Annotated in this window: 95 protein-coding genes and 3 pseudogenes (2 of these 98 only partly in view); 43 read left to right on the top strand and 55 right to left on the bottom strand. The window is 58.1% G+C overall.

What is annotated here, in order from left to right:
- From ACYZTX_RS24875 to ACYZTX_RS24865, 3 genes are all read left to right on the top strand, one after another.
- Positions 1–741: the 3' portion of a carbon-nitrogen hydrolase family protein gene (locus ACYZTX_RS24875; protein WP_462036259.1), read on the top strand. Its footprint begins 81 nt before the window's first position; 741 of the gene's 822 nt are visible here — the last part of the coding sequence; its start codon lies beyond the left edge, outside the window; the stop codon is at positions 739–741.
- 119 nt (positions 742–860) lie between these two features.
- On the top strand, positions 861–2,186 hold the full coding sequence (locus ACYZTX_RS24870; RefSeq protein ID WP_462036258.1) for an APC family permease: 1,326 nt from the start codon (positions 861–863) through the stop codon (positions 2,184–2,186).
- Between the two features lie 301 nt (positions 2,187–2,487).
- Positions 2,488–3,756 carry an IS110 family RNA-guided transposase gene (locus tag ACYZTX_RS24865; RefSeq protein ID WP_462037106.1) on the top strand — a complete coding sequence of 423 codons (1,269 nt, stop codon included), beginning with the start codon at positions 2,488–2,490 and terminating at the stop codon, positions 3,754–3,756.
- A 99-nt stretch (positions 3,757–3,855) separates the two neighbouring features.
- On the opposite strand, the gene ACYZTX_RS24860 is transcribed toward ACYZTX_RS24865, so the two are convergent.
- Genes ACYZTX_RS24860 through ACYZTX_RS24840 form a run of 5 tightly spaced genes read right to left on the bottom strand, consistent with a single transcriptional unit; the run spans position 3,856 to position 12,263 of the window.
- Complete coding sequence (locus ACYZTX_RS24860; protein ID WP_462036257.1) at positions 3,856–5,262, bottom strand: ATP-binding protein; 1,407 nt, start codon at positions 5,260–5,262, stop codon at positions 3,856–3,858.
- The gene (locus ACYZTX_RS24855) at positions 5,259–7,070 is read right to left on the bottom strand and encodes a DAHL domain-containing protein (protein WP_462036256.1); all 1,812 of its coding nucleotides are present in this window, start codon (positions 7,068–7,070) and stop codon (positions 5,259–5,261) included. The genes ACYZTX_RS24860 and ACYZTX_RS24855 overlap by 4 nt, the downstream gene beginning before the upstream one ends.
- Positions 7,067–8,026, bottom strand: coding sequence for a cytochrome-c peroxidase (locus ACYZTX_RS24850; RefSeq protein WP_462036255.1), 960 nt, complete (start codon positions 8,024–8,026; stop codon positions 7,067–7,069). Before ACYZTX_RS24850 ends, ACYZTX_RS24855 begins: the two co-directional genes overlap by 4 nt.
- A gap of 44 nt (positions 8,027–8,070) precedes the next feature.
- A complete protein-coding gene (locus tag ACYZTX_RS24845) occupies positions 8,071–9,960 on the bottom strand; it encodes a putative bifunctional diguanylate cyclase/phosphodiesterase (protein ID WP_462036254.1) in 1,890 nt (629 codons plus the stop codon).
- A complete protein-coding gene (locus ACYZTX_RS24840) occupies positions 9,957–12,263 on the bottom strand; it encodes an EAL domain-containing protein (RefSeq protein WP_462036253.1) in 2,307 nt (768 codons plus the stop codon). The genes ACYZTX_RS24845 and ACYZTX_RS24840 overlap by 4 nt, the downstream gene beginning before the upstream one ends.
- A gap of 257 nt (positions 12,264–12,520) precedes the next feature.
- Between ACYZTX_RS24840 and ACYZTX_RS24835 the strand changes: the two genes are divergently transcribed.
- The 4 genes and pseudogenes from ACYZTX_RS24835 (at position 12,521) to ACYZTX_RS24820 (ending at position 15,207) form a co-directional block, all read left to right on the top strand.
- The gene (locus ACYZTX_RS24835; RefSeq protein ID WP_462036252.1) at positions 12,521–13,876 is read left to right on the top strand and encodes an HD domain-containing phosphohydrolase; all 1,356 of its coding nucleotides are present in this window, start codon (positions 12,521–12,523) and stop codon (positions 13,874–13,876) included.
- Positions 13,877–13,955: 79 nt separating this feature from the next.
- Positions 13,956–14,027 (top strand): annotated as a pseudogene (locus tag ACYZTX_RS24830) (NUDIX hydrolase); the annotation flags it as partial.
- 41 nt (positions 14,028–14,068) lie between these two features.
- Positions 14,069–14,707: a LysE family translocator gene (locus ACYZTX_RS24825; protein WP_462036251.1), complete on the top strand. Its 639-nt coding sequence runs from the start codon at positions 14,069–14,071 to the stop codon at positions 14,705–14,707.
- 2 nt (positions 14,708–14,709) lie between these two features.
- Entirely contained in the window at positions 14,710–15,207 is a 498-nt protein-coding gene (locus ACYZTX_RS24820) for a GNAT family N-acetyltransferase (protein ID WP_462037105.1), read from the top strand.
- Between the two features lie 120 nt (positions 15,208–15,327).
- On the opposite strand, the gene metR is transcribed toward ACYZTX_RS24820, so the two are convergent.
- Positions 15,328–16,245, bottom strand: a complete 918-nt coding sequence (gene metR, locus ACYZTX_RS24815) for a transcriptional regulator MetR (protein ID WP_290023492.1) — start codon at positions 16,243–16,245, stop codon at positions 15,328–15,330.
- Between the two features lie 108 nt (positions 16,246–16,353).
- Between metR and metE the strand changes: the two genes are divergently transcribed.
- Positions 16,354–18,666: a 5-methyltetrahydropteroyltriglutamate--homocysteine S-methyltransferase gene (gene metE / locus ACYZTX_RS24810; protein ID WP_462036250.1), complete on the top strand. Its 2,313-nt coding sequence runs from the start codon at positions 16,354–16,356 to the stop codon at positions 18,664–18,666.
- 79 nt (positions 18,667–18,745) lie between these two features.
- Here the strand turns inward: metE and ACYZTX_RS24805 are convergent, their stop codons facing one another.
- The 3 genes from ACYZTX_RS24805 to ACYZTX_RS24795 all read right to left on the bottom strand — a co-directional run bounded on the left by ACYZTX_RS24805 (position 18,746) and on the right by ACYZTX_RS24795 (position 29,345).
- A complete protein-coding gene (locus ACYZTX_RS24805; RefSeq protein WP_462036249.1) occupies positions 18,746–22,120 on the bottom strand; it encodes a hypothetical protein in 3,375 nt (1,124 codons plus the stop codon).
- Between the two features lie 358 nt (positions 22,121–22,478).
- Positions 22,479–25,517, bottom strand: a complete 3,039-nt coding sequence (locus ACYZTX_RS24800) for a hypothetical protein (protein ID WP_462036248.1) — start codon at positions 25,515–25,517, stop codon at positions 22,479–22,481.
- Between the two features lie 372 nt (positions 25,518–25,889).
- Positions 25,890–29,345: a hypothetical protein gene (locus ACYZTX_RS24795; protein ID WP_462036247.1), complete on the bottom strand. Its 3,456-nt coding sequence runs from the start codon at positions 29,343–29,345 to the stop codon at positions 25,890–25,892.
- Positions 29,346–29,617: 272 nt separating this feature from the next.
- On the opposite strand from ACYZTX_RS24795, the gene ACYZTX_RS24790 reads away from it, so the two are divergent.
- On the top strand, positions 29,618–30,652 hold the full coding sequence (locus ACYZTX_RS24790) for an alpha/beta fold hydrolase (RefSeq protein ID WP_462036246.1): 1,035 nt from the start codon (positions 29,618–29,620) through the stop codon (positions 30,650–30,652).
- An 89-nt stretch (positions 30,653–30,741) separates the two neighbouring features.
- Positions 30,742–31,410, top strand: a complete 669-nt coding sequence (locus ACYZTX_RS24785) for a DsbA family oxidoreductase (RefSeq protein WP_462036245.1) — start codon at positions 30,742–30,744, stop codon at positions 31,408–31,410.
- Positions 31,411–31,446: 36 nt separating this feature from the next.
- On the opposite strand, the gene aauR is transcribed toward ACYZTX_RS24785, so the two are convergent.
- The 10 genes from aauR to ACYZTX_RS24735 form a co-directional block, all read right to left on the bottom strand.
- Positions 31,447–32,775 carry a two-component response regulator AauR gene (gene aauR / locus ACYZTX_RS24780; RefSeq protein WP_462036244.1) on the bottom strand — a complete coding sequence of 443 codons (1,329 nt, stop codon included), beginning with the start codon at positions 32,773–32,775 and terminating at the stop codon, positions 31,447–31,449.
- Positions 32,772–34,673 (bottom strand): two-component sensor histidine kinase AauS, encoded by a 1,902-nt coding sequence (gene aauS / locus ACYZTX_RS24775; protein WP_462036243.1) that lies wholly within the window; start codon positions 34,671–34,673, stop codon positions 32,772–32,774. Before aauS ends, aauR begins: the two co-directional genes overlap by 4 nt.
- A 165-nt stretch (positions 34,674–34,838) precedes the next feature.
- Positions 34,839–35,573, bottom strand: coding sequence for an amino acid ABC transporter ATP-binding protein (locus ACYZTX_RS24770; protein WP_109634476.1), 735 nt, complete (start codon positions 35,571–35,573; stop codon positions 34,839–34,841).
- Positions 35,570–36,241: an amino acid ABC transporter permease gene (locus tag ACYZTX_RS24765; protein WP_150631210.1), complete on the bottom strand. Its 672-nt coding sequence runs from the start codon at positions 36,239–36,241 to the stop codon at positions 35,570–35,572. Before ACYZTX_RS24765 ends, ACYZTX_RS24770 begins: the two co-directional genes overlap by 4 nt.
- On the bottom strand, positions 36,241–36,987 hold the full coding sequence (locus tag ACYZTX_RS24760; RefSeq protein ID WP_461955493.1) for an amino acid ABC transporter permease: 747 nt from the start codon (positions 36,985–36,987) through the stop codon (positions 36,241–36,243). Before ACYZTX_RS24760 ends, ACYZTX_RS24765 begins: the two co-directional genes overlap by 1 nt.
- Before the next feature lie 191 nt (positions 36,988–37,178).
- The gene (locus tag ACYZTX_RS24755; RefSeq protein WP_462036242.1) at positions 37,179–38,093 is read right to left on the bottom strand and encodes a glutamate/aspartate ABC transporter substrate-binding protein; all 915 of its coding nucleotides are present in this window, start codon (positions 38,091–38,093) and stop codon (positions 37,179–37,181) included.
- Between the two features lie 326 nt (positions 38,094–38,419).
- Positions 38,420–39,958 carry a glycerol-3-phosphate dehydrogenase gene (glpD, locus tag ACYZTX_RS24750; RefSeq protein ID WP_462036241.1) on the bottom strand — a complete coding sequence of 513 codons (1,539 nt, stop codon included), beginning with the start codon at positions 39,956–39,958 and terminating at the stop codon, positions 38,420–38,422.
- 245 nt (positions 39,959–40,203) lie between these two features.
- A complete protein-coding gene (locus tag ACYZTX_RS24745) occupies positions 40,204–40,959 on the bottom strand; it encodes a DeoR/GlpR family transcriptional regulator (protein ID WP_007916700.1) in 756 nt (251 codons plus the stop codon).
- Positions 40,960–41,055: 96 nt separating this feature from the next.
- Positions 41,056–42,561, bottom strand: a complete 1,506-nt coding sequence (gene glpK, locus ACYZTX_RS24740) for a glycerol kinase GlpK (protein ID WP_462036240.1) — start codon at positions 42,559–42,561, stop codon at positions 41,056–41,058.
- Between the two features lie 75 nt (positions 42,562–42,636).
- Complete coding sequence (locus ACYZTX_RS24735; protein WP_462036239.1) at positions 42,637–43,488, bottom strand: MIP/aquaporin family protein; 852 nt, start codon at positions 43,486–43,488, stop codon at positions 42,637–42,639.
- A gap of 368 nt (positions 43,489–43,856) precedes the next feature.
- On the opposite strand from ACYZTX_RS24735, the gene ybaK reads away from it, so the two are divergent.
- Positions 43,857–44,327 carry a Cys-tRNA(Pro) deacylase gene (ybaK, locus tag ACYZTX_RS24730; RefSeq protein ID WP_462036238.1) on the top strand — a complete coding sequence of 157 codons (471 nt, stop codon included), beginning with the start codon at positions 43,857–43,859 and terminating at the stop codon, positions 44,325–44,327.
- 106 nt (positions 44,328–44,433) lie between these two features.
- On the top strand, positions 44,434–45,216 hold the full coding sequence (locus ACYZTX_RS24725; protein WP_462036237.1) for a PhzF family phenazine biosynthesis protein: 783 nt from the start codon (positions 44,434–44,436) through the stop codon (positions 45,214–45,216).
- 91 nt (positions 45,217–45,307) lie between these two features.
- Here the strand turns inward: ACYZTX_RS24725 and ACYZTX_RS24720 are convergent, their stop codons facing one another.
- Together ACYZTX_RS24720 and argF are read right to left on the bottom strand one after the other, a co-directional pair.
- On the bottom strand, positions 45,308–46,417 hold the full coding sequence (locus tag ACYZTX_RS24720; RefSeq protein WP_462036236.1) for an ABC transporter ATP-binding protein: 1,110 nt from the start codon (positions 46,415–46,417) through the stop codon (positions 45,308–45,310).
- Entirely contained in the window at positions 46,414–47,334 is a 921-nt protein-coding gene (gene argF, locus ACYZTX_RS24715) for an ornithine carbamoyltransferase (RefSeq protein WP_462036235.1), read from the bottom strand. Before argF ends, ACYZTX_RS24720 begins: the two co-directional genes overlap by 4 nt.
- Before the next feature lie 416 nt (positions 47,335–47,750).
- Between argF and ACYZTX_RS24710 the strand changes: the two genes are divergently transcribed.
- The 3 genes from ACYZTX_RS24710 to grxD all read left to right on the top strand — a co-directional run bounded on the left by ACYZTX_RS24710 (position 47,751) and on the right by grxD (position 50,714).
- Positions 47,751–48,035, top strand: a complete 285-nt coding sequence (locus ACYZTX_RS24710; RefSeq protein ID WP_462036234.1) for a hypothetical protein — start codon at positions 47,751–47,753, stop codon at positions 48,033–48,035.
- A 134-nt stretch (positions 48,036–48,169) separates the two neighbouring features.
- Positions 48,170–50,275 (top strand): molybdopterin oxidoreductase family protein, encoded by a 2,106-nt coding sequence (locus tag ACYZTX_RS24705; RefSeq protein WP_462036233.1) that lies wholly within the window; start codon positions 48,170–48,172, stop codon positions 50,273–50,275.
- Between the two features lie 97 nt (positions 50,276–50,372).
- Positions 50,373–50,714 (top strand): Grx4 family monothiol glutaredoxin, encoded by a 342-nt coding sequence (grxD, locus tag ACYZTX_RS24700; protein WP_282375364.1) that lies wholly within the window; start codon positions 50,373–50,375, stop codon positions 50,712–50,714.
- Between the two features lie 188 nt (positions 50,715–50,902).
- Here grxD and bfr read toward each other — a convergent pair whose 3' ends face one another.
- Both bfr and ACYZTX_RS24690 read right to left on the bottom strand, forming a co-directional pair.
- Positions 50,903–51,376 carry a bacterioferritin gene (bfr, locus tag ACYZTX_RS24695; RefSeq protein ID WP_064679481.1) on the bottom strand — a complete coding sequence of 158 codons (474 nt, stop codon included), beginning with the start codon at positions 51,374–51,376 and terminating at the stop codon, positions 50,903–50,905.
- Positions 51,377–51,575: 199 nt separating this feature from the next.
- Positions 51,576–51,794, bottom strand: a complete 219-nt coding sequence (locus tag ACYZTX_RS24690) for a bacterioferritin-associated ferredoxin (protein ID WP_149419067.1) — start codon at positions 51,792–51,794, stop codon at positions 51,576–51,578.
- A gap of 303 nt (positions 51,795–52,097) precedes the next feature.
- Between ACYZTX_RS24690 and ACYZTX_RS24685 the strand changes: the two genes are divergently transcribed.
- Complete coding sequence (locus ACYZTX_RS24685) at positions 52,098–52,700, top strand: peroxiredoxin (RefSeq protein ID WP_064679479.1); 603 nt, start codon at positions 52,098–52,100, stop codon at positions 52,698–52,700.
- A gap of 74 nt (positions 52,701–52,774) precedes the next feature.
- On the opposite strand, the gene rnt is transcribed toward ACYZTX_RS24685, so the two are convergent.
- Both rnt and pyrC read right to left on the bottom strand, forming a co-directional pair.
- Positions 52,775–53,452 (bottom strand): ribonuclease T, encoded by a 678-nt coding sequence (rnt, locus tag ACYZTX_RS24680; RefSeq protein ID WP_462036232.1) that lies wholly within the window; start codon positions 53,450–53,452, stop codon positions 52,775–52,777.
- Complete coding sequence (gene pyrC / locus ACYZTX_RS24675; RefSeq protein WP_462036231.1) at positions 53,449–54,495, bottom strand: dihydroorotase; 1,047 nt, start codon at positions 54,493–54,495, stop codon at positions 53,449–53,451. The genes rnt and pyrC overlap by 4 nt, the downstream gene beginning before the upstream one ends.
- 159 nt (positions 54,496–54,654) lie before the next feature.
- On the opposite strand from pyrC, the gene ACYZTX_RS24670 reads away from it, so the two are divergent.
- Positions 54,655–55,563, top strand: a complete 909-nt coding sequence (locus ACYZTX_RS24670) for a flagellar protein MotY (protein WP_462036230.1) — start codon at positions 54,655–54,657, stop codon at positions 55,561–55,563.
- A gap of 129 nt (positions 55,564–55,692) precedes the next feature.
- A complete protein-coding gene (locus ACYZTX_RS24665; protein ID WP_059406294.1) occupies positions 55,693–56,910 on the top strand; it encodes an argininosuccinate synthase in 1,218 nt (405 codons plus the stop codon).
- Positions 56,911–57,092: 182 nt separating this feature from the next.
- On the opposite strand, the gene ACYZTX_RS24660 is transcribed toward ACYZTX_RS24665, so the two are convergent.
- Positions 57,093–57,725 (bottom strand): hypothetical protein, encoded by a 633-nt coding sequence (locus ACYZTX_RS24660; RefSeq protein WP_462036229.1) that lies wholly within the window; start codon positions 57,723–57,725, stop codon positions 57,093–57,095.
- Between the two features lie 572 nt (positions 57,726–58,297).
- On the opposite strand from ACYZTX_RS24660, the pseudogene ACYZTX_RS24655 reads away from it, so the two are divergent.
- Positions 58,298–58,375 (top strand): annotated as a pseudogene (locus tag ACYZTX_RS24655) (DNA-binding response regulator); the annotation flags it as partial.
- A 170-nt stretch (positions 58,376–58,545) separates the two neighbouring features.
- Here the strand turns inward: ACYZTX_RS24655 and ACYZTX_RS24650 are convergent.
- Genes ACYZTX_RS24650 through ACYZTX_RS24635 form a run of 4 tightly spaced genes read right to left on the bottom strand, consistent with a single transcriptional unit; the run spans position 58,546 to position 63,645 of the window.
- Positions 58,546–58,941, bottom strand: a complete 396-nt coding sequence (locus ACYZTX_RS24650; protein ID WP_462036228.1) for a TetR family transcriptional regulator — start codon at positions 58,939–58,941, stop codon at positions 58,546–58,548.
- Entirely contained in the window at positions 58,938–60,824 is a 1,887-nt protein-coding gene (locus tag ACYZTX_RS24645; protein ID WP_462036227.1) for a site-specific integrase, read from the bottom strand. Before ACYZTX_RS24645 ends, ACYZTX_RS24650 begins: the two co-directional genes overlap by 4 nt.
- A complete protein-coding gene (locus tag ACYZTX_RS24640) occupies positions 60,821–62,500 on the bottom strand; it encodes a hypothetical protein (RefSeq protein WP_462036226.1) in 1,680 nt (559 codons plus the stop codon). Before ACYZTX_RS24640 ends, ACYZTX_RS24645 begins: the two co-directional genes overlap by 4 nt.
- Positions 62,500–63,645, bottom strand: coding sequence for a tyrosine-type recombinase/integrase (locus ACYZTX_RS24635; protein WP_462036225.1), 1,146 nt, complete (start codon positions 63,643–63,645; stop codon positions 62,500–62,502). Before ACYZTX_RS24635 ends, ACYZTX_RS24640 begins: the two co-directional genes overlap by 1 nt.
- Before the next feature lie 142 nt (positions 63,646–63,787).
- Here ACYZTX_RS24635 and ACYZTX_RS24630 point away from each other — a divergent pair.
- Positions 63,788–64,345, top strand: a pseudogene (locus tag ACYZTX_RS24630) (LuxR C-terminal-related transcriptional regulator); the annotation flags it as partial.
- 90 nt (positions 64,346–64,435) lie between these two features.
- On the opposite strand, the gene ACYZTX_RS24625 reads toward ACYZTX_RS24630, so the two are convergent.
- The 8 genes from ACYZTX_RS24625 to metG all read right to left on the bottom strand — a co-directional run bounded on the left by ACYZTX_RS24625 (position 64,436) and on the right by metG (position 71,322).
- Positions 64,436–64,615 carry a PA3496 family putative envelope integrity protein gene (locus ACYZTX_RS24625; RefSeq protein ID WP_462036224.1) on the bottom strand — a complete coding sequence of 60 codons (180 nt, stop codon included), beginning with the start codon at positions 64,613–64,615 and terminating at the stop codon, positions 64,436–64,438.
- Positions 64,616–64,721: 106 nt separating this feature from the next.
- Positions 64,722–65,360 carry an endonuclease III gene (gene nth, locus ACYZTX_RS24620; RefSeq protein WP_462036223.1) on the bottom strand — a complete coding sequence of 213 codons (639 nt, stop codon included), beginning with the start codon at positions 65,358–65,360 and terminating at the stop codon, positions 64,722–64,724.
- A gap of 25 nt (positions 65,361–65,385) precedes the next feature.
- Positions 65,386–65,973 carry an Rnf-Nqr domain containing protein gene (locus tag ACYZTX_RS24615; protein WP_462036222.1) on the bottom strand — a complete coding sequence of 196 codons (588 nt, stop codon included), beginning with the start codon at positions 65,971–65,973 and terminating at the stop codon, positions 65,386–65,388.
- Positions 65,966–66,577, bottom strand: coding sequence for an RnfABCDGE type electron transport complex subunit G (locus tag ACYZTX_RS24610; RefSeq protein WP_462036221.1), 612 nt, complete (start codon positions 66,575–66,577; stop codon positions 65,966–65,968). The genes ACYZTX_RS24615 and ACYZTX_RS24610 overlap by 8 nt, the downstream gene beginning before the upstream one ends.
- Positions 66,574–67,566, bottom strand: a complete 993-nt coding sequence (locus ACYZTX_RS24605; RefSeq protein ID WP_462036220.1) for an RnfABCDGE type electron transport complex subunit D — start codon at positions 67,564–67,566, stop codon at positions 66,574–66,576. Before ACYZTX_RS24605 ends, ACYZTX_RS24610 begins: the two co-directional genes overlap by 4 nt.
- Positions 67,553–68,563: an electron transport complex subunit RsxB gene (gene rsxB, locus ACYZTX_RS24600; RefSeq protein ID WP_462036219.1), complete on the bottom strand. Its 1,011-nt coding sequence runs from the start codon at positions 68,561–68,563 to the stop codon at positions 67,553–67,555. Before rsxB ends, ACYZTX_RS24605 begins: the two co-directional genes overlap by 14 nt.
- Positions 68,560–69,129, bottom strand: coding sequence for an Rnf-Nqr domain containing protein (locus tag ACYZTX_RS24595; RefSeq protein WP_462036217.1), 570 nt, complete (start codon positions 69,127–69,129; stop codon positions 68,560–68,562). Before ACYZTX_RS24595 ends, rsxB begins: the two co-directional genes overlap by 4 nt.
- Before the next feature lie 141 nt (positions 69,130–69,270).
- Positions 69,271–71,322: a methionine--tRNA ligase gene (metG, locus tag ACYZTX_RS24590; RefSeq protein ID WP_462036216.1), complete on the bottom strand. Its 2,052-nt coding sequence runs from the start codon at positions 71,320–71,322 to the stop codon at positions 69,271–69,273.
- 257 nt (positions 71,323–71,579) lie between these two features.
- Here metG and apbC point away from each other — a divergent pair, with 257 nt between their 5' ends.
- Positions 71,580–72,674 carry an iron-sulfur cluster carrier protein ApbC gene (gene apbC / locus ACYZTX_RS24585; RefSeq protein ID WP_462036215.1) on the top strand — a complete coding sequence of 365 codons (1,095 nt, stop codon included), beginning with the start codon at positions 71,580–71,582 and terminating at the stop codon, positions 72,672–72,674.
- Positions 72,675–72,783: 109 nt separating this feature from the next.
- Here the strand turns inward: apbC and ACYZTX_RS24580 are convergent, their stop codons facing one another.
- Positions 72,784–73,542 carry an SDR family oxidoreductase gene (locus ACYZTX_RS24580; protein WP_462036214.1) on the bottom strand — a complete coding sequence of 253 codons (759 nt, stop codon included), beginning with the start codon at positions 73,540–73,542 and terminating at the stop codon, positions 72,784–72,786.
- A 167-nt stretch (positions 73,543–73,709) separates the two neighbouring features.
- Between ACYZTX_RS24580 and ACYZTX_RS24575 the strand changes: the two genes are divergently transcribed.
- The 4 genes from ACYZTX_RS24575 to groL all read left to right on the top strand — a co-directional run bounded on the left by ACYZTX_RS24575 (position 73,710) and on the right by groL (position 77,217).
- On the top strand, positions 73,710–74,441 hold the full coding sequence (locus ACYZTX_RS24575) for a HugZ family pyridoxamine 5'-phosphate oxidase (RefSeq protein WP_462036213.1): 732 nt from the start codon (positions 73,710–73,712) through the stop codon (positions 74,439–74,441).
- A gap of 66 nt (positions 74,442–74,507) precedes the next feature.
- Complete coding sequence (locus tag ACYZTX_RS24570) at positions 74,508–74,984, top strand: FxsA family protein (RefSeq protein ID WP_201120480.1); 477 nt, start codon at positions 74,508–74,510, stop codon at positions 74,982–74,984.
- Between the two features lie 246 nt (positions 74,985–75,230).
- Positions 75,231–75,524 (top strand): co-chaperone GroES, encoded by a 294-nt coding sequence (locus ACYZTX_RS24565; RefSeq protein ID WP_017340553.1) that lies wholly within the window; start codon positions 75,231–75,233, stop codon positions 75,522–75,524.
- Positions 75,525–75,573: 49 nt separating this feature from the next.
- Positions 75,574–77,217 (top strand): chaperonin GroEL, encoded by a 1,644-nt coding sequence (groL, locus tag ACYZTX_RS24560; protein ID WP_129438004.1) that lies wholly within the window; start codon positions 75,574–75,576, stop codon positions 77,215–77,217.
- Between the two features lie 159 nt (positions 77,218–77,376).
- On the opposite strand, the gene ACYZTX_RS24555 is transcribed toward groL, so the two are convergent.
- Positions 77,377–78,120 (bottom strand): phosphatase PAP2 family protein, encoded by a 744-nt coding sequence (locus tag ACYZTX_RS24555; protein ID WP_462036212.1) that lies wholly within the window; start codon positions 78,118–78,120, stop codon positions 77,377–77,379.
- Positions 78,121–78,338: 218 nt separating this feature from the next.
- Between ACYZTX_RS24555 and colR the strand changes: the two genes are divergently transcribed.
- The 5 genes from colR (at position 78,339) to ACYZTX_RS24530 (ending at position 82,074) form a co-directional block, all read left to right on the top strand.
- Positions 78,339–79,022, top strand: a complete 684-nt coding sequence (colR, locus tag ACYZTX_RS24550) for a two-component system response regulator ColR (protein ID WP_008032118.1) — start codon at positions 78,339–78,341, stop codon at positions 79,020–79,022.
- The gene (locus ACYZTX_RS24545; protein ID WP_462036211.1) at positions 79,012–80,295 is read left to right on the top strand and encodes a sensor histidine kinase; all 1,284 of its coding nucleotides are present in this window, start codon (positions 79,012–79,014) and stop codon (positions 80,293–80,295) included. The genes colR and ACYZTX_RS24545 overlap by 11 nt, the downstream gene beginning before the upstream one ends.
- A 162-nt stretch (positions 80,296–80,457) precedes the next feature.
- Positions 80,458–81,126: a class I SAM-dependent methyltransferase gene (locus tag ACYZTX_RS24540; RefSeq protein WP_462037104.1), complete on the top strand. Its 669-nt coding sequence runs from the start codon at positions 80,458–80,460 to the stop codon at positions 81,124–81,126.
- A 4-nt stretch (positions 81,127–81,130) separates the two neighbouring features.
- Positions 81,131–81,844 carry a lipopolysaccharide kinase InaA family protein gene (locus ACYZTX_RS24535; protein ID WP_462036210.1) on the top strand — a complete coding sequence of 238 codons (714 nt, stop codon included), beginning with the start codon at positions 81,131–81,133 and terminating at the stop codon, positions 81,842–81,844.
- Between the two features lie 2 nt (positions 81,845–81,846).
- On the top strand, positions 81,847–82,074 hold the full coding sequence (locus tag ACYZTX_RS24530) for a hypothetical protein (RefSeq protein ID WP_462036209.1): 228 nt from the start codon (positions 81,847–81,849) through the stop codon (positions 82,072–82,074).
- Between the two features lie 136 nt (positions 82,075–82,210).
- Here ACYZTX_RS24530 and ACYZTX_RS24525 read toward each other — a convergent pair whose 3' ends face one another.
- The 7 genes from ACYZTX_RS24525 to ACYZTX_RS24495 all read right to left on the bottom strand — a co-directional run bounded on the left by ACYZTX_RS24525 (position 82,211) and on the right by ACYZTX_RS24495 (position 94,118).
- Positions 82,211–85,237 carry a multidrug efflux RND transporter permease subunit gene (locus ACYZTX_RS24525; protein WP_462036208.1) on the bottom strand — a complete coding sequence of 1,009 codons (3,027 nt, stop codon included), beginning with the start codon at positions 85,235–85,237 and terminating at the stop codon, positions 82,211–82,213.
- 13 nt (positions 85,238–85,250) lie between these two features.
- The gene (locus ACYZTX_RS24520) at positions 85,251–86,399 is read right to left on the bottom strand and encodes an efflux RND transporter periplasmic adaptor subunit (protein ID WP_462036207.1); all 1,149 of its coding nucleotides are present in this window, start codon (positions 86,397–86,399) and stop codon (positions 85,251–85,253) included.
- Positions 86,400–86,566: 167 nt separating this feature from the next.
- Positions 86,567–87,667: a DUF1513 domain-containing protein gene (locus ACYZTX_RS24515; protein WP_462036206.1), complete on the bottom strand. Its 1,101-nt coding sequence runs from the start codon at positions 87,665–87,667 to the stop codon at positions 86,567–86,569.
- Between the two features lie 14 nt (positions 87,668–87,681).
- Positions 87,682–88,746 (bottom strand): imelysin family protein, encoded by a 1,065-nt coding sequence (locus ACYZTX_RS24510; protein ID WP_462036205.1) that lies wholly within the window; start codon positions 88,744–88,746, stop codon positions 87,682–87,684.
- 26 nt (positions 88,747–88,772) lie between these two features.
- Entirely contained in the window at positions 88,773–90,200 is a 1,428-nt protein-coding gene (locus ACYZTX_RS24505) for a di-heme oxidoreductase family protein (RefSeq protein ID WP_462036204.1), read from the bottom strand.
- Positions 90,201–90,476: 276 nt separating this feature from the next.
- The gene (locus ACYZTX_RS24500; RefSeq protein WP_462036203.1) at positions 90,477–91,829 is read right to left on the bottom strand and encodes an imelysin family protein; all 1,353 of its coding nucleotides are present in this window, start codon (positions 91,827–91,829) and stop codon (positions 90,477–90,479) included.
- Between the two features lie 237 nt (positions 91,830–92,066).
- Positions 92,067–94,118: a putative bifunctional diguanylate cyclase/phosphodiesterase gene (locus ACYZTX_RS24495; RefSeq protein ID WP_462036202.1), complete on the bottom strand. Its 2,052-nt coding sequence runs from the start codon at positions 94,116–94,118 to the stop codon at positions 92,067–92,069.
- A 1,091-nt stretch (positions 94,119–95,209) separates the two neighbouring features.
- On the opposite strand from ACYZTX_RS24495, the gene ACYZTX_RS24490 reads away from it, so the two are divergent.
- A complete protein-coding gene (locus ACYZTX_RS24490; RefSeq protein ID WP_462036201.1) occupies positions 95,210–95,458 on the top strand; it encodes a DUF6124 family protein in 249 nt (82 codons plus the stop codon).
- Positions 95,459–95,549: 91 nt separating this feature from the next.
- Here ACYZTX_RS24490 and ACYZTX_RS24485 read toward each other — a convergent pair whose 3' ends face one another.
- From ACYZTX_RS24485 to ACYZTX_RS24475, 3 genes are all read right to left on the bottom strand, one after another.
- Complete coding sequence (locus ACYZTX_RS24485) at positions 95,550–96,146, bottom strand: superoxide dismutase (RefSeq protein ID WP_462036200.1); 597 nt, start codon at positions 96,144–96,146, stop codon at positions 95,550–95,552.
- Between the two features lie 175 nt (positions 96,147–96,321).
- Positions 96,322–96,924 carry a LysE/ArgO family amino acid transporter gene (locus tag ACYZTX_RS24480; RefSeq protein WP_462036199.1) on the bottom strand — a complete coding sequence of 201 codons (603 nt, stop codon included), beginning with the start codon at positions 96,922–96,924 and terminating at the stop codon, positions 96,322–96,324.
- Between the two features lie 7 nt (positions 96,925–96,931).
- Complete coding sequence (locus tag ACYZTX_RS24475; protein ID WP_282375406.1) at positions 96,932–97,333, bottom strand: ACT domain-containing protein; 402 nt, start codon at positions 97,331–97,333, stop codon at positions 96,932–96,934.
- 96 nt (positions 97,334–97,429) lie between these two features.
- Here ACYZTX_RS24475 and ACYZTX_RS24470 point away from each other — a divergent pair, with 96 nt between their 5' ends.
- The 4 genes from ACYZTX_RS24470 to ACYZTX_RS24455 all read left to right on the top strand — a co-directional run bounded on the left by ACYZTX_RS24470 (position 97,430) and on the right by ACYZTX_RS24455 (position 101,338).
- Positions 97,430–98,323 carry a LysR family transcriptional regulator ArgP gene (locus tag ACYZTX_RS24470; protein WP_462036198.1) on the top strand — a complete coding sequence of 298 codons (894 nt, stop codon included), beginning with the start codon at positions 97,430–97,432 and terminating at the stop codon, positions 98,321–98,323.
- Between the two features lie 56 nt (positions 98,324–98,379).
- On the top strand, positions 98,380–99,372 hold the full coding sequence (locus ACYZTX_RS24465) for an NAD-dependent epimerase/dehydratase family protein (protein ID WP_462036197.1): 993 nt from the start codon (positions 98,380–98,382) through the stop codon (positions 99,370–99,372).
- Positions 99,373–99,490: 118 nt separating this feature from the next.
- Positions 99,491–100,366, top strand: a complete 876-nt coding sequence (locus ACYZTX_RS24460; protein WP_462036196.1) for an ATPase — start codon at positions 99,491–99,493, stop codon at positions 100,364–100,366.
- Positions 100,367–100,489: 123 nt separating this feature from the next.
- Positions 100,490–101,338, top strand: coding sequence for a cache domain-containing protein (locus tag ACYZTX_RS24455; RefSeq protein ID WP_462036195.1), 849 nt, complete (start codon positions 100,490–100,492; stop codon positions 101,336–101,338).
- A 135-nt stretch (positions 101,339–101,473) separates the two neighbouring features.
- On the opposite strand, the gene ACYZTX_RS24450 is transcribed toward ACYZTX_RS24455, so the two are convergent.
- A complete protein-coding gene (locus ACYZTX_RS24450) occupies positions 101,474–102,991 on the bottom strand; it encodes an MDR family MFS transporter (RefSeq protein WP_462036194.1) in 1,518 nt (505 codons plus the stop codon).
- A gap of 79 nt (positions 102,992–103,070) precedes the next feature.
- Positions 103,071–104,264, bottom strand: coding sequence for a 4-hydroxybenzoate 3-monooxygenase (gene pobA / locus ACYZTX_RS24445; protein WP_462036193.1), 1,194 nt, complete (start codon positions 104,262–104,264; stop codon positions 103,071–103,073).
- Positions 104,265–104,443: 179 nt separating this feature from the next.
- On the opposite strand from pobA, the gene ACYZTX_RS24440 reads away from it, so the two are divergent.
- On the top strand, positions 104,444–105,340 hold the full coding sequence (locus tag ACYZTX_RS24440; RefSeq protein ID WP_462036192.1) for a helix-turn-helix domain-containing protein: 897 nt from the start codon (positions 104,444–104,446) through the stop codon (positions 105,338–105,340).
- Positions 105,341–105,349: 9 nt separating this feature from the next.
- Here the strand turns inward: ACYZTX_RS24440 and ACYZTX_RS24435 are convergent, their stop codons facing one another.
- Positions 105,350–105,526 (bottom strand): hypothetical protein, encoded by a 177-nt coding sequence (locus tag ACYZTX_RS24435; protein ID WP_462036191.1) that lies wholly within the window; start codon positions 105,524–105,526, stop codon positions 105,350–105,352.
- Between the two features lie 161 nt (positions 105,527–105,687).
- The gene (locus ACYZTX_RS24430; RefSeq protein WP_462036190.1) at positions 105,688–106,593 is read right to left on the bottom strand and encodes a LysR family transcriptional regulator; all 906 of its coding nucleotides are present in this window, start codon (positions 106,591–106,593) and stop codon (positions 105,688–105,690) included.
- A 221-nt stretch (positions 106,594–106,814) separates the two neighbouring features.
- Here ACYZTX_RS24430 and ACYZTX_RS24425 point away from each other — a divergent pair, with 221 nt between their 5' ends.
- A complete protein-coding gene (locus ACYZTX_RS24425) occupies positions 106,815–107,693 on the top strand; it encodes an MBL fold metallo-hydrolase (RefSeq protein ID WP_462036189.1) in 879 nt (292 codons plus the stop codon).
- An 85-nt stretch (positions 107,694–107,778) separates the two neighbouring features.
- On the opposite strand, the gene ACYZTX_RS24420 is transcribed toward ACYZTX_RS24425, so the two are convergent.
- Entirely contained in the window at positions 107,779–108,660 is an 882-nt protein-coding gene (locus tag ACYZTX_RS24420) for a LysR substrate-binding domain-containing protein (RefSeq protein WP_462036188.1), read from the bottom strand.
- A gap of 159 nt (positions 108,661–108,819) precedes the next feature.
- Between ACYZTX_RS24420 and ACYZTX_RS24415 the strand changes: the two genes are divergently transcribed.
- The 6 genes from ACYZTX_RS24415 to ACYZTX_RS24390 all read left to right on the top strand — a co-directional run.
- Positions 108,820–110,457, top strand: a complete 1,638-nt coding sequence (locus ACYZTX_RS24415; protein WP_462036187.1) for a 5-guanidino-2-oxopentanoate decarboxylase — start codon at positions 108,820–108,822, stop codon at positions 110,455–110,457.
- Positions 110,454–111,902: an aldehyde dehydrogenase family protein gene (locus tag ACYZTX_RS24410; RefSeq protein ID WP_462036186.1), complete on the top strand. Its 1,449-nt coding sequence runs from the start codon at positions 110,454–110,456 to the stop codon at positions 111,900–111,902. Before ACYZTX_RS24415 ends, ACYZTX_RS24410 begins: the two co-directional genes overlap by 4 nt.
- Before the next feature lie 218 nt (positions 111,903–112,120).
- Positions 112,121–113,224, top strand: a complete 1,104-nt coding sequence (locus ACYZTX_RS24405; RefSeq protein WP_462036185.1) for an ABC transporter substrate-binding protein — start codon at positions 112,121–112,123, stop codon at positions 113,222–113,224.
- 144 nt (positions 113,225–113,368) lie between these two features.
- Positions 113,369–114,277 (top strand): ABC transporter permease, encoded by a 909-nt coding sequence (locus ACYZTX_RS24400; RefSeq protein ID WP_462036184.1) that lies wholly within the window; start codon positions 113,369–113,371, stop codon positions 114,275–114,277.
- On the top strand, positions 114,274–115,122 hold the full coding sequence (locus ACYZTX_RS24395) for an ABC transporter permease (protein ID WP_462036183.1): 849 nt from the start codon (positions 114,274–114,276) through the stop codon (positions 115,120–115,122). The genes ACYZTX_RS24400 and ACYZTX_RS24395 overlap by 4 nt, the downstream gene beginning before the upstream one ends.
- 15 nt (positions 115,123–115,137) lie before the next feature.
- Positions 115,138–115,343 carry the 5' portion of an ABC transporter ATP-binding protein gene (locus ACYZTX_RS24390; RefSeq protein ID WP_462036182.1) on the top strand. 850 nt of this gene lie beyond the right edge of the window, so the window shows 206 of its 1,056 coding nt (coding positions 1–206); it begins with the start codon at positions 115,138–115,140; its stop codon lies off the right edge, out of view.

The raw sequence follows: 115,343 nt of genomic DNA, 5'->3' as shown, positions 1-115,343 counted from the left end.
GCCTGTGCTGCCGATACGCAGCTGATTGTGTTTCCCGAAACCCACTTGATGGGCTTTCCGTCCCTCGAAGCGTTGGCCGAAACTGCCGAACCGCTGAACGGCCCGACCGTCAGCGCGGTGCTGGCTGCGGCCCGTGAACGCAACATCGGCGTGGTGATCGGCATGGCCGAGAACGACAACGGTCGCTTCTACAACACCACGTTGCTGATTACTCCCGAAGGCATCGCGCTGAAATATCGCAAGACGCACCTGTGGGCGTCGGATCGCGGTGTGTTCGAGGCCGGAGACCGTTACGCCACGTGTGAGTGGAACGGTGTGCGGCTCGGCCTGTTGATTTGCTACGACATCGAATTCCCGGAAACCGCCCGTGCCCTGGCGCAACTGGGGGCTGAACTGCTGATCGTCACCAACGGCAACATGGACCCGTACGGCCCGACTCACCGCACCGCGATCATGGCCCGTGCCCAGGAAAACCAGGCGTTTGCGCTGATGGTCAACCGGGTGGAAGAGGGCGATGGCGGGTTGGTGTTTGCTGGCGGCAGTGCGTTGGTGGATCCATTGGGCACGCTGCTGTTCGAAGCCGGGCGTGAGGAAGGACAGTTTGCAGTTGAGCTGGACCTGAATCAGCTGACGGCGGCGCGGCAGGATTATCGGTATCTGGATGATCAGCGGCTGCGGTTGCCGGGAGAGATTGTTGAGCATGCTTGTGGATTGCGGGAGCTGCTGATTCCTCAAAGCTGACGATCTTTTCGGCGCTCCACGATTTACCTGACAAACACTGAAAAACAACAACGAAACACCCGAAATTTAGCGCCGAACTCGGCTCTGCCATAAATCTAATAAATTCGGAGTAGTCGCTCATGGCTCATTTGCAACGCACCCTGTCATTGGGTTCGGTGGTGCTGTTCGGCATCGCCTACATGACGCCGATCATTGTGCTCGGCACCTTTGGCATCCTCGCTCAATCCACCGCCGGCATGGTCCCGGCGGCGTACCTCGCAGCACTGGTGGCGATGTTTTTCACTGCCATGAGTTACGGCCGAATGGCCTCGGCGTTTCCTGTCGCCGGATCGGCCTATAGCTATGTACGCAAAGCGATCAGCCCGAAACTCGGTTTCATCGCCGGTTGGGCCGTGCTGCTCGATTACCTGTTCCTGCCCATGGCGATCTGGCTGATCGGCGCGGCCTACCTGAACTCCGCCTTCCCGGCCGTGCCGCAGTGGATCTGGGTGCTGACGTTCATTGGCATCACCAGCGCGATCAACATCGTCGGCCTGAAGCTGGCCAACGGCATCAACGCGTTACTGATGCTGGTGCAGTTCCTGGTGCTGATCGCCTTCGTTGCGTTGTGCGTCCATTACGTCGGCGGCGATGCGAGCACGCCATTGTGGTCGATCAAACCGTTCTTCAACGGTGACATGCAGATGCCGCTGATCATGAGCGGTGCAGCCATCGCCTGTTATTCATTCCTGGGGTTTGACGCGGTCAGCACCCTGACCGAAGAAACCCGCGATCCGCGCCGCACCATCCCGCGAGCGATCATGCTGATTACCCTGATCGGCGGGTTGATCTTCGTCGGTGTGTCGTACTTCGTGCAGATCGCGCATCCGTCGTTCCAGTTCGACAGCGTCGACTCGGCGGCCTATGAAATTGCCCGCAACATTGGTGGTGACCTGTTCGTGTCGATCTTCCTGATCGGCCTGATCGTCGGCCAGTTCGCGTCGGGCCTGTCGGCTCAGGCCAGTGGTTCGCGGTTGCTGTTCGCCATGGGCCGCGACGGCGTGCTGCCAAAATCTTTCTTCGGCACCTTGCACGAACGCTTTGGCACACCAGTCAACAGCATCCTGTTGTGCGCCGTGGTCGCGTTGCTGGCGCTGAAACTGGACGTCACCACCTCGACCTCGTTCATCAACTTCGGCGCGTTCCTGGCGTTCAGTCTGGTGAACCTGTCGGTGATCTTTCATTACTGGATCGGCGGTGAGAACAAAGGGCTGCGTGAATTCGTGTTGTTCCTGTTGTTCCCGTTTATTGGTCTGGCGGCGGATTTGTGGCTGATGGTCAGCCTCGATCACCTGGCGATCTATCTGGGCCTGAGCTGGCTGGCAATTGGCGTGGTGTACCTGGCGGTGCTGACCGGTGGCTTCCGTCGCCAGCCACCGGAGATGGATTTCCAGGAAACTGCATAACAAGCGGATCGGCGAAGAACCTGTGGGAGCGGGCTTGCTCGCGATATAGGTAGTCCGTTCCTTTCTCTTCCATACTGACTTCGCTGGAAGTTGGCTGTCGGCGAGGAAGGAACATGCACCTGCGGGCTACGAATATGCTCGCGCAGCACTCGATGATTACGCCTTCACCTTCGAGTCCACAGGTGCGCTTGCGCCCTCTAACGAATTCTCAGGGAAAGCCCGACACGGCTCTCTATATCGCCTTCGCTGGACGCAAGCATGCATGTCCCTGCATGTACTTTAGCGCCTGCGGAGGTACTCCATACAAACGCTCCTGTCTCAGAACTTCACTGCTTATGTCGGAATTGATTGGGCAGACGCCAAGCACGACACCTGTTTGCAGATAGCTGGAGAGGCTCAGCGGAGTTTCGAGGTCATCGACCACAAGCCCGAGTCGATTGATCGCTGGGCCAAGTCGCTGCATCGACGTTACGGTGGCCCGATCGCGATCGCCGTGGAGTTGAACAAAGGCCCACTGATAGCGGCTCTGCAAAAATATGAGTTTTTTTGTATCTTTCCGATCAATCCGAGCACCTTGGCCCGGCACCGTAAAACCTTCGTTCCCAGTGGTGCCAAGGATGATCCAACGGATGCTCAATGGGCGCTTGAACTGTTGCTGAATCACCCCAAACGGTTTCCTCAACTGGTCCAGCAAAGCTCCGCCATGCGTTCGCTCGCCAGCCTGACCGAACATCGCCGTGGGCTGGTCGATGACCGGGTCAAGCTCAGCAACCGTCTGGTGTGCATGCTCAAACAGTACTACCCGTTGGCCCTGGAGCTGTTTCATGACCATGACACGCTGGTTTTTTGTGAATTTCTGGCGCGCTGGTCGACCTTTGAAACGCTTAAGCGCGCTCGGCCAGCCAGCGTTTTGAAGTTCCTTCACGCGCATAATGTTCGCCATGCTGAGCTCAATCAGCAGCGTTTGGCGTTGATCGCCAACGCCATGCCGTTGACTGAAGATCCAGGCGTGGTCAGTCCTTCAGCGCTGTATGTGCTGGCCCTGGTCTCGCAACTGAGAGGGATCATCACGGCGATCAAAGACTTTGATCGGGAAATCGAAAAAACTGCCAACACCCTGGCCGACTACCGACTCTTCAAGGCCTTGCCCGGCGCGGGACAGCAGCTTGCACCACGGTTGATGGTCGCCTTTGGTGAGCAGCGTGATCGCTTCAAGGATGCCAGTGCGGTGCAGCGATATGCCGGGATTGCCCCGGTTACCGAACGCAGTGGCAAGAAAAAAGTCGTCCACTGGCGCTATCAATGCGCAACTTTTTTGCGCCAGACCTTTGTTGAGTGGGCTGCCCACAGCATCAATCAATCGGTGTGGGCAGAGGCTTATTATCGCCAGCAAAGGGCCAAAGGCTGCTCTTACCAAGCGGCCCTCAGGGCCCTGGCGTTCAAGTGGATCCGGATCGTTTATCGGTGCTGGACGACCAGTACCGTGTACGACGAAAAGGTTTATTTACAGGCCTTGCTCCGGCACGGCTCACCGTTGACCAGTGAGCTGGACACAGTAAAACCGAGTTGACGGAGAGGCTCAGGGCGTGAAGGGGCCGTGTCAGTCACTAGTAATATTGACTGACACGGCCCCTTCGCGAGCAAGCCCGCTCCCACATAGGGTCGGTGTTCAGGCGGCTGGTTTTGTCTGACGCACCGGTAGCTCAACCCTGAATGTTGTCCCCACGCCAACTTCACTGCGCACCGTAATATCCCCCCGGTGTTTTTTCACGATGCCATAGGACAAGGACAACCCAAGCCCTGTCCCCTGGCCCACCGGTTTGGTGGTGAAGAACGGGTCGAAGATTTTCTGCAGGCTGTCCGGCGCAATGCCGGAGCCCGTGTCTGCGACCTCGATCCACACCGTTTCAGCTTCAAGTCCGGTGCGCAGAGTGAGGGTGCCGCGTTCCGGGCCGATGGCCTGCGACGCGTTGACGATCAGGTTCATGATCACCTGGTTGATTTGTGACGGCAGGCATTCGATGTCGGGCAACACTTGGTACTCCTTCACGACATCGGCCTTGTACTTGAGTTCGTTGGCGACAATGTTCAAGGTCGATTCGATGCCCTGTTGCAGATTGGCCCACTGCCATTCCTGGTTGGAGTCGACCCGGGAGAAGTCTTTCAGGTCCTTGACGATCTGCCCGACCCGGTTGATGCCGTCCTTGGATTCCTTGATCAGCAGCGGAATATCCTCGCGCAGGAACTCCAGCTCGACCCGTCCGCGCAATTGGTTCAAACGCTCGATAAGTTCGCTGGAGCCGATTGCTTCTTCCGCATCCCGATAGGCGTCGAGCATTTCCTGCAGTTGTTTGAAATAGCCATCCAGGGTGCCGAGGTTGGAGGAAATGAAGCCGATCGGGTTGTTGATTTCATGGGCGACGCCGGCCGCGAGTTGCCCCAATGAGGCGAGTTTTTCCGATTGCACCAATTGGGTTTCAAGCTGCTTGCGCTCGTCGATTTCCCGCTGCAATTCAACGCTGGCTTCTGTGAACTGTCGGGTTCGGCGTTCGACCATTTGCCCTAAATGGTCCATCTGCACACTGGCGCGTTCGGTCATGTCCCATTTGGTCAACAGGGTGTTGGCCATCTGCTGGACTTCAATATTGTCGAACGGCTTTTTCAGGATCAGCAGCCGGTCATGCGCCTGCAAGCGGTCCAGCAATTCATCCCAGGAATAGTCGGAATAGGCGGTGCACACCACCACTTGCAGGCGCGGATCTGCTTGCCACAAATGTTCGATGGTTTGCGCACCGTCCCAGCCTTCAGGCATGCGCATGTCGACAAAGGCCAGGGCGTAGGGGCGGTTTTCCTGCAAGGCCCACTTGAGTTTGCCCAGCCCTTCCTGCCCGCCGTAGGCCGAATCCAGTTCGAACAGGGCGCTGGCGGACTTCACTTCGCTGCCGAACAGCGTGGCCTCCATCTCGTCCAGTTCGACGGTCTGCTCCGGCGTGGGCGTGAGAATTTTGCGGAAGTCCACGTGAATGGACGGCGTGTCGTCGATCAGCAGAATGCGTCGGTTCGATCGCTCGCTCATGCTTCCACCGGTATGGCTTTCAGCGGGATCTGCAACGTGAACAGCGCGCCCTTGCCCGGTCCGTCGCTTTGGGCGGTGAGGTGGCCGTTCATTTCGATGGCGGCCAGTGCACAGCTGTGCAGGCCGAAGCCGTGACCTTCCTTGCGGGTAGTAAACCCGTGAGCAAAGATCCGCGTCATGTTTTCCTCGGCGATGCCTTCGCCGTCATCCTTGACGCTGACTTGCAGGGTTGTGTCATCGACGATTTTGACCCCCAGGGTCATTTGCCGCGGGCGGTTGCTGAGGTCGGACATGGCGTATTTGGCATTGCTGATCAGGTTGATCAGAATCAGCAGCAACCGGTGTTTGTCGCCCATGACCTGCGGTACATCGCCGTACTCCTTGACCACCATGACGTGGTGCCGGGTCAGCGCACCGGAGTTCATGCGCAGGGCGTCCTCCAGCAATTCGCTGATGTGCAGCGGTTCCATCAGGCTGTTGGCGCCCGCGTAGGACTGCTGGGTGGCGACGATGTCTTTGATGTGGTCCACGCTTTTGGTCAGCTGGGCCAGTTCGTCGGTCATGCCTTGTTGTTCAAGGGCAATGGCCTCTACCAGTTGATTCAAGTAGCCGGGCAGCAACTTGCCTTTCGCGTCCTCGGTCAAGAAAGTGCCGAGGTCGCCTTGATGTTCGTTGATCAGCTGCATGGCCTTACCCAGGCCCTGCGCCTTGCTGCCGCGCAGTTTTCGGGTCACCAGGTCGGCCGAAATGTTCACGCTGTTGAGCACGTTGCCGACGTTGTGCAGCACATTGGTGGCGATCTCGGCCATGCCGGCCTGGCGCGCGGTGTCGAGCAGTTCACTCTGGGTATCCCTGAGCTCGCGGGTGCGTTCTTCAACCCTCAGTTCCAGGTCGTCATTGGCGGTTTGCAGGGCTTTGTTGACGCGATTGATCACGGTGAAACTGCGCATCAGGTGAATCGCCAGGTACACCAGCAGCAACACCAGCAGCACCGAAAACAACAGCATGTAGAAGTGATAGCGCTGGTCGACTGCATCAGTCCGCTGCTGGTCGGTGTTGAGCAGGTTGGTAATAGCGTCCAGGCGTTCGGCCACGGGAACGGCTTCGATGTTTTCCAGCAACCGATTGACCACGGGTTGTTCGCGTAGGATCAGCGCGATGTGGTTGCTCAAAATATCGATCGGGCTGTGGAACTGTTCAGGTAGACGCTGTTTGTTCACCCCCATTTTGTTCAGCCCGAGCAGGATGTCGGCGGCCTTGTCATCAGAGGCGACCTGAGCGAACTCCATACTGCTGAGCAGCAAGTCATACGTGTCGGTGGCGATGTTCTGCAGTTGCAGTTTGTCGCCATCTACCAACCGGGCCAGCTGCTCCTGGATGTCGTCCTCGGCGGTGGGCAGGAACGCCAGCGAGTTGCGCAGCACGGCGTTGTGAGATTTGAACTGCTCCACCAACCGGGTCTTTTCCTGAATGGCGGTCAGGTAGGCATCGTGGCTGGCGCGCCAGATGGGCAACTCGTTGCGGCCGTGGTTCGACTCTATCGTGTCGAACCGCTCCCACAGGTTCGTCATCTCGGTCAGCGGTGCGACCAACGGATCGTAGTTGTGACTGATGGCGATCCTGGCCTTGAGGATCTCGGTTTCCCATTGTGCGTTCAACTGCTTTATCTGGCCGATCAAGTCCCGGGATTCGGCGTATGTCGTCGTCTGATTCGAGCTGGATTTGAGGTACAGGAACAGCAGCACCGAAGCCAGCATCACGGCCACGACGCTGAGCAACGCCAGGTTGCGGCGGTTAGATGTTTTCATAAGGGCTTGCCTCCCCATTCACCGGTCAGGGTCTTGAGGAATTTGATGATCAGGGTCTTGTCGTCGGCAGAGGGAATACGACCGAGCTGGAACGTGAACATCACGTCCACCGCCTCTTCGAGGGTCTTGGCGGAACCATCGTGAAAGTACGGCGCGGTCACGGCGACGTTGCGCAGGCTCGGGACCTTGAACACGTTGCGGTCCTCTTCGTCCTGGGTGACCAGATAGCGGCCCAGGTCGGCTTCGGTGGGGTTACCCCGAATCTTGAAGTAGTCGCCCATGACCCCGAACTTCTGGAACATGTTGCCGCCGATGTTCACCCCTTGATGGCAAGCGATGCAGCCGTAATCCTTGAAGCGTTGATAACCGTATTTTTCCTCCCGGGTGAGAATGTCGGTATCACCCAGCAGGTATTGGTCGAAGCGCGAGTTGGCGCTGATCAGCGTGCGTTCGTAGGTGGCCAGGGCGTTTTGCACATTGTTCATGGTCACGCCGTCGGGGTAGGCCTGACTGAACGAGGTCTTATAAGTGGGGTCATCGGACAGCACCTCCACTACATACTCCCAGTTACTGCCCATTTCACTGGGGCTCTGCACCACTCCGTGGATCTGGGTTTCCAGAGTGTCGGCGCGGCCGTTCCAGAATTGCCGGAAGTTCAGGCTGGCGTTGAATACGCTGGGGGTGTTGATCGTCACCGGCAGGCCGGCGAAACCGATGGAAAACGCCTTGTTGTCGGCCCCGCCGTTTTCCAGTCGATGGCAACTGGCGCAGGACAGACTGCCGTTGACCGACAAGCGTTTCTCGTTGAATAACTGGCGGCCGAGATCGACCCGCAGCGGATTCTGCTGAGGTACCGCTGGCAGTGGTTTGAGCGGTTCATCCAGCGGCGCGGCGCCGGCGCTCAGGCAGAGCCCGAACAATGGCACCAGAAGCAGGCGGTGAAAGGAGGGCAACATCTGATGATTCCTTGGCGTAGGGCCTGTGTGTCGTTGCGCATCGTTCACGTGGCTGCGGATGAAGAGGGCTGCACCGACCCCAGATACCGGACGAAGGCGTCCGGTTCCACGGCCTTGCTGAAGTAGTAACCCTGGCCTTCCTCGCATTGATGGGCCTTGAGGAAATCGAGTTGTTCTAGGGTTTCCACCCCTTCGGCAATGATGGTCAGCTTGAGGCTCCGGCCCAGGCTGATGATGGCGCTGACGAGGGCAGCGTCGTTGCTGTCGCTGCTTAAGCCGCGAACGAATGACTGGTCGATTTTCAGCACGTCGATGGGAAAACGCTGCAAGTAACTCAGGCTGGAATAACCGGTACCGAAGTCATCGATGGCCAGGCGCACGCCCATGGCCTTGAGCCGGGTCAGCGCGGTCACTGTGGTTTCGACGTTCTGCATCAACACGCCTTCGGTGATTTCCAGCTCCAGCAAAGCTGGGGCCAGACCTGTTTTTTTGAGTGTCATTTCGATGCCGTCGACAAAGTCCCGCTGACGGAAATCTATGGCCGAGATATTCACCGACATGCAGATTTTCGGCAGCCCCGCGGCCTGCCAGGCGCAGGCTTGTCGGCACGCCTCGGCGAGCACCCATTTGCTCAATGGCACAATCAAACCGCTGTCTTCGGCCACACCGATGAAGTCCGACGGGTAGACCAGACTGTGCCCCGGTTTTTGCCAGCGGATCAGCGCCTCGGCACCGACCACCTGGCCGCTGCCAAGGTCCAGTTTGGGTTGGTAATGCAGGACAAATTCGTTGCGCTCCAGCGCCAGGCGAATGCCGGACTCGATGCCTTGCTGATCCCGGGCGCGCTGGTTCATGTCGTCGATGAAAAACCTGAAATCGTTCGGGCCGCTTTCCTTGACGTTGCGCATCGCGGTTTCGGCTTTCTTGATCAGCGAGATGGCATCGAAGCCATCGTCGGGATAAATGCTGATACCCAGGCTGGCAGTCACGCACAGGTCGTGGCCGGCAATGTGCTGAGGCGCGCGGATGGAATTCAAGAGTTTTTCCGCGATGCCCTTGGTCTGCTGAGGGTGGCGGACATCGGCGAGGATCACCACGAATTCATCAGAGCCGTAGCGAAATACCGAATCGGACTCGCGAATAGTCGCCACCAGATTGCGGCCGACCTGTTTGAGCATCTCGTCACCGGCCGGATGGCCCAGGGCGTTGTTGATGCGCTTGAAGCGATCGAGGCCCAGAAACATCACGGCCAGTTGCTTGTCGTGACGCCGGGACAGGGCCAGGGACTGGTTCAGCCGGTCACCGAGTAACGTGCTGTTGGGCAGCTCGGTCAGCACGTCGTACTGCAACAGGTGCGAGACCTTGAGCAATTCGTGGACCCGCGCCTCGATGGTTTGCTCCAGGCTCAGGACCTTCATCGCTGCGTCCTGCGCCATCTGCCATTTCCAGGTCAGGGCACTGGCCATCTGGCGGATTTCCAGGCTGTCGAAGGGTTTTTTCAGCACCAGCAACTGGTCACCGAACTCCAGCCGTTCGGCCATGTCTTCCCAGGTGTAATCGGAATAGGCCGTGCACAATGCAATTTGCAGGTGAGGGTCGGCCTTCCACAGTTGTTCGATGGTTTCCAGGCCGTCCCAGCCCGGCGGCATACGCATGTCCGTAAACGCCATGGCATAGGGACGACCTTCGGCCAGTGCAAGTTTGACCAGTTCGAGGGCTTCCTGGCCCTGGTAGGCCGAGTCGAGCTGGAACGTCAGCCGATCAATCTGCAGCGTGCCGAACAGGGCTTCTTCAGCGTTGGCGAGGGTCCGTTCACCGTCGGGCTCTTCACCTTCGATCTCAGGGCCGAGTATCTTGCGAAAATCCTCATGAATCGAGGGCGTGTCGTCGATGATCAGGATGCGCCGGTTGGTCCGCAAGAAAGGCGTTTTCATCCTTTGTCCTCCGCGGAGCGTGGCGGGTTGTCCAGAATCTGGCCGATGTCGTGGTTCGGGGGCACGATGCTGCCGGCCTTCAGCAGCTCGGCGGCCTGCTGGCTGCTGACCGCTTTGCTGAAGAAGTAACCCTGAGCGTTCATCGGTGAACCGGTGGCCATCAGCGAGCTGCGCTGCTCCTGGGTTTCGACGCCCTCGGCAATGATGCCGATCCCGACTTCACGGGCAAAGTTGATGATTGCGCGCAGGGTGTTCGCGCTGGCCGGATCGCGGGCGGCGGTGTCGATGAAGGCCTGAGCGAGTTTCAGGTGATTGACCTGGTAGGTCTTGAGGTAGTCGAACGAGGAATACTCGGTGCCGAAGTCGTCGATGGCAATCTTCACCCCCAGCTCACGCAGGCGCGGCAGCACATCGTTGTGGGTCCATTTGGTCTGGGCCAGCGTCGCTTCGGTGACGTCGAAGCGCAGGTCCCAGGGGCAGAGTTCCCAGCGGGCCGTGGTGCGCAGCACGTCATAGATCAGTTCGGGACCACTTTTGAGCTGGGCCAGGGACAGCTTGATCGCAATCACCGGCGGTGCCATGCCTTCGTCGCGCCATTGGCGCATTTGCTGGCAGGCGCGATCCAGCACCCAGTGACCGAGCGCGACGATGGTGCCGGTCTTTTCCGCGGCGGGCAGGAACGCCGGCGCTTCCAGTAAACCGCGCTCAGGGTGGTTCCAGCTGACCTGAGCTTCCATGCCGAGGATTTTGCCGCTGCTCAGGTCCACTTCCGGCCAGTAATGCAGTTCGAGTTCATCGTGCTCGATGGCCGCTCTCAAGTCGCTGGCGATAGTCATGCGTTCGACCACCTCCTGATTGATCTCCTCGGAGTGGAAGTGGTACTGGTTGCGGCCCTTTTCCTTGGAGCGATACAGCGCCATGTCGGCCTGGGTCAGCAGGCCGTCGGCGCTGGTGCTGGCCGGGCTGTAACTGCTGATGCCGATACTGACCGAGACCCGTACATCATTGCCGTCCAGGGAGTAGGGCAATACCAGCGTATCGCGGACCTTGGCGGCCAGGGCCGCGGATTCGGTCGGGTCGCCGACGTCCTGCTGCAAAATCGCGAACTCGTCACCGCCGAGACGGGCGACCACATCGTTTTCGCGCACACAGGCCCTGATCCGACGGGCAACCTCTTGCAGCAACAGATCGCCCACCGGGTGGCCGAGGGTATCGTTGATGCGCTTGAAGTGATCCAGGTCCAGGTAAAACATGGCGAACGGTGCCGCCCCCCGACGAGCCGCGGCGAATGCCTGGTGCAACCGCTCGATCAGGGTCGCACGGTTGGCCAGCCCGGTCAGGCCGTCGGTGCGGGCCAGCAAGGCGATTTTCTCCTCGGCAATTTTGCGTTCAGTGATGTCGATGATGATGCCTTCGACTTCCAGCAAGCGACCTTCATCGTCGCGCACCGGGATGTAGCGGTTTTCGACCCAGCGCCAGTCACCGTTGCCGGTGCGCATCCGAAACTCGATGGAAGCGCCCGCCGCATGACGGTCCAGCACCCGGGCCATGGCGGTGTCGACCTTCGTTTGATCATCGGGATGGATCAATTCCTGGGCCCAGTTGGCCGAGGCCACGAGGTTCGCGGCAACGTGACCGTACTTGGTGATGTTGTGCGAGATGTACATCAGCGGAAACGACGGCTCGCCCCGCAGCCGATACAGAATGGTCGGGCTGTTCTGCACAATGATGTTGGCATCGGACAGCTCCCGGGTGCGCTCCTCGACCGCCTGTTCCAGCAGCGACATTTTCAGCGCCGCGTCTTCGGTCATTTGCCATTTGGCGGTCAATGCACTGGCCATCTGGCGGATTTCGATGGCATCGAAGGGTTTTTTCAGAATCAGCAGGCGATCGCCCAGTTCCAGGCGTTCGTCGATGTCTTCCCAGGAATAGTCGGAATAGGCAGTGCAAAGCGCCACTTGCAGCTTGGGATCGGCCTGCCACAGCCGTTCGATGGTTTCCAGACCATCCCAGCCCGGCGGCATGCGCATGTCGATGAAGGCCAATGCGTAGGGCATGTCGTTGGCCAGCGCAGTCTCGACCTTGTCCAGGGCTTCGAGGCCCTGAAACGCCGAGTCGAGTACGAAGCTTTGCAACGATAGCGCCGCAGGGGTGCCGAACAGGGCGTTTTCGGCGCTGATCAGGCTGTCGTCCTCAATCGCGGGCGGACTGAGGATCTTGGTGAAGTCCGCGTGAATCGAGGCGGTGTCGTCGACGATAAGAATTCGTCGGTTGGTCCGTGTCAGCAGCGTATTTATCGACATACGCCGGCCCCGGCAGCAGTGTGGTGCGGATTATTCATAGGGGGCATCCTTTCCCTGATCACCTGGCCGTACGTACAGATTATGGATCCGAGTCACCTGAGCATAGTCCTCTGTCCAGCACTTCGCGCAACTGAATCAGCTGAATCATTTCCGCTGGAGGACTCAAAATCATCTAGCCTGTAGGTCAGGCTCCGGCAATAGGGGATGTGTGCCTCGGGGCTGCCACACGATGTGCCCGTTTCACTTGAGGTGACGCCATGGAAGAGCAACTCCCCACGACTTTGACCGAAAAACCCAAGGTGCTGCTGGTCGATGATGAGGAGTCAATCCTCAACAGCCTGCGTCGCCTGTTACGCGGCCAGCCCTACGAGGTGCTGCTGGCCACCAGCGGTGCCCAGGCGCTGGAGATCATGGCGCAACACGCCATTGACCTGGTGATGACCGACGCACGCATGCCCAACATGGACGGCGCCACGCTGCTGGCTCATATCCATCAGCTATACCCGAGGACCACGCGGATTCTGCTCACCGGCTACGCGGACATGCCCACGATCATCAAAGCCATCAACGAAGGGCAGATTCACCGCTACATCAGCAAACCCTGGAATGACGAGGAAATGCTCCTGACCTTGCGCCAGTCCCTGGCTCATCAACATTCCGAGCGCGAACGCCAGCGCCTGGAGCAGTTGAACCGGCAGCAGAACGCCCAGTTGAAGTCGCTCAACATCACCCTGGAAAAACACGTCGCCGCCCGTACCGCCGAACTCCAGCAGACTGCCGACATGCTCGACCTGGCCTACGAAGAGCTCAAGCGCAGCTATGTCACCGGCACCGAGGTGTTCTCGCTGCTGGCCAACTTGCGCCTGCCCCCGGCCAAACAGACCAACCGCCAGATCATCGAACTGGTGCGTGTGTATTGCAGACTCCACGAACTGGACGAGGGCACGAGCCGCGACCTGGCCATGGCCGCGGCGCTCTACAACATCGGCAAGCTGAGCTGGACCGACAGCATGATCACCGCGCCCGCGGACCTGCTGCACCACAATGATCGTGAGCGCTATCGCGGTTATCCCAAGCAGAGTGAATCGCTGTTGATGACCCTCGACCCGATGAAGGACGCCGCCCGTCTGATTCTTCATCATCAGGAGCGCTGGGATGGCAGCGGTTTCCCCGACCGGCTCAAGGGCGAGGCGATTCCGTTCGGTTCGCGTCTGCTGAAACTGGCAGTGGATTTCATCGAGTTGCAGCGCGGGCTGATCCTCGAGCGGCAGATGAACAGCGATGAGGCGCTGGTCTACATCCGCAGCTATGCCGGGCGGCTCTACGATCCCGAACTGGTGGAAGATTTCATCCAGGTCTGTGCCGCGTACCTGAGCGATGTCTCGTTGGCCGATCCGACGGTCAGGGTGCTGACCACACGGGAAGTGGCGGCGGGCATGATCCTGGCGCGCAACCTCAATGCCGACAACGGCATGCTGCTGCTCAATGCCGGTAAGGTGTTGAATGGGCCGCTGGTAGAGAAGCTGATCGCCTTCGAAGCCATGGAAGGCGCGAAATACAGCATTTTTGTCAAATTGCCTGACGAGGAGGGCGCGATTCTCGAGGCGGGCTAGGTTCCGGGCGCTGCACTAATCCAATGTGGGAGCGAGCCTGCTCGCGAAGCGGTGTGTCAGTCACATCAATGCTGGAAGCAATGTCACGCTGGCGCCATTGACACGGGACCTGATCCTGCCGTTTTATCGAACCTCGTTAACGATCGCCTGATCATTTTCCGAACGCTGATTTCATAAGAGCAAGGACTGCCCATGATCCCGCTTCAAGACTTACTGATCTTCGCCGCTGCCGCGTTACTGATGGTGCTGACACCGGGGCCGAACATGATCTACCTGATTTCCCGTTCGATCTGCCAGGGGCGCAAGGCCGGGGTGACTTCGTTGCTCGGTGTGGTCGCGGGGTTTTTCGTGCACCTGTTCGCGGCCGCTGCCGGTTTGACTGCGGTGTTTCTGGCGGTGCCGATGGCCTACGAAGTGCTGAAGTGGGCCGGCGCACTGTACCTGGTGTGGCTGGCCTGGCAGGCCGTCAAACCGGGTGCGCGTTCACCCTTCGAGGCGCAGCAATTGCCGCCGGATTCGTCGCGCAAACTGATCACCATGGGCTTTCTGACCAGCGCCTTGAACCCGAAGATCGCCGTGTTTTATTTGTCGGTGTTTCCGCAGTTCATCACCCCTGAGCACGGTGCGGTGTTCACCCAGAGCATCATTTTGGGCTTGACCCAGATCAGCGTCAGTTTCAGCGTCAATCTGCTGATCGCGCTGTTCGCCGCGGGTATCGCCTCCTGGTTCGTCAACAACCCGACCTGGCTGGCGGTGCAGCGTTATCTGATGGGGTTCGTGCTGTCGGCGCTGGCAGTGCGACTGATGCTTGAACAACGACGGACGGCTTGAACATGTGGATTGAGCGGCTTGATGCCAGTCATGCCCTGGATTATCGGGCGCTGATGCTCGAAGCCTACGACCTGCATCCCCAGGCGTTTACTTCGAGCGTGCGCGAACGCGCCGTGATGCCGCTGAGTTGGTGGGAATCACGCCTGACCAGCAAGCTGGACGTGGTGTTCGGCGCGTTCGAAGACGGCGAGTTGGCGGGCATCGTCGGCCTGGCCTTCGAACCTCGTGAAAAGGCTCGGCACAAGGCGACATTGTTTGGCATGTATGTGTCGGGCAAGGTCCGGCAACGCGGGTTCGGTTATTACCTGGTGCAGGCCGCCCTGGCTGAAGCGCAGGACCATCAAGGTCTGAGGCTGATCCAGCTGACCGTCACCGCCGGCAATGAAGCGGCGTTCAACCTGTACCAGCGTTGCGGCTTCATCCAGTTTGGCCTCGAACCTTTGGCGGTGCGGGTGGGCGAGGACTACTTCGACAAGATCCATATGTGGCGGGAGCTCTGAAATCACCACAATCCCTGTGGGAGCGGGCTTGCCCGCGATAGCGGTATGTCTGTTACATCTATGCTGGATCTACCGCCGCCATCGCGGGCAAGCCCGCTCCCACAGGGGGGATATGTGTTGTCAGCGAACTGCGCTGACGCCATCCAGTGTCGAGAACGACGTATCTTTAGCCGTCAGCAAAAAATCGCGCATATACGGCGCATCCAGCATGTCGGCACGTATCCCGGCATACAGCGTCGCAAACAAACCCTTCTCGCCCAGCCGCTTGGCCTTCACATAACCCCGTGAGCTGTATTCATGCAGCGCCCAATGGGGCATGCCGCACACGCCGCGACCGCTGGCCACCAATTGCATCATCATCACTGTCAGTTCCGACGTGCGGACCTGAGCCGGTTCGACATCAGCCGGTTCGAGGAAGCGGGTGAAGATGTCCAGCCGATCACGTTCCACTGGGTAGGTGATCAGCGTTTCGGTGAGCAAATCTTCCGGAACGATGTAGGCCTTGCTCGCCAAACGGTGCTGGTTGGCCACCGCGAGCATCGCTTCGTAGGTGAACAACGGCACGTAAGTGATCCCGGCCAGTTCCAGTGGATCGGAGGTCACCACCAAATCCAGATCGCCACGGGCCAGCGCAGGCAACGGGGCGAAGGAGAACCCGGAGGCCAGGTCCAGTTCGACTTCCGGCCAGGCATCGCGGAACTGGTCGATGGTCGGCATCAGCCACTGGAAGCAGCTGTGGCACTCGATTGCCATGTGCAAACGCCCAGCGGTGCCACCGGCCAGCCGCGCGATATCGCGCTCGGCACCCCGCAGCAACGGCAGAGTGGCGTCAGCCAGTTGCAGCAGGCGCAAACCGGCGCTGGTGAAGCGCACCGGTTTGGTCTTGCGCACGAACAGCGGCATCCCCAGCCGCTCCTCAAGCTCCTTGAATTGATGGGACAGGGCCGACTGCGTCAGGTGCAGGCGGTCGGCCGCATCCACCAGGCTATCGGCTTCGCGCAAGGCGTGCAGGGTCTTCAGGTGACGGATTTCAAGCACCGGGGGGCTCCATGAGGAAAACTTGTGATCAACACGAAAAAGTTGAGTTTGTCTCATGTTGGGTTGGCTGTCGACAATAGGGCCATCTTTTACAGGGAGAAATTCACCATGGCTCTGGCCCACACACTTGGTTTTCCGCGCATCGGCGCTGACCGCGAACTGAAAAAAGCCCTTGAATCCTACTGGACGGGCGATCTGGATCAGGACGCGCTGAAAAGCGTCGGCCGCCAACTGCGCGCCACCCACTGGCAATTGCAGAAAGACGCCGGCATCGACCTGCTGCCTGTGGGCGACTTCGCCTGGTACGACCAGGTTCTGACCCATTCCTTGACCTTCGGTGTGATCCCCGAGCGTTTCGACAGCGCCAAAGATGAACGCGGTCTGCCGACCCTCGACACCCTGTTCGCCATGGCCCGTGGCGCCACGGCTGCCTGCTGCGGCGGCGAACACGCCCAAGCGCAATACGCCCAGGAACTGACCAAGTGGTTCGACACCAACTACCACTACCTGGTCCCGGAGTTCACTGCTGACCAGCAGTTCAAACTGAGCTGGGAACAGCTGTTCGACGAAGTCGACGAAGCCAAGGCCCTAGGGTACAACGTCAAACCGGTGATCATCGGCCCGCTGACTTACCTGTGGCTGGGCAAGGCGAAGGGGGACGACTTCGACAAGCTCGACCTGCTGGAGCGTCTGCTGCCGATCTATGGCGAAATCCTCGGTCGCCTCGCCGCCCAAGGCGTGGAGTGGGTGCAGATCGATGAACCGATTCTGACCCTCGATCTGCCACAGGCTTGGAAAAACGCCTTCGAACGCGCTTACCACATCCTTCAATACTCGCCGCTGAAGAAACTCGTGGCGACCTACTTCAGTGGCCTGGAAGACAACCTCGGCCTGGCGGTCAGTCTGCCGGTGCACGGCTTGCATATCGATGCGGTGCGGGCGCCGGATCAACTCGGCCAAGTGCTGGATCGTCTGCCGACCTACAAGATTCTCTCGGTGGGGCTGGTCAACGGCCGCAACGTCTGGCGCTGCGAGCTGGAGCAAGTCCTCGCTCAACTGCAACCAGCCCAGGAACGTTTTGGTGACAACCTGTGGGTCAGCAGTTCCTGCTCGCTGCTGCACAGCCCGGTGGACCTGGATCGCGAAGACAAACTCGACCCGGAGCTGAAAAGCTGGCTGGCGTTTGCCGTGCAGAAGTGCGGTGAAATCGCCGTGCTGCGCGATGCCTTGAACGATCCGCAATCGCCCAAGGTGCAAACCGCCCTGGCCGAAAGCCGTGCGATCCAGGCCAGCCGCGCCCAATCGCCGCGCATTCACAAAGCCGAAGTCCAAGCGCGCATTAAAGCCATCAGCGCCAAAGACAGCCAACGTCACTCGCCGTTTGCAAAGCGCATCGAGCAACAACGTGCGCGCTTGAAACTGCCAGCCTTCCCAACCACCACCATCGGCTCGTTCCCGCAGACCGGCTCGATACGCCTGGCGCGGCAAGCGTTCAAGCAAGGCAAGCTGTCGGCCAACGACTACACCGACGCCATGCACAGCGAAATCCGCCATGCCGTGCAAGTCCAGGAACGCCTGGGTCTGGACGTGTTGGTGCACGGTGAAGCCGAGCGCAACGACATGGTCGAGTACTTCGCCGAGCAACTGGACGGCTACCTGTTCACCCGTTTCGGCTGGGTGCAGAGCTACGGTTCGCGCTGCGTCAAACCGGCGATCATCTATGGTGACTTGAGCCGCCCGAACGCCATGACGGTCGACTGGATCACGTATGCACAGAGCCTGACCGACAAGGTCATGAAGGGCATGCTCACCGGTCCCGTGACCATGCTGATGTGGTCGTTCCCCCGCGAAGACGTTTCGCGCAAAGTCCAGGCGCAGCAACTGGCGCTGGCCCTGCGTGACGAAGTGGTGGACCTGGAAGCTGCCGGCATCAAGATCGTGCAGATCGACGAAGCCGCCTTCCGCGAAGGCTTGCCGCTGCGCCGTGCGCAATGGCAGGAATACCTCGACTGGGCGGTGGAAGCCTTCCGCTTGAGCGCATCCGGCGTGCGCGACGAAACCCAGATCCATACCCACATGTGCTACAGCGAATTCAACGACGTGATCCAGTCCATCGCGGCGATGGACGCCGACGTGATCACCCTCGAAACCTCGCGGTCGGACATGGAATTGCTGGAGGCTTTCGACGCGTTCAACTACCCGAATGATATTGGTCCGGGCGTCTATGACATCCACTCGCCACGGGTGCCGGACACAGCCGAAATGGTCAAGTTGATGAGCAAAGCCGTTAAGCGTATTCCGGCGGAGCGGTTGTGGGTCAATCCCGATTGCGGGTTGAAGACTCGGGCTTGGCCGGAGACTGAGGCGGCGTTGGTGAACATGGTGGCGGCGGCGCGGCAGTTGCGCAGTCAACTGGCTTGAATGGCTGACTGACAAAAAAACCGCCTCTGCAATCAGAGGCGGTTTTTTAGTGCGGCAGAGATTCTTCAGGCCGGTTGGTTCATGCCTGTGTGCCGTTGCTGATCTGTTTGACTTGCAGGTGGTCGAGGTAGAAATCGTTACCGATGTGTCGATGTTCAAGGTTGAAGATTCTGAAGATCGTCATGCCACTCGTAACGGCAACAAAGCTGCCCTCTATCAACTTCCACGTTCTTTTAGGCACTGCAATAGGACCTGTATCCAGGTTGGCGTCCACTCGCAACAGCAGCTTCGGATCGACGTCGTAACTGTTGATCGCAAAGTTGTATGCATAACAGGAAAAGTGATACCTCGCGCCTCTGATCAAGGGATGGTGTTTGAGCAGCAGCTCACCTGCGTGATTGCCTTGGTGCGGGGTATCGACCACATACATATTCCTGAATACCCGCCCCGAGAGTGCGCCTGCCCCACCTATGGCCCACCCGTTGGTATTACCCTCGAAACCTGTGAAGTGAACGTAATCCTGAATCACTGTCACCACCCATGGGGCGGAAACCTGTTCCGGGTTGCTGCCTACGACTGTGGCGGTCAGCGTATGTTTGCCCAGACCCAGATTCACCTTCTCGTTCCATATACCGTTGGTGTCGACAGTGAGGGTGACCAGAGTAACGCTGTTCTTTTTCAGGATGATTTTGCTGCCCGGTGTACCTGTGCCAATTAACCGCGGCCTTGTATCGTCGGTGCTGCCGCCGTTAACGACCTGACCGAGAATAGGCGGCGCTTCATCGATCAGTTGGATAATTACCGGTCTGGCCGGCATTGCTGTTTTTATCGTCAGTTCCCGCATTGGGAAGAATGTATCGGCGCCACCCTTGTCGCTGAAGTTGGCGATGGACATTCCATAAACCTGCGTGCCGTCCTTGAACAGTTTGAGTTTTTCCCGGTCGATGACTCCACTCAACCCTGCGCTGGCATGGTTGGCGGTGATCACTCCGTCGAACAGCATAATGACGTATTCGCTACCGTCGGACTTCTGGCCACTCAATGCCACCCGCATTCGCGTGCCGATGGCAATGAAGAGCCAGGGAATCAGTTTCCAGTGAGCATCGCCGGTGAAATTGTTGAGATTAAGAACTTTGTGATCCGGCGCCTGCGTAATCGTCATGCGTGGGTAGTTGATGTCTTCATTGGGAATGTTGCTGACTTCATACTTTGTGGGTGCGGAACTTTGGTCATGTATGCCTTCTTGAGTCACGACATACCAAAAGGACATAAATGTGCCCATGTTGGCGGGTACGGCGGTTAGCGGCAGTGTGAAGATTAGCGACCCGCTGGCGCTGCCCTGGAGTGTCGCAAGGGCTGGGCTGCCAAAGCCATCGCGACCTTTGACGAAGAGGGTGACACGATGGGGGGAATCCATCCCGGTGTAGGCGACTTTAACCGTGGCATTTTTCTTTGTGTTCATCGGATTGATGGTCTTGTCAGGCGAAGCCTGCACCAGTTCGGGCGGCGGCAGTACCAGCGCCCGGGCACCGATTCGCAGTACCAGTTCGGGCGCTGTCAGAGGCAGTTCCCGGGGGCGTTCGATGTACCAGTCCACATTGATCACTCGATTGAGCAGTGGCTTGATGAGTTCCAGCGGCAGCCGAAACTCCAGGTCTTTGCCGGTGTTGTCTGCGGTGACGGCGAGCGCGTCCACTAGAACGAGGGTGTCTTGCGGGTCCAGATTACTGGCCAGTTTCCGGACCTCCAGATGCACCGTATCGCCGATCTTTGTGTGGGCCGCGGCCGGGCAGATGGCTGGGGTGCCGAAGGGAATGTCCTTCGGATCGAGGACGCCGTTTTCATCCTTGCCGACGTCGACGACGCCCAGGATGTTCGTCACCTGAGCAACGCGCAACCGACGGACGTCGGACTCCAGAAGTGTGGCATACCCGCTGCCGGTGACAGTGTAGGACAGCTCGACCGATCCGTTCTGGTAGGTATCAAGGTGTGTGGTTTCCCAATCGAATGGCACAACGATTCCTACCCCCGAAATCACCATGGCTTGGGTAACAAACCGCTCGTAGGTCTGCAGGCGGGTGGTGCCGCCGGCGCTTGTGCTCAGGCAGCTCAGTGTCACCTTGTCGCCGATCGCCAGGCCGTCGATACCAGGTCCGGCATAGACAACGGTTTCTGCCAGGCCTGGCGATAAGACCGCCCCGTGGGCTTGCGGGACAGTAGGTGCTGGAGCGCGGTATTTTTCGCCGATCAGCTCCAGAGAATAGGAGTAGGACGGGGTGCGTTTTTCTAAGCCCGCCTCTACTCTTATGCGCTCGTAGTAGAGCTCTATTGTCGCCGGGGCCAGATTCTTCACTGTGACGTAAGGCACCTCGAACGTGACGATGCCTCTTGTGTAATCAATCGGACCATAGGACTGAGTGAGTCCGGTCTCGGGGTTGTAGAGAAAGCATTCCACTTTGTCTCCAGCGATGGCGTCGGCACGATCCACGAAGATCTCAACTTTCATGCCCTCGCCATTGAGGACGTCGATTTTGAGAACATTGTTGTTTGAGCCAGGCACTGAAGGCGCTTCAAGATAGGTGGTATCTGGAACCAGTTTTCCTTTACCTGTTTTGGACGTGAGACTGCTGTTGTGTACTTGGTCGCGGATCTTGTAACTCACCAACAACGGGTCAGCAGGACCGATCAGTTTAAGGACGGCAGACGACACAAATATCACTATTTCTTTCTTACCGACATCCTCCATCTTGAGGGTGTATTTGACTGTTTGATTGCCGAACATGAGGGTAACAACGTCACCGACGGTCATGATTGGCCAGGCAAGAATATAGACGTCAACACCAGCCTCTACCGTCGCCTCATCAATAATGGCCGGGAATCGAGGAGCCTCCAGGGGTACCCGATCGCTCGTGTTGCCGGTTCGATCAAGGCTGTCCGGAAAGGTCGGTTTGAACCACACGGTTATCTCGTCTGAACGTTCCGGGGCCTGCCCGCTGGTACGCTCGATGGTGTACCACATCCGATGGATACCCGGTCCTTCGACAGAGGGTTGAGGAATGAAACTGAGGACGTCTTCGTTGTTGTGATTTTGCGGGACGATTGTAGTCTTGATCAGTGTGCCCGTATCCGCCGGATCGGGAAGCTGACCGGGTTCCCGCCGCTTGCCCATATACAATCTGATTGTGTCAGACGCCGCCATCGAGAGGTAAGAGGGGAACAGTACCCGCCATCCCGGTCCCGGGACTGCCGTCTTGTCTGCGTTGACGCCATGGGAGGCGGCGGGATAGTCGACCTTATGCCAGCCGGGAATCAGAATGGGGTATAACTTTAAAACTCCATTTTCCGTGAACAAACCAGGTGTTCTGACCTCGCTGAACAAATCGACCCATTGCTGCGGACTTTCAGATCTCAACGCGTTCAGTTGTTCCGGCGTATAAATGAAAAAAGCGGTCATGACGTTCTCCAATTCACGAGGTTACGCGCGAACCGGTGCAGTGATGGCGCGTTAGAGACTGATTGCACACTCAATATCGCAGGCTGGCTACTGTCATAAATAACAGGTAGGGCCGGCTTTCTGACCAGCGGTTATACGAGTCTCCTGGTTCGGGACGCATGGTGGCGGCGGCGCGGCAGTTGCGCAGTCAACTGGCCTGATTTCGAACCGAGGCAAAAACAGCGGAACACATTGCGTGCTCCGCTGTTTTTCGTTCAGAGCCGGGAAAAGTGTTTGATCCCGAGCGGTTTGTGCGGTTATCCAGAAAAAACGCCCCTCAACGGAAGGGCGTGACGCGTGGCTTCGCAGGCGTGGCTGGCTACTTTTTACGCTGCGGCATGTCGATCGTTGGCAACGGACCTTCATAGGGTGGCAAGTCGTGGAATTCTTCCGGTGCGGTCAAGATACCCCCTCCGCCTCCAGAGGTGCGTATGACCGAAATCTGAGAAATCACGTAGTCGTTGCCGTTGCTGCCGTCCTGAAAATTGTTTACATACAGTCGGCGACGTTGTCGGGTGGTGACGGTCAAGTTAAGTATGAGGTCGTAGAACCGGCCATCTTTAGGTAGCGCTCGGTCAACCCTCAGATACTGACCGTCTTCGGTGAGGCTGAGGATTGGATTGAGTAGATTCGGGTTAGGGCCTCCTTCAGCAATGTGCGTGGCGTTCACCCGGAACTGATAAGTGCCGGGCAGAAAGGTCAGATCCCGGTAGAAGATTGTCCCGGCAAAGCCTGTCGGCGCACCGAAGTCGGTGAAGTTGCAGAACATCGGCCGACCCTGCCAACCCCGGATTGAACCGCATCGCGCCGCGTTGTGCAGCAGCCAGCCATCGTAGGAATTGTTCTGGAAGAGGGTGTTGATGTCCGTCCATTCCGAGCGGACGTTCAGCACCCAGGCGTTGGAATCCGGCCTGTTTGCGGGAACCGGACGGGCAAGGAAGCGATGGGCGAACACGGCGAGAGGGTTGATGGTGTACGTCCAGTTACCCTTAGAGTCGACAGGAACGTTTTGCCGTACGGTGCCGTTGAGCAGAATCTGCACTTGCTCGCCGGGCGTTGCCGTGCCGCGTAGCGTTGCCGTGGTGCTGAACGTGGCGCCGCCATTGCCAATGGCGACGTTGTTGCCGTCGATCAACGAATTGATAGCGACGGGGTGTATCAGCAGCACGGTGATTGCCCACAATGCCGATTCCTGAGTCGAGCCAGGGGTTCGAACGGTGAACCGATGGCTGCCTGTGGTCATCGGCAAGGGTTGGGAGGTCCAGATGCCCTGAGCGCCTGCGGGGACGGTAGCAATCACGTTGTCGTTATCCAAAATCTCGACCGGGCTATTAGCCCCCCGGGGGCCGGACAGTGTGACTGTGGTGCTGTAGGTGCTGCCATTGCTGGGGATGACAGCGTTGCTGGCATCCCTGACGACACTGATGCCCGGCACCGGGATCGGCGCGCGGATGGTCAGGATCCGGCGCTCGGAGATGCGCTGGACTTGGGTGGCCGCATTGGTCGTGGTGTAGACCAATTGCACGCTCTGGCCGCGATTGCTGGCAATGGTCTGGGCGGGGATCGGGAGCTTCACGGGCTGGCCCACCATCGCGGGCTCCAGGTCCAGTACCCGGCGATAGGATTGCGCCGGGGTGGTACCAACACAGTCGAACACGATGCGATCCAGGGTCTGCATGTCGATGTAGACCGCTATCACCGCATCGGTACCGTTGGGGAAATTTTCCGGAATCAATACATCGCCGGGGGCATTGGGTACTGTGGGCGCTGGCAACTGGGTGGCGGCGACGCCGACGAACAACTCCAGAATCTCGGAGGTGTCCAGCAGACGGCCATTGCGAAAGACTTCGTAACGAACCCTCAGCCGCCCATTGATCAGCGGCTCGATGTTTTGGCGCGCAACAGTAAAAAAGATGTCCTGTTTGGCCAACTCGGCGTCGAGCTGGCGCTGAGTGATATAGGGTAAAGGTGTCGAACCATCGGCCGCCGTGCCTTCCCAGTAAATCCGTACGACATCGTTGGCGATAGCGCCCACCAGCTTCAGCACCCTGACCTGGGCACCCGGTGTGTCGGCGGGCAGCGCGCCGCCGGCCGATTCCGGCACTTCAGGGGCCGGCAGCTGGATCGGTAGCCCATCGATCCTGATGCCCGCGCTTCTGGATCTGCGCACTTCACCGTTGCGGGTCAAGGTGTACGAAAGCACGGCTTGGCCATGTACGCATCGTCTGAGCCAGTAGTGAGGGAGATCAAAGTTCAGAGTGCGACCGTTGCGGATGACGGGCACCACAAAGTTCTCGGCGTAGATCTCGCCATTGGCTGCCACGCCGGCGTAATGCAGAACCACCTGATCCGAGGTCACGAAGCTGATCGGCGGAGAGGAAATGACGACCAGTGCATCGCGGCCGGCGAGCGCTTGAAGATCGACGATGCCGTTTTCATCTGCATCATTAACGTTGGGCGCATCCAACAGGTCGAGCCGGGTGTTGACGACCAGCATCAGCCTTTGCGAATTGTCGGCCGAGCGGTTGTCCACCACATCCCGCAGGCTGTAATACACCGACAGGCGCTTCGAATCGCCGGCGGCTTCGATGGTTGACCGGGTGACCAGGAATCGGATCGGCTGACCCACGTCGGCTTCCGTCACGAGCAGCCTCATCACTTGATCGCCCCAATGCAACGTGATTTCGGAGTTCTTGCGCATGAACAGGTGGGGCGGGCAGCTGACCTCCACGCCTCGGTTGAGCTGATCCTGGGTGACACCGTTTTTCAGGATGTCGGCGCTGACCGTGGGAGGGGCAAGATTCTGATGGTCGGGGCGTTCGGGATCCGGGTCGGGACCGCCGGGAAGATCCTTGAGAATCAGCACTGGCAGGCGTGGAGACTGTGCTTCGTCCTCTTCACCCCCCGGGCCGGCGCTCAGTCGCAGCACGCCGACGTACAACTCGTTGATGCCGTTACGCAGCAAATGGCCCGGTAGCCGCGCGTGAATTCGCTGATTGAGTTGCGTGGCACTCACGTCGTCCGTGCGCAGAGCAATGGAGGTGAGGTCGTTGATGTGGCGTGCTCTTACGGTCCATTTATCCCCCGGCGCCTGATTGACCCAAGGATCGATATAGGTTGAAACGCCTCTGGACTCGTTTGGGTCGTTGGGATTGTCACGGTCTTCAGTCATGGCCAGGTTGATGCCACCGAGCACGTTTTCATCTGCCGGTAATCCCGTCACCAGGTTGGGAATCAGCAGTGGGCTGATGGCATTAATGCGTATATCGCCCGCCTGCGGAACAGGGGGCAGCACGTCGACCTGGCGGGTATCGATGTTCGAGTCTGGGCTGTTCGGCGGGACCGCGTAGATACTCATTGGGATGACCTGTTGGCAGAGGATGGATGAGCGTGCGTGGAAGAGCTCGCAGGTACAGATTGAATGCCATGGCGGGTGATCCGGCTACTGTCAGAAATAACAGGTCAGGCTGGTTTTCTGACCAGTGGTAAGCCACCGCTCATCTCCAATGAACACTCGGCACTCTTCATCAACCTGTCACGTAACTGTGGCAGCGCGCTTAAACAAACTTCATCAGACTCGCGCTCTACTGGGGGGGGCGGGCGTGGCCGGAGACAGAGGCGGCGTTGGTGAACATGGTGGCGGCCGCCCGGTAGTTGCGCATTCCGTTGGCATGAATGAAAAAAACGCCCTTAAAAAAGGGCGTTTTTGTTGCGGGAGAAGTAGGGCCGATTAACTTACGCGGAAGACGCAAACCACGTCGTAGGGAAGATCTCCTCCATTGCCGAGCCCGCCGACGGCAATCCAGAATTGACCCATTTGATGTCCTTCAAACAAGAACTGCCCCGAACGGTAACTGTCCCCAGCCTGTGCAAGACAGGTCGCTTTCAGTGGAAGGGGGTTGGGGATGTGGTACATGGTCGTCAGGATCGCGGCGGCATTGGGGATCGAATTCAGCGTCAGGCCATTGTTTTGAAGCCTCCAGGTGATCGCCTCAGAGACTCTCATCTGGCGAGGCGCTTGAATCAAGTTGTACCTCTGTTGTGTCACTGACACCGGCACCGTCTTCATTCGTCCGCGTGAATCGGTAGCGATCACCTGGGTCGAACCGCCTCCTGTCGCGGTGACCTGGCAACTGTTGCCAATCTGTTCAACCTTTGCGATATGCGGCGCTGTCGAGCGATAGGTATAGGGTGGATAGCCAGTTGTAGGTGTACGTGTCATGGCGCTGCCAAGTGGATTTGCTCCGGTGGCCGTCCAACGAGTCGTCTGGATCGTGGTGATTGTCAGGGCCATCGGGTTGTTGTCGAACCGGAACTCGAAAAGTACGGCAATTGTCAACGGTGTCGACTCCACTTTGTCGGTACCGCGAGTGACTTCGGCCACCAGACTTACCGTATGTCCGGCGTTAGCATTGACGACGGTCTTCGGCACACTGAACATCAACGCAGTGTTGGTACTGTTGACGATCTGCTCCTCGGTCAGGTGATTGGCGCCTGCACCCTTCCAGGAGAGTCTGACCCGATCACCCACTGCGTATTTCTCTTTCGGATCAACCCTTGCCGGTAGACCGCTCGCCAATACCTGCTCCGGATCCAGGCTTCCGTTTACCGCAAGATCCACGATCGGAGGAGGCAAGTTGCAGGGTTTGGCGACAGTCAAGTAAGTCTCGATGGGGAAGATCGTTGCTTGCGCTTGTGTTGCATCTCTGGAGAACGCGACGCTAAAAGTCACCTGAAACTCACGACCGTGTCCAAGATTGGTCAGCCATTGGCGTATGACCTTTCTCGTGACCCCTTGCAGTGCTTCATTGGGACTGATCGCCTCGCCGTTAAGAACACGCAGCTCCGGGAAGCCTTGACTCGTGAAAACCAACCAGCAGCGTTGCCCGGCAAGGCTGTAAATCCACTTGGTCACGATGAACGTCGCATCACCGGTAAAAAGTCGCATGTCCAGAATTGTCGTGTCTTTTGCCTCGCTGATTTTTGGCGTGGGCAGGTTGAATTCAGGAGTCGGGATTTTCTGAACAGTCAATGTCAGTAGGTCCGAGGTTTGATCCGGCGCACCTTTTCGCACCACCCTATAAGTGACCAGTATTTTACTGTCGATATTGGCGCCCACGGCACTGGCTGGCAGGAGGAAGGTAACAACGCCGTCGCGGTTACCAAACTGAGGCGAAATATCCGGACTTCCTTCCTGGGATGTGCCTTTAACGATCAGAGTTATGTGGTCTTTGTCGGACATTTTCATGTACCGAACTTCGATAGGGACACCTTTTTGCCCATCCAGCGGATTGAGAATGTCGTCAGGTGCGAGCGGGGCATTAGGTTTATCCAGCACCAGAATGGGAACGCCGATCCGTAGCGCCAGCGCCTCAGAGGCCCTTGGCAGTTCGCTACGATGGGTGACCCAGTAGTAGAGCCTGACATCTTCGCCAAGGTTGGACTCCAGTAGCTTCTGCTCCAGCCAGAAGTAAAACGCCTCGGTTGATGAGCTCGCATCGATGGGCAATGAGTCGGTAAAGCTGTGTTCCGCAGTCGTGCCCTCCAGTTTGAAGTGCAACACGTCCCGATCTTTCAAACTCTGGATAGGTGCAACCTTTGCATCGACCCCGCCCTTTATTTGTTCAGGCAAGAGCTCGTTGTTGACGGCCTTTTCCACGGTAGGAGCTGGCAGAACCGGTCGTACTGGACCGACATGCACCTGCTCAGTGAAAGAGTCGAGCACGCCACTCGTCCGGATGACTTGGTAGGAGACCTCAACACTTCCCCGGTTGAGCCCGACGATATGCTCGGCACCGTTGATGGCGAAGGGAACACGTTTTTTCAGCAGCGCCTGGCTGACCCGGCGTTGTGTCATGTGTAAATACGGACCGCCATCCTGACGTGTCCCTCGCCAACTCAATCTCACCAGATCATTGAGGGCCATCGACTCATAAGGACCGGCGTACACGATGGTTTCCAGCAGGCTAGACGACAGGAAGCCGCGATCGGCGTCGGGAATCTCCGGTGCAGGCAGCAGGATGGTTTCTGGTATCAGGATGAACGTGTAGCGGCTGGATGGTGTTCTTGTGCCGTTGGGTTGAATCACCTCATATGCCACGTTGACGGGGCCTGACGGAATATCCAACAATGTGTTGTAGGGCACCGGGAACGCCATAATGCTCGGTGTCTTAATGTCTTTTTCTTGTGTGTAGCTGAGGGTTTCACCGCTAGCAGCTTCCCAGCTCACGGTGATGAGCACTTTGTAACCACGCACAAAACCCGGACCAAGGGCGACGACTTGTACAATAGCGTCCCTATAGTTCAGGTCATCAAGAGGCAGTTGGTCATATTCGTTGACATCCTTCACCAGTGGAGGAGGGAGGCGGATGCTGCCAGCCTCGAGGGCTACCGTGGTGACTTCAGACCAGTCGCTGGAGCGGTTGTGAACCTGGTCGCGGATCATGTAAACGAACACAGCCTTGGGCGTATCTTGAATGTTCAGCAGGTGCTCTCGGGTGATCGGTATCTCGATGCTCTTGCCCACGTCAGTCTTTTGGACGGTGTGTTTGAGTTTGATCCCTTGGCAACTGAGGGTAATGACATCACCCTCCGCCATGACCTCATAAGCCGCAATAGTGACTGGAAACCCACTCTCTATCCACGGCTGGGTGATCACTCCCTCCAGCATGATTTCAGCGGGAAGAATGGGTGCTTTCAATAACTGATGGGCCGGTACATCGGGGCGCGGGTCAATACCACCGGGCGCTTCGAATTTGATCAGGACGTCGAGGTCTGGGGACGGTACCGATTCATTTTCACTGACGCGCTGGATGCTGTAGTGCATTTTTTTGATGCCGGAGGACAGATTCCTCGCGGGAATGTACAGCGCTATGTCCTTGTTGTTGTGATCAGCGGCCACTAATGTCGTTGCAACCACGACTTTGTCGCAGAAAACCGTGATGGCGTCGTATTCGTTTTGATTATCATAGGCCCCGACCAGCACTAACAGCCCTTCTGTGTGGTTGTGAGCCAAATGATAATTAACTCCGACCCTCGCGCCGATGACCAGTTCGATTGCCAGCGGGATGTAAAGTGGAAATAGCGCAAACGTGCCTATCGCGCCGGGGTCACGATAGAGCGGGTTGTAATCCTCTTGCGTGTCGTCGACGTCTTGCAGACGAATGGGCTGCGTATCAATAGTCATGGGCATCTCCGGTCAGCTAAGCAGACGCAGACAGGGATATCGTGCGCCCGGTGACGGTCCGTTGATTGAATGCGAGGCGGGTGGATTTGCCTACTGTCAGAAATAACAGGTATGAGCATCTTTTTGACCAGCGGTGTAGGTGGCCCACGTTCTATCCAGGTACATGACCGTTCAGCACTCTTCATCAAACTGTCACGTAACTGTGGCAGCGCGCTTGAACAAACTTCATCAGACTCGCGCTCTACTGGGGTTCTGCGTTTCGGTGTTTTTTCATGTGTGCACGATTTTTCTCGACAGCGGTTTTCCTGGCCGCGCTGTTGTTTGGCCTGCCGTCCCTGGCGGCGTCTCGTTGCGATATCAATGTTCCGACCAAGCATGTCGATCTGGCGCAGGTAACCCTGGCGTACCAGAGCATCGGCCGTGCGTCAGACCCTGCGTTGTTGCTGGTGATGGGCCTGGGCGGGCAGTTGATTCACTGGCCGGACGAGGTGGTGGTCGCGCTGTGTCAGCAGGGGTTCCGGGTGATTCGTTATGACAATCGCGATGTCGGCCTGTCGACCTGGCGGCAAGCGCCCGTCGACGCCAACCTGACGTTCGAAGTGCTGCGCTACAAACTCGGTTTGCCGGTGTCGGCGCCGTACACCTTGACCGATATGGCTGACGATGCTTTTGGATTGATGGATGCGTTGCACGTCGAGCAATTCCACGTGCTGGGCGCGAGCATGGGCGGGATGATCGCCCAGCATATGGCGGCCATTGCGCCGCAGCGTGTGGAAAGTCTCACGTTGATCATGACCAGCTCCGGGGCCGAAGGCTTGCCGGCGCCGAGTGCGGAGTTGGTGCAACTGTTGTCGCGCCGTGGGGCGCCCAATCGCGAAGTGGCGCTGGAGCAGCAAGCCGATTTGCTGGCGGCGCTGGGCAGCCCGACGGTGAGCGATGATCGGCAAGCGCTACTGCATCAGGCGGCGCAGTCCTATGACCGGGCGTTCAACCCCGAAGGCGTGAAGCGCCAGATCATGGCGATCCTCGCCGAGCGTAGTCGCGTGGCGCTGCTCAATCAGCTGCGCGTTCCGACGCTGGTGGTCCACGGCACCGCTGATCCGCTGTTGCCGGTGATGCACGGTGTGCACCTGGCGGCGCATATCCGCGGCAGTCAGTTGAAGTTGATTCCGGGTCTGGCGCATCGTTTCCAGGAGGCGTTCAAGGCACCGTTGCTGGCGGCGGTGTTGCCGTACTTGCAGGCCCATCGCGAAGACACCTCGCATTGGGCGCAGATTGATCCGGTGGCGGCACCGAACCTTCTCTAACCCACAGGGGGAGTGGAACGGCTGCCACCTCGGCCACGTCGGGTGTATTGTTCAAACTTTCCGGCGCGTTCCAGTCTGCGAGGTGTTTGATGAGTAACCCCCTGAAAATCGATTTCGTCAGCGACGTGTCCTGCCCCTGGTGCGTCGTCGGCCTGTATGGCCTGACCCGAGCCCTGGATTTGCTGGGCGATGAGGTGCAGGCCGAGATCCGTTTCCAGCCGTTCGAACTGAACCCGAAGATGGCGGCTGAAGGGCAGAACATCACCGAACACATCACCGAGAAGTACGGCTCGACGCCTGAGCAATCGCAGAAGAATCGCGAGATGATCCGCACGCGCGGTGCCGAGGTCGGGTTTGCCTTTCGCACGGACGGCAACAGCCGTATCTACAACACGTTCGATGCCCATCGCTTGCTGTTCTGGGCGGGACTGGAAGGGCTGCAGTTCAATCTGAAAGAGGCGCTGTTCAAGGCGTATTTCACCGATGGCGGTAATCCGTCCGATCACCAACAGTTAGCGCAGATTGCTGAAAGTGTCGGACTGGACCGGCAGCGGGCCGAGGCGATTCTGGCGTCGGACGAGTTCGCCAAAGAGGTTCGCGAGGAAGAGCAGTTGTGGCTGTCGCGCGGCGTCAGCTCGGTGCCGACCGTGGTGTTCAACGGGCAATACGCAGTCAGCGGTGGCCAGCCGGTGGAGACCTTTGTCGGGGCGATTCGGCAAATCATGAGCGAATCAAAAGGCGGCACGGTTAACGGCTGAGATCGTTCCCACGCTCCCGCGTGGGAATCAGGTCCATCAGTGGCTCAGCCCGTACTTCTTCACTTTGTCGAACAGCGTGGTCTTGGCCATACCCAGTTCCATACTCGCCTGGGTCAGGTTGCCGCCGCTGCGGTGCAAGGCGTCGCTGAGCAGGTTGCGTTCGAAAGCTTCTACCGCTTCGGCGAAGGCCAGGCCCTGATTGCTGCCGCTGGTGCCGGACTTCTTGAAGGCCGGCAGGCCGAGGGCAAAGCGCTCGGCGACGTTGCGCAGTTCGCGCACGTTACCCGGCCAGTCGTGGCTCATGAGATTCGACAGGGTCTGGTTGTCCAGGTCCGGCACCGCGCGGTCGAAGCGCAGGGACGACTGCTGCAGAAAGTGTTCGAATAATTGCAGGATGTCTTCGCGTCGTTCGCGCAACGGTGGCAATTCTAGGGTCACCACGTTCAAGCGGTAATACAGGTCGCTGCGAAACTCGCCAGCCTTGCTCGACTCATCCAGATCGGACTTGGTCGCCGCGATCACCCGGCAATCCACCGCAACGCTCTGGTTCGAGCCAAGGCGTTCGAGGGTGCGTTCCTGCAACACCCGCAGCAGTTTGATTTGCAGCGTCAGCGGCATGCTTTCCACTTCGTCGAGGAACAGCGTGCCGCCGTCGGCGTGTTCAATCTTGCCGATCCGCCGTTTGCCAGCGCCGGTGAAGGCGTTGGCTTCATGACCGAAAATTTCGCTTTCGAACAGGTTTTCCGGCAGTCCACCGCAATTCAGCGCGACAAACTGCTGGGTGTGCCGCCGACTGAAGTCGTGCAGGCAACGCGCAACCAGCTCTTTACCGGTGCCGGTCTCGCCTTCGATCAGCACGTTGGCTGATGTATCGGCGACGTTGGCGATCAATTCACGCAGGTTTTGCATGGCCGGCGAGCGGCCGATGATCCGGCCTTCGAGGGAATCCCGTTCCGCCAGTTGCCGACGCAACGAAGAGACTTCCCGCGCGAGGCTGCGTTGTTCCAGCGCGCGACGGGCCACATCCACCAGGCGTTCGGGTGAGAAGGGTTTCTCCATGAAGTCATAGGCGCCTTTCTGCATCGCGCCGACGGCCATGGAGATGTCGCCGTGGCCGGTGATCAGTACCACCGGCAGGCTGCGGTCGCGGGCCTTGAGTCGGGTCAGCAATTCCAGACCGTCGATGCCTGGCAGGCGGATGTCGCTGATGACGATGCCTGCAAAATTGTCGCCGACCCGCTCCAGCGCTTCTTCGGCGCTGCCGACGCCCACGCAGGGTATGTCTTCCAGGGTCAGCGCCTGTTGGCAGCCGAGCAGCACATGGGGGTCGTCTTCGACGATCAGCACACTAAGTTCGTTGTTCATATTGGCTCGGCGTGAGTGGGGCTTACCAACGGTAAACTGAGGACGAAGGTGGTACCACCGCTGGCCGGGTGTTCGACACCCAGATGACCGCCGGTGGCAGCGGCCAGGCTCGCTGACAGGGTCAGACCGAGGCCAAGGCCCTGTTCGCCGGGTTTGGTGGTGAAGAACGGTTCGAACAGATGTTTGCGTGCTTCGGCGTCGATGCCGTGGCCGTTGTCGCGTACACGAAGGCGATATTTGCCATCGAACGCTTCGCCTTCGAGCCACAACTCCGGCAGAGGCTGTGCCTGCATGGCATCGAGGGCGTTGCCGATCAGGTTGACCAGAATCTGCTCGAGGCGGGTCTGGTCGATCTGCACCTGATGATCGGCGAAGTCTCGGTGCAGTTGCAGATGAGCGCTTTCCACGCGACCGCCGAGCAACTGCAAGGCTGCATCCACCGCTTTGCCGAGGCTGGCCTGACCTTTGTCGTCGCCACGGCGAGCGAACGAACGCAGGCTGGCGGTGATCCGGCCCATGCGGTCGATCAGTTCGTTGATGGTCTTGAGGTTGGTGCTGGCGACGTCCAGTTGGCCACGCTCAAGGAAACGCACGGTGTTGCCGGACAATGTGCGCAGCGCTGCCAGTGGCTGGTTCAATTCGTGGGCGATGCTGGTGGACATCTGGCCGATGGCCGCGAGTTTGCCAGCTTGCACCAGTTCATCCTGGGCGCGGCGTAGCGTCTCTTCGGCCAGACGTCGTTCGCGGATCTGGCCCTTGAGCCGTTCGTTGCTGGCGCGCAGATCAGTGGTGCGTTCGGTAATCCGACGCTCCAGTTGATTGTTGGCTTCCTGCAAAGCTTCCCGGGCGGCGAGGCGGGTGGCAATGACCTTGCGCCGCTCGTTCCAGGCGATCAGCAGGAACGCCACCAGGGCAAACGCCACCGCCACCAGAATCCCCTGACTGATCGCTTCGCGGCGCAAATCCTGCAGGGGGGTGAGTAGGGTGAAATTCCACGGGGTATCGCTCAATGGCCGGGTTTGCGACAGGTAGCTAATGTCCTCTTCATCTGATTCCACTTCGCTGTTGGCGGGGAAGGTCAGTTTTTCCTCGCCTTCGGCCAGTTTTTCCCGGGCCAGCGGTTGCAGTTCGTTCAGCGGGAACCAGTAGTACTGAAGGCTGCGGGCCAGCTTTTCTTTCGTTTCGTCGCTCAACGGAACAACCGATTTCAGGCGCCGTGCCGGATCGCTGGAAAGAATGATGATGCCGTTTTCATCGCTGACGAAAGCTTCCAGCCGCGCGCGCTGCCAGCGTTCTTCCATGGCTTCGAGTCGGACCTTGACCACCGCGACGCCGATGATCTTGCCGTGTTCTTCCAGGCCATGAGCCAGGTAGTAACCGGGTTCGCCGCTGGTGCTGCCGATGCCATAGAAGCGCCCCGGCTGACCGCGAACGGCATTCTGGAAATAGGCGCGGAAGGACAGGTCTTCGCCCAGGTAGCTGTCGACATCGCGCCAGTTACTGGTGGCCATGACACGGCCGGTGGTGTCCATCACATAGATAGCCCGACTGCGGCTGCGCCGGTTCAGGCCTTCGAGGTATTCATTGACCGTCTGCCGGTGTTCCGGTGACGGGTCGGCCAACAGCTTCGAAACGCTGGATTCGAGTTCCAGCAGGCTGGGCAGGTAGGTGTACTTGCTGATCTCGCTCTCGACGGCGCGGGCGTGAAGTTCCAGCTGACGCTGGCCGTTCTCGCTGAGGCTGCGAATCCCGTAGTGTTCACTGACCCAGAAGCCGAGGTAACCCAATCCGATCATCAGGGCGATGACCAGTGGCGGCAGGAACAGATGGCGAATCAGACGGGGTTTCACGGCGAGTGATGGCGGCGCGGCGCGATAGAGAGTGGGGTCGCATTTCATCACAGATGCCTTGGGTCAACCACAACACAAATCTCCAGACCACCACCGGCCCAGTGTGGGAGCGGGCTTGCTCGCGAAGAGGCCGTCATGTTCAACAGTGAAGTTGGCTGACACACCGCTTTCGCGAGCAAGCCCGCTCCCACATTTTGGGGAGCGGTGCTTTTCTTAGTGCTGCAGAATCTTGTTAAGGAAATGCTGTGTACGCTCGGCACGGTGGGTGATGTCGCCGAAGAAGTCCTCTTTCTTGCAGTCTTCGATGATCTTGCCCTGGTCCATGAAGATCACCCGGTCCGCCACTTTGCGGGCGAAGCCCATTTCGTGGGTCACACACATCATGGTCATACCTTCGTGGGCCAGTTGCACCATCACGTCGAGTACTTCGTTGACCATTTCAGGGTCCAGCGCCGAGGTCGGTTCGTCGAACAGCATGACGATCGGGTCCATCGCCAGCGCACGGGCAATCGCCACACGCTGTTGCTGGCCACCGGAGAGCTGGCCCGGGTGCTTGTGGGCGTGAGCCGAGAGGCCGACGCGCTCAAGCAGTTGCAGGCCTTTCTTGGTGGCTTCTTCCTTGCTGCGACCCAACACCTTGATCTGCGCGATGGTCAGGTTTTCGGTGATGGTCAGGTGCGGGAACAATTCGAAATGCTGGAACACCATGCCGACGCGTGAACGCAATTTCGGCAGATTGGTCTTCGGGTCGGCGATGGACGTGCCATCGACCACCACGTCGCCTTTCTGGAACGGTTCCAGGGCGTTGACGCATTTGATCAGGGTGGATTTGCCGGAGCCGGACGGCCCGCATACCACAATCACTTCGCCTTTTTTGACCTCGGTGCTGCAGTCAGTCAGTACCTGGAAGTCGCCATACCACTTGTTGACATTCTTGATAGAGATCATACGGCAAACCTTTTTTGCAGACGCTTGACCAGCAGCGAGGCGGCAAAGCTGATTGTGAAGTACACGAGACCTGCGAAGATCAGGAACTCATTGGAGCGGCCGATGATGTCGCCACTGGCGCGCGAAGCATTGAGGAAGTCCACCAGGCCGACGGCGTAGACCAGCGAGGTGTCTTGAAACAGGATGATGCTCTGTTGCAGCAGCAGCGGGGTCATCTTGCGGAACGCTTGCGGCAGGATGATCAAACGCATCATCTGGCCGTACGTCATGCCCAGGGCCTGGGCAGCACCCATCTGGCCCTTGGGGATCGACTGCACGCCGGCCCGGACGATTTCGCAGAAGTACGCCGCTTCGAACATCATGAACGCCACGATGCAGGAGGCGAACGCGCCGATCGGGGTGTCTTCGCCGGTGATCCAGCGCAGCACGAACGGCACCGCGAGGTAGAACCAGGTGATGACCAGCAGCAGCGGGATCGAGCGGAAGTAGTTAACGTAGGCGCCGGCAATGTTTGACAGCAGTTTGCTGTGGGACAGGCGCATCAGGGCCAGGATCGTGCCAAGGATGATCCCGCCGACCACGCCCAGCGCCATCAATTGCAGGGTCATGACCATGCCGTTCCACAGGCCCGGCAGGGACGGGATGATGCCCGAGAAGTCGAATTCCATCATTTACCCCCTACGGAGATCAGGCCCGGTACGGCGACTTTCTTCTCGACCATGCGCATCAGCAGCATCAGGCTCATGTTCAGGGTGAAGTAGATCAGGGTCGCCAAGGTGAAGGCTTCGAACAGGTTGGCGGAGAACTCGGCGGTTTGTTTGGTCTGCGCGAGCAGTTCCATCAGGCCGATCAGCGAGGCGACGGAGGTGTTCTTGAACACGTTCAAGAATTCCGAGGTGAGCGGCGGAATGATGATCCGGTAGGCCTGGGGCAGCAGCACGTTCCAGTAGATCTGTGGCAGCTTGAAGCCCATGGCGCGAGCGGCGGCTTCCTGGCCTTTGGGCAGCGCCTGGATGCCGGTGCGCACTTGTTCGCAAACGCGGGCGGTGGTGAACAGGCCCAGGCAGACAACAACGCTGAGGAACGCCGAGGTGGTCGGGTTCAGGTCCTGCTTGTACCAGTCCTGCAGGTTTTGCGGCAGCAGATCGGGCACCAGGAAGTACCAGATGAACAGCTGCACCAGCAGCGGTACGTTACGAAACAGTTCGACGTAGCAGGTCGCGATGCCCGACACGATGCGATTCGGTACGGTGCGCATGACGCCCAGAATAGAGCCCAGCGTCAGAGCGATGATCCAGGCCACGATGGCGATGGCGATGGTCCAGCCCAAACCGGTGAGGTACCAGTCGAGATAAATCTCGCTGCCCACGCCGGTGGACTTGAAGAAAACGCCCCAGTCCCAGTTGTAATTCATTAGGGTCTCCCCTCAGATCGATCAATGTACAAATGCCCGCCTGGGGAAGCTCCGTTCCCACCTGATCTTGTCGATCAGGCACACGCGATCGGCTCGACAGCCACCGGTTCGAGTGTTTCCAAAAATGCCAGCAGGGAGTGACAACCTCCTGAAAGAGCAGTGCCCTCTCAGGAGGTAAGGTTAGTCAGAAATCAGGATTTCTTGTCGTCAGCCGCTTTATCGGTCGGATTGGCGATCAGGGCCTTGAGTTCGTCGCTCATCGGGAAGTTCAGGTTCAGGCCTTTTGGCGGGATTGGCGCCATGAACCATTTTTCGTAGATCTTGTTGATCTCGCCGGACTTGTAAGTGGCGACGATCGCGTCATCCACCGCTTTCTTGAACGGCGCGTCGCCCTTGCGAACCATGCAGCCGTAGATTTCGTAGGACTGCGGATCACCGGTCACTTCCCAGTCACTCGCCTTCTTGGCTTTGGCCGCTTCACCGGCCAGCAGTGCGTCGTCCATCATGAACGCGACGGCGCGGCCCGATTCCAGCATCTGGAAGGATTCGCCGTGGTCTTTGGCGGAGATGACGTTCATGCCCATCTGCTTGTCGGCGTTCATCGACTTGAGGATGCGCTCGGACGTGGTGCCCGCGGTGGTCACGACGTTCTTGCCTTTCAGGTCGTCGAAATTCTTGTACGTGGAGTCTTTCTTGGAGAGCAGGCGGGTGCCGATTTCGAAGATGCCGACGGAGAAGTCAACTTGCTGCTGACGTTCTACGTTGTTGGTGGTGGAGCCGCACTCGACGTCCACGGTGCCGTTCTGCACCAGCGGGATACGGGTCTGCGAGGTGACCAGGTTGTATTTGACCTGGAGATTCGGCAAGTCGAGGTCTTTCTTGATGGCTTCGACGATTTTCAGTTGGATATCGTGGGAGTAGCCAACCGGTTTGCCGGAAGCGTCCGCGATATAGGAAAACGGAATGGAAGCGTCACGATGCCCGAGGGTGATAACGCCGGACTCTTTGATCTTCTTCAGGGTGCCGGTGAGTTCGGCGGCGAAAACTGGAGTGCTGATCAGAGCGGCAGCAATGGCTGCGCCCAGGATATGGGGAACGATGCGCATCAAATTTTCCTCGACATTGTTTTTTTTATGGAGCCAGTTCATCGGCCCTTTTGTGCTTCGAATGTGTGGCGGCACCTGAAGGGTGGATACGACAGTACATTCGTCCAAGAGTGTAGAGCATGACTCGTGCCAGGCCAGGCCGAATAGATCAACTTATTGATTTATAAGGATATTAAATATTTATGGCGTGGTTTTTGGCGTTGGAGAATCCGGTTAACCGAATTGACCGACAGGTCGCATTCGGAAAACCGAATGCCGAAGATCTTCTCTCAAACGAAAAAGCCCCTGAATCGTAAGATTCAAGGGCTTTTTAATTGGATTGCCGATCAGGCCGCTTGGATCTTGCTGCGGTTCTGTTCGACCTTGTTCAGGTAATCCGCCAGCTTTTGCTGCTCCGCCGGGGTGGTGAACAGCCCCAGCTTGCTGCGGCGCCACAGAATGTCGTGCGCCGTGGTCGCCCACTCTTCGCTGCACAGGTAATCGACTTCGCGGGTGTAGAGACCGCCACCGAGGTGTTCGCCCAGGTCGCTGAGGTTTTGCACACCTTCAAGCATGCGCCAGGTACGGCTGCCATAGGTGGTGGCCCAGCGGCGCGAGATTTCGCTCGGGACCCAATCGAACTTGTCGCGGATCAGTGAGCTCAGCGCCTGCGGGGTGGTCATGTCTTCGCCACCCGGCAGGGTAGCGCTGGCGGTCCAGCTTGGCTTGATGTCTTTGAAGTACGGAGTCAGTTGCGCCAGCGCCGACTCTGCCAGTTTGCGGTAGGTCGTCAGCTTGCCGCCGAACACCGATAGCAGCGGTGCTTCTTCGCCAGTGCCCGACAACGCCAGGGTGTAGTCGCGAGTGACGGCCGACGGGTTGTCGGATTCGTCGTTGCACAGCGGACGAACACCGGAATAGCTGTGCAGGATATCGTCGCGGCTGATGCGTTTCTTGAAATGGGAGTTGACCACTTTCAACAGGTAATCGGTTTCGCCTTCGGTGATCGCCACTGCAGCCGGATCGCCGGTGTACTCGCGGTCGGTGGTGCCGATCAGGGTGAAGTGGTTCAGGTACGGAATGGTGAACACGATGCGTTGATCTTCGTTTTGCAGAATGTGCGCATGTTCGCCTTCGTACAGTTTTGGCACGATCAAGTGACTGCCCTGGATCAGACGGATGCCGTACGGCGACTCCATCTTCAGGTCATCCCGAATGAACTTGGCGACCCATGGGCCAGCGGCGTTGACCAGTGCTTTGGTGCGGATCGAAAACAGACTGCCATCGGCGCGTTCCAGATGCAGATGCCACAGGCCCTTGGTGCGACGGGCGCTGACGCAACGGGTCTGGGTGTGAACATGGGCGCCTTTTTCGCGAGCGGCCATGGCGTTCAGTACCACAAGACGAGCATCGTCGACCCAGCAATCGGAGTATTCGAAGCCTTTGGTGATTTCGCTTTTCAGCGGGCTGTCCGGGCCGAACTTCAGGCTTTTCGAACCTTCGAGTTTTTCGCGCTTGCCCAAGTGGTCATAAAGGAACAGGCCGGCCCGGATCATCCAGGCCGGGCGCAGGTGTGGGCGGTGTGGCAGCACGAAGCGCATCTGCTTGACGATGTGCGGAGCCTTGGCCAGCAGCACTTCGCGTTCGGCCAGGGCTTCGCGCACCAGGCGGAATTCGTAATGTTCGAGGTAGCGCAGGCCACCGTGGATCAACTTGCTGCTGGCCGACGAGGTGTGGCTGGCCAGGTCATCCTTTTCGCAAAGAAACACCGACAGACCGCGACCGGCGGCATCCGCTGCAATCCCCACGCCATTGATCCCACCACCGATGACGGCGATATCGTAGACCTCAGCGAGAGGGGGCGTAGGCAAGGTAGAAGTGGGCATCGGCTGGCCTCGGCTTTTATGATTTTCGGTATTGGAATTCGAACATTAATGTTCATTTGCGAAAATGGTAGCCCATAAAGACGCCCACGGCCAGTCAACTTCGATTGAAAATACTGATCGAAGGGCCGTTAAAGGAAAATTTCCGAACATTAAATGCAAAAGATCGCAGCCTTCGGCAGCTCCTACAGGTTCACTCAAATCCTGTAGGAGCTGCCGAAGGCTGCGATCTTTAGAGGCTGAAAGCCTTAAACCACTTCCAACCGAATCTTGTGCTGACTCAACAACTGCGCCAACGCCGGCACAGGCTGCTGATCAGTGACCAGGCAATCGATCAGGCTGATAGGCCCCAGGCGAATCATGGCGTTGCGCCCGAATTTGCTGGAGTCGGCCGCAAGGATTACCTGCCGGGCGTTGGCGATGATCGCCTGGGATACCCGAACTTCCTGATAGTCGAAGTCCAGCAGGCTGCCGTCTTCATCGATACCGCTGATGCCGACCAGGGCGAAATCAACCTTGAACTGGTTAATGAAGTCGACGCTGGCCTGGCCGACCACACCACCGTCACGCCGCACATTGCCACCGGTCAGCAGAACGTCGAAGTCGTCCTTGGCGCTGAGCATCGAGGCCACGTGGAGGTTGTTGGTGATGATTTTCAGGTGATTGTGATTGAGCAACGCCCGGGCAATCGATTCGGTGGTGGTACCGATATTGATGAACAGCGAGGCGTGATCGGGGATCTGCGCGGCAATGGCTTCGCCGATACGCTGTTTTTCATCGCGCATCTGGTCGGCACGCATGGCGTAGGCGGTGTTTTCGACGCTGGAATCGTAAGCGGCGCCGCCATGGTAGCGACGCAACAGATTTGCTTCCGCGAGCTGATTGATATCGCGGCGGATGGTTTGCGGTGTAACGACGAACAGCGTAGCCATTTCCTCGATGCTGACATAGCCGCGTTCGCGGACCAGTTCGAGGATTTGCTGCTGACGGGGAGGCAGATTCATGGGGCTTCCTTTGGGCTGCCGTGCAAAAATTTGCCCATGATGCCGCAGGAATCTGCTCCCGACCAGTTACAACCCTATTCGTGTCCCGGGCTTGGCTTATTCAGCGCCCTCGTGCGGTTCCCAATCGCGGGTGCGGCTGACGGCTTTTTTCCAGCCGGCATAGAGTTTTTCCTTCGCGGTTTCGTCCAGTGTCGGCTCGAATTCGCGCTCGATCACAGCCTTGCCGCGCAAGTCATCCAGGCTGGCCCAGAAGCCACAGGCCAGACCGGCCAGGTAAGCCGCGCCCAGTGCGGTGGTTTCGCGCATTTGCGGACGCTCGACCCGAGTGCCGAGGATGTCGGCCTGGAACTGCATCAAGAAATTGTTCGCCACCGCACCGCCGTCCACGCGCAGGGATTTCAAGCGTTCGCCGGAATCCTGTTGCATGGCGTCGAGAACGTCGCGGGTCTGGTAGGCAATCGACTCCAGCGCTGCACGAATAATGTGATCTACGCGTACGCCGCGAGTCAGGCCGAACAGGGCTCCACGGGCATACGGGTCCCAATACGGAGCGCCCAGACCGGTAAAGGCTGGCACGAGGTACACGCCGTTGCTGTCCTTGACCTTGTTGGCGAAGTATTCGGTGTCGTGGGCGTCGTTGATGATCTTCAGTTCGTCACGCAGCCACTGAACAGTAGAACCGCCGTTGAACACTGCACCTTCCAGCGCGTAAGCCACTTCGCCGCGCGGGCCGCAAGCAATGGTGGTGAGCATGCCGTGCTTGGACTTCACGGCTTTGTCGCCGGTGTTCATCAGCAGGAAGCAGCCGGTGCCGTAGGTGTTTTTCGCCTGGCCAGGCTCGACGCACATCTGGCCGAACAGGGCCGCTTGCTGGTCACCGGCGATACCGCCGATGGCAATGCCGCTTTTAGTGTGGCCGTAGACTTCCGACGACGATTTCACTTCCGGCAGCATCTCACGCGGGATGTCGAGGACTTCCAGCATCTTCGCGTCCCACTCCAGCGTGTGGATGTTGAAGAGCATGGTGCGCGAGGCGTTGGTGTAGTCGGTGACGTGTACCTTGCCGCCGGTAAATTTCCAGATCAACCAGCTGTCGATGGTGCCGAACAGCAGTTCGCCCTTGCGCGCGCGCTCACGGCTGCCTTCGACGTTGTCGAGGATCCACTTGAGCTTGGTGCCGGAGAAGTACGGGTCGGTGACCAGGCCAGTGGTATCGCTGATGTATTGCTCGTGGCCATCGCGCTTGAGCTGCTGGCAGATCTCGGTGCTGCGGCGGCACTGCCAGACGATCGCATTGTAGATCGGGCGGCCGGTGGACTTGTCCCAGACCACGGTGGTTTCGCGCTGGTTGGTGATGCCGATGGCGGCGACCTGGTCGTGATGCAGGCCGGCTTGAGCCAGGGCCTCGACCATCACGGCGCTTTGGGTGGCGAAGATTTCCATCGGGTCATGTTCAACCCAGCCGGCTTGCGGGTAATGCTGAACGAATTCGCGCTGGGCGGTGCAGACCACATTCGCGTCGCGGTCGAAAATGATCGCGCGGGAGCTGGTCGTACCCTGATCGAGGGCAATGATGTAGTTCTTATTCTGAGTGTCGGTCATGTCGATTGCCTTGGACGAAAAAAGGGAGTGAGGTCTGGCACGCGCTCTTATGGGCAGGATCACGCGCCAACGGTATCAAGAAGTTCTTGGTTTGCCGTCAATGGCCGGTACTGATTCCTTTGTAGCAGGTATGGCACTGGGCAGATGACGGGCAATCAGCCCGCGATAAGCGGCAGCGCCGAGGCAGGCACCGACAATCGGTGCAAAAATCGGAATCAGGAAATACGGGATATCGCGCCCGCCGGTGAAGGAAATTTCACCCCAGCCAGCGAAGAAAGTCATCAGTTTAGGACCGAAGTCACGCGCCGGGTTCATCGCAAAACCGGTCAGCGGTCCCATCGAACTGCCAATCACGGCAATCAGCAGGCCGATCAGCAGCGGAGCGAGCGGGCCCTTTGGCAAGCCATTGTTGTCGTCTGTCAGGGACATGATCACGCCCATCAGAATGGCGGTGATGATCACTTCAACCAGGAAGGCCTGTGCCGTGGACAAGACCGGATTGGGGAAGGTGGAGAACACCGATGCCAATTCGAGGCTGGCCTGAGTGCCACGAACCATATGGTGTGTTTGTTCGTAATCGAAGAATAAATTGCTGTAAAGCGTGTAAACCAACAACGCTCCACAGAAGGCACCCGCTACCTGGGCGAGAATATAGAAAGGCAATTTGCGCTTTTCGAAGTCAGCGAAAATGCTCAGGGCAATGCTGACGGCGGGATTGAGGTGAGCCCCGGAAACGCCGGCGGTCAGGTAGATCGCCATGCTCACGCCGATGCCCCAGATGATGCTGATTTCCCACAGGCCGAAGCTGGCGCCCGCGACCTTGAGCGCGGCAACACAACCCGTACCAAAAAAGATCAGCAACGCTGTACCCAAAAATTCGGCCATGCATTGGCTGGAGAGTGACGGTTGTTGTAAAGCAGTTGTCATTGAAAACCTCGTTTTTGTTGTTGTCTGGCGCTTTGGCATCAGGGTCAAAGCGCGATTTTCACCGTGGCAGAATCCCCATCCTGTTCTCGGCCTGCTGCTGGGTGCTGCGGTAAGACATTCGTACAGTATTCAGTTTCGAAAAAATATAGACAAGAAACGCTGCTGTCAAAGGTCGAAAGTGAACCGTCAGTCACAATCGAACTATTAGTCATGTGAATGACCACATCGTTCACGCGAAAGGCTGAACGTGGACGAACGGCAGAAGGCTCCGCCAAGCCTTTGAAATAGTGCCGTAATAGAGCCTTTTATTGATCAATGGCCTAGAATTCAGCGCAGTATTTTCTTCTGTCGCCAAGCCTGGAGCTGCCATGACCCCCGCATTGGATTTGTTGAAAAAAGTTCGTGCCGAACATCGTGTGCACAGTTACGAACATGATCCGAAGGCGGCGTCCTATGGGCTGGAGGCCGCGGAGAAACTGGGATTGGACCCGGCTCAGGTATTCAAGACCTTGCTGGCAGCCAGTGAGAAAGGTGAATTGCTGGTGGCCGTGGTGCCGGTCGTCGGAAGTCTGGATTTGAAGGGCCTGGCTCATGCTGCGGGCGTGAAAAAAGTCGAAATGGCCGACCCTGCCGCTGCGCAACGATCCACCGGTTACCTCTTGGGCGGGATCAGCCCGTTGGGACAGAAAAAGCGCTTGCGCACCTTTATTGATCATTCAGCTCAGCCCTTCGCCAGCATTTTTGTCAGCGCGGGACGACGTGGGCTGGAAGTCGAATTGGCACCCGCGGTGCTGGCCGAACATACCCAGGCGACGTTCGCTGATATCGGCCGCGCCTGACGCGGGCTTTCAGCCCGGCGCTTTATGGTGCAAATTAACGGGCTCTGTCACTGGTGCCGCGTTGTCGGCAACTGCATGCTCGGTGGCCTGACAAAGGGAGAAGGTTATGCAGCTTGAATTTCACCAGGTTGATGCGTTCAGTGATCGGCCGTTCAGTGGCAATCCGGCGATGGTCTATCGCCTCGATGCCTGGCTTGCCGATGAGCTGATGCAGAAGATCGCCGCCGAGCACAACCTCGCCGAAACCGCCTTCGTGGTGCGCGAAGGGCAGGGCTGGCGCATCCGCTGGTTTACCCCGACCACCGAAGTGCCGTTGTGCGGTCATGCCACTCTGGCCAGCGCTTACGTTCTGTTTGAAATCTATAAAGAGCCGGTCGAGCGACTGGACTTCGTCTGCAAGTCCGGCCCGCTGAGTGTGAGCCGTGAGGGTGAGCGCTTGTGGCTGGACTTCCCGGCCATCGTGCCGTCGGAAGTGGGCGTGACCCTGGATGTCGAGCGCGCGCTGGGTGTGGAAGCGGTTGATGTGCTGGGGTCGAACGAGTTGTTCGTGGTGCTGGAGTCCGAGCAGGCAGTGCTCGAATGTCAGCCGGACATGGCGGCGCTGGCGAAATTGCCGTGGCCGGGGGCAATTGTCACGGCCAGGGGCAGCAAGCATGACTTTGTGTCCCGCTACTTCGCCCCGGCGATCGGCATCAACGAAGACCCGGTGACCGGTTCCACCCATTGCAGCCTGATTCCGTACTGGTCGAAACGTTTGGGCAAGTCGAGCCTGACGGCTTATCAGCGTTCGGCGCGAGGCGGGGAGTTGTTCTGTCGACTGGAAGGGGATCGGGTGAGAATTGGCGGAAATGCGACGCTCGTTGCGAGCGGAACGCTAATGCTGGGTTGACCCCGAAAAAGATCGCAGCCTCCGGCAGCTCCTACAGGTGTACGTATTCCAATGTAGGAGCTGCCGAAGGCTGCGATCTTTTAGCGCTGGTTTAGTGGGCGGTGCTGTGGCGACGGACGCCGGACTCGACGACCGGAATCTGCGCCGCCGTACTGCCCGATGCCTGAAACAGCACCAAATGTTCAGCCGCGACACGAATGCCGACCTCCGAACCCACCTGATGATCAGCATGGCTCGGGAAAATCGACTCCAGCTGCGCACCGGTCGGCATCTGCAAGCGATACAAGGTCGACGCACCCTGGAAAGACTTGCCGACGATCCGCGCTTTCAAACCGTTGTCCGGTGCATAAACGATATCGTCCGGACGCAGCAACACATCCACCGCACCGCCAACCGGCCAGGTGTAGGCACGATTACCGCGTAACTCACCCAATTCGGTTTGCACCGACTCGGGGCTGCTCAGCTGACCGCGAATGAAATAACCCTGGCCGATGAAACTGGCGACAAACGGCGTCAGCGGTTCGTGGTACAGGTTGTAGGGCGTGTCCCACTGCTCCAGACGACCTTCCTTGAAAACCCCCACATGATCGCTCACCGCGAAGGCTTCTTCCTGGTCGTGGGTCACCAGAATCGCGCTGGTGCCACGGGCCTTGAGGATGTCGCGCACTTCATGGCTGAGCTTGCGTCGCAACTCGCCATCAAGGTTGGAGAAGGGTTCGTCGAGCAGCAACAGTTGCGGTTCCGGTGCCAGGGCGCGGGCCAGTGCGACGCGCTGCTGTTGGCCGCCGGATAGCTCATGCGGAAAGCGTTTGCCGAGGTTTTTCAGGTTGACCAGCTCCAGCAACTCTTCGGTGACGCGATCTTTTTGCGGGTGTTTACGGATCCCGAAGGCGATGTTCTCCGCCACGCTCAAATGCGGGAACAACGCGTAGTCCTGGAACACCATGCCGATCCGGCGCTTCTCCGGAGCGAGGGTGAAACCGGCGCGGGAGATCGTCTCGCCCGCCAACTGAATTTCACCTTCGTGCACCGGTTCGAAACCGGCAATGGCCCGCAGAGTGGTGGTTTTGCCGCAACCCGAAGAGCCCAACAGGCAACCGATGTCGCCGGCATTCAAATGCAGGTTGAGGTTCTGAACGACCCGCTGGTCTTGGTAGCCGCAGGCGAGGTTGCGCAGGTTAAGCAGTAATGGATGGCTCATGCGTGGTGGTACGCCGGTTCGACGAGAAACTCGAGCAGGGCCTTTTGTGCGTGAAGACGGTTTTCGGCTTGATCCCAAGCGACGGAGCGCTTGTCATCGAGCAAGTCGACGCTGATTTCCTCGCCACGGTGGGCCGGCAGGCAGTGCATGAACAGCACGTCTTCAGCGGCCAGGTCGAGCAGGGCGCGGTTGACCTGGAACGGTGCAAACAGCTTCAGGCGTTTGGCGGTTTCTTCTTCCTGGCCCATGGAGGTCCAGACGTCGGTGCTGACCAGGTGGGCGCCGCGTACGGCATCCTTCGGATCGCGGACGATGGTGACCCGATCACCGGCCTTTGCCACGAACTCAGGGTTGGGTTCAAAGCCTTCCGGGCAAGCGATGCGCAACTGGAAGTCGAGCTGCATCGCCGCTTCTATATAGCTGTTGCACATGTTGTTGCCGTCGCCGATCCAGGCCACGGTTTTGCCCTGGATCGAGCCGCGGTGTTCGAGGAACGTCTGCATGTCGGCCAGCAACTGGCATGGGTGCAGGTCATCGGACAGGCCGTTGATCACAGGCACGCGGGAGTTGGCGGCGAATTCGGTCAGGGTGCTGTGGGCAAAGGTACGGATCATCACGGCGTCGAGCATGCTCGACATCACGATCGCGGAGTCGCCGATCGGCTCGCCACGGCCCAGTTGGGTGTCGCGCGACGACAGAAAGATCGCCTGGCCACCGAGCTGGATCATGCCGGCTTCGAACGAAATACGGGTGCGGGTCGACGATTTCTCGAAAATCATCCCGAGTACGCGGTTTTTCAGAGGCTCGAACAGTACGCCGCGGTTACGCAGGTCTTTGAGCTCAATGCCTCGACGGATCACGCTGACCAGCTCTTCGGGCGTGCAATCCATCAGGGAGAGAAAGTGCCTTGCGCTCATCATTGACTACCTTTTTGCAACAGACCGCAGATACTCAAAGCCTTGTTTAACTGAGAAACGGGCGAGACCTGCGGCGTAAGCCGCACGGGGCGACGAAATAGGGGAAGGCGCGATCTTATAATTAAATGTCGCGTCTTACCAATAGGGCTACGGTGTTTAGGGGATTTCAGAGGGGCTACGGATGACCGCAGTAGCGCTTTTGAAGCCTGTTTCCTGACAGCAGCCCGCCATTTGTACACTGGGGTCGCGGGGCTTTGCAATCAAACGGGGTGGGAACGGCCTGGCTGCGGTCGGTTTCTGACCTGTCATTTGAAGCATTTGTGCTCAGGATCGATCAATGTGTCTTGTCTGAAACATTTGCTAAAGCATAGTGGCAGGTTATAACTAACCCACGAACGACGCAGGAAGCCTTCGGAATGGAATCGAAAGAACAACAGTTAATGGAATTACTCGGCCTTACGGCTCGCTCACTGACCCATCTCACCGCTTCCATGACCTCAATGTCCTTCGAGTTGATGCGCAGTGAAGACGAAGTGACCAAGGCCGCCGGCCGACGGATGATTGACCGAATGGCAACCATCAGCGCCGGGCTCGACGAACACTGGCGACTGATCGGCGAACTCACGGGTGTCCATATCGCTCATGAGCAGATCGAAACCATTCAGGAAATCCAGTTGCAGGTGCCGCCACTGCCGAACTGACGCCCAGTAGCCATCGGCTGGCCTGATGGTCGCCGATTCACAAGACGAACGTCGCTGGCGCAGCAGTGGGTCAGGCGCCATAGTTTTGTTCCCGCGGCCGATATCGCCCGCCCAGAACAAGACAGAGGCTGGCCATGACCAAGACTCTCCATCACCGTGCGTGCCACTTGTGTGAAGCCATCTGCGGCCTGACCATCGAAACCACCGAGGTCGAAGGCGCTGTGCAGATCACTTCAATCAAGGGTGACCCTCAGGATACATTCAGCCGCGGACACATCTGTCCCAAGGCTGTCGCCCTGCAAGATATTCAGAATGATCCGGATCGTCTGCGTCAGCCGATGCTGCGGGTCGGCAGCGAATGGCAACCCATCGAGTGGGAAGACGCCTTCAGCCTTGTCGCTGAACGGCTGGCGGCGATTCAGGAGCGTCACGGGCAGAACGCGGTGGCGGTTTATCAAGGCAACCCCAGCGTGCACAACTACGGGCTGATGACCCACAGCAATTACTTTCTCGGCCTGTTGAAAACCCGCAACCGGTTTTCTGCGACCTCGGTTGACCAATTGCCCCATCACCTGACCAGCCATTTGATGTACGGCCACGGGTTGTTGTTGCCGATCCCGGACATTGATCACACCGATTTTATGCTGATCCTCGGCGGCAATCCGCTGGCCTCCAATGGCAGCATCATGACCGTGCCGGATGTGGAGAAGCGCTTGAGGGCCATTCAGGCGCGCGGCGGCAAAGTGGTGGTGGTTGATCCGCGCCGCAGCGAAACGGCGGCGATTGCCGACCAGCATCTGTTCGTGCGCCCGGGTGGCGATGCCGCGTTGTTGTTCGGGCTGCTCAACACCTTGTTTGCTGAAGGCCTGACCCGCGACAGTCATTTGCCGGTGGAGGGTCTTGATGAGGTGCGGGAGGCGGTCGCCAGTTTCACTGCCGAGGCCATGAGCCCACTGTGTGCAGTGCCCGCCGAACAGATCCGCCAACTGGCGCGGGACTTTGCGGCAGCGCCGACGGCGGTCTGTTACGGCCGCATGGGTGTCTCGACCCAGGCGTTCGGTACCTTGTGCCATTGGGTTGTGCAGTTGATCAACCTGGTCACCGGTAATCTCGATCGTGTGGGGGGTGCGTTGTGCACCGAACCTGCGGTGGACTTGGTGGCGTCCACCTCAGGCGGGCATTTCAATCTGTGGCAGAGCCGGGTGTCCGGGCGTCCTGAATATGCTGGAGAACTGCCGGTGTCGGCGCTGGCAGAAGAGATGCTCACCGAAGGGGAAGGGCAAGTCCGCGCGCTGATTACCGTGGCGGGTAACCCGGTGCTGTCGACGCCCAATGGCCGGCAACTCGAACAGGCACTGGACGGTTTGGAGTTCATGGTCAGCATCGACCTGTACATCAATGAAACCACGCGTTATGCCGACCTGATTCTGCCGTCCACTTCGGCCCTGGAAAACGATCATTACGACACGACGTTTAATATGTTTGCGGTGCGTAACGTCACTCGGTTCAATCGCGCGATCCTGGCCAAGCCCGAAGGTGCGTTGCATGACTGGGAGATCTTCGTGGGGCTGGCCAAGGCCTTTGCTGCGAAGACTGGCAAAGCATTGAAACCCACTGTCGCTCCGGCACAGATGATCGATCAGGGCTTGCGGATGGGACTGTATGGCGACGCTTCGGAGCACAAGCTATCGTTGGCGACGTTGTTTGATCACCCTCATGGTGTCGATCTTGGGGCATTGAAATCCAACCTGGCTCCACGTATGAAAACGCCTGATCAGCGAGTCCAGGCCGCGCCTGCCGTGATCCTGGCTGACGTCGCCCGCTTTGCGGCGTTGCAAGCACCGGCCGCCGATGAGTTGCTGATGATTGGCCGCCGTCATGTGCGCAGCAACAACTCGTGGATGCACAACTATCACCGCTTGGTGAAGGGCAAGCCGCGCCATCAATTGCTGATGCACCCGGATGATCTGGCCAGTCGTGGGCTCACCGACGGGCAGCGAGTGCGGGTCAGTTCGCGGGTCGGTGTGATCGAAGTTGAAGTGCTCGGCAGTCTGGATATGATGAAAGGCGTGGTCAGCCTTCCTCACGGTTGGGGCCATGCACGGCCGGGTGTGCAGATGACCATTGCCAGTGGCCAACCGGGCTCCAGCGCCAATGACTTGACCGACGAGTGTCAACTCGATGAGTTGTCGGGCAATGCGGCGTTGAACGGTGTGCCAGTGACCGTGGCGGCGGCTTGATCAAGTCTGTCGGGGAGACCGAGCAGCGTGCTCGGGTTTCCGTTACAATGCGCCACCGTGCCGACCACTGAGTCGGAAAGTTCAGCCGAGGTGCTCCATGGATATCATCGAAACGATTAAAGAGCAGATTGCTAACAACACCATTCTGCTTTACATGAAAGGCTCGCCGAATGCCCCGCAGTGTGGCTTCTCCGCGAAAGCCGCGCAGGCCGTGATGGCGTGTGGCGAAAAGTTTGCTTACGTGGACATCCTGCAGAACCCGGAAATCCGCGCCAACCTGCCAAAGTACGCCAATTGGCCAACCTTCCCGCAACTGTGGGTCGGTGGTGAGCTGGTCGGCGGTAGCGACATCATGACTGAAATGTCGGCTGATGGTTCGCTGCAGTCCACGATCAAAGCGGCTGTTGAAGCGGCTGCTGCCAGCAAGACTGAAGCCTAAGACGATTGGCTCCTGTAGGAGCTGTCGAGTGAAACGAGGCTGCGATCTTTTGATCTTCAGTAACTAAAAAGCCCCGCTCCTCGAAAGAGGAACGGGGCTTTTTATTGCGCTTGATAAGTTATGTCGATGTCGCTGCTGCCATCGCCAGGATCGCAGCCTCGTTGCACTCGACAGCTCCTACACAGCTCCTACTCTTCGCCCATCTGCGATTGCAGATAGTTCTCAAGACCGACTTTATCGATGAGGCCCAGTTGAGTTTCCAGCCAGTCGATATGTTCTTCTTCGGATTCAAGAATATCTTCAAGCAGTTCGCGGCTGCCGAAGTCGCCAACGGTTTCGCAATGAGCGATAGCGACCTTGAGGTCGGCATGACCGGTTTTTTCAATACGCAGGTCACACTCAAGCATTTCCTGGGTGTGTTCGCCGATCTGCAGCTTGCCCAAGTCCTGGACGTTCGGCAGGCCTTCAAGGAACAGGATGCGCTTGATCAGCTTGTCCGCGTGCTTCATCTCGTCGATGGATTCGTGGTATTCGTGCTTGCCGAGCTTGTTCAAACCCCAATCTTCATACATGCGCGCATGCAGGAAATATTGATTGATCGCGACCAGCTCATTGGCAAGGATCTTGTTGAGATGCTGGATGACTGTAATGTCGCCTTTCATGATGGGGTCCTGCCCTGTATTAGCTGTCTATAAGGCAGAGTTTGAGCCGCGTAGTTAAGAGTGTCAAACCTAAGTTATTGAAACTTAAGTGAAAATTAATCGGAATAAGAATGTTTGTGTTCCGCGTCTAGAGCGTAAGCGATTGATTTTCAGACATAAAAAAACCGGACATTAAGTCCGGTTCTTTAAAATAGGGTAATTACGCGGCAGTAAATTCTACGGGGTAGGGAATCGAGGCCTGAGCCGATTGCAATTTGGTCAGGGTCTCGCGGACCACTTCTTTGGCAAGGCAGGCACATTTGCCGCATTGGCTGGCTACGCCGGTGGCCTGACGGACTTCTTTATAGCTGCAGCAACCTTCATAGATTGCATCGCGGATTTGACCGTCGGTGACGCCAGTGCAGAGGCAGACATACATAAGTGAAAACCGTCGCTGGTTGTGACTCAATTGCGATGGATCTTAATGTTAACGAGAATGATTGTCAAAGTGGTTTCTGAAAGCTTTTGTCGGGGGCTGACGAACGGTTTCTCCTCAGCGTCGATCACAAGGAAGATCTGTCGACAGCATTTCCCCCGGCAAAAAAACCGTTAAGGACAGGCCAAAAACGCAGTGTATGATGGCCGGTCCTTATGAAGCGGGTTCGTGTCACAGGGCTGTCGCCTGAAGGTGACAGGCTGATGCGAGCCCAGTTCTTCACGTTTTTACACCAGGAGATATCCAATGAGCGTACTCGTAGGCAAACAAGCCCCTGACTTCACCGTACCGGCCGTACTCGGTAATGGCGAAATCGTAGACAGCTTCACCCTGTCGTCGGCCATCAAAGGCAAATACGGCCTGGTGTTCTTCTACCCACTGGACTTCACCTTCGTTTGCCCGTCCGAGCTGATCGCTCTGGACAACCGCATGTCTGACTTCAAGGCACGCAACGTTGAAGTGATCGCCGTTTCGATCGACTCGCACTTCACCCACAACGCCTGGCGCAACACCCCGGTCAACAATGGTGGTATCGGTGAAGTCCGCTACACCATGGCTGCCGACCTGAAGCACGAAATCGCCAAGGCCTACGACGTTGAGTCCGAAGGCGGCGTGGCTTTCCGTGGCGCATTCCTGATCGACGACAAAGGCGTTGTCCGTTCGCAGATCATCAACGACCTGCCGCTGGGCCGTAACATTGAAGAGCTGATCCGTCTGGTCGACGCTCTGCAATTCCACGAAGAGCACGGCGAAGTTTGCCCTGCCAACTGGAAAAAAGGCGACAAAGGCATGACCGCTTCGACCGAAGGCGTCGCGGCCTACCTGACCGAGAACGCTGCTGCGCTGTAAGGCACGTTTGAGGCATAAAAAAACCGGCCGTTGAGGCCGGTTTTTTTTATGGGCGGGATAAACCCGACGACAGATCAGTCGTTGTAGTCTTCCCAGCCGCCCATTTGTTTCCAGCGATTGACGATGCCGCAGAACAACTCGGCCGTCTTCTCGGTGTCGTAGCGAGCCGAGTGGGCCTCACGACCGTCGAAGTCGATATCGGCTGCCTGGCAGGCCTTGGCCAGTACGGTTTGGCCGTAAGCCAGACCGGCCAGGGTTGCTGTATCGAAGCTCGAGAACGGATGGAACGGGTTACGTTTCATGTCCAGGCGTGCAACGGCGGCGTTGAGGAAACCCAGATCGAAGCTGCTGTTGTGCCCGACCAGAATCGCCCGTTTGCAACCATTGGCTTTAAGCGCCTTGCGGATGCCGCGGAAGATATCGGTCAGCGCTGTTTCCTCACTCACTGCCATGCGTAGCGGGTGATCGAGTTTGATCCCGGTGAATTCCAGCGCGGCCGCTTCAATGTTTGCGCCTTCAAAAGGCTCGACACGGAAGAAATAGGTGTGATCGGGGAACACAAACCCTTTTTCATCCATGGCGATAGTGGTCGCGGCAATTTCCAGCAACGCGTCAGTGGCAGAATTGAAACCACCGGTTTCAACGTCGACAACGACTGGCAGGTACCCACGGAAGCGTTCAGCCATCGGGTGGCGCGAACCACCTCCACCGCCTTGACCTTCCTGTTCGTCGTCGAAATGGTCTTCACTCACGCGTGTTCCTCCAGCAGGCGCCAGCGCAGTTTTTCACCGGCGCGCAGCGGGATTACGGTCAGCTCGCCAAATGGCAGGCTGGTTGGGGCGGTCCACTCATCGCGGACCAGGGTGATGCGATCGGTGTTCACCGGCAGGTCGTAGAAACGCGGGCCGTTCAAGCTGGCAAAGGCTTCGAGCTTGTCCAGCGCGTTGCGTTGTTCGAAGGCCTCGGCATACATCTCGATCGCTGCATAAGCGGTGTAGCAACCGGCACAGCCGCATGCTGCTTCTTTGGCGTGCTGGGCATGGGGCGCCGAGTCGGTGCCGAGGAAGAACTTGTCGCTGCCGCTGGTGGCGGCGTCGAGCAGGGCTTCCTGATGGGTGTTGCGCTTGAGGATCGGCAGGCAATAGAAGTGCGGCCGAATCCCGCCCACCAGCATGTGGTTGCGGTTGTACAGCAGGTGATGCGCAGTGATGGTCGCGCCAACATTGGCCGAAGCTTCGTTGACGAACTGCACGGCGTCGGCAGTGGTGATGTGTTCGAACACCACTTTGAGCGTCGGGAAACGCTCGACCACACGGCGCATGTGCTCATCGATGAAGATTTTTTCGCGATCGAACACGTCGACATCGCCACGGGTGACTTCACCATGAACCAGCAAGGGCATCCCGACTTCGGCCATGGCCTCGAGTGCAGGGAAAATCTTGTCGATGCTGGTGACACCGGAGTCCGAGTTGGTGGTCGCGCCGGCGGGGTACAGCTTGGCGGCGTGAATGAAACCGCTGGCCTTGGCCTCGCGAATTTCTTCGGGCTGTGTGCGGTCAGTCAGGTACAGCACCATCAACGGTTCGAAGCGACTGCCGGCCGGGCGTGCAGCGAGAATCCGCTGGCGATAGCCGTCGGCTTCAGCGGCGTTACGCACCGGAGGTACCAGGTTGGGCATGATGATGGCGCGACCAAAGGTGCGCGCGACATCCGCGACTGTATTGGTCAACACAGCACCATCGCGAAGATGAATATGCCAGTCGTCGGGACGCAGCAGGGTCAGGCGGTCGGACATGAGGGGATTCCAGGCGGGTCAAACTGAGGGGAATGCTACCGGAAAAGACTCTCTCAGGCACTCGCTATCAAGTTTTGCAGGAAGCTTCCGATATCCAACAGGTATGCCGTAAACATGTGTGTGTCGGTCTTTTTGTTGTAGAAGCCAGTGGAGCCTCCCGTGCGCCAGCGTTATTTAGCCTTGCTCAGCGTATTTGCCAGCCTTCCTGCGATGGCGCTCACTTTCCAGACCCGTCTGGAAAGCATCGAGTGGACGGTCGAAGGAGACAAATTCGAGTGCCGCCTGACTCAGCCGATCACCGATTTTGGTTCCGGTGAGTTCGTGCGCCGCGCTGGCGAGCAAGCGACGTTTCGTCTGAAGGCCTACAACGCGATGATCGGCGGCGGTTCGGCGACCTTGCTGGCGGCGGCTGCACCCTGGCAGCCAGGGCGTGGCGACATTAACCTCGGTTCCGTGCGAATCGGCAGTGGCAATGTGCTGTTCAACAGCTCGCAAGTACAGGCCGGGCGTTTGATCAGTGGCTTGATGGATGGCCGCAGTCCGGTTGTTCGACATTACTCTGGCGATGGCCGGATGTCGGAGGTGCGTCTGTTGCCGGTCAAGTTCAGCCAGGCCTTTAACGACTACCAAGGCTGCGTAGCAAAACTGCTGCCGAAGAATTTCGAGCAGGTCAAACAATCGCAGATCGGCTTCCCCGGCGAAGGCATCGATCTCGACGCGCAGGCCAAGACTCAATTGCAAGTGATGCTGGAATTCATGAAGGCCGACCCGACGGTCAACCACATCGAACTCGATGGCCACTCCGACAACAGCGGCAACCGCCTGACCAACCGTGACCTGTCGCGCCGCCGGGCGCTGGCGGTCATGGACTACTTCAAGGCCAACGGTATTCAGGAATCGCAGATCACCCTGCGCTTCCACGGCGAGCGTTATCCGTTGGCGCCCAATACCAACTCCACCAACCGGGCGAAGAACCGTCGGGTCAATGTGCACCTCGCGCGGGTTGCGCCCACCGAAGAACCAGCCCCTCAGGCCACTGCATCGGCAAGCGCCGCGTCGACCTCCTGAACCCGCCGTCACCGTCGCCCACTCGACATAATCTGTCGCTTCGTCGTCATAAGCTGTCGCGCCTCTGTAAATTATTCTGCATGACCGGTAGACTTGACGGCTTTCCGTAGAACCCCGTGGAGTAATGGCATGGCGGACGTAAACAAGGTCGTTCTGGCGTATTCCGGCGGCCTGGACACTTCGGTGATCCTCAAGTGGCTGCAGGATACTTATAACTGTGAAGTCGTGACCTTCACCGCTGACCTGGGTCAGGGCGAAGAGGTCGAACCTGCACGCGCCAAGGCACAGGCCATGGGCGTGAAAGAGATCTACATCGACGACTTGCGCGAAGAATTCGTGCGCGATTTCGTTTTCCCGATGTTCCGCGCCAACACCGTTTACGAAGGCGAGTACCTGCTGGGTACTTCCATCGCTCGTCCGTTGATCGCCAAGCGCCTGATCGAAATCGCCAACGAAACCGGCGCAGACGCCATTTCCCACGGCGCCACCGGCAAGGGCAACGACCAGGTTCGTTTCGAACTGGGCGCCTACGCCTTGAAGCCAGGCGTGAAAGTGATCGCTCCGTGGCGCGAATGGGACCTGCTCTCGCGTGAAAAGCTGATGGATTATGCTGAAAAGCACAACATCCCGATCGAGCGTCACGGCAAGAAGAAATCCCCGTACTCGATGGATGCCAACTTGCTGCACATCTCCTATGAAGGCGGCGTGCTGGAAGACACCTGGACCGAGCACGAAGAAGACATGTGGAAATGGACCGTCTCCCCGGAGAAGGCTCCTGACAAAGCGCAATACCTGGAACTGACCTACCGCAACGGCGACATCGTCGCACTGGACGGCGTCGAAATGTCCCCGGCCACCGTGCTGGCGACCTTGAACCGTATCGGTGGCGAACACGGTATTGGCCGTCTCGACATCGTCGAGAATCGCTACGTTGGCATGAAGTCCCGTGGCTGCTACGAAACCCCTGGCGGCACCATCATGCTGCGCGCTCACCGTGCGATCGAATCGATCACCCTGGACCGCGAAGTGGCTCACCTCAAAGACGAGCTGATGCCTAAATACGCCAGCCTGATCTACACCGGTTACTGGTGGAGCCCTGAGCGTCTGATGCTGCAACAGATGATCGACGCGTCCCAGGCCCACGTGAACGGCGTTGTGCGTCTGAAGCTGTACAAGGGCAACGTGATCGTCACCGGTCGCAAGTCCGACGAATCGTTGTTCGATGCCAACATCGCGACCTTCGAAGAAGACGGCGGCGCCTACAACCAGGCCGACGCGGCGGGCTTCATCAAGCTCAATGCCTTGCGCATGCGTATTGCGGCGAACAAAGGCCGGAAGCTTTTCTGAGATGATCGAAGCCGTAGTGGAACGACGGTAGTGAAACGACAGTAATAGAGTTGTGGCCTTGTCGATGACAAGGCCACACATCTGAATAGGGGGGATTTCCTGCTGGACATCGTTTTAACCGCGTTCTTTTTGTTTCTGTAATACCTTCCTTCTGTTTCTTCTCTCTGAAAGCTCTTCAAGCGTTACCTGCTGCGTGCCAGGTAAAAAGAGTGATCAAGAATCGTCAAGCCCCGTGAACTCAAATTGTAAGCAATGCAAAGCGTTGTGCCGTTGCGGTTCTTTGTCTGTTTTGAATGCGCGAGGGCGCTTTCCTTCAGTAATGCCTCCGAATCGGTACAGGTGAGAAACACGATCACTTGCGCAGGGCTTCCCTGTGGGTGCAGATTTTTTTCAATCCAGGCGCCAAACTCCATTTTTTTGTTCAACCACCGCGCATCGACGATGTGCAGGTTTTTTAGCGGCTCAGTCAGGCTCACGTGCTGTAGCGCCGAGAGGCTTGTCTGAATTCCGATCCCGGAGGGAGGGTCCTTCAGGTTATCGGGCCGCTGACCGCGATCAGCGTTGTCCAACACTTCTAAAAAATGCTTTCCTTTCCCAAAATCGGAGGGCGCGTACAGCGACCGGTAGTTGAAGTTGAGTGTGGCGAAGAAAAGAAAAAGCAAATAAAAGGGAAAACTGATCAGGAACCAGATATAGAGTTCTTTCTCCTTGTTGTCGAGAAAGGGCAGTGAGACGGCGGCCGAAGTTTCAGAAATAGCGGCAAAGATGGCAATAACTGTCAGAGGGTTGATGATTTTTTTCTTTGGTATGTTCATATTTTCTGCTCATGTAAGTATTGTCTTTTCTCGAGTGGTTTATATTTTTGGTTTTGGATTTTAATAACTAGGTGATTGTTTTTTGTTGGTGTGGTGCTCCTTTAAAAGTTGGATTTCAATGGGGGATAGTAACGGCAATGAGTCAGGGCGGGTATATCTGTTTTCAATGTTTTGGTTGAGTTGGAATGAATGTATTGTTGAAGTGTTGCATGGTGTGATTTTTTCTTGATCCTTGATGTGCAGTGTTTGTGTATGGGTTTTTAGATGGAAAACATCAGTTACTTTTAAGCGTAGCTCAATAGTTGGTGTTCGTTGGAACGTTTGCGGCGGACGCTGTAATTTGGTTTTCTGGTTGTAAACCGAAACACAAAAACTGCGAAGAATATAAATTCTTTCAGGTCGATAAAATTTCAGGTCCCGGTATTTTGGGGATATTTTGTAAGACAAATCCCTAATGTCTGTAGGGAATGTCTCTCGGTGTGGGTGGCCGAGGGGGGCGGCATGCCATGGGTGAAACGACTAGGCTATTGTGCGGGCTCTAAAAATTCGAACAGCGAAAATTGGACTTGCCCATGAATAAAGTGCTGATCGTGGATGATCACCCCGTCATTCGTCTTGCGGTACGAATGTTAATGGAGCGTCATGGTTTTTGGAGCGGAACTAACGGTTAGGAACGGCTTCGACCAACAAAACCTGGTGGTTCAGGCTTCTAACTTTTTAAAAAAATGAGGTCGCTCGGCGTGGCCTATCAGCCGGGTTCTATACGAGCGCACCTGCTACTTTGGCCGAGTTCCAACTATCCATCCAGCTGAGCCGATATCTAACTAATTGTCGAGACTTTGGGACTTCTCTGCTTAGCCTTGAGGGTTCGGTTTTCATCAAGTAACACTTCATTGATTGATGCTAAGCTTGAAAGCTTAGCTCTAAGCCCCTCTAATTCTTTACGTAGTTCTTGATTCTTGCCACGCTCAACGTTTAAGTCGTGATGTTTATCATCTCTTTGTGCTCGGCTCGATCGTCCTTGGGCGTCACGAATCATCTCAGCTACATTAGGGTAGTGATTATGTATAAGAGCCGTTGAGACTCCGGCTTCACGCGCTACAGAGGCTATGGATAAGGTGGTGGCACCATGTTTCGAACGACCCCGCTGGATGCGATATATAGCCAGTTTGAGATCTTTTTCTCTAGCATCAGCGCTTTTTCGTGTAGATGTCATTCTAGTTTGTCGTCCAAATCATGGTTTAGTTGTTTAAATACTTGGAGACATCGATCTAAGTCCCTAGATATCCTGGCGCGACCACCTTCACCTATATCTTGGCAATTCCGTAATTCGTTTAACTCGTTGTAAAGTTTCACGTAAATAGGTGCCTGTTCAAGGCTTATAACTGCATTGTTGCACCCTCCACAGCGTGTTCGCTCCAAAGTGTTGCCAACACATCCGTCATTGTCAGCGGTGCACCAGGCATGACCGTTACTTCTAATTGAAGTGCTTTCAGCAATGGACATAATCATAGCTTGAGGCGACTTGAAAATGGCAAGGTTTTCAGGGTTTCTCTGCCACTGTTTTATCGACCTACCATAACCACCACCAAGAATGTCCTGATTGAACCAAGATTCAACTGTCTCAGCCTTTGTGTCTTCGAGTTCGGACCGAATCTCCTCAAAGAGATCAATATCCAAGTGGGCACCCCAGTTTTGATCCATCGCATAACCTAGAGTCATATCCATGCTCCAGTGGGCAAAGTGGTCTCGTAAGTAGCGTAAGTCGCCAAATTTGCTATGTGCCACATAGTTAGCAAATTTTCTTCGAAACTGGTGAGATGTTAAATTCCAATCAACACCTGTCTCTTTAGCGAATTTTGAAAGCTGGACGGACCAAGTCCGTAGAGACAGAGTCCTGGTTTGATTGCCCTTCGAGTTAGTTTTTCCGAGAAACAGGGCGTGCCGATGCTTCCCTGCCTCGGTAATTTCTGGATCTAGTGGATCATTTCTTTTTCTATCGACAATTTCAGCATTTACTAATGCTTGGTATGGTGCAGCCCAGCGTTCCATAATTCTCAACGCACGGACAGCAACGTCAGGAATCATCCAGTCAATCACTCCGGCATTGGTTTTTTCTGATTTTGAGCGCATCCAGTGATAAATATTTCCGCCTTCGTCTACAGTGCGGTGATGCGCTCCTGAGAATAAATTTGCTAATTCATGATTGCGGCAGCCTGAAGTGGAAGCAAGCACTATGTAGCATGCAGTTCGAAGATCGATTAATCTCCTATTTAAATCAGACTGGGTACTATCCCAGCCAGCTGCTGACAATCGAAGTCCTTTTGCCTTCCACCTTGTCATGAGACTGAGATCGCTCTCGCGACCCTCAATGTGTCCTGCATCTCTAACGTCGAGAAGCTTGTTTCCCCCCTCTAGTATTTTATGAGCTCGTTCAAATATCCGGCAGAAGATGTCGTCCGGAATTAATGGTGTCGTTCCTCCCACACGATGACGGGAGCCATTACCGATAAATCCTGTCATTGCTGATGCCGATGTTTCTGGCCATGGATGCAGTGGCATAGGTTCTGACGAGAATTGGCTCAGTTCATATACTGCCTCTACCGCTATAAAAACCTGAATTAAGCTACCGGGGGAAAGTTTTTTCCCTCTCCAGGTCCTATGGTCGCGTGATTTTGCCACATAGTTATGAATTACTAGCGGGGAGATTTCAGTCAGACTGGTTATTCCCAGCGAGTTGAGGTGGTTGATAAAACGTCTCGACCTTTCAAATAGATTCTTTACAGAACCGCCCTTGGGACGAGGCAAACCGGCTCTACCTCTTCTCATGTAGCGAAAAATGATTTCCTTTAAGACTTTTCGAAAAGATTCGGGCATTGTGAGAAAGTCGATTTTGCGAAAGGCTGCGGGCTTATTGCTTGGTATTCCATTTAGATACCATTGTTCATCTCCATACCTAGACGTTACTACGCCAACGCCATCTACTACAGTTGTAGATATGATGATTCTGTCGCGATCATTTATATTCAGATTGCGGATATCATCATGTAGAGAGCTAAAGTCATCAACGTGCTTTAGTCTGACAGACTTCACATTCACGTGATAATTTCCAAAGTGGTGATCAGATCTACAGACCAAAAAGGATGAGGGGCGATGCGTGCCCTCTCACGGGCTTCATTTACAGCCGCCGCTTTGAAAACACCACGCTTTAGACCCTCCGCAACGATATAATCATCAATGAGTCTAGGGATGTGAGCGTACTCTCGACCCCAGCGACGCTTGTCCATACGGCTTCGCTCTTCGTAGATTCTGTAGTAGAAGCTGAAGAGCTTATAAAGGTCGTCGCTGGTAATTGCATAATGCATACATCGCAGGCAGTTAAGGAAGCTCATGCATGTGGCACCTGCGTTCTTGGGGGCGTATTGACCATTGGTTGTGTCGCTGCATTTCCCCATAGGAGTTTCTTTGTACGTAGCCCCTATGGTGTTTGAAAGGAGCTCTTGTACAAGTACTTCACCAAGGAATTTCCAATTTTTCTTAGTGTTTACATCTGGCTTCAAATAATGTTCATCAGCAACCTTCGGAGAGTTTCCAAGTGCGGCCGCTGTTGCTGCGATGTCGCCATTGGACAATTCGAAAATGCGATTTCCGAATGTTTTTCTTAGTCTGGAGAGATTGACTCGCAAGGGATCTCCGTTGTCATCCATTAGATCGTACTCTTCGGCGATTAACTTGAAAGCACGATCAATGACCTGAGGCGTTAATCCTAAAACCTTTCCTTTGCTTTGATGGGCATTCGATGAGTAAATCCAGACGCGTCCGCGCACGTGGTCGGGAGCATCTATCAGCAATGGACTTGTGAGAGATATAATCCGACGGATAAGGCGTTCTATATTGGTCGTCAAGGTGGGGGTCGATTCCAATATGCTTTCTTGATTGCTATTGGCACGCAAAATGACTTTACTTGTATTTTGTCCACGACGCTTCCATAGTACCAAGAAGACACTATTATCCTTTGGGTGATTTCGTAAGCAATCTCTGGACATCTCAAGCAAAGGCGTCGCATTTCTACCGGTATGTAATGCGACAACTAAAAATGCACATGCAAGCAAGTGACCGTTGAGTGCCGAACTGTCATCCCAAATTGGCATGACCGCCGTTTTGATGGCGTTTGCAAATTTAGTTCGTTCATTTTTGGAAAGAGAGGTTTCACCTTTAACAAACCGGTTACTATTTGGGAAAGGGTTTCTTGGGAAGGTTGCGTCATCACCAGAATCACTGATACCTACTACGCCTCGTCGGCCGAGCGTAGCTAAAACGGTCTTGGCGGCGTTATAGGTGGTCTTTTGAGTGTTGATGCTTGTTCCAAAGTCTGCTAAGTGGGCTAAGAATCCATCAATCATGCCGCGATTAAAATCGGCAAGTGTTAAAACTCGCTCAAGTGCTACAGCCCTAAGCGTTAGATAATTCAAGAATGGTCTCAGGCCAGAACGACAATATTGAGTTACCGTTATAGTCTCTACTTCAATATCTTGCCCGGCTAAAAAGCGAGATATTTGTATCTGGCATGCATATGTGATTTCATCAATGCCTACCTGATACCATGGTGAAAAATCGAATTTTCTGTATTTAGTAGTGTTGCTGCGGAAAATTACTACTTGTACTAATGGAGGCAGTTCTTCCGCGAATACCAGAGAGGTATTGTCCTTTTCATGTGTAAGTTTTACCTGTGGAATGCTGATATCAGTTTTAACGAATGTCTTCTTTTTAGCCATTAGATTGACTCAATGCTATCATTTAATTCTTCGTCATAAGCCAAGATAGCATTGTCGGCGATTTCATTTATCAGATGGAGGTAGATCATCGTTGTTTGGATTGAGCTATGCCCAAGCTGTCTCTGTAAGAAAACTAGAGGCTCGATGTTGCTTTTGCTACGCTGCAACACAACAAGAGTGTGTGTGGCATAGGTATGGCGCAACATGTGTGGATGTGCCTTGATTCCAACTTTACTGCCGCAAGTACGAACAATGCGTTCAATGCCTTTTCCATCGCTAGCAAATGGCAGGCCGTCCTGATTGACGAATAAAGTTTTCGATGGCTTCGCAGCTAGTGAACTTCGCTCCCCTCTGAAAACCTGAACGTATTTTACAACTTCCCTCAAAAAGTCCCTGCTGATGTAAATATCTCGTACCTTGCTTCCTTTGGTGCGAATACCATGTCCGTCATTAGGGTCAAGGATGATTTTTATATTTCTCTCACTCCTACCAGCCTTATCAAGGTCGAGTACATAAGCGAGCGGAAAAGTTGCCAGTTCTTCGCGGCGAAGTCCTGTTTTCAGTGCAAATCTAATGAGCATGCGGTGGTGTGAGTTTTTCACTCCTTCGACCAACACCCGAACCTGGTTGAGGCTAAGAAATTTGGGAAGGCTTTTGTGACTACGTGGCATTACGTCATTGACTTGGACTTTTCCACCGCTAGAATCGACATGTGCTAAGAAACCAGTTTCTCGCTTGATCTTGCGCTCTTCAGTGGTAAATGGAAGACGATTTATCCAGCCTTTGGATAGGGCATAGAGGTAAAACTGGCATATGTAATGTAAACGCTGCCTTATCGTTGAGACAGCCAATCCGCACTCTTTCTTTGAATAGTCTCGATATGCAGCTACCAAGGCTTTAGCTTCGCCTCGATCAACATCCCGCCAGTCCAACTCATGCGCCTGGAGAAAGCTAAGATAGTCATACATCGCTCGGCCTGTACTTGGCCAAGACCTCTCAGATCCTATTGCCCCTCTCAGCAAGTAGTGTCGCATGAACTCGTTTGCTGGTATGAAGCTCTCCATATCGTCGGTCAGCAAGATGGGAAAGCCAGTATAGGGGCGTCCTGCAATTACAAACTCTTCGCTTGCCCATATCAACTCCATTCCCCGTCCACTCCCCATCAATCATTGGCTTCTGCTTTTCGAAGAGCTCTCAACTTAGATCTTGCACGGGTTAGGTTTCTTCAATCTCGGCAAGATATTGAATCACCTTGCCATTTCACCTAACGGTTAGCAAGCCCCAGAACATGGCTACGAAGTCATTGCAGAGACAGATAACGGCGTGGATGCGCTGCAACTTGCCCGTGAGCATATGCCGGATATTGTCATCCTGGATATTGGAATACCGAAACTTGATGGGCTGGAAGTCATCGCACGTTTAACATCGACAGCAATGCCTATGAAAGTACTGATACTGACTTCTCAGGCACCTGGACATTTTTCCATGCGTTGCATGCAATCGGGTGCCGCCGGGTATGTCTGCAAACAACAGGATCTCACCGAATTACTCAGTGCAATAAAGGCAGTATTGTCAGGCTACAGTTACTTTCCGAATCAAGCCTTGCATACCGTACGTTCCAGTTTGGGGAACGCCAGTGAAGCCGATATGGTGGATCGTCTGTCGGGACGGGAAATGATGGTCTTGCAACAGTTGGCCCGAGGCAAGACCAACAAGGAGATTGCCGATGGGATGTTCCTCAGCAATAAGACTGTCAGTACTTACAAGACCCGCCTGTTGTTGAAACTCAATGCCCGCTCCCTGGTCGACCTGATCGAATTGGCTCAACGCAATGGCTTGGTGTGACTGTCTCAACGTTTGACGAGGCGCGATGAGCGGGGGCCATCAGGGGTCGGCACTTAGTAAAAAGCCTCCGTTTCGGGAGGCTTTTAGGTGTCATAGATCAAAATCGTAATCGGCCAATTGCTTTTGCAGTCGGCGCTCTTCCAGCAAATTATCGATGGTACGGCGTTTATTCAGGTTGGTCTTCGCCACTTCAACCACCGGCTCGGCGTCATCAGCCTCAACAGGGGTGAAGTCGTCTTCTACGTCCAATTGCTCTTTGCCAGTGCTCATAGTGCTACTCCAGGCTAAGACTGCCTTTGGCGCTCCTTATAGCGATAATCTCCCGGCGGGTAAAAAAGATTTTTTCAATCGATAAATCAAAAAACCTAATAGAGCCTCAATCGTCCGACGTCTTTTGCTTGTATTCGCACAAGTCTTCGATCCGACAACTGCCGCAGCGAGGCTTGCGGGCCAGGCAAACGTAGCGTCCGTGGAGGATCAGCCAGTGATGGGAGTCGAGCAGATAATCCTTCGGCACGAACTTCATCAGTTTTTGTTCAACTTCGACCACATTCTTGCCTGGAGCAATGCCGGTACGATTGCTGACCCGGAATATATGCGTGTCCACGGCCATGGTCAGCTGACGGAATGCGGTATTGAGCACCACGTTGGCGGTCTTGCGACCGACGCCAGGTAACGCTTCCAGCTCTTCACGGGTTTGCGGCACTTCGCTTCCATGACGTTCCACCAATAAACGACAGGTCTCGATCACATTTTTCGCTTTGCTGTTAAACAGGCCGATAGTCTTGATGTATTCCGACAGTCCCTCGACACCCAAGGCATAAATCGCCGCCGGCGTATTGGCCATCGGATAGAGTTTGGCAGTGGCCTTGTTCACGCCGACATCGGTCGACTGGGCCGAGAGAATCACAGAGATCAGCAATTCGAACGGCGAGGAGTAGGCCAGTTCGGTCTTTGGTTCCGGGTTGTCTTCGTGAAATCGGCGGAAAATTTCCAGACGTTTTGCGGCATTCATGGGCAGTGCATTTCCTCGAAGGCGGTCAGAGTGAGGGCGTTGAACGGGGCCAGGCCTGACGTGCGGCGATCAGCAGTCCCAACAGAATGAATCCGCCAGGGGCCAGGGTGGCCAGGCGCAAGCCACCGTCGGCGGTCAGTACCCAGCCTTGCCAGTCCACTTGCGCAGTGCCAGCCAGCCATGGCAGATGGCTGCCGAGTGTGCCGTTGCCGATGAGTTCGCGCAGCAGGCCAAGGCCTGCCATCAACGCGCCGAACAAGCCACACAGGCGCAGGCGATCACGCCAGGCGCCCTGGAAAAAACCGCCATTTTCCAGCACGACGCATTGCAAGGCGATCAATCCTGCATAGATGCCCACATGGTGGTGCCATTGCAGGGACCAGAGTTGCGCGGCGAGTTCCGCGCAGCTGGTCAGCGTGGCTGCCAGCAGGACGGCGGCTAGCAGGTGTGTCGCCGGGAGAAGTCGGGATCGCAAGGCGCCTAAGCACACACCAAAGGCATTGATCACTACGATGAACATCAGCCACAAGCCCACAGCGGATACCAGTGAATCCGTGGCGCCGATCAGCGGCGCGAGCATCAGCGAGTTCTGCAGAGACGATGACTTATTCATGGGGGCTGGTCCCGATCAACTGTTGCCGGCGTTCATCGAAGTAGCGCAACGCGTCATGGATGGCGTTGATGACTGCTCTCGCAGTAATGGTCGCCCCCGCCAATTGATCGAATTGGCCCTGATCCTTTTTCAAGGCCCAGCCAGCATCGGCGGGTTCGGTTCGGGATTTACCGACAAACACCTGAAACCAGGCATTAGGCCAGTCGGCAATCTTGCCACCCAGCCCCGGGGTTTCTGATTGCTTGAGCGTTTTGACGCCAAGCAACTTGCCGTCTGCGTCGATGGCGATCAGCAATTCGATGGCGCCCTCATAGCCTAAGGTCTGGCTGCGCAGCAACACGGCGCTGGGTTGGCCAGTCTTGGTCGCCAGATAGCCACTCAGCAGCGTGCTGTTGGCCAATCCAGTGTTTTCGAGGGCGAGCGGCTGTTCCAGCGGCTGATTGTCGTAGCGCTCGGCGGGGAGCAGGTCCAGCAGGTTGCGGCTGTCGATCAGGCGCTGTTCGGCCGCAATGCGCGGCGCGCTGATGTGCTGGACCAGGTACGTCACGCCAATCCCCAGGCCTGCCAGTAACACCAGGAACACAGCGCTCGATACTCGGCTCATGGCGCACCCCGTTCCTGTCGGGATGCGACTATTCGCTCCAGCGCCGGCACACAGAGATTCATCAACAGCACGGCAAAGGCTATGCCGTCCGGATAACCACTCCAGGTACGAATCAGGTACGTCAGGAGCCCGACGCCCACGCCGAAAAGCAGTCGCGCGCCGGGGCTTTTTGCGCCAGACACCGGTTCCGTGACGATGAAGAATGCACCCAGCATGCTCGCGCCGGTGAGCAGATGAAACAGCGGCGAGCCATGGGAGTCGGAGCCTGAGCCGTTCCAGCACAGCAAGCTGATGACGAACAGGCTGGCGAGCATGCCGACCGGCGCATGCCAGCTGAACACCCGTCGTTGCAGCAGAAACGCGCCGCCGGCCAAAAAGGCCAGGTTGACCCATTCCATGCCTCGGCCGCCGAAGTGACCGAACGCCGGGTTAGCGGCAAACAGTTCGTCCATGGTCAGGCTTTTGTTGATCCTCAGGCTGTCCAGCGCTGTGGCCTGGACCCAGGCATCTGGCGTCTGGCTGAAGCTCAGCCCAAACACCTGCTGCAAGCCGCCGAGCACGTCCAGGCCATGGGATGACGGCCAGTGGGTCATCTGTTGGGGAAAGCTCACCATCACCAGGGCGAAGCCAAGCATGGCCGGGTTGAACGTGTTTTTTCCTACGCCGCCATACAGGTGTTTGCCGAACACCATCGCGAACGCCGCGGCACAGACCGTCAGCCACCACGGGCAATAAGGCGGCAAGGCCAGTGCCAACAGCGTTGCGCTGACCAGTGCGCTGCCGTCGGTCAAGATCGGCTTGAGCGGTCGCTTACGCAGTTGCAGCACGGCCGCTTCAACGGCCAGTGCGGTAACGCCCGTCAGAATCAGGTTGATCAACACTCCCCAGCCATACAGCCAGAACAACGCCAGCGTCCCCGGCACGGTGGCCAGCAATACCAGCTTCATGGCCTGCTGAAGGCGCTCGTCGACCGATTCAAGGGGCGACATAGGCATCCACCTGGCGCTCGGCTTCATTCACCGCGATTTCCAGTGCTTCGATCTGCTCAGCCGGCGCTTCGCTGGCTTGGGCTTTCTTGAGTTCGGCGCGGCGCATGGCCAATTGAATCTTTGCCCGATTCAACTGCGCATTTTTTGCAGGAACGACGGGCGCCGGGGCTGGCGGTGCAGTGCTTTCGAGTTTCGCCAACGCCTGTTCGGCAGCCTCGAACTGTTGTTGCAGGACGATCAGTTGCGACTGCTGTTCGAAGGTCGGCGGATGCCCGAACGCCTTGAGAGACTTGTTCAGTTGCGCCCGACTCATCGCCAGATCGATCTTGGCCTTTTTCAATGCCGCATCCGCATTGGCTGCCTTCTGTGCGCGGACTCGCTCAAGAGCGGCCTGAACCGGGTCGAGCGTCGCCACCTCACTGTGCTGGACGGCGCGCTGGGCTCGGGCCTGACGTTCGGCGCTTTTCAGTTCTTCTTCACGACGCAGGCGAGCGTTGCGCTGTTCGAATCGGCGCCGTGCGTGATTGCGCTTGGCCGTCCGGGCGCGTTGCTCCTCAAGGCTGAACGCCAAGCCGCCGACAATCGGTAGCACCGTGGCCAGCGACAACGGCCGCATCTCGATGCAATCCACCGGGCAGGGCGCCACGCACAGGTCGCAACCGGTGCATTCATCGACGATCACCGTGTGCATCAATTTCGCCGCACCGACAATGGCATCCACCGGGCAGGCCTGGATGCACTTGGTGCAGCCGATACACTCCGCTTCACGAATGTAGGCGATCTGCGCCGGTGCCGAGCCGCGACTGACGTCCAGTTCCAGCACCGGCACTTTCAACAGCTCGGCCAGTGCCGCGATGGTTTCGCTGCCGCCCGGCGGGCATTTGTTGATCGGCTCGCCGCTGGCAATGCCTTCGGCGTACGGTTTGCATCCAGGATGGCCGCACTTGCCGCATTGGGTCTGCGGCAAGAGGGCGTCGATGCGTTGAATCAGACTCATGTTTTGATCAGTCCACTGAATCCGAGAAAAGCCACTGCGATCAGTCCGGCGCCGATCAACTCGATCGGCAGGCCACGAAAGGGCAGGGGAATATCATTATCGAGTGTGCGTTGGCGCAAGTCGCTGAACAGGCTCAGTACCAGCCAGAAACCCAGCCCGGCACCCAGGCTCAGGGCCATGGCGTAGAAGAATCCTTTGTCGTCCTGAGCGTTGAGCAGTGTCAGGCCGAGTACGCCCGCATTGCCCAGCAGCAGCGGCCAGAGGCCATCGAACGAAAACGTTGGAAGTGACCGGGAAAGCACCTTCAGCAGCGGGCCAATCAGCAACACGCTTAAAGGCAGGAATACGAAAAGGCGCAGCGACGTCAGCTCCAGCGGGACCAGCAGCCAACGGTAGGCCAAGTAGCCCAGCGTGCCGACGATCAGCATCAAGCACGCCGTAGCAAGGCCCAGCGCGTGGACCTGCCGATGCTCGTTGCCCAACAGCGGATCGACGCCCAGCGGCCAGTGCAACACAAGGTTGTTGATCAGGGCTGCACTGAAAAGCGTAAGAACAATTTCGGTCATGATCGTGCCGGCAAGAACGGGGCTTTTTAACAGAGCGGTCTAAAAAGCTTAGGCATTATCCGGCAAGGACGGAGGGTGGGCCAGACATGAAAATCCCACAGTCGCGCCAGGCACGACTGTGGGACTGATTACTGCAAGGACTTACTTGATGCGCTGACCTGGCTTGGCGCCGCTGTCAGGGCTGAGCAGGTAGATTTCTTCACCGCCAGGGCCGGCCGCCATCACCATGCCTTCGGAGATGCCGAACTTCATTTTCCGTGGCTTGAGGTTGGCGATCATCATGGTCAAACGACCATTGAGCTTGGACGGATCCGGATAAGCGCTCTTGATCCCGGAGAACACGTTGCGTTGCTCGTCACCGATGTCCAGGGTCAGGCGCAGCAGTTTGTCAGCACCTTCCACGTGTTCGGCCTTGAGGATCAGGGCGACGCGCAGGTCGACAGCGGCAAAGGCATCGAACTCGATCTCTGGCGACAGCGGATCCTTGGCCAGTTCGCCATTGCCGACAGGCGCAGTTTCACCGGTGTCGGTCTGGCTCGCGGTCAGGTCCTCTTTCGAAGCGTCGCTCATGGCTTGTACTTTTACCGGGTCGATACGGGTCATCAACGGTTTGAATTCGTTCAGCTGATGGTTGCTGAGCAAGGTGGCGTGGTCGTTCCAGGTCAACGGCGCGACGTTCAGGAACGCCTCGGCGTCGGCGGCCAGCAACGGCAACACCGGTTTGAGGAAGATCACCAGTTGGCGGAACAGGTTCACGCCCAAGGCGCAGATGGCCTGGACTTCGTCCTGCTTGCCTTCCTGTTTGTTCAGCGACCACGGCGCCTTGTCGGCGATCCAGGCGTTGGCACGGTCGGCCAGGGCCATGATCTCGCGCATGGCACGGGCGAAGTCGCGAGCCTCGTAGGCCTCGGCAATGCTCGGCGCTGCGGCCAGGAACGCTTCGGTCAATTCTGGCGCGGCGTTGCCGGCCACCAGCAAACCGCCGTTACCCTTTTGGATGAAACCGGCGCAACGGCTGGCGATGTTGACGACTTTACCGACCAGGTCGGAGTTGACCTTCTGCACGAAGTCTTCGAGGTTCAGGTCGAGGTCGTCGACGCCGCGGCTCAGCTTGGCCGCGTAGTAGTAGCGCAGGTATTCCGGCGACAGGTGGTCCAGATAGGTCCGGGCCTTGATGAAGGTGCCACGGGATTTGGACATTTTCTGACCGTTGACGGTCAGGTAGCCGTGCACATTGATGCCGGTCGGCTTACGGAAACCGGCGCCTTCGAGCATGGCTGGCCAGAACAGCGCGTGGAAGTTGACGATGTCCTTGCCGATGAAGTGGTACAGCTCGGCGGTGGAGTCCTTGCCCCAGAACGCGTCGAAATCAAGTGTAGGCGTGCGATCGCAGAGGTTCTTGAAGCTGGCCATGTAGCCGATCGGCGCGTCCAGCCAGACGTAGAAGTATTTGCCTGGCTCGTCGGGGATTTCGAAACCGAAGTACGGCGCGTCGCGGGAGATGTCCCACTGTTGCAGGCCGGCGTCCAGCCATTCGGCGATTTTGTTCGCCACGGCCTCTTGCAGGGTGCCGCTGCGGGTCCAGGCTTGCAGCATTTCCTGGAAGTCCGGCAGCTTGAAGAAGAAGTGCTGGGAATCCTTGAGCACCGGGGTGGCGCCGGAGATCGCCGACTTCGGATCCTTCAGGTCGGTCGGTGCGTAGGTCGCACCGCATTTTTCGCAGTTGTCGCCGTACTGGTCTTCAGTGCCGCATTTCGGGCAGGTGCCCTTGATGAAGCGGTCGGCCAGGAACATTTTCTTTTCCGGGTCGAAGTACTGAGTGATCGAGCGCTGGGCAATGTGCCCGGCGTCGCGCAGCTTCAGGTAGATCTGGCTCGACAGCTCACGGTTTTCTTCGGCGTGAGTGGAGTGGAAGTTATCGAAGTCCACCAGGAACTCGGCAAAGTCGGCGCTGTGTTCAGCCTGGACGTTGGCGATCAGTTGTTCCGGGGTAATGCCTTCCTTTTCCGCGCGCAGCATGATGGCCGAACCGTGGGCGTCGTCGGCGCAGACATAAATGCATTGATTGCCGCGGTGCTTCTGAAAGCGCACCCACATATCGGTCTGGATGTATTCCAGCATGTGGCCAAGATGGATCGAACCATTGGCATAGGGCAGGGCGCTGGTAACGAGGATCTTGCGTGGCTCGGACATGGGGCTCGGCTACTTGATGAAACGGAGGTCGGCCACTATAAAGCGCCGGCGCATATTTTTCACCCCGTGCGCCTGTTTCCTCCGATGATCGAACAATGGGTGCCGCAAAAAGATCGCAGCCTTCGGCAGCTCCTACATGTTCGGCGCAATCCCTGTAGGAGCTGCCGAAGGCTGCGATCTTTTAGGAGCATCCCGCCAAACGATCAGAACAGGTACGATACCCGCCTGATTTTCCAGTCTTGCTATCGGAGTTGCCCATGAGCGTCGTCAATCGCGCAGCGGTGGAAGCCGTCCTTCGCCAATACACCGACCCTTACCTGAACCAGGACCCGGTCAGCGCCGGGTGCGTGCGCGGCATCGACATTCAGGGTGATCGCGTCAGCGTCCAGCTGGAGCTGGGTTACGCCGCCGGTCTGTTCAAGAGTGGCTGGGCGCAGTTGCTGCAAATGGCCATTGAAGGGCTGGACGGCGTGACTATCGCCCGCGTCGAGATCACCAGTGTCATCGCTGCGCACAAGGCTCAAGCGCAGATCCCGGGGCTGGCCAACGTCAAGAACGTGGTGGCCGTGGCGTCCGGCAAGGGCGGTGTGGGCAAATCAACCACCGCCGCCAACCTGGCCTTGGCCCTGGCCCGCGAAGGCGCCAAGGTCGGGATTCTCGACGCGGACATTTACGGACCGAGCCAGGGCATCATGTTCGGCATCCCCGAAGGCACCCGACCCAAGATCAAGGATCAGAAGTGGTTTATTCCGATCGAGTCCCACGGCGTCGAAGTCATGTCCATGGCGTTCCTGACCGACGACAACACGCCGATGGTCTGGCGCGGGCCGATGGTTTCCGGTGCCTTATTGCAACTTGTCACTCAAACCGCCTGGGGCGACCTCGATTACCTGGTCATCGACATGCCGCCAGGCACCGGCGACATCCAGTTGACCCTGGCGCAGAAAGTCCCGGTGGCCGGTGCGGTGATCGTTACAACGCCGCAGGACCTGGCATTGCTGGACGCGCGCAAAGGCGTGGAAATGTTCCGCAAGGTCAACATCCCGGTGCTGGGCGTGGTGGAAAACATGGCCGTACACATCTGCTCCAATTGCGGACATGCCGAGCATCTGTTCGGTGAGGGCGGTGGTGTGAAGCTGGCCAACCAGTACCGCGTCGAGCTGCTGGCCTCTTTGCCACTGTCGATGATCATCCGCGAGCAGGCCGATGGCGGCAAGCCAACGGTCATCGCCGAGCCTGACAGCCAGATTGCGATGGTTTACCAGGAGCTGGCCCGCCATGTCGGCGCGCGGATCGTGTTGCAGGAAGCGGCGACACCGGCGATGCCGAACATCACCACCAGCGACGATTGATTCGCTAAAAAAGATCGCAGCCTCGCTTCGCTCGACAGCTCCTACAGGTGTAAGCCAATCCATGTAGGAGCTGTCGAGCGAAGCGAGGCTGCGATCATTTGATCTTGCTTTAGATCCGCAACCCGCCATCCATCTCCAGAATCCGGCCGGTGTAGTAGTCGTTTTCGAAAATGTAGGCCGCCGAATGGGCGATCTCTTCAGGCTTGCCCATGCGCTTGAGCGGAATCCCGGACGTTATCTTCTCCAGCGCCTCAGGCTTCATGCCCAGCGTCATCTCGGTTTCGATAAAGCCCGGCGCAATGCCCGCCACACGAATACCGTAGCGTGCCAGTTCCTTGGCCCAGGTCACGGTCGCTGCAGCGACACCGGCCTTGGCGGCGGAGTAGTTGGTCTGGCCGACGTTGCCAGCGCGGGAGATCGACGAGATATTAATGATCGTGCCGCTGTTGTTCAGCTCGACCATTTTGGCCGCGACTTCACGGGTGCACAGGAATACGCCGGTGAGATTGACGTCGATGACCGACTGCCACTGGGCCAGGCTCATCTTGGTCATCTCGCCGTCCTTGACCTTGATGAGCAGGCCATCGCGCAGAATCCCGGCGTTGTTGATCAGGCCATGGATCGCGCCGAAGTCTTCGGCAACCTGGGCGACCATGTGGGTCACTTGCTCTTCATTGGCGACATTGCACAGATAAGCGCGAGCATCGATGCCTTTTGCCTTGCAAGCGGCGACAGTGTCGTCGAGTTTTTCCTGGTTCAGGTCCACCAGCGCCAGCTTCGCGCCTTTAGCGGCGAAATACTCGGCCATGGAACGGCCTAAACCCTGGCAACCGCCAGTGATAATGATTACTTTGTCAGTGAGTTGCATTCGCATGCCCCAATAGCAGGTCGGAGGAGTGGTTTCCTTCTAGAGGGCCTCTCGATCTGCACCTGATGTAGCCTGGCTGCACATGAGAACTGCCCCGATGGCGGACTGGAACTTAACCCCAGGCGCCTGTCCCTTTTTTCGACGGATTCTAATTAAGGAGTCATAAATTGAGCGTTGAAGCGGCCAAGAATGCCCGAGAATTGCTTCTCAAGGAATACCGTGGAGTGCTCTCGACGCACTCCAAGGCGATGCCCGGTTTCCCGTTTGGCTCCGTGGTTCCGTACTGTCTGGACGAACAGGGCCGGCCGCTGATCCTTATCAGCCGTATCGCCCAGCACACGCATAACCTGCAGAAAGATTCGAAATGCTCACTGTTTGTGGGCGAACGCGGGGCCGAAGACGTGCAAGCCGTTGGTCGCCTGACCTACCTCGCCGAGGCAGAAAAGCTCGAGGATGAGGCCGCCATCGAAGCGGCGGCTGACCGTTACTACCGCTATTTCCCGGATTCGCAGAGCTACCACAAGGCCCACGATTTCGATTTCTGGGTACTCAAGCCCGTGCGCCACCGCTACATCGGCGGCTTCGGGGCGATTCACTGGGTCGACCAGTTGACCCTGGCCAACCCGTTCGCCGGCAAGGCTGAAGTGAGTATGGTCGAGCACATGAACGCCGATCACGCCAAGGCCATCGCCCACTACGTCGAGCTGGCAGGCCTGCCGATAACCGAGCCGGCGCAATTGGCGGGTATCGACACCGAAGGCATGCACCTGCGCATCGGTCAGGCACTCTACTGGCTGCCGTTTCAAGCGCCGTGTAATACGTCGACACAAGTGCGTGAAGCCTTGGTTTTCCTGGCTCACGCCGAACTTTGGCCGAAAAATGAAGTGGCCGACGCTTGAATTCACGAAACGGCGACGTCATCTAGGGATTACTGGCAAGGCATTCTTGCGTTGAGGAACCATTTGATGCGCCCTTTTTTATTGCTCTTTGTACTGTTCCCGGTGTTGGAGCTGTTCGTATTCGTCAAGGTCAGCGGGGCGATCGGGTTTTTCCCGGCCCTGCTGCTGGTGATTCTCGGCTCGATGCTCGGCGTGTTCGTGCTGCGTATCGCCGGTCTGGCCACTGCGCTGCGTGCTCGTGAAAGCCTGAACCGTGGCGAGCTGCCGGCCCAGACCATGCTTGAAGGTTTGATGCTGGCGCTGGCGGGTGGACTGTTGATCCTGCCGGGCTTCGTCACTGACGTGCTGGGCCTGATCATGTTGCTGCCGATCTCTCGTCGACTGTTGGCCAATAAAATGCGCCAACGTGCCGAAGAGCAGGCGATCCGTCAGCGTGCGTTCGCCGATGACCTTCAGCCGCGTGGCGGTCCTGCGCCGCGTGAGCCGCTGGGCCGTGAGCCCAATGTGATCGAAGGCGAGTTCGAACATCGCGATTCCAAGTAAATCGTTTCACCTGCACGGCACCTTCGGGTGCCGTGTTCGTTTTCGGGCATGGACCTAAAAAATTTCGATCCCCGCCCTTGTAATAAGCTTATGCGCCCTTATGTAACGGTCACCGCAAGGTTTCTGGCGAACACGCCAGACAGACTTCCGCGGTTCGCTAGCCGAACCGCACCCGGCACCGCCGGATTTGTTAAACCCGCCGGGAATACACCGGCCGATGAAAACCACAATTAGGAGAGATCGACAATGAAGCTTCGTCCTCTGCATGACCGCGTCGTAGTCCGTCGCAGCGAAGAAGAAAAGAAAACCGCTGGCGGTATCGTCCTGCCAGGTTCGGCTGCTGAAAAGCCAAACCAGGGCGAAGTCCTCGCTGTAGGCCCAGGCAAAGTCCTGGAAAACGGTGAAGTGCGTGCGCTGTCCGTGAAAGTGGGTGACAAGGTTGTGTTCGGCCCTTACTCCGGCAGCAACACTGTGAAAGTCGACGGCGAAGACCTGCTGGTGATCGGCGAGAGCGAAATCCTCGCTGTTGTCGAAGGCTGATTCCCCGCTCATTTTCCCGCTACTACAAAGTATTTAAGGAATATCGATCATGGCTGCTAAAGAAGTTAAATTCGGCGATTCCGCCCGCAAGAAAATGCTCGCCGGTGTCAACGTCCTGGCTGACGCAGTAAAAGCGACCCTGGGCCCTAAAGGCCGTAACGTGATCATCGAGAAGAGCTTCGGCGCTCCGACCATCACCAAGGACGGCGTGTCCGTTGCCAAAGAAATCGAGCTGAAAGATCGCTTCGAAAACATGGGCGCGCAGCTGGTCAAAGACGTTGCCTCCCGTGCCAACGATGACGCAGGCGACGGCACCACCACCGCTACCGTTCTGGCTCAATCGATCGTCAACGAAGGCCTGAAAGCCGTCGCTGCCGGCATGAACCCGATGGACCTGAAGCGCGGTATCGACAAAGCGACCATCGCCATTGTCAAAGAGCTGAAAGCCCTGTCCAAGCCTTGCGCTGACACCAAGGCCATCGCTCAGGTCGGCACCATCTCGGCCAACTCCGACAACTCCATCGGCGACATCATTGCCGAAGCCATGGAAAAAGTCGGTAAAGAAGGCGTGATCACCGTTGAAGAAGGCTCGGGCCTTGAAAACGAACTGTCGGTTGTTGAAGGCATGCAGTTCGACCGTGGTTACCTGTCCCCGTACTTCGTCAACAAGCCAGAGACCATGACTGCCGAGCTCGACGGTCCGCTGATCCTGCTGGTCGACAAGAAAATCTCGAACATCCGTGAACTGCTGCCAGTCCTGGAAGCCGTTGCCAAAGCAGGTCGTCCACTGTTGATCGTGAGCGAAGACGTTGAAGGCGAAGCCCTGGCGACTCTGGTTGTGAACAACATGCGCGGTATCGTCAAAGTGGTTGCCGTCAAGGCTCCAGGCTTCGGCGACCGTCGCAAGGCCATGCTGCAGGACATCGCTGTCCTGACCGGCGGTACCGTTATCTCCGAAGAGATCGGTCTGAGCCTGGAAAGCGCTACCCTGGAACACCTGGGTAATGCCAAGCGCGTAGCCGTAACCAAGGAAAACACCACCGTCATCGACGGCGCCGGCGTTGAAGCTGATATCCAGGCTCGCGTTCTGCAGATCCGTCAGCAAGTGGCCGACACTTCGTCCGACTACGACCGTGAAAAACTGCAAGAGCGTCTGGCCAAGCTGTCCGGCGGCGTTGCGGTGATCAAGGTTGGCGCGGGTTCCGAAGTTGAAATGAAAGAGAAGAAAGCCCGCGTTGAAGACGCCCTGCACGCTACTCGTGCAGCCGTTGAAGAAGGCGTGGTACCTGGCGGTGGCGTAGCGCTGATTCGCGCTCTGCAAGCCATCAGCGAACTGAAAGGCGACAACGCTGATCAGAACGTCGGTATTGCTGTACTGCGTCGCGCAATCGAATCGCCACTGCGTCAGATCGTTGCCAACTCCGGCGACGAGCCAAGCGTAGTTGTCGACAAGGTCAAGCAAGGTTCGGGTAACTTCGGTTACAACGCTGCTACCGGCGAATACGGCGACATGATCGAAATGGGCATCCTCGACCCTACCAAAGTGACTCGCTCTGCTCTGCAGGCTGCGGCGTCCATTGGTGGCTTGATGCTGACCACCGAAGCCATGATCGCTGATGCTCCGGACGACAAACCAGCTGGCGGCGGCATGCCAGACATGGGCGGTATGGGCGGCATGGGCGGCATGATGTAAGCCAGCCTTACCCTGTACGAAAAAACCCCGCCGGCGATAAGCCGGCGGGGTTTTTTATTGCCCTCTATAAAGTCAAAAGATCGCAGCCTGCGGCAGCTCCTACAAAAGCACGCGATCTCCTGTAGGAGCTGGCGAAGCCTGCGATCTTTTGATTTTCCCTCAGGCTCTGACTGGTTCTGCTTTGGTAGCCCGCTCCGCCTTGGAAGCCGGGCGATAAAGGATGTAGTAATACGACCCCAGACAAATCAGCCAGCAGAAAATCGCCGTCCACACGTTGTGCGAAAAGAAGTGCGCCCCCTGCATCATCCGGCTGATGGAAAACACCGTGCCCAACGCGAAAGCGAACACAAACGCCTTGCGTGCCAGACGCGGACGACGGTCACGCAGGACAAAGAACAACGCAAACAGTGTGAAACCGGTCGCCGCATGACCGCCGGGCCAGCAACGGCCAGGTTTATCGGTAGGCGGTCGAGGGCTGAGCAGTTCGCTATAGGTTTCGTGACCGCCAAACTGCTCAAGGCTCCATGGGCATTGAACGGCCGTCACCGCTTTGACTGGCGTGACAAAGGAGGTCGCCAGAGCCAGAGACAACACCAGGCAGCCCAGTTCCCGTTTGATCGGTTTGAGCCTGTCCATGAAAAAGGAGGCGATGAAACCGAAGATGGCCAACACCGAGAAGACGATGACCACTTGCTTGGCGCGGTCATGCACTATGTTTTCGAGGAAGTAACTGTGCCGCCCGATGAAGCTACCGGCGACCGGGTCATAAAACAGTTTGGCCAGATCCATGTCCAGGGACGTCAGTTCGAGCAACATCAGAATGATCGCTGCAATGGCGGGAACACCCAGGCACACCCAGAAATTGAGCGGGCGGGAGGCGGGGCGGACAGCAGTCGAAACCATGGCAGTTCCTTGGGCAGTGAAATGTTCTTAAAGCGCAGCCGAGCGGAGTTTGAGCCTGATTCTGTCGCCGACGTGTGAATCGAGAGTGAAAAAGTCGTTAAAGTCTCCCCGGGTTTATGGGGTGGATTTACAACTGCACGCAGTCCTAGCCGTGAGCCACACTTGGCCTTAAGCTGCGCGGGCCGAGACGGCCGTTACTGTGTACGGAGGAGGTGCCCATGCGAATTTTATTGGTTGAAGACAACCGCGATATCCTGGCCAATCTGGCCGATTACCTGGGGCTCAAAGGCTATACCGTGGATTGCGCGCAGGACGGTTTGTCAGGCTTGCACTTGGCGGCCACCGAGCATTACGACTTGATCGTACTCGACATCATGTTGCCGGGTATCGACGGCTACACCCTGTGCAAACGCCTGCGCGAAGATGCGCGTCGCGACACGCCGGTGATCATGCTCACCGCTCGCGATCAACTGGACGACCGGCTGCAAGGTTTCAAGTCCGGCGCCGATGACTACCTGATCAAACCCTTTGCCCTGTCTGAATTGGCGGCGCGCATCGAGGCGGTCATGCGTCGCGCCCAAGGTGGCGGTCGCCGGACCTTGCAGGTCGGCGATCTCAGCTACGACCTCGATACCCTGGAAGTGACCCGCGAAGGACGTCTGCTGAAACTCAACCCGGTGGGCCTGAAGTTGCTGGCCGTATTGATGCAGAAAAGTCCTCACGTGCTGCGCCGCGAAATTCTCGAAGAGGCGCTGTGGGGTGATGACTGCCCGGACAGCGACAGCCTGCGCAGCCACGTCCATCAATTGCGCCAGGTGATCGACAAGCCGTTCGCCAAACCGTTGCTGCAAACCGTGCACGGTGTGGGTTATCGCTTGGCCGAGGGCCGAGATGGAGTTTAAACAGAGCCTTGCTCAACGGATCATCATCGCCTTTGCGCTGATGAGCGCACTGGTCGCGGGAGCCTTTGCCATGGGCATTGTGGCGACCGTGCACCTGGTGGAAGAAAAACTGATATCGGCGGGGCTGGGTGGCGATTTACAACGTCTGATGCTGATGGACAGCGTGTCGGACTGGAGCCACCGTCCTGAGCCGGACCAGCTGTTCTATTTCAGCGGCGGGCCTGGCGACTTCAATTTGCCCAAGGACCTGCGGCACCTGGATCCGGGCTTTCACGAAGTGTTTCGCGAGCAGCTGTCGTATCACGCGATGGTCGAAGTCGTCGACGGCCGGCGCTACGTGCTGTTGCAGGATCAGAGCGATTTCGAAGAGCGTGAACGGGTGCTGTTTGCCGTCGTGCTGGTGGGCTTCGTCCTGAGTCTGGCGTTGGCGGTGTTTCTCGGCTGGGTGCTGGCGCGCAAAGTGATGGCGCCCGTGGTGCGACTGGCCCGTCAGGTCCGTCACCGTGATCAATTATTAGGTCTGGCGCCACCGCTGGCGCCGGATTACGCCGCCGATGAAGTGGGCGAGTTGGCCGTGGCCTTCGACGCCACCCTCGGGCGCTTGCGCCAGGCGTTGACCCGCGAACGGTTGTTCACCAGTGACGTCAGTCACGAGCTGCGCACGCCATTGATGGTGCTGGCCAGTTCCTGCGAGCTGCTGCTGGAAAACCCCGGCATCGATCAGCGTGGACGTGCTCAGGTCGAGCGTATTGCCCGCGCCTGTGAAGAAATGCGCGAGCTGGTGCAAACCTTCCTGATGTTGGCCCGCGCACAGCGTGAAGACGCCGGCATGTCGCCCCAGCAGACCCTGAGCCAGGTAGCCGATGGACTGCTCAATTTGTGGCGCGAGCCAATCGAGGCCAAGGGGCTGGCGCTGCTCTTTGAGCCAGGCAATCCGGCAAACACCTGCTACAACGCTACCCTGCTGCACGCGGTCATGGGCAACCTGCTGCGTAACGCGCTGCATTACACCGAGCACGGGTTCATCCGCCTGACCTTGACGGCCACGGGCTTCATCGTCGAGGACAGCGGCGTGGGCATTCCAGAGGCAAAACGCGAGGCGATGTTCGAGCCCTTCGTGCGGGGCAATGAGAAACGCGGCGAGGGTCTGGGGCTAGGGCTGTCCCTGGTGCAGCGGATCTGTGAAAACCAGGGTTGGAACGTCAGCCTGACGAACATGGAGCCCAATGGTTGTCGATTTCAGGTGGAGTTGTATCCGTCGGATATGAACTGATCGATCTCTTGAAACGCAGTAGCTCGGAGCAATCGTCATCACGCTGTAAAACCTCGAAATAATTTGGGGTTTTACACAACATTTTTTTCACAACGGCATGACCTGACGCTGACACGGCGCTACCTATCGTGGGTGCCAATAGCAGCTCATGAGACCTTGATGATGGACGGGCCGATCAAACTGGATTTTTCCGAAAAATACGACGATCAACACGCTAAACGGTACCTGCGAAAACATAAGGATGGCCTTGGCCGCCGCCTTTCCCACTGGCGTGACGAGCAACTGGCGCGCAGGGCGCTGGCTCTGGTCGGTGAGCCAGGGTTGGTCCTCGATTTGCCCTGTGGTGCGGGACGTTTCTGGCCATTGCTGGCGGAGAAAACCAATCGTGCCATCATCGGGGCTGACAACTCCGAGTCCATGCTGAAGATTGCCATGCAGGCGCAACCTGCCGATGTGGTGAAACGGGTACAACCCTTGCACACTTCTGCATTCGACATTGGCTTGCCTGATAACGCCGTCGACAGCATTTTCTGCATGCGTTTGCTCCATCACATCGGTGAGACCGAGCATCGACTGGCTATTTTTCGTGAGTTCGAGCGCGTCACCCGCGACAGCGTTATCCTTTCTTTGTGGGTGGACGGCAATTTCAAAGCGTGGAAACGCAAGCGCGCCGAGAAAACCCGTGGGCAGGAAGGTTACCAAAATCGATTTGTGTTACCGGCAGCTACGGTTGAGAAGGAATTCGAGCAGGCGGGTTTCTGTATCCAGGAACGATTGGACTTTTTACCGCTCTATGCCATGTGGCGGGTCTACGTATTACGCAAGAGGTAACAGAATGGCAGTGCAATGTGCAGCAGAAACGGACGTCGCTCCTCAGGACCGCTTCGACTATTTCTGGAACCAGCGCGGTGAATGGGTAGAAGAACCCAACGTCCGTCGCGGTGGAGAAAGCGGCGTGCAGCGCGTCGTGAGCAGCAATGGACAGCTGCTTTACGTTAAACGTCAGACCGGGCATATCCATCGCAGCTGGCTGCACCCGTTCGGTCGTCCGACGGTGTTGCGCGAGCGCGATGCGCTCACTGGCCTGAACCTGCTCGACGTTCGTGTTCCGGAGATCGTTTTCTGCGGTGCTCAGCGCGATCCTGTGCACAAATGGCGTGCATTGCTGGTGACCAAGTCGCTGGACGGCTTCGAGGAAGTCGAACACTGGTACGCTGGCGGCGGTCGCGAGCGTCACGGTGAGGCCGTGCATGATCGAGTGTTGAAGGATCTGGCCGAGAATCTGGCCCGGATGCACAAGGGCCGCTGGCAGCACAGCTGCCTCTATATCAAACACGTATTCGTGCGCGTCACCGGCGAAGGCGAGGCTGCAAAAGTCGAAGTGGCGTTGATCGATCTGGAGAAAGGCCGGAAGCGTTTGACCGCCCGTCGCGCGGCGTCCAATGACATGAAGCAACTGCGTCGCCACTCGTCATTCAGCACGACAGACTGGCAGAAACTCGTCTATTTTTATGAGACAGCGTTTGGCAGCGCTATCAAAGGTTTGTAGCAATGAAACTCGAAATTGCACGAGGTGTATTTTTTATAGGAGCCTTGGCAGTTGCTTCACTGGCGGTGGCGGCTTGGGAGCAGCCCCGCACGCAAGTCCTCAGTTCAGTGAATGGCGACGCGCACTGTCCGTTGCCACGCGTTGCCAAGGCATCCGTGGCATCCCAACCCGATCATGATTTATTGCTGTTCATGTTCGGACTTTCTCAAGGATTGAGGCCGCAAAGTTGAACAGATTGAAGCCAAAATAAAAGGCCTCGCTCATGCGAGGCCTTTTATTTTTCAAGGGCAAAAGATCGCAGCCTTCGGCAGCTCCTACATTGAATCGGGTACATCCTGAGCTGCCGAAGGCTGCGATCTTTTGATCTTAGGGTTTATCGGGCTTGGCCAGCACCGTGTAAACACACGGCAGCACAAACAACGTAAACAACGTCCCGATCGACATCCCCGTGGCGATCACCGTACCAATGTCGAACCGGCTGACGGCTCCCGCCCCCGTGGCGATGATCAACGGCACCATACCGAACACCATCGCAGCCGTGGTCATCAACACCGGACGCAGACGAATGGCCGCCGCTTCCTCCACCGCTTCGCGCGGCGTCAGGCCTTTGTCCTTGCGTAACTGGTTGGCGAATTCGACGATCAGGATGCCGTGCTTGCTGATCAGTCCGATCAATGTCACCAGCCCGACCTGGGTGTAGATGTTCATGCTCGACCAGCCCAGGAACAGCGGGATCAACGCGCCACAGATCGATAACGGTACGGTCACCAGGATCACCAGCGGATCGCGAAAGCTTTCGAACTGGGCGGCCAGTACCAGGAAAATGATCGCCAACGCCAGGGCGAAGGTGACCCACAGCGCACTGCCTTCCTGGACGTATTGCCGTGATGCGCCGGCATAGTCGAAGGCATAACCCACCGGTGCCTCTTCCCGAGCGATCTGGCGCACGGCGTCGATGGCTTCACCCATGCTGACCAGTGGCACCCCGGACAGGATGCCCGAATTGAGTTGCTGGAACTGGTTCAGCTGCCGTGGACGCGCCCGGTCGGTCACGGTGATCAGGGTCGACAGGGCCAGCAGTTGGCCTTGGGTGTTCTTGACGTAATAATTGTTCAGCCAGTCGGGGTTATCCCGGAAAGGCCGTTCGACCTGAGCGATGACTTTGTAGCTGCGACCTTCAATGGTGAAACGGTTGATCTCTGCCTCACCCAGCAACGTTGCGAGGGTCCCGCCAAGATCCTGCATGGACACACCCATCTGTGCGGCCTTGGCGCGATCGATATCCACCACCACTTCGGGCTTGTCGAATGCCAGGTCGAGGTCGACGAAGGCGAACTTGCCGGATTCCATTGCCCTCTTTTTCACCCGGTCGGCCACTTGCAGCAGTGACTCGTAATCGTTGGCGGTATTGATGACGAACTGAAATGGCAGCCCCTCGCCGGTGCCGGGCAGGGAAGGCAGGTTGAAGCCGAAGATCTGCAGCCCGGAAATGCTCTCCAGTTTGCGCTGGACCTCGGGCAGGATTTCCATCTGAGTGCGGCTGCGTTCGTTCCACGGTTTGAGCAGGAAGCCGCCGATGCCCGATTGCACGCCGTTGAAGCCATTGATCTGGAACGACGAGTAGTACTCGGGAAACGTCTTGAAGATCGTGACGAACTCGTCGGTGTAGGTGCTCAGGTAGTCGAGGTTGGCCGGTTGCGGGGCGTTGGCCAGCATGAAAATGATGCCCTGGTCCTCGTCGGGCGCCAGTTCCGACTTGGTGAACTTGAGCAGCACCGGAATCAGGCACAGCACGATCACCGCGAACACCAGCACCACCGGCCGGGTGTTCAGGGTTGCGTGCAGCATGCGTTGGTAGCGGCGCTTGAGGCCTTCGAATATCAGGTCCAGTCGATGGGCCAGGCCGCTGGGATTTTCATCGTGACGCAGCAAGAAGGCGCACATCATCGGCGACAGGGTCAGGGCGACGATGCCAGAGATCACCACCGCCCCGGCCAGGGTCAGGGCGAACTCCTTGAACAGCGCCCCCGTGAGCCCCGTCAGGAAGCCGATCGGCGCATAGACCGCTGCCAGGGTGATGGTCATCGAGACCACCGGCATGGCGATTTCCCGGGCGCCTTCGATGGCCGCATCCAGCGGCGTTTTGCCTTCTTCGATGTGCCGGTGAATGTTCTCCACCACGACGATGGCGTCGTCCACCACCAGGCCGATCGCCAATACCATCGCCAGCAACGTCAGCAGGTTGATCGAGTAGCCCATCATCTGCATGAAGAACAACACGCCGATCATCGACAGCGGGATGGTAACCACCGGGATCACCACCGAACGCAGCGCGCCGAGGAACAGGAACACCACCACGATGACGATCAGCACCGCTTCGAACAATGTTTTGATCACCTCGTTGATAGAGGCCTGGATGAACAGCGTGGCGTCGTAGGCGATTTCACCTTTGAGGTTCGGCGGCAGTTGGGCTTCCAGGTCCGGCATGATCTTGCGCACTTCCTTGATCACGTCCAGCGGGTTGGCGCCAGGCGAGGCCTTGATGCCGATGTACACCGAAGGCGTGCCGCCGAAAGAACTGATCGAGTCGTAGTTTTCCGCGCCCATTTCAACGCGCGCAACATCACTGAGCAGCACGCGACTGTCGCCCTCGACCTTGAGCGGAATCGCGGCGAAGGCTTCAGCGGATTTGAGCTCGGTGTTGGCGTTGATGCTGGTGACGACGAACTCGCCTTTCACTTCGCCGGCGGCGGAGAGGAAGTTGTACTTGCGCACCGCATCGGTCACGTCGCTGGCACTCAGGCCGAAACCGGCCAGCTTGACCGGGTCCAGCCACAGGCGCATGGCGAACACCTGGTTGCCGAGAATCTCGGCTTCGGCCATCCCCGGCAGGGTCGCCAGTTTCGGCTGGATGACCCGCGACAGGTAGTCGGTAATCTGCGGGTTGCTCAGCTCCTTGCTGAAGAAGCTGATGTACATCAGTGCCGAGGCGTCGGCGGCTTCCTTGCTCAGCACCGGGTCTTCGGCGTCCTGGGGCAGCTGGTTTTTCACCTCGTTGGCCTTGGCAAGCAATTCGGTGAACAAACGGTCGCTGTTGGCGCCAATGCGCGCGTAGATCGAGATCACCGAGAAGTTCTGGCGACTGACCGACGTCATGTAGTCGATGCCCTCGGCGCTGGCCAGACTCTGTTGCATCGGTTGGGTGATGTAGCCCTGAATGGTTTCGGCGTTGGCCCCGGGGTAAGCGGTGGTGACCGTGATCAGGGCGTTTTCCATTTGCGGATATTGGCGCAGCGGCAACTTGCTCCAGGCCTGGAAGCCCAGCAGCACAATCAACAGGCTGACCACGGTGGCGAGCACCGGGCGGCGGATGAACGGGTCGGTAAAAGCCATAGGGGTTCCTTGATCAGTCCGCGCGTGGCGGGCTGCTCTTCTCGGCTAGTGTCTTGTCGTCGCTGATCGCGATATGTGCGCCGTTGTCCAGTTTGATCTGGCCGGCCGTGACCACTTTTTCACCGTTCTGCACGCCTTTGGTAATTATCACCAGGCCATCGCGGCGCTCGCCGGTTTCAATGAAACGCCGTTCGGCGATCAGAATGGGCTCGCCCTTATCGTCCTTTGCGACGCTGCCGTCTTCGGCTTTTTTCTGCGCGACGACATACAGCGAATTGCCGTACAGCGTGTAGGTGATCGCGCTTTCCGGCACGACAATGCGCGGCTGCGGGTCGGGCAACAACACTTGCAGGCTGGCGAACATCCCCGGTAACAGTTTGCCGTCGGGGTTGGCCAGGGTCGCGCGGACCTGGACGTTGCGAGTGCTGTTTTCGACTTTCGGGTTGATTGCACTGATGGTGCCGGGGAAGTTCTGTGTCGGGTAGGCCGAGACAATGATCTGCACCGGTTGGCCGATGGCGATCTTCGGCACCGACTGCTCGGGCACGAAGAAGTCGACGTAGAGGCTGCTGAGGTCTTGCAGGGTGGCGATCATGGTGCCGCTGGCCACGTAATCACCGACGTCCACCTGACGAATGCCGATGGTTCCGCTGAATGGCGCGACGATGCGTTTTTTCTCGAGCGAAGCCTTGAGCTGATTGACCGTGGCCTTGTTCTTTTTGAATACCGCTGAGAGGCGGTCGAACTCGCCTTTGGAAATCGCCTGGCTGCCCACCAGCTGGCTGCCACGGTTGTAATCCACTTGGGCAAGTCCGAGGTCGGCGAGGGCGGTTTCCAGCAGGGCGGTTTCCACGGCGCTATCGAGTTGGACGATCGGCTGGCCGGCCTTGACCTTCTGCCCCGACTGGAACTGCACATCCGTGACGGTGCCGGCGATCTCCAGGCTCAGGTCGACACCTTGCAGCGCCTTGAGGGTGCCGACGGTCGGCAGGCGGGCTTGCCACGGCCGTTCGGTGGCGGTGGCCACGGCGACACTGATCGGCGGTTTCGGCGCAGCAAAGCCCTGAATCATCGTGTAGATGGAGAAGGCTTTGTAACCGGCCAGGACCAGCACTATCAGCAGAACAACACCCAACATGATCAGCATGCGGCGACGCAGCATATTTCCACTTCCTTGGAGAAAATCAGGTGAGACAGTCGGGCACATTACTCTGAGCGCGCAGGGGATTCCAGTTGATGTTTTTTGTGTTCTCAAGAAAAAGATCGCAGCCTGCGGCAGCTCCTACAGGTACGCATTCCCATGTAGGAGCTGCCGCAGGCTGCGATCTTTTAAACCATCAAATGCAGGTGGTTGTCCCAGAGCCCTGCGGGAAGCTCCAGTGGTTTTGCTACAAGATCTGTCTGGCGGCAATCGTAGTAGCGGCATCGGCCCTGACCCGAGGTCACGACAAAGCCATCGGCTACCGCGCCGACCCCGGCGCAATCGGGAAGCGGCGCGTCCAGGCGCACTTCACCGTTGTCCAGGTCCCAGATGAAAAAGCGATTGCCCCGTGGCGCGGTCAACGCGACCAGGCGCAGTTCGCTGTGCACCGCGACGCTGGCGGTGTAGTGCCCCATGGCTTGCAACTGATGCTCAGGCACCGGGAAGGCCACGAACGGCTGGCCGGGCCGCTTGATCGCCAGCAGCTCCGAAGGCTCGTGAGACGGCCCCATGAACTGCTGACCGGCGACGATGGTGCCGTCGCTGGCAATCCCCAAATGACGCACGCTGTTCATCTGCTGGGCGAGGGTTTCCTTGCTCAGCAGGGTGCCGTCGCGTTGCATCAGGACCAGGCTCGGTTCCATGGCGTTGAGGTTCATCTCGACGCGGCTTTCGGCCTCGGTGCGAATGCCGCCGTTGGCGACCACCAGGGTCTCACCATCGGGCATCCACGACACCTGATGCGGGCCGACGCCGTGAGTAGGGATCTCGCCGCTGTGGATAAGTCGCTCACCTTCGAACTTATACACACCCAGCAAGCCTCGACCCGGATCGGAGGTGTCGTTCTCGGTGGCGTACAGCCAGTCGCCGCTCTTGTGAATCACCGCGTGACCGTAGAAGTGCCGGTTCGGTCGTGAGACCACGGTTTGCAGCAGCGTGCCGTCGCGCAGGTCGATCAGGTAACTCTCGGTACCAGGACGGCGGGCGACAAACAGCGCAATCGGCAGCGTCGGGTGGTTGATGATGTCGTGGCAACGCTGGCCGACCTGGGTGGCAAACACCCGGGTGCCGTCCAGCCGATACCCGACAGCGTAATGTTTGCCGTCGCTATCGTCCCGCGCCGAGAGCAGCAGCGGGCTTTTGTCCTTCTGCTTGAACAGCGTCCAGCCGCCCAGCGTCACCGCACCCAGCAGCAAACTACCTAACGTCAGAGCCTGGCGTCGCAGCATTGAACTTGCCCTCATCAGTCACCGTCGTTGGCGTTGAAGCCCAGTTGGATGCCCAGCGCCTTGGCCAGTTCGCCTTCGTGCAGGCGGTGGACGACGTTGAGGCTGTCGTAGATATCGTTGAGTTGCTGGCGACCGGCGTCATCGCCGAGCATTTCGGTCAGCGGGCGCTGGTTGCTGGCGAACAGTTTCAGGGATGCGGCGTAAGCGGCGTCGATCTTGTCGGCCAAGGGTTTTTGCTCGTTCGGCAACAGACCGCGCAGGCCTTTATTGTCGACGCCTTCCCATACTGTTTTGGCGGCGGCGAGACTGGCTTCGAGGCCGGTCAGGGATGACTTGCTGCGCCAGGCATCGGCCTGGAACGGTTGCGGCACACCCTTCGTCTGACGGCCCATCGGCGTGCCGAGTTTTTTCTTCAGGCTGTCGAGGGCGGTGACTTGCACGCGCAGCAGATCGGCGATGGCTTCGTGGGAATCGGCGTAGCGCTGGTTCGGGAATTTGCTCATCTGCGCGAGCATGCCGTCGGTGTTGTTCCAGCTTTTCAGAATGTCTTCGGCCAACAGTTTCTGGCGCTCGCCAATCGCTTTCAGCAGCGGGCAGTACTTGGCTTTCTGCGCGTCGTTGGCCACGTCTGGCTTACTGTCGAACAGGATGTATTCGTAGGCGGAAAGGCCTTGAACCACAACGCTGGAGTTGGCCAAAGCAGCGGCATCGATCTGCGGCTGCGCGGTGACCAGTTGCTCGACCTGACGGCCCACGAGGTTTTTCTTGTCCGGCCAGAACTGCACCTGCCACGAACGGTTGCCCTCGGCCAGCGGGCCGATCAGCAGCGGTTGCAGCTCGGCCCAGGCTTTCTGCGCATGCAGGAAGTCGGCACGGGCGGTGTTGAGGTTTTCCTTGCCTTCGCAGAAGGCCAGGGCGCTGACCGCCAGTTGACGGTCGGCTTCTACCCAGCGGCTGTAGGTCGGCAGGATCACTTGCTTGGCGATGGCCGCCGAAGTAACGGCCTGCGGATCCTGCGGCGAACAGGCGCCCAAGGCTAGCGCGGCAAGGCTGGTGAACAACAATTTGGGACGGAACATGTCGGGCTCCCGCTATGGAATACGTATTAAAGGGAATTCAAAAAGGCCAGCAACGCAGCGCGCTGCTCGGCATTGAAAGACAAAACCTGTTGCTGCGCCGCTGTTGCTTCGCCGCCATGCCAAAGCACGGCTTCGAGCAGATTGCGTGCGCGGCCGTCATGCAAAAACTGGGTGTGGCCATTGACCGCCTGCGTCAGGCCGATGCCCCACAACGGCGGGGTGCGCCAGTCGCGGCCGCTGGCCTGGAATTCGGTACGGTGGTCGGCCAGACCGTCGCCCATGTCGTGCAGCAGCAGATCGCTGTACGGGCGAATCACTTGATTGGCCAGTTCAGGTTCGGCGGCGTTGGCGGCGGTGGTGTATTTCGGGGTATGGCAGGACTGGCACCCGGCCTGGAAAAACAGATTCTTGCCGGCCAGCACGTCGGGAGCGCTGACATCCCGACGTGCTGGTACGGCGAGGTTACGGCTGTAGAACAACACCAGACGCAGAATGTTATCGCTGACTTCCGGCTCGCCCTCCGGGCCATTGCCATTCGGTGCCTGCTTGCAGGCGGTTTGCGTGTCGGTGCAGTCGTCGACGGGTCTCAGGCTCGTGGTGAGGCCCATGTCACCGGAAAACGCATGAACATTTTGTTGATTGAGGTTCGGCTGCCCGGCCTTCCAGCCAAATCGCCCGAGGACGGTTTTCTGCTGCGTGTCATCCCAGACCCGGTTCGGGCGTCCGGCGATGCCGTTTTTGTCTTTTGCCTGAGCCTCGGCATTGGCAAGGATCGCCTCGTCTGGGATCGCTTCCAGCAGACCCAGGCCAATCATCGGCGGTGCGACACGCGCCGAGAAACGGGTGTCAGGGTGCATCGGGCCGTAGCCGAGCTGGGTGATCTGCAGCGTCGGCTTGCGCAACTCGACTTCGGTGCCGTCCTTGAAGCGGACCGGAACAGGGGTGTATTCGACGCGCACTTTGCCTTCCGGGGCGACACCGGGCACGGCCATGTCCTGGAATTGTCCGCCGTAGACCGGCTCCGGGACGACACCGAGCTGCTCGATGACGTTGGCATACGTCGGTGCATCGGGAATCGACAGGCGCACCAGCATCGACACGGCGTTCTGCGCATCAGGCGTGGGCGGATGACCGCGACCGTCCTTGATGTGGCAGTTCTGGCAGGCGTTGGTGTTGAACAATGGGCCGAGGCCATCCCGGGCGGTGGTGGTCGACGGGGCGATTACCCAGGGATTGCGGAAGAAGCTGTTGCCAACGCTGAAGTCCACGCGCCGTGACGGTGGCAGATTCGCGGACGGCAGGGAAAACGAGTTCTGATCGGTCTTGCGCACGGTCGCGCTGCCACCGGACCGGGCTTCACCGGGTTCGGCTTGGGTGAACTTTGGGGCGTCATCGCAGGCACTCAGGCCCAGGGCCAGCAACAGTGCGGACAAGCGAAGAGGCAGCGAGGGCATCAGACATCCTGCAAGACGAGCAAAACAAGGGCGCAAAGTCTAACAGGGCAGGGGAGTTTGAATAAGAGGAATTATCGTTTGGTTGATGTGGGGCAATCGTTCCCAGCACAATCCAATGTGGGAGCGGGCTTGCTCGCGAAAGCGGTTTGACATTCAACATTGATGTTGGCTGTCAGTCCGCCTTCGCGAGCAAGCCCGCTCCCACAATGGCCAGTGTTTAGCAGGCAGCAAAAAGGCGACCCGAAGGTCGCCTCTTAGTCACTCAGACAGCGTTGATCAGAACGCGTGATCAGCGTTGTCCGGGTTCAGGTCGCTGATGCCCAATTTGCCAGCGGCGGCTTCGATCGAACCCGTCTGCTTGACCAGGGAAGCGATAGCGTCGCGCACGATCTGGTTGCCAGCCGTGTTGCCGGCAGCGATCAACTGGTCGTAATGCTCACCCTTGTTGGCGTGATCGACGATAACCTGCATCTTGGCTTCGGTCGCAGCCAGGTCAGTTTTCAGCGCGGAGTCGGCAGCCGAGTCAGCCTTGGCTACCAGGGACGACAGGCTGGCGCCGGTCATTTTGGTGCCGTCGACGCGGGTGTACTCGCCCAGGTACACGTTACGAATGCCTTTGGCATCGTAGAACTGCGAGTTGTGGGTGTTGTCGCTGAAACAGTCGTGTTCGTCTTCCGGGGAGTTGGCTTCCAGGGAAACCTTCATGCGCTCGCCGGCCAGTTCGCCCAGGGACAGGCTGCCCATGCCGAACAGCATTTTGCGCAGGCCGCTTTCGGCAGGCTCGGCTTCCAGGGTGGCGCGGTAGTTGTCGGCCACGTTCGGCTTCCAGTTACCGACCATTTCTTCCAGGTCGCTGACCAGCAGTTGGGTCACGGACTTCAGATAAGCGCGACGACGATCGTTATGACCGCCGGTTGCGCCTTTGCCTTCCAGGTAGTCGGACGCTGGACGGTTGCCGGCGCCAGGGCCGGTGCCGTTCAGGTCCTGGCCCCAGAGCAGGAATTCGATGGCGTGGTAGCCGGTGGCAACGTTGGCCTCGGAACCACCCAGCTCGTTCAGGCTGGCGAGTTTTGCCGGGGTGATGTCTTTCACGTCGATCTTGTCTTCGCCGACCTGAACTTGAGTGTTGGCGATGATATTGGCCGTGGCGCCCGGGTTGCCCAGTGCGTGCTCATAGGATTTGTCGACGTAGTCGATCAGGCCTTCGTCCAGTGGCCAGGCGTTCACCTGACCTTCCCAGTCGTCGATGATGGTGTTGCCGAAGCGGAATACTTCGCTCTGCAGGTAAGGGACGCGGGCAGCAACCCAGGCAGCCTTGGCAGCTTTCAGCGTGTCGGCGTTCGGCTTGGCGAGGAAGGCGTCGATGGCGGTTTGCAGGGTCTTCGCGGTGGATTCGGCATCGCTGTAAACGGCGAAGACGATGTCGGCGTAATGTGCGACAACGGCTTTGGCAGCTGCTTCGTCGACTTTACCGGCAGCGGCAGGCGCAGTAGCAGCGGCCGGGGCTGTGGTGCTGGCCGCCGGAGTCGGCGCCTGCGCAGCGACAGCTTTGTCTTTGCCTTCGCCACAGCCGGCGAGGGAAATAGCGATGGCCAACAGACTGGCGGTAGCCAGAGGCATACGAATCATGGCGAACATCCTGCTTCGAGAGGGGGTGGAATGGCGCGGCGAGCGCGCAAAGCTGCGACATAATGCAAATCTTTCGCATTATGTGTAAAGGGTTGTACCTGGAAATATTTCTTATTCACGGGAAGATGCGTGGCGGGATTAAAAGATCGCAGCCTCGTTTCACTCGACAGCTCCTACAGAGGCACGAGGTCCAATGTAGGAGCTGTCGAGTGAAACGAGGCTGCGATCTTGTGATGTTTACAAAATAGCCGCGTTACTGCGCTGAGCCTGTTTCAGATACGCGCTCAATTCCCGCGCCGGCAGCGGCTTGCTGTAGAAGTAGCCCTGCCCTTCGTGACAGCCTTCGGAGATGATGTAGGCCTCTTGCTCGGCGGTTTCCACGCCTTCGGCAATCACCTGCATGCCCAGGCTCTTGCCCAACTGGATGATGGCCCGAACGATGGTCGCATCGTCGTCGTCATCGAGCAGGTCCTGAACGAAGCTCTTGTCGATCTTGATCTTGTCCAGTGGCAGGCTTTTCAGATAGCTCAATGACGAGTAACCGGTGCCGAAATCGTCGATCGCGATCAGCGCGCCGGAGCGGCGCAGGCTGAGCAGGTGCTGGGCGGCCGTGCTGATGTCTTCCATCAGGCCGGTTTCGGTGACTTCAAGCTCCAGGCTGCGGGGCGGCAGGCGGTACATCTGCAGCAGATTGTTGACCACCCGTGGCAACTCGGCGTGGTGCAGTTGCACCGTGGACAGGTTCACCGCCATGCGCAGGTCGACGAAACCCTGGTCATGCCAGTCGCGCAATTGCTTGCACGCCTGATCCAGCACCCATTCACCGATGGCAATGATGGTGCCGTTCTGCTCGGCCAGGGGGATAAACAAGTCTGGCGGAACCAGCCCGTGCTCGGGATGCTGCCAGCGAATCAGCGCCTCGACACCCACCACCCGGTGATCGCGATAGCTGATCTGCGGCTGGTAGACGAGGTAGAACTGGTCACGGGCCAAGGCGTCGCGCAGGTCTTTTTCCAGCTCGCGACGGCGGCGCATCTCGGTGTCGACGCTGGCGATATAGAACTGATAACGGTTGCGCGAGCGAGTCTTGGCCAGGGTCATGGTCTGCTCGGCTTTTTGCAGCAGTTTCTCGGTGCTGTCACCGTCCTCGGGGAACAGGGTGATGCCGATGGTGGCGCGCAGGCGAATCTCTTGATGATCGAGGGCGAACGCCGCTTCCAGGTCATCGAGAATGCTTTGGGCCAGTTCGGCTGCTTCGTAGGGTTGTTCGATATCGGCCTGAACCAGGGCGAACTGGTCGCCGCCAAGGCGGGCGAGGGCGCCGAGGCGTCCGCTGTGAGCTCGCAGGCGATCGGCGAGGGCCAGCAGCAGTTGGTCGCCGGTCTGGTAGCTGAATTGTTCGTTGATGCCCTTGAAGTCGTCCAGGCCGACCACCAATACCGCGACCCGACGTTGCAACCTGCCGGCGTCTACCAGGATTTTGTCCAGTTGCTGCTGCAATTGCTGGCGGTTCGGCAGACCGGTGAGGAAGTCGTACTGGGCCATGCGAAGCAGGCTGTTTTCCGCTTCGTGGCGCAAATGGGTGTTGCGCTCGATGGACTCGAGCAACTGGTTGGCGGTGTTGATCCAGATCCCCAGTTCGTTCTTTTCATGCCCCTTGAGCAGCGGGATTTTGTGTTCGCTGGGGCGATCCGGATTGATTTCCGTGAGGTGCTCGATGATTCGCGACAGCGGTTTGGTCAGCAGCCAGTGATAGACCAGGTACAGCACCAGCCCCATGGCCAGGGCGCGCAACACGCCAGAGATGAAGATGATCACCGAATTGACGATGAAACCCTGGCCGTAGGTGGCGGTGTCGAGGGTAATGCTCAGGTCGCCGTAATACTCGCTGTAAGGGCCGCGACCCACCAATTGGGTGGTGAAGGCGCGTTCATTGCCGAGAATCAGGTCGGTCAGCCAGCGACTGCCGGAATGCTGCAACTCGCGAGACTTTTGCGCGAGCATGGCCTCGTTGGGATGGCCAATGGAGGCCTTGCGCACAGCGTCGTCCTGAAACAGGCCTTCGATCACCTGCATGCCCATCTCGCGGTCCAGGCTGTAGACGGCCTGGGTCGAGGGGTCGCGGAACATGTCGAGGATGCGTTGGGCATCGCTGGCCACGGCCTGGCGTGTTTTATAGGCATCGAAAACGATCTGCGCGCAGCTCAAGACCACGCCGACGATCAATGCCGACAGGAGCACGACCCGGAGCAACTTCACCGACAAGCTGTTCTTGAGTTCCAGCTTCAAAGAGTCATTCCTTGTTCCGTGCGGGTAGCGTCAAGTTGCCATGAGTATTGGCAATCCGGTGATGTCAGTCAAAGGGACAATCAATCACATCGGGTTTTGCCTGTAGCTTGGCCGAAATACTGTCGTTTGGGGTATTTGCGCTATTTGTACTGTGTCGGTTGTTGAGTCCTTCAACTTGAGGGGGATGTGGACATATTTTCCGTTTGGTTGATGTTAGACGGCTGTGGCGTTGGGGCAAGGGGCTTAACGCTGGTTTCATCGTGGGAAATTGCCCTGGTTTCTGCGGATGCACCCTGTGTACATATCCATTTCTGCGGTAACGGCCGCTAATGGTTTCGCCCTTACGGCAACTCCCTTTGGCAAACGCCCCAAAGGAAGCAAAGGTCTCGCCCCGAGCGTCCGGCCCCTCGCCTAGGCTCGGCGTTCCTTCGTTCCGGTATTCATCTGGGGGCATCGCCTCCGGTTGGCTTCGCTTCAACCTCCTCTCGATGTGTTCGACTGCGTCGAACGGCGCTGCGCGCCTGCCCCCAGATGAACACCTCCACTCAGCCTCCCGAAGGGGCGGGTGGATCAAGATCAAGAGCTGCAGGCGAGCTAACGCTCGGCCTGTTGAGTGGTGAGAAGCGCTGACAGCCGACCAATCTCTTTCTGCCAAACATCCATCCCCTGTGGGAGCGAGCTTGCTCGCGATGACGGCAGCACATTCAACATCTTTGTGACTGACAAACCGCTATCGTGAGCAAGCTCGCTCCCACAGGTTCCGCTTTTGTGTTTATTGAACTGTAAAAACGCCAGACCTTTCCCACGCAGTTTTCAGGTTGCCTGTCGGAAGCGGGGTCAATAACCTTTTGGCTGTCGCTGAAAACTCAGCGATCGGGTGTGAGAACCCGGCAACTTATGGTCATACAGAGCCCGTACACGCATAATTGCCGCCAGCTTATCCTGTCGTAAATGCGTTATGGCGGCTGTGTGCGGGCAGACTTTTGTCTGGTCCGGGTGTCCATAACCGGTTTCTCACCCCGCACATAGCTGCCACCTCTCCACCGCGTGAGAACGGTAATTGGTGGCCCTCAACGCGTGAGGAATTTTTTATGGATAAATTAATACCAGACCCACCCTACAGCCCGAGCCCCATGTACATGATTTCCCCGGACATGGATACCGAATCCCTCCTGGCCCACGCCTGTGAGTCATTGGCCTCGGCGAGTGTCATGGCTAGTGATCTCGCCACCTACCTGACCGGCTCCCAGCGCAGTACGGCGCTGGCCATCGCGCAGATCGTCATGTTGGCGGACTTGGCCGTGAATCGGGCGTTGGATATCGTCGACCCGCAGCAATAGGCGTTCCGATGAAGACGGCCTGACAGGCAACACATTTCCAGCGCCCAAAAAAAACCCGGCAAAAGCCGGGTTTTTTTGACTGGCGTCGATCTTAAGCGGTGAAGGTTTTACCTTCGAACTGCTCAGCCACGAATTTCCAGTTGACCAGGTTCCAGAACGCTTCGACGTATTTTGGACGAAGGTTGCGGTAGTCGATGTAGTAAGCGTGTTCCCAGACGTCGCAGGTCAGCAGCGGGGTGTCGCCGCTGGTCAGCGGGTTGCCGGCGCCGATGGTGCTGGCCAGGGCCAGGGAACCGTCAGCCTTTTTCACCAGCCAGCCCCAACCGGAACCGAAGGTGCCGATGGAAGTCTTGCTGAATTCTTCCTTGAACTTGTCGAACGAACCGAAGGCTGCGTTGATCGCGTCGCCAAGTGCGCCGGTTGGTTGACCGCCGGCGTTTGGCGCCAGGCAGTTCCAGTAGAAAGTGTGGTTCCAGACCTGAGCGGCGTTGTTGAAGATGCCGCCCGAGGAAGACTTGACGATTTCTTCCAGGGTCTTGCCTTCGAACTCGGTGCCTGGCACCAGGTTGTTCAGGTTCACGACGTAGGTGTTGTGGTGCTTGTCGTGGTGAAATTCCAGAGTTTCCTTGGAAATGTGCGGCTGCAGGGCATCGTGTGCGTAAGGCAGCGGCGGCAATTCGAAAGCCATGATGATTCTCCTAATCAGGTCAGTTGCGGTGAGCGCAAGGCCGATCACGGGCGGCCAGACAAGCGCCGTGGAGTTTGTACTCTTTGCGGCGCCGGGTTCGGATCATAGCACCGGGGGTGCGGCATAACCACGCAACAACTGTGTGGGATAGAGGTTCCAGAGCCTTTTGGAATATTCAGGGGGCGACGATTAATTGAAAGGCCACCGCAAACATCATCACCGCTACCAACAGATCGAGAATCCGCCAGGTGCTTGGCCGGGCCAGCCATGGCGCCAACCATGCGGCGCCTAATGCCAAGGTGAAAAACCACAACAACGACGCACTCGCGGCGCCCACCACATAAGCGCCGGGCTCTGTTTGTTGCGCGCCGAGGGAGCCGATCAGCAACACGGTATCCAAATAAACGTGCGGGTTGAGGAACGTCACGGCCAGCGCGCTGAGCATCACCGCGCGCAACGAGCGCACAGTCTGGTTTTCACCTTGTTGCAGGCTCTGTTTCGAGCAGGCCCGACGCAACGCCAGGCTGCCATACCAAATCAGAAACGCCGCGCCACCCCAACGGGCGACCGCCAGCAACGTCGGGTTTTGCGCCAGCACCGTCGCCAGGCCGAATACCCCGGCGGCCACCAGCAGTGCATCGCAGGTGACGCACAGCGCCGCCACTGGCAGGTGATGTTCGCGCCTGAGGCTCTGAGCCAACACAAACGCATTCTGAGTACCGATCGCCATGATCAGCCCCGCGGCCACCAGCAGGCCGTTCACATAGCTTTGCCACATAAGATGTTTACTCCGCGTTGGCCGCCAGATCCCGCAGCACGTGCAGGGCGCGTTCGGCATCGGCCTGGCCGACGAATAAATGGTCGTGGTAATAGCCGGCAATCACGTTGCAACTGATGCCGGCCTGGCCTAATGCCGTGGCGAACGCGGCGGTCAGGCCGACGGCTTCGAGGGCCGAGTGCACGTTCAAGGTGATCCAGGCCGCGATGTAATCGAAACTGAAACCGGCCTTCTCGGCGTGGGAACGTTCCAGAATCACTGTCAGACCTTCCTGCTCGCGGAAACTGCCGACGATCTCAAGGCCCGCGGGCAACTTGCCGTCGCGCAGGGTGCAGAACACGTATTCGCCGACGTTGAGTTGCGGGCTCATGCTGCGCAGCAGGGTTGCCAATGAAGTTTCGCCAGCCATATCGATGATCCTTGTTCAAGAGTTCTTGCTGGCCATTCTCCGGTGCAAAGCTGTATAAGAAAAACCAATCATGCTGATCGCTCATTAGGAAAACTGATGTTCGACTATAAATTGCTTTCTGCTCTGGCTGCGGTGGTCGAGCAGGCCGGTTTCGAACGTGCTGCGCAGGTGTTGGGTTTATCCCAATCGGCGATCTCTCAACGCATCAAATTGCTCGAGGCGCGGGTCGGTCAACCGGTGCTGGTGCGGGTTACACCGCCAGCGCCCACCGAAATCGGTCGACGACTGCTCAACCATGTGCAGCAGGTGCGTTTGCTTGAACGGGACTTGCAAACCCTGGTGCCGGCTCTCGACGAAGAAGGCCTGCCGGAACGCCTGCGCATCGCTTTGAATGCCGACAGCCTCGCCACGTGGTGGGCCGTGGCGGTTGGGGATTTTTGTGCGCAGCAGCATCTGCTGCTCGATCTGGTGGTCGAAGACCAGACCGTCGGCCTCAAACGCATGCGCGCCGGTGAAGTCGCGGCGTGTGTCTGCGCCAGTGAGCGACCGGTGGCCGGAGCGCGCAGCGTTTTGCTGGGGGCCATGCGCTACCGTGCGTTGGCCAGTCCGACGTTCATTGCCCGGCATTTTCCTGAAGGTGTGCGTGCCGATCTGTTGTCGAAAACGCCAGCGCTGGTCTTTGGCCCTGACGATTTCCTACAGCATCGCTACCTCGCCTCCCTCGGCGTCGATGGCGGATTCGAACACCATCTATGCCCCTCGTCCGAAGGCTTCATCCGCCTCACAGAAGCGGGACTCGGTTGGGGCCTGGTGCCTGAACTGCAGGTGCGCGAGCAACTGGAGCGCGGTGTACTGGTGGAGCTTTTGCCAGATAGGCCGATCGATGTGCCGCTGTACTGGCATCATTGGCGCAATGGCGGTCAGTTGCTGGGGTTACTGACCGATCAGTTGGTGCGCTCGTCAAAGCAATGGCTGGTGCCGTTGGACTGATAGGCAGCGTCAAGACCTCACGCAATACGCAAAAAACGAAATATTCGGAGCAATTCATGAAGATTCTGGTCACCGGCGCAAGCGGTTTCATCGGCGGGCGCTTTGCGCGTTTCGCCCTGGAGCAGGGCCTGGACGTGCGGGTCAACGGTCGCCGGGCGGAAAGCGTGGAGCATCTGGTGCGCCGTGGCGCCGAGTTCATCCAGGGCGACTTGAGCGAGCCGGAACTGGCGCGCGACCTGTGCTCAGACGTCGAAGCCGTGGTGCATTGCGCCGGCGCGGTCGGCTTGTGGGGGCGTTATCAGGACTTTCATCAAGGCAACGTGCAGGTCACGGAAAACGTGGTCGAGGCCTGCCTGAAACAGCGGGTTCGACGACTGGTGCACTTGTCGTCGCCGTCGATCTACTTTGATGGCCGCGATCATCTGGGGCTGACCGAAGAACAGGTGCCCAAGCGCTTCAAACATCCCTACGCCGCGACCAAATACCTGGCCGAACAGAAGGTTTTCGGCGCGCAGGAATTCGGTCTTGAAACCCTGGCCCTGCGCCCGCGTTTCGTCACGGGGGCCGGCGACATGAGCATCTTCCCGAGATTGCTGAACATGCAACGCAAGGGACGGCTCGCCATCATCGGTAACGGCCTGAACAAGGTCGATTTCACCAGCGTGCAAAACCTCAATGAAGCGTTGCTCAGCAGTTTGCTGGCCAGCGGTTCGGCCTTGGGCAAGGCCTACAACATAAGCAACGGCACGCCGGTGCCGCTGTGGGACGTGGTCAATTACGTGATGCGCAAGATGGAAGTCCCACAGGTCACCCGCTACCGTTCCTACGGTTTGGCCTACACCGTGGCGGCGCTCAACGAGGGGGTGTGCAAGGTGTGGCCCGGTCGTCCCGAACCGACCCTGTCGCGACTGGGCATGCAGGTCATGAACAAAAATTTCACCCTGGACATCAGCCGCGCCCGGCATTATCTGGACTACGATCCCAAAGTCAGTCTCTGGACCGCCCTCGATGAATTCTGTGGCTGGTGGAAGGCCCAGGACATTCACTGACTCAGGGTTACGAGCGGCAACACTGAACCGAGTTCGGGGTTCAGGGTCAATCGATGCGGCAGTGGGGGTTATACTGCGCCGCATCAAGCCATCACCGCGTTCCACAAAGGTTGACTCAATGTCCATGCGTAACGATGCCAACGACGACTTCGACGATGTACCGAGCCTGCGTGCCAAAAGCCTCGACGACGATGATTTTCCGACCACCGCTCGTACCTCCGTACATTCGCGGACCGCGCCAGTCGTCAAAGTCAAAAGCGCGAGCACCGGCCCGCTGTGGGCATTGGTGGGTGCCTTGTTCTTTGCGTTTGCAGGTCTTGCCTGGTGGAGCTTTCAGCAGCTCTCGCTGATGGAACAGCAATTGGTGGCGACCCAGGAAAGTTTCGCGCGTATCAGTGAGGATGCGGCGGGGCGCTTGCAGGACATTTCCGGCAAGGTTGTAGCCAGCCAGACCAACGTCAGCAGCGACAGCGAAGCCTTGAAGCTGCAAATCAAGCAGCTGGAAAGCAAACTCCAGGATCAGAGCAAACAGCAGCAAGGCGTTCTCGGCCAGACCACCGATCTGGACAAGCGTCTGGCGCAGATGACCGCGCAGACCACCGAGCTGGACAAACACTTGGCGCAGATGACCGCTCAGACCACTGAGCAACAGACTGCCACCATTCAATTGCAGGCTCAGGTCAAAGTCTTGATCAGCGACGTAGCCGTGCTGAAAAGTGCCCCGGCGGACACAGACAAATTCGACGCACAGCTGAAAAGCCTCGGATCCGACATCGTCGCACTGAAGAAGCAAGGCAACCCGAGCGCCGCCATCGAGCGTCTGGAGCAGGAAGTCATTGTCCTCAAAAGTGAGCAAGACAACCGTCCGACACCTGCTCAAGGGGCGACCAACACCGCTGAGTTCGACGCCTTCCGTGGCCAGGTCACCCGCAACATCAACACCCTTCAAGCGCAGATCCAGAATCTGCAGCAGCAGCTCCGCGCCCGGCCTTGAGCCATGAATCATTCCCGGATTCATCGGGAATGATTTCCTTACACACTGCGATTCGCTGAATATCCATACATGCCCCATTGCCGTCTACGCTCTTGAAACACCAACAAGAACGAGGGATGCGCAATGGGGTTTTTGCATAGGTTGGCCTTGCTCGGCGTGATGCTTTTGCTGTGCCTGGGCCAGGCTCAAGCCGCCGGCACGGAAAAGGACGATAGCCAGGCAGCAAAAGCCTTGCTGGAAAAAGCCTTGGCCTACTACCACGACAATGGCGACAAGGCCTTCGCTGCCTTCAGTCGCCAAGGTGAATTTGTCGACAAGGATCGTTACGTGTTCGTGGTCGACACCAAGGGCGTGATGCTCGCCAGCGGTGGCCCGTCTTCGGCGTTGATTGGCCGTGATGTGTCCGATGTGCTCGGGCCGGATTTGCAGAAAACCTTCAAAGCCGCCTTGAACGTGCCGGAGGGCAATAGCATTCAGCAGGCTGAATATCGCTGGCAGAACTGGTCCGACGGCAAGGTCGAACGCAAGCATGTGTTCTACCAGCGCATCGGTCAGCGGATCCTCGCGGTGGGTTACTACTTGCCACGGGCGTCAGCGGAACAGGCGATGGCCTTGCTGAACAAAGCGGCGACTGATCTGGCCAAGGATGAGAAGGGCACACTCACGGCCATCAACTCTCTCAAGGGCGGTTACTTGCAGGATGACCTGTACGTCTTTGTCGTCGACCTGAATACCCAGCGTTACGTCGCCCACGGCACCAACTTGAGGTTGATCAATACCGATTTCAGCAAGATCAAGGACCCTGAAGGCAAACCGGTGGGCGAGCCAATCCTGGCGTTGATTGGCAAGCAGGACTACGGCGAATACGCCTACCGCTGGAAAAACCCGGTGACCGGCAAGGTCGAGGACAAGCATGCCTACCTGAAAAAGGTCGGGCATTTTCTGGTGGCTGTCGGGTATTACAGCCCTTGAATGGTGGTGCCTGACAGGCCGCATTCGCGAGCAGGCTCGCTCCCACAGTAGATCTCCAGTGATCACAGCATTTGTGTACGACACAGATCCAATGTGGGAGCGAGCCTGCTCGCGAATGCAGGCGCTTCGGTCTATCTACCGGACCTTATCCTCGCGCCCACGCAACACCCTGTTTGGCATGGCGATCGCTGCCGCCAGCCCCAGCAGCGACACCGCCGCGCTGACCATCAACAAATGCCGGAAGGTCAGCAGCAGTTCGGCGCGCAAGGCGTTTTGCGCATCCCCCGGCGCGGCGTTTAAGCCGTCGAGCAGCACATTCCCCGAGCTGCCCTCGGCAATCATCGACGAGCCCGCCAGGTGGGCGAAACTTGAGTCCTGCAACAACGCCAGCAGCAGTGCTGACATCAACGCCACACCCACCGCGCCGCCCAGGGAGCGGAACAGGTTGGTGGTGCTGGTGGCGACGCCGATATCGCGCTGTTCCACCGAGTTCTGCGTCCCGACCAATGAAGTCGGGAATTGCATGCCGCTGGCGATCCCGCTGAGCAACATAAACAGACTACTGAGCACAAATGCCTGGGGAGGACTGAACGCCATACCGAGAATCGAGATCGGCATGAGCAGGGCGCCGGTCAGGATCATCGGTTTGTAGCGCCCGGTCACTGAGGTCCGGCGGCCGGCGAAATAGGCGCCGATCGGCAAACCTATCGCCAGCGGCAACAGGTGTAACGCGGCGCTATCGGCCCCGGCGCCGGTAACGCTCTGAAAGCGCAGCGGCATCAGCACAATCAGCGAGATCGCCTGGAAACTGGTAAAGAAAATCGTGCACCAGCACAGGATCGCATTGCGGTTGGCGAACAAATGCATCGGCAACAATGGCTCCCGCGCCCGGCGTTCATGCCAGACAAACAGCGCCAGCACTAACACTGCGCAACCGAGCAAGCCCAGCACTTCGGCACTGCGCCACGAATGGCCCTGACCGACCTGAGTGATGCCCAGCAGCAAGGCGGTCAAACCGATGATCATCAGCACTGTACCGAGGTAATCAATGATCGGTTTGCGTTGAGGCACAGGCAAACCCACCAACGTTCGATTGGCCACCAGCCAGGCACCGAGGCCCAACGGAAGATTGATCAAAAACACCCAGCGCCACGACAAGTACTCGGTCATGTAGCCTCCGAGCACCGGGCCGGCCACACTGGCCACGGCGTACATGCTGCTGAAATAGCCTTGATAGCGGCCACGCTCCCGGGGCGGGACGATGTCACCGATGATCGCCTGGCTGACCGAAATCATCCCGCCAGCGCCAATGCCTTGAACAATTCGCGCCAGCACCAGTTGCTCCATGCTCTGGGCCATGCCGCAGAAAAACGATGCAATCGTGAACAACCCCATGCCGAACAGCATCAACGTGCGACGACCGTACAGATCGCCCAATTTGCCGTAGATCGGCACGGCCACCGTCATCGCCACCATGTAGCCGGAAATCACCCAGGCCAGCAGGTTGACGTCCTTGAATTGTGCGGAGATGGCCGGCATCGACACGGCGACGATGGTCTGGTCCAGCGCGCCCAGAAAGATCGCCAGCATCAGGGCGATCAACACGCTGCGAATGGCCGGTTTGGTCGCTTCAGGCTGGTTGAGATTGGTCACGGGTTAAAACCTGCGGGCAGTGATTGACCCGCAAGCGCAAGGCGAGCGGGGATGCTCGCCAGTGTAAGTCGGTAGCAGGCTATTCGATAGCCTCGTAAGGAAGGCCGACGTAATTTTCTGCAATGGTTTTTCTGCCGACCTCGGAGTCGACGAAGTAAGCAAGTTCTGACTCGGCGATGCGCTGACTGAAGGCGTCGTGATCATCGAAGCGGTGCAGCATCGAGGTCATCCACCAGGAAAACCGTTCGGCTTTCCACACCCGGCGCAAACAGACCTCGGAGTATTTCTCCAGCAAATCCAACCGACCCTCTCGGTAAACCTTCAGCAGAATAGTGAACAGCGTACTGACGTCGCTCGCCGCCAGGTTCAGGCCCTTGGCGCCAGTGGGCGGGACAATGTGCGCGGCGTCACCGACCAAAAACATCCGCCCGTACTGCATCGGTTCTACGACAAAACTGCGTAACGGGGCGATGCTTTTTTCGATAGACGGCCCCGTTATCAGGTTGTCGGCCAAGGCTTCAGGCAAGCGGGACTTGAGTTCATCCCAGAAGCGTTGATCGGACCAGTCCTCGACTTGATCAAAGGCAGGCACCTGAAGGTAGTACCGGGTGCGGGTCGCCGATCGCATGCTGCACAGGGCAAAACCGCGCGCGTGGCGGGCGTAGACCAGTTCTTCGTGAACGGGCGGCGTGTCAGCGAGGATGCCGAGCCAGCCAAACGGGTAGATCCGCTCAAAGACTTTCAGGCACTCGGCGGGAATCGACTGCCGCGTCACGCCATGAAAACCGTCGCACCCGGCGATGTAGTCACAATCGAGTCGATACAGCTCGCCGTCTTTTTCAAACGTCACGAACGGCGCTTCGGTTTTCATCCCGTGAGCAACGACGTTGCCTGCTTCGTAAATCGTCTGCGCACCGGCCTCCCGACGAGCGGCCATGAGGTCGCGGGTGACCTCGGTCTGGCCGTAGATCATTACCGTTTTGCCGCCGGTCAGGGCGTGCAAATCGATGTGTACCCGGCGCCCGTCGAGGGCCAGTTCGAAGCCGGTGTGGACCAGCCCTTCGGCGTCCATGCGCTGACCCACTCCGGCCTGGCGCAACAGCTCTGCCATGCCTTGTTCGAGGACGCCGGCACGGATTCGTCCGAGCACATAGTCCGGGGTCTGGCGTTCAAGAATGAGGGTGTCGATGCCGGCGTTATGGAGCAATTGGCCGAGCAGTAAACCGGAGGGGCCAGCGCCAATGATGGCGATTTGAGTTTTCAGCGTTTTCATTGTTTTCAAGACTCGCAAGCGCCACGCGACCATGGCCGGTGAATTATTTTTATGGATCGAGTGCTTGCATTTTTCCCCCGCGAGTCTGTCAATTGAAGGGGAAAACTGAGCCGATACCTGTACATTCTGCCAATCGGTGCGATTATCGCCCGCTACCCCTCGAGGCCTGGATTGAAGTGATGAACAAGCCTGAGCTACCTTCGATTCCTGTGTTCAAGCTCTACGGTGAAAGCCTGGATTGGCCGACCCCGGACTTGCTGCACTGTGAAACAATTTCCAAGCGCAGCCGCGAACATCAATGGGAAATCAAACCCCACCGCCACGCCGATTTGTGCCAGTTGCTCTTCGTATTCAAAGGTCAGGCAGAGCTTGAAATCGAAGGTAAACGTACGCAATTGACCGAGCCGGCGATTCTGGTTTTGCCGCCGTTATCGGTGCATGGCTATCGGTTTTCCGAGGATGTCGAAGGGTTTGTGGTGACCCTGGCGGCGCCGCTGGTCGCCCATCTTCAGGTGCAACTGGGCAATGCTGTGAACGCCCTGGCGCAGGCCGAAAGTTATCCGGCGGGCAAGGAAGGCGAATACCTCAACAGCCTGTTTTCAGCGCTGCAAGGCGAATACACCGGCCACCAACCGGCACGCGAAATGCTAATGCATTCGCTGGTCAGCGTGATCATGGTGTGGGTCAGCCGCCAGGTGATTTCCCGCCGCAACGCCAGCCAGCGTCCGCAGCGTGCCCGGGAATACCTCAACGGTTTTATCCAGTTGGTGGAAGAGACCTACCGCCAACACGTCAAGGTCGAGGACCTGGCCCATCGGTTGGGGATTTCCGTGTCCCACCTCAATGGCACCTGCCGTGAGCTGGCGGGACAACCGGCGTTGCAGATCATGCATGAGCGTCAGTTGCTGGAGGCCAAGCGTTTGCTGACCTATACCAGCATGACCATTTATGAGATGTCCGACGTGCTGGGGTTCTCTGATCCGACCAACTTCACGCGCCTGTTCCGTCGACGAGTGGGGATCTCGCCCAAAGCATTTCGCGACCGTTTGAAGGCCGATCAGGACAACGAGGCCTGATCCCCTTCGTTACTTGAGGGCGTTAAGGGTCGCGTTGTGGGGAATGCAGCGCTCGAAGTTGCAGCTCGCGTATTCACGGGGCATTTGCCGCAACTCCTCGACGCGCCAGGCCGCTGTGCCATACAGCGCGAGTGTGGCCGCGCAGGTGATAAAAATGGCGAGGTATCTTCTTGTTTTGATGTTCATGGCGTTGACCTCTGAACGAATACCCTTCGGTACTCCTTTCAGCATAGGTCAGAGGTGGTGAGTTGTGTAGGCTGGCGAAGCCTGCGATCTTTTGATCTTGTTTTTAATCTTCTGTGGCTCTGAAAAGATCAAGTTCAAAAGATCGCAGGCTTCGCCAGCTCCTACAAGTTTGCGTCCCACGCCGGTTCTTCCGGAAATCTGAGCACCAGAAAATCCAGCATGCTGCGCAGCGTCGCCGGCATGTGTTTGCGTGAGGCATACACCGCGTAAACATTCATTTGCCGAGGTTCAGCGTGGGACAGCAGGCGGATCAGTTCGCCGCTGTGGATATGCACGCCGGCCTGATAACTGGGGAGCATCGCCACTCCGGCGCCGGCCATCGTCGCTCGCAACAGCGTGCTGGCTTCGTTGGCGCTGATGTTGCCCTGCACCGGCACTGACACCGGCTCGCCGTCCTCCTCGAAATGCCAGAGGCTTTTGCCGAAATAGGTGTGGGTCAGGCAATTGTGCTGGCTCAGGTCCTCGACCCGCCGTGGCGTCGGGTGCTCGAGCAGATAAGCGGGGGAGGCGCAGATCACCGAGCGGCAGACCGTCAGCCGCCGCGCGATCAGGTTCGGGTCCAGGTCGTTGCTGGTGCGAATCGCCAGATCGATGCGCTCATCCACCAGGTTCACCGTGCGGTCGAGCATCTGCAGGTCGATGCTGACGCCGGGGTAACGTTTGACGTAAGCGGCCATGGCATCCGCCAGTTGTGCCTGACCGAACGAAGTACTGACGCTGATCCGCAGCAGGCCACGCGGCGCATCGTCCGGTTCGCTGACGGCGGCTTGCATGTCCGTGGACAGGTCGAGCATCTGCCGACAACGGGGCAGTATTTCACTGCCGGCGGCGGTCAGGCTCAGCTTGCGCGTGGTGCGGTGCATCAGGCGTGCGCCGACCCAATCCTCCAGCTCCGCCAGATAACGCGAAACCACTGGCCGTGACAGGTCCAGATGATCGGCGGCGGCCGACTGGCTGCCGAGGTCAACCACCGTGACGAACACCCGCATTGCTTGTAGACGATCCATCATTTGCCCGCTTTCAGAAACAAACTATGTTCCAGCATCGCATTTTTTGTACTGAGTCATGCAACTAAGCTCTGTCCCCTGTAGGAGCTGACGAGTGAAACGAGGCTGCGATCTTTTGATCTTGCCTTTAAAAAGCAAAGTCACAAGATCGCAGCCTCGTTTCACTCGTCAGCTCCTACAGAGCCATCGGCCAACCCTGGCCATCGACAACGGAGCAACAGATGATCGGTTTCACTACTCTCAAGCGCGTTTTACTGACCAGCGCCGCTCTTGGCTTCGCGGCTCATGCGGCGGCATCGACCCTGACCCTGGATGTCTACAATCCAGGCGACAAGGCGATCTTCCCGGTGACCTCGGTGTTGGTCAGCGGCGAGAAAGACGCGATTTTGGTGGATGCACAATTTGGTAAATCCCAGGCTGAACAGGTTGTGGAAAAAATCCGCGCCAGCGGCAAGCAACTGACCACCATCTACATCAGCCACGGCGACCCGGATTACTACTTCGGCCTCGACACCCTGATCGCCGCATTCCCCCAAGCCAAAGTGCTCGCCTCGCAGCCAACCGTGGATCACATCAAAAAAACCGTCGACGGCAAACTGGCGTTCTGGGGGCCGAAAATGGGCACTGACGTACCAGCCAAAACCATCGTGCCGGATGTCCTCAAGGGCGACAGCCTGATGCTCGAAGGGCAGAAACTGCAGGTGGTGGGTCTTGAGGGCAAGCAACCGGATCGCACCTTTGTGTGGATTCCGTCGATCAAGGCTGTGGTCGGTGGCGTCGTCGTCGCAGAAAACATTCACGTGTGGATGGCCGATACCCAGACGCCGCAATCCCATGCCGATTGGCTGATGACGCTGCATGCGATCGAAACCTTGAAGCCGAAAACCATCGTGCCGGGTCATTACCTGGGTGAGAGCGCCCGTTCGCTGGCCGCTGTGCAGTTCACCGCCGATTACATCAAGGTGTTCGACGAAGAAACCGCCAAGGCAAAAGACGCTGCCGAACTGATCGCCGCGATGAAAAAACGCTACCCGACACTGGGTGAAGAAAGCTCCCTGGAACTGAGCGCCAAAGTCGCCAAGGGCCAGATGAAGTGGTAACCCACCGTAGCTGATCGTTCCCACGCTCTGGTCTGCACCGCAAACCTGTAGCCGCAGGCTTCGCCAGCGGCTACAGGGTTTCGGCTCAACGTGACTGGGCTTGCTCCACCAACCACCCCATCAATTCCCTCAACTTCGGCGAAGGCCCCGGTTTCTCGGGGAAAACCAGGTAATACGCCAACCCGGTCTTCACCTTCAAGTCAAACGGCATGACCAGCCGCCCGGCACTCAAATCATCGCCAATCAACGACCAGTCCCCAATCGCCACCCCCGTCCCTTGGGACGCCATCGACATCGCCAGATCCAGCGTTTCGAAATGCTGACCCTTGCCGACATTGCTCAGGCGAATATCAGCCGTTGCCAGCCAGGCCTTCCAGTCCCGTTCATCCCGGGTCGGGTGCAGCAACATGTGCTGTTCCAGATCCTCCGGCGTCAGCAGCGGCACCGGACCTTCGAGCAACGGCTTGGAGCAGACCGGCGTCAGTTGTTCGTCAAACAGCCGATGGGCCGCCAGTGAGGTGTCCGGTGGCACGCCATACACCACGGCCGCATCGAACTGCTCGCGATGAAAGTCCACGCCGTGTTTGACCGTGGTGGTCAATTCCACCGGCACGTCCGGGCGCTCCCTTTGCCACTGCAACAGCCGCGGCAACAGCCAGCGCATGACACACGTCGGGGCCTTGAGTTGCAAGGTTTCGCGCTTCTCGCCGATCTGCTCCACCGCCTCGTCGATCAAGCCGAAAATCTGCTGCACCCGTGGCAGCCACTCCCGTCCTTCGGCAGTCAGGTCGAGGCCGCGCGCCTGGCGAATGAACAGTTCATAACCCAGATGTTCTTCCAGCCCGGCGATCTGCCGGCTCACCGCACCTTGGGTGATGTACAGCTGTTCGGCAGCCCGGGTGAAGTTGCAGCACTGCGCGGTGATCAGAAAAGTGTGCAGCGCCGGCAGGGGAGGCAATCGTTTCATTGGGATCCAAGGTATGACGTGAGGACATGGCTAGTATGATTTTTTATCCATTGTTGCGGCTACGTGTCGCCCGTTCCAATGAGGCCATCCCTGGACCTGCCCACGCATCATAAACACTGCGCAGGCCTGGCGTCTCAAACGAACAAGAAGGGCAAAGACATGGCGACGTGCGGCGAAGTATTGGTCAAGCTACTCGAAGATTACGGGGTCGAGCAGGTGTTCGGCATTCCCGGGGTTCACACCGTGGAGCTGTACCGCGGGCTGGCCCGTTCGAGCATCAACCACGTCACTCCGCGTCACGAACAGGGCGCCGGTTTCATGGCCGACGGTTACGCTCGCACCAGCGGCAAGCCGGGTGTGTGCTTCATCATCACCGGCCCTGGCATGACCAACATCACCACCGCCATGGGCCAGGCCTACGCCGACTCGATCCCGATGCTGGTGATCTCCAGCGTGCAATCGCGCAGCCAGTTGGGCGGCGGTCGCGGCAAGCTGCACGAGCTGCCGAACCAGAGTGCATTGGTCGGCGGTGTGGCGGCGTTCTCCCACACCTTGATGTCGGCGGCTGAGTTGCCGGGCGTACTGGCCCGTGCTTTTGCCCTGTTCCAGGCCGGTCGTCCGCGCCCTGTGCATATCGAAATTCCGTTGGACGTGCTGGTAGAAGAGGCCGACGACCTGCTCAGCAGTCTCCCGGTGAACATCGACCGCGCGGGTGCCTCGCCGAGTGCGATCAGCCGCATGACCGCGCTGCTGGCCGGTGCCAAGCGCCCACTGATTCTCGCCGGTGGCGGTGCCATCGATGCCGCCGCCGAGTTGACTGAACTGGCCGAACTGCTGGACGCCCCGGTGGCCCTGACCATCAATGCCAAAGGCATGCTCGAGTCCAACCATCCGCTGCTGATCGGCTCGACCCAGAGCCTGGTCGCCACTCGCGCTCTGGTGGCCGAGGCTGACGTGGTATTGGCGATCGGCACCGAGCTGGCCGAGACCGATTACGACGTCACCTTCGCCGGCGGTTTTGAGATTCCCGGCGTGCTGCTGCGGGTGGACATCGACCCTGACCAGACCGTGCGCAACTACCCGCCGAAGGTCGCGTTGGTGGCCGACTCGCGCAACGCTGCTCAAGCTTTGTTGAGCGCGCTGTCGCACAAGTCGCTGGCCGAGCGCCGTAACGATTGGGGCCAGGTCCGTGCCGCACGCTTGCGCGACGAACTCGCCGCCACCTGGGACGCTCCGACCCTGGCCCAGACCCGCTTCCTTGAAACCGTTCTGCACGAATTACCGGACGCCGTGTTCGTCGGCGATTCGACCCAACCGGTGTACACCGGCAACCTGACGTTCAACCCGGAACGTCCGCGTCGCTGGTTCAACTCGTCCACCGGTTACGGCACCCTCGGTTATGCCTTGCCGGCAGCGATCGGCGCTTGGCTCGGCGGCAGCGTTGAAGGTGGCGTGCGTCCTCCGGTTGTGTGTTTGATCGGCGACGGCGGCCTGCAATTTACCTTGCCGGAACTGGCCAGTGCCGTTGAAGCGCGCACCCCGGTGATCGTTCTGCTGTGGAATAACCAGGGCTACGAAGAGATCAAGAAATACATGGTCAACCGCGCCATCGAGCCGGTGGGCGTGGACATCTACACCCCGGACTTCATCGGTGTCGCCAAGGCGCTGGGCTGTGCAGCCGAAGCCATCAACGGTGTCGAGCAACTGCGCAACGCACTGCGTGCCGCCGCCGATCGCCAGGGCCCGACCCTGATTGAAATCGATCAGACCCAGTGGATGAAGGCGGTGTCGAAATGAGTTTTCCAACCACTCTTGATGGTCTGTACATCAACGGCCAATGGTCGGCCGGCAACGAACACTTGCGCGTGATCAACCCGGCGACCGAAGCCCTGTTGACCACCGTGAATGGCGGCGATGAGCGGGCGGTCGATCAAGCCGTCACTGCCGCGGCCAACGCCTTCAAGCAATGGTCGAACACCACCGGCGCCGAGCGCGGCGCGATCCTGCGCAGAATCGCTGCGGGCGTGCAGGCCGGTCGTGAACAGTTGATGCACTTGCAATCGAGCAACAACGGCAAACCGCTGTTCGAAGCGGCCATCGACGTCGATGACGTGATCGCCACATTCGACTATTACGCAGGTCTGGCCGAAGGCCTGGACGCCAAACAGGACAGCAATGTCGAGCTGCCAACCGACGATTTCAGCGCTCGTCTGCGTCGCGAACCCGCAGGTGTTGTTGGTCTGATCGTGCCGTGGAACTTCCCGATGGTCACCACCGCGTGGAAACTCGCGCCGGCTCTGGCCGCCGGTTGCTGCGTGGTGCTCAAGCCTTCCGAAGTGACACCGCTGCCAGAACTGGAACTGGCGGCGATCATCGCCGAGGCCGGTCTGCCCAAGGGCGTGTTCAACCTGGTCTGCGGCACCGGCCTGGCGGTCGGCGCGCCGTTGTCGGCCGACCCGCGCGTGGCCAAGATTTCCTTCACCGGCAGCAACGCCATCGGCGTGCAGGTTATGCAACGCGCGGCGGAAACTGTCAAAGGCGTGAGCCTGGAACTGGGCGGCAAATCCTCGCTGCTGGTGCTTAAAGACGCCGACATTGAACTGGCCGTGGAAGTGGCCTGTGGTGGTGGTTTCTTCAACGCCGGGCAGATGTGTTCGGCTACCAGCCGTGTGCTGGTCGCTGATGAACTGGCCGATGAGTTCCTCATCCGGTTGAAGGCCCGCGCCGAAGCCATTCGCGTGGCCGACCCGTTCGATCCGAACGTGGAAATGGGCGCACTGGTCAATCAGGCGCAATACCAGCGTGTGCTTGGGCACATCGATCGCGGTTTGAGTGCCGGCGCCAAGCTGATGTGCGGCGGCAATCGTCCGGCAGACCTGCCGCGCGGGTATTTTTTGCAGCCGACGATTTTCATCGACGTGCCCCTCGACAGTGCGCTGTGGTGTGAAGAGATCTTTGGGCCAGTGATTTGCGTGCGCAGCTTTGCCTCCGAAGCCGAGGCGATTGCCCTGGCCAACGACAGCCAGTTCGGTCTGGTGGCCAGCGTGGTCACTCGCGACGCTGAAGCTGCCGATCGGGTCGCCAACGCCCTGCAGGCGGGGCTTGTGTGGATCAACGCGCCGCAAGTGATCTTCCCGCAGACCGCCTGGGGTGGCTACAAACAGAGCAGCATCGGCCGCGAGTTGGGGCCGTGGGGCTTGCAGGCATTTCAGGAAATCAAACACGTAATTCGGGCGGTCTGACGGCTCGAGAACGGTCAGTGCATGCCTCGTGATGAGGCATGCGCGGACGTCATGGCTTCAATGAATTTTTATCGATAGTCAGGTGTTTTGCACGACCTCAGGATGAAGCTGTCGGCGCCGCTCTTGCCCTTTGAAACCGGGGGCTTTAAGCAGATCCGACCGCGCGGATGCAAGGGTTGCGACCAACCTCATACTTACAAAAACAAAGGGAGTCCTTCATGGGCGAGCATGATCTAAACAGACGTCAATTCATTAAAACCGTGGGCGTGGCGTCGGTAGCTGCGGCGGCCATGAGCTTGCCCTTCGTCAAGGCCAATGCCAGCGATACCCGATTCCAGGGCAAGACTCTGCGTTTGCTGACCTGGTCGGATGACACCGGCCTCGCGGCACTGCGCAATATCGCGGCAACCTTCGAGGACAAGTACGGCTGCAAGGTCATCGCTGACCGCACCGGCAGTACCTCGGAAATGGTTGCCAAACTCAAGGCAGCCGGTGATCGTCCGCAGTACGACATCATCACTCTGGCCGGCGTCGGCGCCGAAGGCCTGGCTGCTGCCGGGCTGCTGGAAAAACCTGACCTCAACCGTATTCCCAACCTGGTCGATGTGCCGGAAAAATACCGCACCGGCGCCAATGGTCACGGCATCGGTTACCTGCTTTGGTGCAACAGCCTGGTCTATAGCACCCGCACCGTTAAAGAAGCGCCGGACAGCTACGCCGCCCTGTGGGACGCCGACCTGTCGCCGAACATCTTCCTGCCGCCGCCGAACTGGACCGAGGCCATGGACCTGATCATCATCGCCGCCAAACTGGCCGGTGGTGACGAGCACAACATCGAACCGGGCTTCAAGAAGCTCGCCGAGCTCAAGGACCGTGTAGTGACCTTGGGTGAAAACCCGAACCAGATCGCCGAACTGTTCCGCACCGGTTCCCTGGACATGGGTGGCTTGTACGCACCGGCGTTTTTCCCGAAACAGATCCGCGATCCAGCCTACGGTCTGGGCGCCACGTTCGGCATGAAGGAAGGTTTCTACACCGACCTGATGCTCTCGGTCATGCCGAAGAATCGTCCGGGTGACACCGACCTGGTCTACGCCTTCATCAACCACTCTCTGGACCCACTGGTGCAGGGCAAGATGGCTGAGGACATCTACAACGGTCCAGTCAACGCCAAGGCGATCATCTCTGCCGAAGCGCGCAAGAGCCCGTACATCCTCACGCCGGAGCAGATTGCCGAGAAAGCGATCATGCACGACAACGCCTTCCTGGCCTCCGTGCATGACCAATGGATTCGTCGTTACACGGAAATCTTTTCTTCCTGATCCGTAGGAGCTGCCGGAGGCTGCGATCTTTTGATCCTGCTCTTCGGTGGCTCTGAAAAGATCAAAAGATCGCAGCCTTCGGCAGCTCCTACAGGGGGCCGGGCGCGCGAGTATTTCTGATCTTCCATTGACGAGACCCTTGCTATGGAACACCAACCTCTGACTCATCCGGTCGCCGCCGCTGCAGTGCGCGCCAATCGGGGTGTTTCGCCGACGACGCGTGCCTGGTTTTTCCTCTCGCCGTCGATGCTGTTTCTGGGCGTATTGATTGCCGCCAGCCTCTTGGTACTGCGCATGAGCGTCGGCACCAAAGGCGCGGAATGGACCGGGTTCAGCCTGGCCAGTTACGCCCAATTGCTGGAACCGTATTACCTCAAATCCTTGCTGCTGACCCTGCGTCTGGCGCTGATCAGCGCGGTGATCGCGGTGGTGCTGGCGATTCCGGTGGCCTACACCATGTCGCGGCTGACCTCACCCTTCGTGCGACGGATCTTCCTCGCGGCGGTGCTGCTGCCATTGCTGGTCAACCTGCTGCTGCAAAGCTACGGCTGGCTGGTGATTCTCGGCCCGGGCGGGATGCTCAATCAGGCGCTGATGGGCCTGGGCCTGATCAAGCGACCGATCATGCTGCTCTACAACCAGAACGGTGTACTGATGGGCCTGGTGCAAACCGCGTTCCCGTTGGCCGTGCTGCCGATTGCCAGCGCCATGCGCGGCGTCGCCCGTACCTACGAAGAAGCCGCCGCCACCCTGGGCGCCAGCCGTTTGCAGGTGTTCCGCCAAGTGGTGCTGCCGATGAGTATGCCGGGGATCATCACTGGCGCGACGTTGGTGTTCGCCTACAACGCCAGCAGCTTTGTGGTGCCTTTGCTGCTCGGTGGCCGACGCGTGCCGATGCTGGCCGTGATGGTCCATGACCAGATCGCCCCGCTGATGAACTGGCCCGCCGCCTCCGCTGCCGGTGTGGTGTTGATTGTCACCACGCTTGCAATCATGACCTTGTCCGAATACATCACTGGCCGTCGTCGGCGCATGCTGGAGGCTTCGCAATGAGCTCTGTGATCAAGAAACGTTATGGGCTGCTGCCGGGCGAGACTGGCAAGTTTGCCGGCATCCTGTCGGGCTTCATCCTGCTGCTGGCGGTGTTGCCGATCCTGACCATGATCGTGATGTCGTTCAGCGGTGCGTCGAACCTCGACTTCCCGCCGAGCAGCTACAGCCTGCAATGGTACAAGGCCGCCTGGCACACCTTTGTCTCGCCGGACTCCAGCGATGTGCTGAGCCTCGGCCAAGCCATGACCACCAGCCTGATGGTCGCGTGCCTGACCATGGTGTTCGCGACAATCATTGCGGTGCCGGCGGCCTATGCGCTGACCCGTTGCGAGTTCCGCGGCAAAGCCGTGGCGCTGCAATTGATGTCGCTGCCGTTGGTGTTTCCGATGGTGGTGTTGGGCCTGGCGTTGCTGCTGGTGTTCGACAGCCTGCCGTTCCAGATGACCACCTCACGGCTGGTGATTGCTCACGTGATTCTGGCGTTACCGTTCGTGGTGAAGAACTGCACCGCAGCGATGCTTTCCATCGGCAGTGAAGTCGAAGAGGCCGCGCAGATGCTCGGTGCTTCGCCGACCCGGGCGATTATCGATGTGGTAGTTCCGCTGATGAAGTCGGGGATTCTGGCGGGCATGCTGCTGGCGTTCATCGTTTCGTTCAACGAATTCACCGTGACCTATTTCCTCTACACCATCGACGTCATGACCGTGCCGATCTGGATGTACAGCCGCACCGTGTCTTCGCTCGACCCCACCGTTTTCTCGTTTGCCGTGCTGATCGTGCTGATCGACTTCGTCCTGATTTGGGCGTTGGAGAAGCTGGTCGGTGAAGGTGGCGTTTCGTTCTGATTCTTGAGGTGCAACATGACTGGTCTGATTCTGGAAAACGTCGAGAAACATTACGGCTCGGCCTGCGCGGTAAAAGATGTAAACCTGCATTTGCCCGAGGGCAAACTGGTGTGTTTTCTCGGCCCTTCGGGCTGCGGCAAAACTACGTTGCTGCGAATGATCGCAGGGCTCGAAACCCTGAGCGGCGGCGAGATTCGCCTGGACGGTGAAGACATCGGCCA

It is taken from the genome of Pseudomonas sp. MDT1-17 (assembly GCF_054898105.1).
Note: the sequence above shows the minus strand (reverse complement) of the source record. Positions and strands in the feature narration are given on the sequence as shown.

Bases quoted from the DNA above. Each gene is read 5' to 3' on its own strand.
- ACYZTX_RS24870 (WP_462036258.1), top strand. From the start codon at position 861: ATGGCTCATTTGCAACGCACCCTGTCATTGGGTTCGGTGGTGCTGTTC.
- ACYZTX_RS24860 (WP_462036257.1), bottom strand. From the start codon at position 5,262: ATGAGCGAGCGATCGAACCGACGCATTCTGCTGATCGACGACACGCCG.
- ACYZTX_RS24855 (WP_462036256.1), bottom strand. From the start codon at position 7,070: ATGAAAACATCTAACCGCCGCAACCTGGCGTTGCTCAGCGTCGTGGCC.
- ACYZTX_RS24850 (WP_462036255.1), bottom strand. From the start codon at position 8,026: ATGTTGCCCTCCTTTCACCGCCTGCTTCTGGTGCCATTGTTCGGGCTC.
- ACYZTX_RS24845 (WP_462036254.1), bottom strand. From the start codon at position 9,960: ATGAAAACGCCTTTCTTGCGGACCAACCGGCGCATCCTGATCATCGAC.
- ACYZTX_RS24840 (WP_462036253.1), bottom strand. From the start codon at position 12,263: ATGTCGATAAATACGCTGCTGACACGGACCAACCGACGAATTCTTATC.
- ACYZTX_RS24835 (WP_462036252.1), top strand. From the start codon at position 12,521: ATGGAAGAGCAACTCCCCACGACTTTGACCGAAAAACCCAAGGTGCTG.
- ACYZTX_RS24825 (WP_462036251.1), top strand. From the start codon at position 14,069: ATGATCCCGCTTCAAGACTTACTGATCTTCGCCGCTGCCGCGTTACTG.
- ACYZTX_RS24820 (WP_462037105.1), top strand. From the start codon at position 14,710: ATGTGGATTGAGCGGCTTGATGCCAGTCATGCCCTGGATTATCGGGCG.
- metE (WP_462036250.1), top strand. From the start codon at position 16,354: ATGGCTCTGGCCCACACACTTGGTTTTCCGCGCATCGGCGCTGACCGC.
- ACYZTX_RS24805 (WP_462036249.1), bottom strand. From the start codon at position 22,120: ATGACCGCTTTTTTCATTTATACGCCGGAACAACTGAACGCGTTGAGA.
- ACYZTX_RS24800 (WP_462036248.1), bottom strand. From the start codon at position 25,517: ATGAGTATCTACGCGGTCCCGCCGAACAGCCCAGACTCGAACATCGAT.
- ACYZTX_RS24795 (WP_462036247.1), bottom strand. From the start codon at position 29,345: ATGACTATTGATACGCAGCCCATTCGTCTGCAAGACGTCGACGACACG.
- ACYZTX_RS24790 (WP_462036246.1), top strand. From the start codon at position 29,618: ATGTGTGCACGATTTTTCTCGACAGCGGTTTTCCTGGCCGCGCTGTTG.
- ACYZTX_RS24785 (WP_462036245.1), top strand. From the start codon at position 30,742: ATGAGTAACCCCCTGAAAATCGATTTCGTCAGCGACGTGTCCTGCCCC.
- aauR (WP_462036244.1), bottom strand. From the start codon at position 32,775: ATGAACAACGAACTTAGTGTGCTGATCGTCGAAGACGACCCCCATGTG.
- aauS (WP_462036243.1), bottom strand. From the start codon at position 34,673: ATGAAATGCGACCCCACTCTCTATCGCGCCGCGCCGCCATCACTCGCC.
- ACYZTX_RS24770 (WP_109634476.1), bottom strand. From the start codon at position 35,573: ATGATCTCTATCAAGAATGTCAACAAGTGGTATGGCGACTTCCAGGTA.
- ACYZTX_RS24765 (WP_150631210.1), bottom strand. From the start codon at position 36,241: ATGGAATTCGACTTCTCGGGCATCATCCCGTCCCTGCCGGGCCTGTGG.
- ACYZTX_RS24760 (WP_461955493.1), bottom strand. From the start codon at position 36,987: ATGAATTACAACTGGGACTGGGGCGTTTTCTTCAAGTCCACCGGCGTG.
- ACYZTX_RS24755 (WP_462036242.1), bottom strand. From the start codon at position 38,093: ATGCGCATCGTTCCCCATATCCTGGGCGCAGCCATTGCTGCCGCTCTG.
- glpD (WP_462036241.1), bottom strand. From the start codon at position 39,958: ATGCCCACTTCTACCTTGCCTACGCCCCCTCTCGCTGAGGTCTACGAT.
- ACYZTX_RS24745 (WP_007916700.1), bottom strand. From the start codon at position 40,959: ATGAATCTGCCTCCCCGTCAGCAGCAAATCCTCGAACTGGTCCGCGAA.
- glpK (WP_462036240.1), bottom strand. From the start codon at position 42,561: ATGACCGACACTCAGAATAAGAACTACATCATTGCCCTCGATCAGGGT.
- ACYZTX_RS24735 (WP_462036239.1), bottom strand. From the start codon at position 43,488: ATGACAACTGCTTTACAACAACCGTCACTCTCCAGCCAATGCATGGCC.
- ybaK (WP_462036238.1), top strand. From the start codon at position 43,857: ATGACCCCCGCATTGGATTTGTTGAAAAAAGTTCGTGCCGAACATCGT.
- ACYZTX_RS24725 (WP_462036237.1), top strand. From the start codon at position 44,434: ATGCAGCTTGAATTTCACCAGGTTGATGCGTTCAGTGATCGGCCGTTC.
- ACYZTX_RS24720 (WP_462036236.1), bottom strand. From the start codon at position 46,417: ATGAGCCATCCATTACTGCTTAACCTGCGCAACCTCGCCTGCGGCTAC.
- argF (WP_462036235.1), bottom strand. From the start codon at position 47,334: ATGAGCGCAAGGCACTTTCTCTCCCTGATGGATTGCACGCCCGAAGAG.
- ACYZTX_RS24710 (WP_462036234.1), top strand. From the start codon at position 47,751: ATGGAATCGAAAGAACAACAGTTAATGGAATTACTCGGCCTTACGGCT.
- ACYZTX_RS24705 (WP_462036233.1), top strand. From the start codon at position 48,170: ATGACCAAGACTCTCCATCACCGTGCGTGCCACTTGTGTGAAGCCATC.
- grxD (WP_282375364.1), top strand. From the start codon at position 50,373: ATGGATATCATCGAAACGATTAAAGAGCAGATTGCTAACAACACCATT.
- bfr (WP_064679481.1), bottom strand. From the start codon at position 51,376: ATGAAAGGCGACATTACAGTCATCCAGCATCTCAACAAGATCCTTGCC.
- ACYZTX_RS24690 (WP_149419067.1), bottom strand. From the start codon at position 51,794: ATGTATGTCTGCCTCTGCACTGGCGTCACCGACGGTCAAATCCGCGAT.
- ACYZTX_RS24685 (WP_064679479.1), top strand. From the start codon at position 52,098: ATGAGCGTACTCGTAGGCAAACAAGCCCCTGACTTCACCGTACCGGCC.
- pyrC (WP_462036231.1), bottom strand. From the start codon at position 54,495: ATGTCCGACCGCCTGACCCTGCTGCGTCCCGACGACTGGCATATTCAT.
- ACYZTX_RS24665 (WP_059406294.1), top strand. From the start codon at position 55,693: ATGGCGGACGTAAACAAGGTCGTTCTGGCGTATTCCGGCGGCCTGGAC.
- ACYZTX_RS24660 (WP_462036229.1), bottom strand. From the start codon at position 57,725: ATGAACATACCAAAGAAAAAAATCATCAACCCTCTGACAGTTATTGCC.
- ACYZTX_RS24650 (WP_462036228.1), bottom strand. From the start codon at position 58,941: ATGACATCTACACGAAAAAGCGCTGATGCTAGAGAAAAAGATCTCAAA.
- ACYZTX_RS24640 (WP_462036226.1), bottom strand. From the start codon at position 62,500: ATGGCTAAAAAGAAGACATTCGTTAAAACTGATATCAGCATTCCACAG.
- ACYZTX_RS24635 (WP_462036225.1), bottom strand. From the start codon at position 63,645: ATGGAGTTGATATGGGCAAGCGAAGAGTTTGTAATTGCAGGACGCCCC.
- ACYZTX_RS24625 (WP_462036224.1), bottom strand. From the start codon at position 64,615: ATGAGCACTGGCAAAGAGCAATTGGACGTAGAAGACGACTTCACCCCT.
- nth (WP_462036223.1), bottom strand. From the start codon at position 65,360: ATGAATGCCGCAAAACGTCTGGAAATTTTCCGCCGATTTCACGAAGAC.
- ACYZTX_RS24615 (WP_462036222.1), bottom strand. From the start codon at position 65,973: ATGAATAAGTCATCGTCTCTGCAGAACTCGCTGATGCTCGCGCCGCTG.
- ACYZTX_RS24610 (WP_462036221.1), bottom strand. From the start codon at position 66,577: ATGAGCCGAGTATCGAGCGCTGTGTTCCTGGTGTTACTGGCAGGCCTG.
- ACYZTX_RS24605 (WP_462036220.1), bottom strand. From the start codon at position 67,566: ATGTCGCCCCTTGAATCGGTCGACGAGCGCCTTCAGCAGGCCATGAAG.
- rsxB (WP_462036219.1), bottom strand. From the start codon at position 68,563: ATGAGTCTGATTCAACGCATCGACGCCCTCTTGCCGCAGACCCAATGC.
- ACYZTX_RS24595 (WP_462036217.1), bottom strand. From the start codon at position 69,129: ATGACCGAAATTGTTCTTACGCTTTTCAGTGCAGCCCTGATCAACAAC.
- metG (WP_462036216.1), bottom strand. From the start codon at position 71,322: ATGTCCGAGCCACGCAAGATCCTCGTTACCAGCGCCCTGCCCTATGCC.
- apbC (WP_462036215.1), top strand. From the start codon at position 71,580: ATGAGCGTCGTCAATCGCGCAGCGGTGGAAGCCGTCCTTCGCCAATAC.
- ACYZTX_RS24580 (WP_462036214.1), bottom strand. From the start codon at position 73,542: ATGCAACTCACTGACAAAGTAATCATTATCACTGGCGGTTGCCAGGGT.
- ACYZTX_RS24570 (WP_201120480.1), top strand. From the start codon at position 74,508: ATGCGCCCTTTTTTATTGCTCTTTGTACTGTTCCCGGTGTTGGAGCTG.
- ACYZTX_RS24565 (WP_017340553.1), top strand. From the start codon at position 75,231: ATGAAGCTTCGTCCTCTGCATGACCGCGTCGTAGTCCGTCGCAGCGAA.
- groL (WP_129438004.1), top strand. From the start codon at position 75,574: ATGGCTGCTAAAGAAGTTAAATTCGGCGATTCCGCCCGCAAGAAAATG.
- ACYZTX_RS24555 (WP_462036212.1), bottom strand. From the start codon at position 78,120: ATGGTTTCGACTGCTGTCCGCCCCGCCTCCCGCCCGCTCAATTTCTGG.
- colR (WP_008032118.1), top strand. From the start codon at position 78,339: ATGCGAATTTTATTGGTTGAAGACAACCGCGATATCCTGGCCAATCTG.
- ACYZTX_RS24545 (WP_462036211.1), top strand. From the start codon at position 79,012: ATGGAGTTTAAACAGAGCCTTGCTCAACGGATCATCATCGCCTTTGCG.
- ACYZTX_RS24540 (WP_462037104.1), top strand. From the start codon at position 80,458: ATGGACGGGCCGATCAAACTGGATTTTTCCGAAAAATACGACGATCAA.
- ACYZTX_RS24535 (WP_462036210.1), top strand. From the start codon at position 81,131: ATGGCAGTGCAATGTGCAGCAGAAACGGACGTCGCTCCTCAGGACCGC.
- ACYZTX_RS24530 (WP_462036209.1), top strand. From the start codon at position 81,847: ATGAAACTCGAAATTGCACGAGGTGTATTTTTTATAGGAGCCTTGGCA.
- ACYZTX_RS24525 (WP_462036208.1), bottom strand. From the start codon at position 85,237: ATGGCTTTTACCGACCCGTTCATCCGCCGCCCGGTGCTCGCCACCGTG.
- ACYZTX_RS24520 (WP_462036207.1), bottom strand. From the start codon at position 86,399: ATGCTGCGTCGCCGCATGCTGATCATGTTGGGTGTTGTTCTGCTGATA.
- ACYZTX_RS24515 (WP_462036206.1), bottom strand. From the start codon at position 87,667: ATGCTGCGACGCCAGGCTCTGACGTTAGGTAGTTTGCTGCTGGGTGCG.
- ACYZTX_RS24510 (WP_462036205.1), bottom strand. From the start codon at position 88,746: ATGTTCCGTCCCAAATTGTTGTTCACCAGCCTTGCCGCGCTAGCCTTG.
- ACYZTX_RS24505 (WP_462036204.1), bottom strand. From the start codon at position 90,200: ATGCCCTCGCTGCCTCTTCGCTTGTCCGCACTGTTGCTGGCCCTGGGC.
- ACYZTX_RS24500 (WP_462036203.1), bottom strand. From the start codon at position 91,829: ATGATTCGTATGCCTCTGGCTACCGCCAGTCTGTTGGCCATCGCTATT.
- ACYZTX_RS24490 (WP_462036201.1), top strand. From the start codon at position 95,210: ATGGATAAATTAATACCAGACCCACCCTACAGCCCGAGCCCCATGTAC.
- ACYZTX_RS24485 (WP_462036200.1), bottom strand. From the start codon at position 96,146: ATGGCTTTCGAATTGCCGCCGCTGCCTTACGCACACGATGCCCTGCAG.
- ACYZTX_RS24480 (WP_462036199.1), bottom strand. From the start codon at position 96,924: ATGTGGCAAAGCTATGTGAACGGCCTGCTGGTGGCCGCGGGGCTGATC.
- ACYZTX_RS24475 (WP_282375406.1), bottom strand. From the start codon at position 97,333: ATGGCTGGCGAAACTTCATTGGCAACCCTGCTGCGCAGCATGAGCCCG.
- ACYZTX_RS24470 (WP_462036198.1), top strand. From the start codon at position 97,430: ATGTTCGACTATAAATTGCTTTCTGCTCTGGCTGCGGTGGTCGAGCAG.
- ACYZTX_RS24465 (WP_462036197.1), top strand. From the start codon at position 98,380: ATGAAGATTCTGGTCACCGGCGCAAGCGGTTTCATCGGCGGGCGCTTT.
- ACYZTX_RS24460 (WP_462036196.1), top strand. From the start codon at position 99,491: ATGTCCATGCGTAACGATGCCAACGACGACTTCGACGATGTACCGAGC.
- ACYZTX_RS24455 (WP_462036195.1), top strand. From the start codon at position 100,490: ATGGGGTTTTTGCATAGGTTGGCCTTGCTCGGCGTGATGCTTTTGCTG.
- pobA (WP_462036193.1), bottom strand. From the start codon at position 104,264: ATGAAAACGCTGAAAACTCAAATCGCCATCATTGGCGCTGGCCCCTCC.
- ACYZTX_RS24440 (WP_462036192.1), top strand. From the start codon at position 104,444: ATGAACAAGCCTGAGCTACCTTCGATTCCTGTGTTCAAGCTCTACGGT.
- ACYZTX_RS24435 (WP_462036191.1), bottom strand. From the start codon at position 105,526: ATGAACATCAAAACAAGAAGATACCTCGCCATTTTTATCACCTGCGCG.
- ACYZTX_RS24430 (WP_462036190.1), bottom strand. From the start codon at position 106,593: ATGGATCGTCTACAAGCAATGCGGGTGTTCGTCACGGTGGTTGACCTC.
- ACYZTX_RS24425 (WP_462036189.1), top strand. From the start codon at position 106,815: ATGATCGGTTTCACTACTCTCAAGCGCGTTTTACTGACCAGCGCCGCT.
- ACYZTX_RS24420 (WP_462036188.1), bottom strand. From the start codon at position 108,660: ATGAAACGATTGCCTCCCCTGCCGGCGCTGCACACTTTTCTGATCACC.
- ACYZTX_RS24415 (WP_462036187.1), top strand. From the start codon at position 108,820: ATGGCGACGTGCGGCGAAGTATTGGTCAAGCTACTCGAAGATTACGGG.
- ACYZTX_RS24410 (WP_462036186.1), top strand. From the start codon at position 110,454: ATGAGTTTTCCAACCACTCTTGATGGTCTGTACATCAACGGCCAATGG.
- ACYZTX_RS24405 (WP_462036185.1), top strand. From the start codon at position 112,121: ATGGGCGAGCATGATCTAAACAGACGTCAATTCATTAAAACCGTGGGC.
- ACYZTX_RS24400 (WP_462036184.1), top strand. From the start codon at position 113,369: ATGGAACACCAACCTCTGACTCATCCGGTCGCCGCCGCTGCAGTGCGC.
- ACYZTX_RS24395 (WP_462036183.1), top strand. From the start codon at position 114,274: ATGAGCTCTGTGATCAAGAAACGTTATGGGCTGCTGCCGGGCGAGACT.